We start from the raw sequence: 113103 nt of genomic DNA on the forward strand, positions 1-113103 counted from the left end.
CGCCGGATCGAGTTCTTCCGTGGTCAGCGCCATCGGGTTGGTGGCGGCGACATGCATGGCGACCTGACGCGCAAAGGCGTTGGCGGCCTGCGCGTTGCCTGACGTCTCGATGGCGACCAGCACGCCGAGCTTGCCAAGGCCGTCGGCAACCGCATTGTGGACGTAGGTTGCGACGGCGCCCTGCTCGACGGTGAGCTTGGCCGAACGGCGGAAGCCAAGATTCTCGCCAATGGTGCCGACAGCGTCCTTAATGGTGTCGGCAACCGACTTGTCGGAACCCGGATACGGGGCGGCTGCAACAGCCTCGGTCTTGCCGCCATAGGCGAGCGCCACCTTGGCGACGTTGGCGACGATCTCCTGGAAGGCAGCGTTGCGGGCAACGAAGTCGGTCTCGGAGTTGACCTCGACGACCGCCGCCTCACGCACGCCGGAATCGACGCCGATGAGGCCTTCGGCCGCGGTACGGCCGGCCTTCTTGTCGGCCTTGGAGATGCCCTTCTTGCGCAGCCAGTCGACGGCCTCTTCCATGTTGCCGTTGGTCTCGTTCAACGCCATCTTGCAGTCCATCATGCCCGCGCCGGTCAAGTCGCGGAGTTCTTTGACCTGTGCAGCCGAAATGCTCATTGTCGCCTCTTCGTTTAAAATGCACCGACGCACCACCGGTCCTCGATGATGCGCCTGGCGCCAGCGCTCAGCGCGCCAAAATATGAGAAAGATGAAGGCCGAAACCGGCCTTCGCTGTTACGCTTCCGGTGTCTGGGCGGCCGGTGTCTCGGCGGCCGGCGTCGGCTCGAGTGCCGGCTCGATCGGAGCCTCGGCCAAAGCGCCGACGTCGACGCCAAGCGCGCCCTGCTGGCGAGCAATGCCGTCGATTGCAGCCTTGGCGATCAGATCACAATAGAGCTGGATGGCGCGGGCCGCGTCGTCATTGCCCGGAATCGGGAAATCGATCTTGTCCGGGTCGCAGTTGGAATCGATGATGGCGACGACCGGGATGCCGAGACGCTTGGCCTCGAGGATGGCGATCGCTTCCTTGTTGGTGTCGATCACGAACATCAGGTCTGGCGTCGAGCCCATGTCCTTGATGCCGCCCAGCGCCTTGTCGAGCTTCTCGCGCTCGCGGTCGAGGTTGAGGCGCTCCTTCTTGGTGAGCCCCTGGGCCTCGCCAGCCAGCATCTCGTCAAGCTTACGCAGGCGCTGGATGGAGTTCGAGATCGTCTTCCAGTTGGTCATCATGCCGCCGAGCCAGCGGGAGTTGACATAGTACTGGGCCGAGCGCTGTGCGGCGTCGGCGACGATGTCGGACGCCTGGCGCTTGGTGCCGACGAACAGCACGCGGCCACCCTTGGCGACGGTGTCGGAAACCTGCTTCAGCGCCTGGTGCAGCAGCGGCACCGTCTGCGAGAGGTCGATGATGTGGATGTTGTTGCGGGCGCCATAGATATAGGGCGCCATCTTCGGGTTCCAGCGGTGGGTCTGGTGGCCGAAGTGAATGCCAGCTTCCAAAAGCTGGCGCATGCTGAAATCAGGCAGAGCCATTCTTATGTCCTTTTCCGGTTAGCCTCCACGGACACAGGCATTTCTGGACTTTGTCCTCGAACGCCACCGGAGGTTTCAGCCGGATTTCTCCCGGGCAGACACCAAAGTCCGTGTGTGGAATGAGCGCGCATATAGAGGGGATGCGCGGCAAACGCAAGCGCTGCGGTGTCTTGCGGCTCAGCGTGCGGCGATCAGCGCACCGGTGCCGATCATGGCGCCGCCGGCAAACCTGTTCATCAAGCGCATCCGCCTTGGCATCTTGAACCAGCCCGACGCCTGCCCGGCAAGCACCGCATAGACGCCCATAGTGATAATGTTGACGCCGATCACGACCGTAACCACGAGCAGCCCCTCAGCGAAGTTCATTGCATTGAGATCGAGGATCAACGGCATGATGGAGGCGTGGAACAGGATCGCCTTGGGATTGCCCAATGCGATGGAGATGCCGAGGTAAAACGATCGAGACAGTCTTGCCTGCGTAACCTCCAGTCCATTCGATCGCGCGGAAGCCGATCGCCACATCCTGATGCCAAGAAACATCAGATAGGCTGCACCCGCATATTTCAGGATGAGAAAAACCCATTCGAAGGTCTGTGCCAGTGCCACGAGGCCGAGCAGCGCCAAAGTCACCAGCACCGCGTCGCCGGCGGCGATACCGAGCCCAGCCAGGAACGCGCGAACGAACCCGCGCGAGACGCCGTTGGCAATGACCGTGAATACCGCCGGGCCAGGCGTGGCGGCGGCAAATGTGATCGCAGCGCAGTAAGCCAGAAATGCCGTCAACGTCATGGTCGTATCTTCCCCTTCGGCACCCGGACCCGCCGGAAAACAGCAACGATCTCCTCGCGGCTGCATTCGACGGCGCCTAGCCGCACCGCGCGGTCGCGCTCGAAGCCGGTTATGTCATAGTGCGGCGCCGATGTCTTCGGCGGCCCCTGATAGGACGAGCGCTTGACGCCGAGCTGTGCCGCAAAACGATGCAGCTCATCGGTGTCGTCGGCCAGCAGGTGACACCAGCGGTGGCCGACCCATTTCCAGATCGCCGCGTCGACATAGACCGCCATGAGGCTTGCCGCACTCCTTCATCTTGCGCCGACCAGCGGAGCCGCAGCTCACCCGCAGCCGAAATTCAACGTCAGCGATGCCAATGCTAGAGATGCCAATCCTAGCGATGATAGAAGGGATTCGGATAGAAAATGAAGCTGCCGGCGGCTTCGAGTTCGGCCACGGTCGTGGTGATGGTCTCCTGCATGCGCCGGTGCAGTTCGGCGAGGGCATCGTCGATAGAGCCCGGAAAGGCGTGCAATCCCAACGGCTCCGGCACCCGGATATGCGCGCAGCGCGGCCCGGCCGGTTGCGGTACGAAGCAATTGACCGTGTCGCGCAGCGTGCCCTTGCAATAATCGTTGCGGATACGCTTCAGATGCTCTGCGATCTCCTCTTGCGCAATGCGCGGATTGGCTGAGGCCCACGGTCCGACGCGTTGGAGACGCTGGATCGTGTCCGCCAGCGAGCGGATCTGTTTTTGTCGCTCGGCGTCGCCGGTGCCTTCCCGCAGCCAGCGGCGCGCCCGGCGCAAAAGCTCGGCGATCTCGCCGGCGCCGGGATCGACCGAAATACCCTCCCCCAGGCGCCGGCTCAATTCGAGCAGCAATTGCTTGTGTCGCGTAGCATACGAAGCCCGTTCGTCGGGCGCCATGCCGCAGGCAATCTCATCGCGCGACAGCAGCGTCGCATAGATATGGTGGATGCGCTCCGGCAGCGTATCGGCGGCACGACGCTCAATCTTCAGGCTCTTCTCGACATAGGCGCATTCCTGCGCCAGCGCCGGCTCGACATTTTTGGTGAAGGCGAGCTTCCAGACAACCGGCGCGATCCAGACGTTGAAATCCTGATCCGTGACGCGACCGCGCTTGAGCGCTTCGAACCCCATCTCGACCGCCCCCGGAAGAAGCGGAGCGACGACATTGCCATGCCAGCCGACGCCGCCTTCGGGATGCAAGAGAACGCCATTCCCTTTCAGCGCCCAGGCGATCGAGTGTTCCTTGGCAGCGCCGCTGTTGCCGGGTATCTGGGCGATCAGATTGTTGGCCAGCCAGAATTTCTGCATGATCCGGCCGAGGCCGTTGACGACGCCATGCGTGGCCCAGGATGCCGCGAGCGGACTGACCCGCGAGACGATCTCCTTGTCGATCATCCAGTCGGTGAAGAATTCCGGATGGTTGGGCGTGATGAACGTTGCCTTGCCTGCGCCGCAACAGGCCTTCAGCCGCTGCCGGTCGTCGTCGGGAAAGTCGATATGGCGGACATTGGCGACACCGCGCAATCCGGCCACGCGGTTGAACGGCAACAGGTCGCGAAACCCGGGAATGCCACGCAGCATGACGACCCGGTTGACGACAGTCATGATCCTGATCAGCGCCGGATTGGGCGTCGGCGCCACGAACACATCGATTTTGCTCAACCCACCCCCCGATCGATCCCTCGGCGTAGAGGTTGAAATGCAATTGCGGCGTGTTCAAGTCATTCGCCGCCGCCTTGCGGGCGTGGCTAACCCAGGGCTCTATTTCGGCGGACAGGGTTTCGTCTGATCGAACAGCGAAAGATTGACCAGCTTGCCGGTCATCGAGAAGTCGTTGTAGTCCATGAGCAGGTCGCGCGTGATGCCGTTCTCATGCAGCTTGAAGCTGATCCGGTATTCCGGCACCTCCTCGCCTGACTTGTCGGTGCTGTCGAAATAGGCGATGTCGACTGGCCAGTATTTGTCGGTGGCGAGTTTTGCCAGTGCCGGCACTTCCGGATCGGTCTTGTCGGCATCGGCTTTCTTGCCGACGACGACGGTGGTGGTCATCACCTTGTTGGCATCTTCCGAACCGTCGAACAGGTTGGTTTCGTAGAAATTTTCGCCCTTTTCGGCCTTGTCGATCAGTTCGGCCAGATGCTGCGTCGGAAACTGTGTAACCGGCAGTTCGACGCTGCTCTTCTCCGGCTTGTCGATGTCGACCTTGAGGCCGTTTGTCTCCTTCGTCGCGGTGCCCTTGACCTCCTTGTCGAGAGTCTGGTCGACAAAGGATTTTGTCACGAACGAGAAGGTCTTGCCTTCGGCGTCCTCGAAAGTGGTCGTCTGCTGGTCGGTCAGCCTTGTATTCTCGTTGGTGACGATCTGGGTGACGAAACGGAACTTCACCGTATAGCCTTCGCAAGGCGAGCCGTTGAACTCATAGACCATGCGGCCGGAAATGCCGGTGATGCCGGAGCGGTCGGAGGCCTTGTCCAGGGTCAGATCGTAAACCGCGCGATGCGCCTGCAGCGCCGGTACGGCAAAAGCCGGCGCCATCGAGAACACCGCTGGCAGCAGGACAGCGTGGAATGCGAGGCGTGTTGCGCGCATGAGGGGCTCCGATCATCGCGCCTGATGGCAGGCCGCAGGGAAAGAGGGTCCAGCTTAAAAAAAGTCGTGGCGGAAGCGAGGCAAAAATTGCAATTTCGGCCCGGCCTGCGCAGCGTCATCAAGCAATAGGGAAATACCATGAGTGAAACAATCGAAAAGCGGCTAAGCGATCTCGGCGTGACGCTTCCGGTCGCTGCCGCGCCCGCCGCCAACTACGTGCCCTATTGCAGATCAGGCAATCTGCTGTTCATCGCCGGACAACTGCCGCTCAGCGAGGGCAAGCTGCAGGCGATTGGCCTGCTCGGCCGTGACGTCGACATTGCAATCGGCCAGGAAGCGGCAAAATACTGCGCGATCAACATATTGGCGCAGGCCAAGGCAGCACTTGGCGATCTCGAGAAAATCCGCCGCGTGGTGAAGATCACCGTCTTCGTCGCCTCGGCGCCGGATTTTTTCGAGCAGCACCTGGTTGCCAACGGCGCCTCGGATCTACTGGTTGCAGTGCTCGGCGATCCCGGCAAGCATGCCCGCGCCGCCGTCGGTGCCGCCTCCCTGCCGCTTAATGCCGCAGTGGAAATCGAAGCCATCTTCGAAGTCGAATGAGCCCGGCATGACCGACCTTTCCTGGCTGACCGCCCGACCCATTGCCCATCGCGGCCTCCACGACATGAACAAGACGCGCTGGGAGAACACGCTTTCCGCCTTTGCCGCTGCGGCTGAACGCGGCTATGGGATCGAATGCGATGTGCATCTGTCGTCAGACCGCATCCCGGTGATCATCCACGATGGCGATCTGAAGCGGCTGACCGGCCAGGACGGTTTCGTCTGGCAGCGCACGGCAGCAGAAATGACGGCCCTCAAGATCGGCGGCACATCAGATCGTCTGCCGACGCTGCAGCAGGCCCTCGACCTGGTCGATGGTCGCGTGCCGGTGATCGTCGAACTGAAAGGGGTTCCCGGCCGTGACGAAGGCTTGGTGGAAAGCGTCGGCAAGATGCTCAAGAACTACAGGGGCAAGGCGGCGATCATGTCGTTCGACCACTGGCTGATCCGCGACTTCCCAAAACACGCGCCCGGCATTCCGGGCGGGCTCACCGCTTATGGCAACGAAGTCAAGCTGATCGAGGCGCATTTCGCCATGCTGGCGCACGATATCGCCTTCGCCTCCTACGCCGCCGGCGACCTGCCGAACCAGTTTGTCAGTTTCGTGCGCGAAAGGCTCAAAATGCCAGTCATCACCTGGACCGTGCTCGACCAACCGGCGGTCGACCTGACCTTCAGATATGCCGACCAGATGACGTTCGAAGGATTTGAGCCGGATCTTGTGCAGGTCGCCTGAACCGAGCTTGCATGAACTGAGCTTGCATGGACCGGCACGGAGCTTAAATAGGCCTCATGGATCAAGGCGATGAAGGCGACGGGCAAACGGCGAATGAAGCGTATGCGATCCGGGTTGCCTCCGGCATCGGAGCCTTCACCTGCGCCGAATGGGATGGCCTCGGCGGGACCTCACGCGGCGATATAGAAAACGGATACAACCCAGTCGTTTCATTCGCTTTTCTGAGCTCGCTTGAGGATTCCGGCTGCGCCGTGCGGCGCACCGGCTGGCAGGGCCATCATCTCAGGCTCGAGACAGCGCAGGGAAAGCTGCTCGGTGCCATTCCCTGCTACCTGAAATCGCACAGCCAGGGCGAATATGTATTCGATCACGGCTGGTCGGACGCGTTCGAGCGCGCCGGCGGGCGTTACTATCCAAAACTGCAATGCGCCGTGCCGTTCACGCCGGTCACCGGCCCTCGCCTGCTGGTCAACAAGGACGAGGACAGTCGCGCCGTGAAGGCCGGCCTGGCAGCCGGCCTGAAGGCGGTGACGGAAAAACTCGGCGTTTCCTCCGCGCATGTGACTTTCGCGCAGCTGAGGGATGTCGAAGCGCTGGAAGCGGCGGGTTTTTTGCACCGCACCGACCAGCAGTTCCACTTCTTCAATGAGGGCTATTCGACCTACGACGATTTTCTCGCCACTCTGGCATCGCGCAAGCGCAAGGCGATGAGGAAGGAGCGGCGCGAGGCGCTCGGTCACGGCATCTCGATCGACTGGCTGACCGGCAAGGACCTGACCGAAAGGGTCTGGGACGACTTCTTTGCCTTCTACATGGATACCGGCAGCAGGAAATGGGGGCGGCCCTATCTCAGCCGCGCGTTTTTCTCGATGATCGGCGAGCGCATGGCCGACGACATCCTGCTGGTGATGGCCAGGCGCAATGGACGCTACATTGCCGGCGCTATCAATTTCATCGGTTCCGATGCGCTCTACGGGCGCAACTGGGGCTGCATCGAGGACCACCCCTTCCTGCATTTCGAGGTCTGCTATCACCAGGCGATCGACTTCGCCATCGACCGTAAGCTGAAGGTGGTCGAAGCCGGCGCACAAGGCGAGCACAAGCTGGCGCGCGGCTACAGGCCGGTGACCACGCATTCGGCGCATTACATTGCGCATCCCGGCTTGCGTAACGCGGTCGCCGACTATCTCAGGCGCGAGCGCCGCGAAGTGGAGCGGATGGCCGGCTATCTCGAAGAGCACACCCCGTTCCGCAAGGATCTGGCGGACGATTAGAGCTTTGTGCGTCCAATTGGACGCACAAAGCACGCTCGAAAGCATCGTAGTTTCCGAAGATCGATTCCGATTGTCGGGTCGATGCGGTAGGAACAACGCACAATCCGGAGCGCACGCCATGGCCGAACAAACCACCTACGACAGCAACAATATCTTCGCGAAAATCCTGCGCGGTGAAATCCCGTCGCATCGCGTCTATGAAGATGACGCGGTTGTCGCCTTCATGGATGTGATGCCGCAAGGGCCGGGTCATACGCTGGTTGTACCGAAGGCGCCGTCGCGCAACCTGCTTGACGCGGATCCGGCAACATTCGGCCCACTCTTCGCCGTCGTGCAAAAGGTGGCGGTGGCGGTGAAGAAGGCCTTCGGCGCCGATGGCGTCACCATCCTGCAGTTCAACGAGCCCGCTTCGGGCCAGACCGTCTACCACCTCCATGTCCACGTCATTCCACGCTTCGAGGGCATCCCTTTGAAGCCGCATAGCGGGCAGATGGAGAAGCCGGAAGTGTTGGCTGAGAATGCTGGCAAGATACGGACGGCGCTGGCAAACTGATGCCGGGCGTCGCGCGTTCAGCCACCCACCAGCTCTTCATCCAGCGAAAAAAGCCCCGTTTCCGGGGCTTTTTTAGCATTCAGGCCATCATCCCTTGCGGGGCAGTTGCGGCACCAGGCTGCGCTTGCTGCCGTCCTTGCCCTTGGGCTCCGCCTTCTGCGCGACCGCCTTTTTCGCGGCAGGCTTCTTGCCGGCAGCTTTCCTGGGCTTCGGCGTGTCGTCCGGTTCTTCCTTCTTCGGCTTGACCGGCGCCTCGTCGGCGAGTGACTCGAGCTTCAGCCCGGTTTCGCCGGTCTCCTTCTTGTCGACGGTGACACGCACCGTGCCGCCCTTCTTGAGCTTGCCGAACAGCACCTCGTCGGCCAGCGGCTTCTTGATGTGCTCCTGGATGACGCGGCCGAGCGGCCGTGCTCCCATGCGCTCGTCATAGCCCTTCTCGGCCAGCCAGGCGATCGCCTCCTGCGACAGGTCGAAGGTGACGCCACGCTCGGAGAGCTGGGCCTCGAGCTGCATGACGAACTTCTGCACCACCTGGTGGATGACCGGCACCGGCAGCGAGCCGAACGGGATGATCGCATCGAGACGGTTGCGGAACTCCGGCGTGAACAGCCGGTTGATCGCCTCGACATCGTCGCCTTCGCGCTTGGTCGAGCCGAAACCGATAGCCGCGCGCTGCGCATCCGAGGCGCCCGCATTGGTGGTCATGATCAGGATGACATTGCGGAAGTCGATCTGCTTGCCGTTGTGGTCGGTCAGCTTGCCATGGTCCATGACCTGCAACAGGATGTTGAACAGATCCGGATGCGCCTTCTCGACCTCGTCCAGCAACAGCACGCAATGCGGATGCTGGTCGACGCCGTCGGTCAACAGGCCGCCCTGGTCGAAGCCGACATAGCCGGGAGGCGCACCGATCAGCCGTGAGACGGTGTGGCGTTCCATATATTCGGACATGTCAAAGCGGATCAACTCGACACCGAGCGAGGCCGCGAGCTGCTTCGCCACTTCGGTCTTGCCGACGCCGGTCGGCCCCGAGAACAGGTAGGAGCCAATCGGCTTCTCCGGTTCGCGCAGGCCGGCCCGCGCCAGCTTGATCGCCGAGGTCAAAGCCGTGATCGCGGTGTCCTGACCGTAGACGACGCGCTTCAGCTCGATGTCGAGACCGGCCAGCACCTTCTCGTCGTCGGCGGAAACCGTCTTCGGCGGAATGCGGGCGATGGTGGCGATCGTCGCTTCGATCTCCTTGATGCCGATGGTCTTCTTGCGCTTGGCCTCCGGCACCAGCATTTGCGAGGCGCCGGTCTCGTCGATCACGTCGATCGCCTTGTCCGGCAGCTTGCGGTCGTTGATGTAGCGCGCCGACAGTTCGACCGAAGCCTTGATCGCCTCAGCCGTGTAGCGAACCTTGTGGAACTCCTCGAAATACGGCTTGAGACCCTTCATGATCTCGATGGCGTCCTCGATGGTCGGTTCGTTGACGTCGATCTTCTGGAAGCGCCGCACCAAGGCGCGGTCCTTCTCGAAGAATTGGCGGAACTCCTTGTAGGTGGTCGAGCCGATGCAGCGGATCGTTCCCGACGACAGCGCCGGCTTCAACAGGTTCGACGCATCCATGGCGCCGCCAGACGTCGCCCCTGCCCCGATCACGGTGTGGATCTCGTCGATGAACAGAACCGCGCCCGGATAATCCTCGAGCTCCTTGACGACCTGCTTCAGCCGCTCCTCGAAATCACCGCGATAGCGGGTGCCGGCCAGCAATGTCCCCATGTCGAGCGCGAAGATGGTGGCGTTATGCAGCACTTCCGGCACGTCGCCCTCGACGATGCGCTTGGCAAGGCCCTCGGCGATCGCCGTCTTGCCGACGCCGGGGTCCCCGACATAGAGCGGATTGTTCTTGGAGCGGCGACACAGCACCTGGATGGTGCGGTTGATCTCGGACTCGCGGCCGATCAGCGGATCGATCTTGCCGGCCTTGGCCTTGTTGTTCAGATTGACGCAATAGGCGGTCAGCGCGTCCTGCTGCTGCTTTTTCTTGCCGCTGTCCTCTTGCGGCTCGGCGCCGCTCTGGCCCTGCTCGTCATCGGCGCCACGCGGCGACCGCGTCTCGGATGCGCCGGGCCGCTTGGCGATGCCATGCGAAATGTAATTGACCGCGTCGTAGCGGGTCATCTGCTGCTCTTGCAGGAAATAGGCGGCATGGCTCTCGCGCTCGGCAAAGATGGCAACGAGCACGTTGGCGCCGGAGACTTCCTCGCGGCCGGACGACTGCACATGGATCACCGCGCGCTGGATGACGCGCTGGAAACCGGCCGTCGGCTTGGAATCCTCGTCATAGCCGGTAACGAGATTGTCGAGCTCAGTATCGATGTAGGTGAGAACCGTATGCTTCAACTCGTCGAGATCGACGTTGCAGGCGCGCATGACCGCGGCCGCCTCGGTGTCGTCGATGAGCGCGAGCAGCAAGTGTTCAAGGGTTGCGTATTCGTGGTGCCGCTCATTGGCGAGCGTCAGCGCCTGGTGAAGCGCCTTTTCCAGGCCTTGGGAGAAAGCCGGCATGTTACCTCACTTCTTCTCCATCACGCATTGCAGCGGATGCTGATTCTGTCGGGCGAAATCCATGACCTGAGACACTTTGGTCTCGGCCACCTCGAATGTATAGACCCCGCACTCGCCCACTCCATGATTGTGAACATGAAGCATGATGCGTGTGGCGGCTTCACGGTCCTTCTGGAAAAAACGCTCCAGCACGTGAACCACGAATTCCATGGGCGTGTAGTCGTCGTTGAGAATGAGGACCCGATATAAGCTAGGCTTCTTGGTCTTGGTTTTGGTGCGCGTGATGACGGCCGTGCCGCGACCGGTCTCGTTGCCGTCGCTGCCGTTTTGCATCCGCACCACATCTGTTGTGGCAGTCAAACCTGTCGTCACGTAACCCTGCCTTTTCGAATCCCCATGCGCGTTCGACATGTAGGTGTTCGATGAATGATTTTAAGCCCTTCTGTTTAGCTGACAATATGGCTAGGTGGCCAAACTTGACCGATTTTTCGAAATCGTGAAGGCAGCAGAGCCCCTGATTTCAAAATCGAGGGCATCGGCACGATCCGACAGGCGTGGAGCGGATGCGTCAGCCAACAGACGCGCTTTAATGCATGTCGCGCAGGACACACTCAGGATTTCCATCGTCCAACACGAGCGAGAACAGCGACAGGCAAGGTGCCGACGAGGACTATGGCAAGTGCCGCGATCGAGGCTTCCTCGTAGGTCCCGCGCGCTGCCTCGCCGTAGAGATGCGTCGCCAGGGTCTCGAAATTAAGCGGCCTCAACAGAAGCGTCGCCGGCAACTCCTTCATGCAATCGACAAACACGAGCAAGCCCGCAGCGACGAGCGACGGTTTCGAAAGCGGCAGAAGAATATGCCGGAATGTGCCAGTCACATTCTGGCCGAGGCTGCGCGCGGCGTGATCGAACGAGCGCGGAACCCGGCTGAAGCCCGCCTCGACCGAACCGACCGCAATCGCCAGGAAGCGTGCGACATAGGCGTAGCCGAGCGCTGCTCCGGACCCTATCAGGAGCAGGCCGGTTGGCGCGCCCAGCCATGCTAGCGCGGTTCGGTCGATCATCTGATCGAGGGCCGCGACGGGCAACAATATTCCGATGGCCACCACGGTGCCGGGCATCGCATAGCCGACCGTGGAAATCCGCTGCAAAGCCGCCGTGACACGGCCGGGAAGCGAGCGCGCCGTATAGGCGATGACCACGCCGAAGAGCAGGATGGCGAGCGTGGCCATGGCCGACAGGGTGACGGTGTTGAGCGTTTCCGACAAGAGCCGGGGCGACAGCCCTGCGAAACGGACGCGCTTCCACGCCTCGACGGCAAGATAGCTCGCCGGGGCGATGAACCCGATGAACACCGGCAGAAGGCCGAGCGCAAAAACCACCAGACCGGAAACGGTGCCGAGACGATGCGGTGTGAAACTCCGCGCCTTTTGTGCGCTCGACCAATAACGCTGACGACGGCGCGCCCAACGCTCGATGGTGACGAGCGCGACCACCAATGACAGCATGGCGAGCGCAATCTGCGCCGCGCCCGGCAGGTCGGACCGCGTCACCCATGTCGTGTAGACCGAGACCGTCAGTGTCTTCACGCCCAGGAACTCCGAGGCACCGATGTCGTTCAGCGCCTCCATCAGCGCGAGGCTGACGCCGACGGCGATCGCCGGACGCGCCAGCGGCAGCGCAACGCGCCAGAAGACGCCGCCTTTGCCACTTCCAAGCGTGCGCGACACCTCGACCAGATTGGCCGCCTGGGTGAGAAACATCGCCCGCGTCGTCAGGTAAACATAGGGGTAGAGCACGAAGCCGAGCAGCACGATGCAGCCGGCCATCGACCGGATGTCGGGAAGGCGGAATTCGTGTGGGCTGGTGAAGCCAAGTGCCACTCTGAGCGCACCCTGGACCAAGCCGATCGGATGGAGAAGATCGAGATAGACGTAGGCGATTATGTAGGTCGGCACCGCGAGCGGGAGGAGCAGCGCCCATTCGAGAAACCTGCGGCCGGGAAAGTCATACGCGGTGACAAGCCAGGCCGTCGAGGCGCCAAGAAGCGTGACGAGGACACCGACGCCGACGAGCAGCGCCGTGGTCTGCTGGAAGGCCTGTGGCAGCACATAGGCGAGGAGATGCGGCCAGAGCCCGCTCGATCCCCGCAGCGCCTGCCAGATAAGGGCGAGAACCGGAGTGGCCACCAGCACAGCGACAAGCACCGTCGCCATGACCCACAGTCGCCCGGACCTGTACCGGGCGACCTTCACAGTGGAGGCTCTTCGCAGGTCGACATCCGACATCGGGAGATCACCGGGCGCAGCACTGCCCACGCCCGGATCGCCCATCAGTTGTCGAAGCCGACCTTCTCGGCCAGTTCGCTTGCCTGCTTGCGATGCTTGACGATTTCCGTCATCGGCACTGGATCGACTTTCAACGCGCCGAACGAGGTGATGATCGGGTCGATCGGAGCGCCGGCTTTGACCGGGTATTCGAAATTTGCCTTGGCATAGAGTGTCTGGGCGTCGTCGGAGACCAGATATTCCAGCAGCTTGACCGCCTCACCCTTGTTCGGCGCATGCTTTGCGACGGCCGCGCCGCTGACGTTGACCTGCGTGCCGCCATCCTTGAACGTTGGCAGGACGACCTTGATCGCGTCGCCCCAGGCGACCTGCTCCTCACCGCCCTTGCCGGAGCGCATCAGTCCGACGTAGTAGGAATTGGCGATGCCTATCTGGCAAATGCCGCCGAGGATGTCCTTGGCCACATCGCGGTCGCCGCCGCCCGCCTTGCGGGCGAGATTCCCCTTGACGGCGGCAAGCCATGCTTCCGTCGCCTCGGCGCCGTTATGTGCGATGTAATCGGCGAAAAGAGCGGTGTTGTAGGGATGCTGGCCGGACCGGATGCAGACCTTGCCCTTCCATTTTGGATCGGACAGGTCCTCGTAGTTGAACGCGGCAAGATCGAGATCCTTGGCCGCGTAGAGTACGCGGGCCCGCATCGACAGAGCAAACCAGTTGTTGGCCGGGTCACGCAGGTTCTCCGGGACCGCGGCTTTCAGAACATCTGATACGACCGGCTGCGTCAGGCCTTTTTCGGCCAGGTCAGCGAGGTTGCCGACATCGACCGTCATGAGAATATCGGCAGGTGAGCTTTCCCCTTCCGAGGCCACACGCTCCGCAAGACCATCTTTCATGAAGACTGTATTGACCTTGACGCCGCTCGAGGCGGTGAAGGCGTCAAGCAGCGGCTGGATCAGCCCAGGCTCACGCGTGGTGTAGATGTTCAGTTCGGCCGCCATGGCGCTGGCCCCGCCAGCGAGGGCGAAGACGCCGCCCACCAGGGCGAGTCGCAATGTGGAAAGGCTCTTCATGAAGCGGTCCTCCATTAATTGATTGGTGCCGCCGGCATTGGTTGACAGCCCGGGAATTGCTCGATCATATGTGACTAATTTAGTCAAGTTACTTTGCGACCAAAGCGCTTGCGACTTATGCCGCAGCGAATATCAGGACGCCGCGTGGATCTACGGTCAGGTGGATCGGCTCACCCGGCTTTACATCGATCCGGCTGGTGGTGCGCAAGCGCAAGAGGTCAGCAACGCCCTCGATCCTGACCAGCAATTGTTCGATCTCACCCAGAAAAGAGCGGTTGACGACAAGCGCCGGCAGACCTTCGTCGGGACCTGAAAGGGAAACAGCCTGCGGGCGGATGCAGGCAAACGCCTTGCCGCCTTCCGGAAGATCGAGCCGGGCTGGAAAGCTGCCCAGCACCGTTTCGACCCGGCCATCGCGGTAGATGCCCTCTACCCTGTTGCACGGGCACAAGAATTCGGCGGCGTAGAGTGAGTTGGGATGATCATAGATATCGTAGCCCGTCCCGACCTGCACAACCCGCCCCTCCTGCATCAGCACAACCCGGTCACCGACGGAAAGGGCCTCCTCCGGGTCGTGCGTGACGAGGATCGCCGTCGTCCCCAAGGCTCTCAACGTTGAAATGGTCTCCTCGCGCACCCGCTCCCGCAGGCCACGATCAAGGTTCGAGAAAGGCTCGTCCATCAGCAGGATGACGGGTTTTGGGGCAAGCGCCCGCGCCAGTGCGACTCGCTGCTGCTCGCCACCTGAAAGCGTGTGTGGGTAACGGCCGGAAAGCGCCTGGATGCCGATTCGGGCGATCACCTCGGCCGCACGGGCGCTCGCCTCGCGCCGCGACAGCCGCTTGAGACCGAAGGCCACGTTCTCCTCGACGGTCAGGTGCGGGAACAGGGCATAATCCTGGAACATGAATCCGATGTTGCGGTCTTCGGGCTCGACAAAGCTGTTCGCGCCCGCGATCTCAATGCCATTGAGCAGAATTCTTCCGCTGTCCGCAGTATCGACGCCTGCAATGATCCGCAAAAGCGAGGATTTGCCGCAACCGGACTGGCCGACCAGGCAGACGATCTCTCCAGGCGCAATCGACAGCGAAACGTCATCCAGCGCCTGGGTGTCGCCGAAGCATCGGCTGATGTGTTCCAGCGTTAGCGGAGCGCCGGCATCATTTATCGACCCATGCATCATTCGCCCTCCGACACGCTGGCTCATAGCTGTTTAGATCAGCGTCGATCGGCTGGAAACTTGATTGCCATGAAAAAACCCGGCCGCACGTTCGCGACCGGGTCCGTCTTGCTGGCCCAAGGGCCGTGTTCACATCTTGTAGCGAGATTATTTCGCCTTTGCGACGATCGATTCGAACGGCTTGTAGGCTTCCTTGGCGAGTTCGGCATAGAGATCACCGATCTTGGTGGCTTCGGCGACGAAGGCTTCGTACGACTGCCTGGCAAAATCGGACTGGATCTCGATCGCCTTCTCCAGCGACTTGGCCGACAAAAGTCTCTCGGCTGCTGCGCTGCCCGCCTCGAAGCTTTTCTTGGTGTACTCGCCCGCCTCGGTGGCGATGGCCTGCGCGCCCTTGGAAAGGGATGCGAAGCTCTTCAAGCCGCTATCCGCAAACTCCTTGCCGTATTTGCTGAAATCTTCATAGGTCTGGGTCATTTACGCAATCCCTTGCCAGTTGTCCTTGAGCGGTGGACGCGGCCTTTTCCCAGGCCGCGTTGTGCAATGCAAGTAATATATTGTGCACTGCACAAAAGTCAAGTTTTTTACCGAGTGCAGGTTTCACCGGGGTGCGGCGCCGGCCATCCGGCCAGCAGATCGGCGCAACCGTCGGGCAATGGCTAAAATTCAAATAAAGAAAAGCTCAAGCTCGAAGAAAATGGTGAACGCCGCGGTTACCATAAACGGATTGGTAACGCTGGCCGCGATAGCTTGGCTTGAAGTGAGGCAGGACCCCTTTGCCGCCTCCACCGCAACAAAAATTCAAAGGAACCATCGGTGCGTCAGGCGTTGTCGGGCATTCTCTCCAAATCCGCGTCCTCCTTGAAAACGATCATGACCATCGCTTTGGCGATGACATTCGTCGTTGCCGGCGCTGCTTCGTCCATGGCGGCGAGGTCGGCGGCCATCGTCATCGACGCCAAGACCGGCAAGGTGCTTTACTCTTCGAATGCCGATGGCCGACGCTATCCCGCCTCGCTCACCAAGATGATGACGCTTTACCTGGCGTTCGAGGCCATGGCGAACGGCAAGATCGGCAAGAACTCCCGGGTCGTCTTCTCCGCCAATGCTGCTGCCGAGCCGCCGACCAAACTCGGCGTCAAACGGGGCGGCGCGATCACCGTCGAGACCGCGATCCTCTCGATGGTGACCAAGTCGGCAAACGACTCGGCGACCGCAATCGGCGAACTTCTCGGCGGCAATGAAGCCAATTTCGCCCACATGATGACTGCCAAGGCGCGGGCACTGGGCATGAAGGGGACCGTTTTCCGCAACGCCCACGGCTTGCCAAATCCTGGTCAGTTCACCACCGCGCGCGACATGGCGGTGCTCGGCATCGCGCTGCGGGAGCATTTTCCCCAGTATTACGGCTATTTTTCGCAGCGTTCCTTTCTCTACGGCCGCAGGCGCATCAACGGCCACAACCGCCTGCTTGGACGCATCAAGGGAGTCGACGGCATCAAGACTGGCTACACCCGCGCCTCCGGCTACAATCTCGTCTCCTCGGTCGACGACGGCGACCGCCGCATCGTCGCGGTGGTCATAGGCGGGAAATCCGGCGGCAGCCGCGACAACCAGATGGCCGCATTGATCAAAACCTACCTGCCGAAGGCGTCGTCGCGCGGCAGCGGCATGCTGATCGCCAAGGCTGGCGGCGGCAACCCGATCACCGCTCTGGCGAAAGTATTCCTGCCCAAGCGCGACGCGCCGACGCCGGACAGCAGGCCGGACGACGATGCGGCGTACAACGAGGCTCCGGACGGCGATGCCATTGCCTCCCTGGTGGAGGAAACCGAGCCCGTCGTTGAAGAAGCCGTCCCCGTCGTGGAGACCAGGCCCGTCTCTCGGACAAAGAAGGTCGAAACCGTGGCCGCGGCCACGGCGGACGATGTGGCAACCGCACGGGTCGCAGCAGCCTATGGCGAGCCGGCAAAGGTCGATCCCGTCAACACGGCATCGGTGCCGTCCGGCTGGGCAGTCCAGGTCGCCTCTTCGCCAAAACAGTCCGAAGCCCAGGCTCTCCTGGACGAGACGAGCAAACAGGCGCCTTCGGTGCTGGCCGATGCTGTGGGCTTCACCGTCGCCTTCGAGAAGGGCGGCGTCACCTACTACCGCGCCCGGTTCGGCTTTGGCTCGAAGACTGCCGCCTCGAAAGCCTGCAACGCCCTGAAGAAAAAGAAAATCGAGTGCTACGCCGTCCACCAGTAGGCGGCGTCGAAACATCTCCCGGAAGAGTTCTGCGTCGAAGGAGACTAGTTGTGATTGGAGAGCAAGACGTCCTTGGCTTCGTTGATCCGCGCCGCCAGAAACGAAGTGCCGCCGAGATCGGGGTGCAGGCGCTGCATCAGGCGGCGGTGCGCCTTGCGGACATCCGCCGCGGCGGCCCCCGCTTCAAGACCAAGGATCTTGTAGGCCTCCTCCTTAGTCATGGCGCCCGAACCTGGCGAAACACCCAGCCCGTCGCCACCATTCGCCTCCGCGTCTTTGCGCCAGATGGGAAATCTGCCGTCAAGATACGTCTCTAGCAGCTGGCGGCTCTCCGGGTCGCTGGGGAGTTCGCGATAAAGCTGCTGCAATTCCGCAAGGCTCATCGTGCCTAGCATCTTGCCTTCATGGCGGCCGGCGAGCACGAGCCCCTCCAGATTGCCGGTATCGTGATCAAGCTCCATTTCGAGGGCCGCGGTGCGCACCGTCGAATACTTGCCCGGCTCCAGTTTCGCCGTCGGCCGCTTCATCCGCATCGAGCCATACCAGGCGAGCGCCGTCGACAGGATCAAGCCGCCGATGCCTGCGCGTCCAACCAGAAGCGCGGCGACGCCGATCAGCGCCAGCAGGACAGGCCCAAGCGTCCTCATCCAGCTTGCGAGTTTCGCGGGGTCGGAGCGCAGAAACACCATGGCCACGCCGAGCAGCACCAAAAGCAACGCCACGAATGCGATAGTCGCGCCCATCATTTCCTGCCGCTCCGCAGATGCTCGATCATCAGCCGGTCTTCCGGCCTGCCCCTGGCCTCCAGAGCCTTCAGCCCGCCCGTCGCAAACACCGCAACCGCCGATAGCAGGCTGGCCAAGGTTGCGGCGGCCCGCCGGTCAAATCGGAACCAGGCGCCTTTGGACAGCCGCGCAATTTCCTTGAACGCCTTTTCCGCGCCGGCATCATGGCCCTCCTGAAAGACGAAGACAGGAACGCCGTGCAGGCCGAGGCTGCCGGCCTTTTCCGCCAGATCGTCGATATTTTCCTCCATCGCATCGCCGATATAGACCAGCGCGTTGACCTTGGCCGCCGCCGTCTGTTTCAGCGCATGGGCGAGCACCTTGCCGATCTGGGTGTGGCCGCTGCGGCATTCGATCCGCGTCATCAGCTGCTTCAGCGCGTTCGTATCGGTGACGAATGCGGATGAGCGGCATTCGCCAAAACCGCGAAAATAGACCAGTTGGACCTTGAGCGCCCCGGCCTTGCCGACGGCGTCGAACATCTCGCCCTGCAGCGCACAGGCGAGATCCCAGGTCGGCTGGCGGCTCATGGTCGCGTCGAGGGATAGGATCAGCCTGCCAGTACCGGTCGCGGACGCAGCCAGCGTCCTTGCCTGACGGATAAACGCGTCGATCTCGCCGGTGCTCGATTGGGATTCGACCGGCGCAGGATTAGCCTTTGCGGGCACGGGCTGCTTCTTGTCGCTCATGACATTCAAGATGTGGCGTTGTCGCACAGCTTGCAAGCCCGGCATGAGGCGAGATGGAGGGCCGGCGATCACATCGCAGCTTTGAATTTTGGGGGTCTTCCTGGATCAACGCTTGATTGCCAAGTCGCTGGTACGACCTAATTTCCTGGTCGGCAAGACAAGTGGACCCTCCGGAGGTAACCATGCCAGACCTCAAGCCTGTTGACAGCGTCGAAGTACTCGTTCTGGTCGACAACACAACCGACAATCTCTCCTCGGCGCCTGCATTCGTCGAAACCGAGTTTGGAGCGCTGGGACGCAAGCGGCGCGGCGCCTGGGTCCTTGGCGGCGCGTGCCTCTGCTGCGCCGCGCATGGCCTTTCCTGCCTGATAACGATCAGACAGGGCGCGGAGATCAGGATCATCCTGTTCGACAGCGGTCCGGAGGACCGCATATTCGAGCAAAATGTCTCAAGGCTGGGAGTTGATCTGGGATCGGTCGAAGCCATCGTCCTTTCGCATGGCCATTTTGACCATGGCGGGGCGATGCTAAGAGCGCTGCAGATCATCCGTGACCGGAATGGCGGTCGCTGGATTCCTTATTATTCCCACCCCGACATGTTCCGGACACGCGCGATGAAACAGCCGGATGGCGGCATGCTGCTCTTGGAGGATGTTCCGGGCATCGACACGCTGACGGCTCATGGCGCCAAGGTCATCAACACCACCGAGGCGCAGCCGATAGCGAACGGCATGGCTTTTCTGAGCGGCGAGATACCGCGCGTAACAACGTTTGAGCGAGGTCTTCCTGGGCAGCATCGGATGAAGTTGAACGGCGAGGGATGGGAACCCGATGAGTTGCTCATCGACGAGCGGTTCGTCGCCATTAATGTCACGGGCAAGGGTCTGATCATCTTCACTGCATGTACTCACGCCGGAGCAGTCAACGTGCTGAAACATGCGAAGGAAACGTTCGGCGACACGCCAATTCACGCTGTCGTCGGAGGCTTGCATCTGGCTGGTCCGAATGAGCGGATCATCCCTGAAACCGTCAAGTCGATGGGCGAATTCAACTTGGCCTGCATCGTCGCCGGTCATTGCACCGGCTGGCGCGCCATGAACGCCCTTTCAGACGCTTTTGGAGAAGAAAGGCTCGTGCCGATTTCGGTAGGCAAGCGATATCCGTTCTAGAGCAGGCCGAGATCGGCAAGCTCGCGCCTGAGTTTCGGCGGCATTTCGACCAATCCCGCTTTGCCCTTGGTGAGATCGGCCGGTGCGTCCGACGGTTTCAGATAGCGCCAGCCCTGAAAGGCGCGGCGCGGCTGCCATTCGGTCAGCACGACCGCGGGATCGAGGATCAGGTGACAGCGGCCGATACCCTCGTCATCGGTGAAAGGACGGATTTCGGTGATCAACTGGCGGCATTGCACATTGCCCTTGATCACCCAGTAGAGCGAACCGCCATCGGTGATTTCGGCGCCGCGCGTCGGCATCATGCGGGTGGTGTGGTAGTGCTCGACCGGTTCACCGGCGCGCCGCCGTTCGTCGAGGCGGAACGCGATCCATTCTTCGAGATCTTCGACGCTGTCGCAGCCAACGCAGAGCTTTATGAGATTGAGGGACATGGATCAAGGTTTAGTCCGGCGCGCGAAGGCGTCAACTGGCCCAATCGACTTTCTCCACAGTGCCGACTTTCTCCACAGTGCCGCTGTTCTCCACGGCGCCAATCCACAGTGCAAGGTTTGGCTCAGCATTCCACGATATTGACGGCCAGTCCGCCGAGGCTGGTTTCCTTGTATTTCTCGTTCATGTCGAGGCCGGTCTGGCGCATGGTCTCGATCGCGGCATCGAGCGGCACGAAATGAACGCCGTCGCCCTTGATGGCCAGCGACGCGGCAGTCACCGCCTTGACGGCGCCGAGCGCGTTGCGCTCGATGCAAGGCACCTGCACCAGCCCGCCGACCGGATCGCAGGTCATGCCGAGATGATGCTCAAGCGCGATCTCGGCGGCGTTCTCGACCTGCTCGGGCGTGCCGCCCATCACGGCGCACAGCCCCGCTGCCGCCATCGCCGAGGCCGAACCGACCTCGCCCTGGCAGCCGACCTCGGCGCCCGAGATCGAAGCGTTGGTCTTGATGATGCCGCCGACCGCTGCTGCGGTCAGCAGGAAATCGCGGATGCTTGGCTGGTCGGCCTCGGGATGGAAATGCAGCCAGTAGCGCAGCACCGCCGGCAGCGTGCCTGCAGCACCATTGGTCGGCGCGGTGACGACGCGCCCGCCGGCGGCGTTCTCCTCGTTCACCGCCATGGCATAGATCGACAGCCAGTCGTTGGCGAGCAGCGGATTGGGCCGGTTCTGCCGCCACTGCTCCTGCAGCTTGTCATGCAATTGTCGCGCGCGTCGGCGCACCTTCAGGCCGCCCGGCATGATGCCGTCCTGCGACAGCCCGCGCTCGATGCAGCTCTTCATGGCGCTCCAGATGCCGTCGAGGCCGGCGTCGAGTTCTTCACGCGACATCTGCGTCTCTTCGTTGACGCGCTTCATGTCGGCGATGGAAAGACCGCTTTTCGCGGCCATCGACAGCATCTCGACAGCATTCTTGAAGGGGTATGGAACCTTCTTGCCTTCGCTCGTCACCGAGCCCTTCGCCTTCATCCGCTGCAGTTCTTCTTCGGAAACCACGAAGCCGCCGCCAATCGAATAGTAGATGCGCTTGAGCAGCAGGCGGTCGTCGGCATCATAGGCGGAGAAAGCCATGCCGTTGGCGTGGCCGGAAAGCGGCGTCTTGCGATCCAGCACCAGATCCGTGGCCGGGTCGAAGCGATAGGACGGATGGCCGGGCGCCGAAATCCGCTTCTCGGCGGCGATACGGACGACGATGCTGTCGGCCTGATCGGGGTCCACCGTCTGCGGCGTCTGGCCGGCAAGCCCAAGCACGATGGCGCGATCTGAACCATGGCCGATGCCGGTATAGGCAAGCGAGCCGTGCAGGCTGGCGGCGATGCGGTCGACCTTGGCGCCGGCCGGGCGTGGCCAGTCATCTCCCGCGACCTCGTCGAGAAAACGCCGCGCGGCCGTCATCGGTCCCATCGTGTGCGAACTCGATGGTCCAATGCCGATCTTGAACAGGTCGAAAACCGAAAGGAACACGCGCCGCTCTCTCCTATTGGAATTTACATATAGGAATTCCTGTGATGTTTCCGCTCTTTCGAAGATTGCGGCGCTGCACCTGCCGACCTTGTGTGCTCCGGCAGCGACATCGTTGCGTTCTGCCATCGAAGCGCCGCCACGGCTTGTGGTAAGAGGGTTGCATGGGCGATTCCTTCCATTTGTCGACGGCAGACCTCGTTGCGCTTGCCTTCTTCGTTTTCGTGTGGGTGCTGCATACGCTCGCCTCCGACGGAAAGCTGGTCAGGCGCATGTCGCTGACGACGGCGATGAACGTCCAGCGTCAAGCCTGGATGCGGAACATGGCCGAACGCGAGGTCCGCATTGTCGACACCGCCATCATGGCCGGCCTTCAACAGGGAACCGCCTTCTTCGCCTCCAGTTCGCTGATTGCGATCGGCGGCTGTTTTGCCCTGCTCGGCGCCTCCGATCAGGTTGTTTCGGTGCTGAGCGACCTGCCGCTCGGCGCGACGGCGTCCCGCTCCGCCTTTCAGATGAAGGTGTTCGGATTGGTGCTGATCCTTGCCTATTCCTTTTTCAAGTTCGGCTGGGCCTACCGGCTGTTCAACTATTGCTCGATTCTGATCGGTGCGGTGCCGATTCCGCACGGCGAGGCTTCACGCAACCCGGTCAGCGAGACGGCGGTATGGCGGGCGGCGCGCATGAACATGCTGGCCGGAAAACATTTCAATTCCGGCATGCGCGGCGTGTTCTTCTCGATCGGCTATCTCGGCTGGTTCGTCGACCCAAAAGTATTCGTGCTGTCGACGCTGCTGTTGCTGGCGGTTCTGGTGCGTCGCCAGTTCTTCTCGGCGGCGCGGCAAGCCGTGATCGGTCAGCCGCCCGAGCCGGCACCCGGTCCGGGAAAAAGCCGATCGATGCGGCCCGACAGCCGGTAGGCGACGAGCCCGGTCCATTCGCGGACCGCCGTGCTGGTAGCTGCAGCGAAACGAAGGGATCGTCGCGAGACAGGCCGATGCCTTCCTTGCCGGAGGTGCGGATCGCCAGATTCAACGGCTGGACGAGGAGCCAGAAGACCTTGGAAAGATGTTAGAACTTCCCTCACCCCTTCAGGTGAGAGACGACACTACCACCACTTTTCCGGCTGGAACGTACCCGCCGCCTGTTCGATGACATGGGCGGTCTGGAACAAGGTTTCCTCGTCGAACGGCCTGCCGATGAGCTGCAGGCCGAGCGGCAGGCCCTTGGCGTCGAGCCCTGCGGGCACGGCGATGCCCGGCAGTCCGGCCATGTTCACGGTCACCGTGAAGATGTCGTTGAGGTACATTTTTACCGGGTCGGCGGCCATGTCCTCGTCGGCGATGCCGAAGGCCGCTGACGGCGTCGCCGGTGTCAGGATGACGTCGACGCCGGCAGTGAATGCGTTCTCGAAATCCCGCTTGATGAGGTTGCGCACCTTCTGCGCCTGCAGATAGTAGGCGTCGTAGTAGCCGGCGGAGAGCACATAGGTGCCGATCATGATGCGGCGCTTGACCTCGCGGCCGAAGCCGGCGGCGCGGGTCTTCTCGTACATGTCGACGATGTCCTTGCCCGGCACGCGCAACCCGTAGCGGACGCCGTCATAGCGGGCTAGGTTCGACGAGGCTTCGGCGGGCGCGACGATGTAATAGGCCGGCAACGCATATTTGGTATGCGGAAGAGAAATGTCGACGATCTCGGCGCCGGCATCTTTCAGCCAGGCAATGCCCTTCTGCCACAGCGCCTCGATCTCGTCGGGCATGCCGTCGACGCGGTATTCCCTCGGGATGCCGACCTTCATGCCCTTGATCGGCTTGCCGATCGCCGCCTCGTAATCCGGCACCGGGCGGTCGACCGAGGTGGTGTCCTTCGGATCGACCGAGGCCATGGATTTCAAGAGAATCGCAGCGTCACGCACGTCGCGGGCGATCGGACCGGCCTGGTCGAGCGACGAAGCGAAGGCGACGATGCCCCAGCGCGAGCAGCGGCCGTAGGTCGGCTTGATGCCGACCGTGCCGGTGAAGGCGGCGGGCTGGCGGATCGAGCCGCCGGTGTCCGTGGCGGTGGCACCGGCACACAGGAACGCCGAAACGGCGGAGGCCGAGCCACCCGACGAGCCGCCCGGCACGAGCTGGGCGTTATCCAGCGTGCGCGCGGTTCTGGTGCCGCCGGCCGAAACAAAGCCGCCATCGCCCTGATGCGTGGTCGGCATCACCATCGTGTCGACGCGCGAACGCCGCCATGGATTGACGACCGGGCCGTAGTAGGAGCTCTCATTGGACGAGCCCATGGCGAACTCGTCCATGTTGAGCTTGCCGAGCATGACCGCGCCGTCGGCCCACAGATTGGCGGTGACGGTCGATTCGTAGTGCGGCTTGAAGCCGTCCAGCACATGGCTGCAGGCCTGGGTGTGGATGCCTTCGGTGCCGAACAGGTCCTTGACGCCGAGCGGAATGCCTTCGAGAGACCCGCCCTCGCCCTTCGCAAGCTTTGCGTCCGAGGCCCTGGCCATGTCGCGCGCCTTGTCATCGGTTACGACGACATAGGCATTGAGCGCCGGATTGGCCCGCTCGATTGCCTGGAGATAGGCTTCGGTGATCTCGGTTGCGGTGATTTCCCGGGCGCGCAGCTTGGCGCGGGCCTGCGAAATCGTCAGGTGGGTCAGGTCGCTCATCAGGCAAGGCTCTTTTCGTAAAACACCGACCACCCGGAATCGGGATAGTCCAGCACCGGGCCGCAGCGCGAAAATCCGGCGCGTTCATAGACGGTCCACGCAGCCGGATGGCGGTCGCCGGTTTCCAGCACCAGACGCTTCAGTCCTTCATTGCGCGCCAGCGCCTCGATTCGCTCGACGATCCCGGCGCCGATCTTCTGCCCGCGATGCGAAGGCCGCGTGTACATGCGCTTGACCTCGCCGACGGCGCCATCGTGGCGTTTCAGCGCGCCGCAGCCGATGGCGAGGCCGTTGTCGCGAGCGATGAAGACAGTCGTGTCGTTGTCGGCCATCTGCTCGACGGTCATGTGGGAGCAGTGCTCCGGCGGCGTCAGTTCCAGCAGCGTGTCGTTGAGCTCCTTGACCAGCCCGCGCACGTCGTCCTGCAGCGGCGTTTCGATGGCGATCTCGATTGCCATCGGCCCGCTACTCCACGACCTTCGGAACGAGGAAGAAATTCTCTTCGGTCGCCGGTGCGTTGGCGACGATGTCGGCCGCCTTGCTGCCGTCGGTGACGACGTCCGGGCGCTTCTTCATCTCCATCGGAATGACCGACGTCATCGGCTCGACGCCGGCGACGTCGACCTCGTTCAACTGCTCGACAAAGCCGAGAATGGCGTTCAACTCGCCGGTCATGCGCTCGGCATCCGCCTCGCTCACCGCAATGCGGGCGAGACGCGCGACGCGCTTCACTGTCTGCAGATCAACGGACATATTTGCTTGTGCCTCGGGAAAACCAGTCCGCGCTATAGCGGCGCGGCGCGTGCCGCGCAACATGCATCGTGCCGAGAACTCAGCCAGAAGGTCTATGGCAGGGCCACACCGTCGCAGAGGAAAAAGCTGCCGCTGTTGCCGCTCGCCTCGCTTTCGTCTTCCGCAGGTCGGACGGAATTAGATCGATCTGCTTCGGGCTCAATTGCGTTACGGAGAGAACGTCCGGAAAGACATGTCCCGGCTCCTGACATATGGCTGTCACCGCCCAACTCGGCGATAGCGTCGCCTTGGTGATCTGAAGGAACTCGCAATCGTATTCGACGCTTTGCAGGCCACGCGCCGAGAGCACGATGTTGCCGGCGTCGATCAGCGCCTCCAGTGTGTACTTCTTGGCCTGCGCACAAAGGTCCTCGGACTGGAGATAGACGCCTTTGATGAAGTCCTCCGCGGCGGGAGCCGGGGAGGCCACAGAAAGAACAGAAATGAAAAGAAAGCCCCTCAAAACCATGTTTTCACTCCATTTTGGCGCCTTATACCTAGCGTCTTCTACAAGCTAATCATCCCGCCGATCTCCGGCAACGCCACCTTCACGCCGGATCCCTCCAACCCCGCGACGAACTTGTCGGCGGCCTGGTCGATGATCGGAAACGTGCCGAAGTGACTGGGAATGACCGTCTCGAACTGAAAGAAGCGCCGGCAGGCAAGGGCTGCCACCGCGCCGCCCATGGTGAAGCGGTCGCCGATCGGCACGATGCCGATCTTCGGCTCGTGCAGTTCGTTGATCAGCGCCATGTCGGAAAAGATGTCGGTGTCGCCCATATGATAGAGCGTCTTGTCTTCCTGGAAATGCAGCACGAGGCCTCCGGGATTGCCGAGATAGGTGTTCTGGCCCTTGTCGCCCGGGAACGACGAGGAATGCAGCGCCTGGACGAAGGTGGTGGTGAAGCCGCCGCAATCGATCGTGCCGCCGATATTGCCCGGATTGATCTTCTTGTCGCTGACGCCCTTGCCGACCAGGTACATGCAGACCTCGAAATTGGCGACCAGCATGGCGCCGCTTTTCCCGAGCACTTCAAGCGCACCGCTGATGTGGTCGCTGTGGCCGTGGGTCAACAGAACATGGGTGACCCCTTCCGCCGGCTCTTCCCAGCCGCCCGTCCATGACGGATTGCCGATCAGGTAGGGATCGATGAGGATTTTCGCCTCGGCGGTTTCGACGCGAAATGCGGAATGTCCGTACCAGGTCAGTTTCATGAATGCCTTCCTCGATTTTTGCTTCGCCAAAGGATAGAACGCCGGCAGTGAAATTAAAGTCCCACAGCGTCCTTTGCGGCGTGTAGTCCGAGGAAAGCCGTTGAGCATCATCACCATCGAGGAGTTGCCGGCGCGGCTCGGCGGCGGCAAGACGCTGGCCGGGCTCGACCTTGGCGACAAGACGATTGGCGTGGCGGTTTCCGACCGGAGCTTTGCCTTCGCCCACCCGCGTCCCGTCATCATGCGCAGGAAATTCTCGCTGGATGCCGCAGTGCTGCTCGCCTTGCTGGAGAAAGAGAATGTCGGGGCCGTGGTGCTCGGCCTGCCGGTCAACATGGACGGGTCGGAAGGCCCGCGCGCCCAGAAATCCCGCGCCTTCGCCCGTAACATGGCTGGTGTGACCGACCTGCCCTTCGTCTTGTGGGACGAGCGGCTGTCGACGGTGGCGGCCGAGCGGACGCTGATCGAGATGGATTTTTCGCGCCGCAAACGCGCCGGCAAGATCGATTCGGCCGCGGCGGCCTTCATTCTGCAAGGCGCGCTCGACCGGCTTCAGGCGCTCGGCGTCGACGCCTGGTCGAAATAGCGGTCGCGCATTATCCTGATCCAGCCACCGATCACCCGGCGCCGGCGAAACGCCCAGAACGCCATGAGCAGCAGGCTGTCGAGGATGCAGGCCTTCGCCACCATGCCGGGGATGAGCGCCGGATCGATGCCAAGCATCTCGCCATAGAGCTGGAAAACGAGGTCATGCAATTGGCGGCTCAGCATGACATAGCCGAAATTGATGTCGTTGAGCGACAGGAAGAACCAGCCCCAGAACAGGGCGAGCGGCGTCGCCCATAGCGCGAACAAGGTGCGCATCAGCTGTCCCTCAAGGGCGTGTCCGCCCTCAAGGGCGTGTCCGGCCTCAAGTTCGTGTCCAGCCCCAGGTTCGCGTCCAGGCTGCCTGAAATGCGCGAGAGCGCCGAGTTGTGCGCCGCCGCGTTCGCCGTCAAGGAGCTCAATATATGCCGCATAGCGTTCCTGCTTCCGTAGACAGGACAGTGGGCTTTGCGGCTTGCCGCCGCAATGGAAACCATTTGTTAAGGTTAACGGTCATCCACAGCGGCGTTGAGCGTTATCTCGCCTGATACCGTGGCTTGGACGTGGATTTCGCCCGCTCCCCAATAGGCCCTGGGGCCAGTCATCGGAACGATCCTGACACCACCAGACGCTTGATACCTCAACTTCAGCTGCTGACCTTGATGTCGTTATCCGCGCACCAGGTCTTCAACGCCTCTTCCGTGGCTTTTTGCTCGAACTCGTACCATCGATCAATGGCGCCCCTGTGCTCCAAAAGATCCTTGAAGCGGGCATAGGCACCCGACCGGCTGAAGATCTCTCGAACCTTGTCGTAATCGTCGGGCAGGTGGTGGCGCGCGAATGCCAGCACCAGCGGTTTGCCGAGATCGAGCTCGCGCTTGTCCGGGATGGCGATGTATCTCTCGCTGTCCTCGACGTCGTCAGGCAGTTCTTCAACATTGTCCGCCCAGTCGGAATGCCAGTAGATCTTGCCTGTCTCCTTGCACAGATAGGCCTGATTTTCGCCGGCTCCGCCGGAGTTCACGAATTCGAACGCGTCCAGAAGCTCGCTGAAATTGACTGCCATTCCCATCTCGCTGCGCATGAGCCTGTCGTCGCCGTATACAACCCTATCTAATCGGGCGCGAACGTGGGAGTTCCCACAGTCTCAGATTGTTTGCGCCGCGCTCGCAATCATCTAGCGGCGTGACAGACGACGAGAAACCTTGCCGAAGTCGCTTCAGGTGACCGGTGGGTACAGCGTGTCGATGATCATGCGCGCGTCATGGCGTGAATCGAGCATGCCATAGGTGTTGCGCCACTGGCCGGCGAGGCGCGTCTCGACGAAGGCGTCGGCGATCCGCCCTGCCCCCAGCCTGCGAAGCTCCGCCGCCGCCGCCGACAGCGCCAGTTGCTCGGTGAGCAGACGCGCCGAGCCCTCGTCGGTTGCCGCGACCTGCATGGCTGCCTTGAGCACACCGACGGTGCCGCGTCCGCCGGCGCCGAGATCGCGATCGATGCCGGACAGCACCTCCTCGAACAGGCCGGGTGCACGCCCCAGCACGCGCAGCACATCGAGCGCCATGACATTGCCGGATCCCTCCCAGATCGCGTTGACCGGAGCTTCGCGATAGTAGCGGGCGAGCGGGGCCTCCTCGACATAGCCATTGCCGCCGAGACACTCCATCGCCTCATAGAGCAGCGGCGGTGCGATCTTGCAGACCCAGTATTTGACGACCGGCGTCATGGCGCGCGCAAAAGCCGCCTCGCCGCGATCGCCGGCCGCCTCGTCGAAAGAGCGCGCCAGTCGGAATGACAGCGCGGTGGCGGCGGCGACGTCGAGCGCCATGTCGGCCAGCACGCGCTGCATCAGCGGCTGCTCGATCAGATTGGTTCCAAACACCTGGCGGTGACGGGTGTGGTGGACGGCTTCGGCCAGCCCGGCTCGCATGATCGCCGACGAGGCGATCGCGCAGTCGAGCCGGGTCAGCGTCACCATATCCATGATCGTCTTGACGCCTGCCCCGGGCTCGCCGACCATCTCGCCGATGGCATTGACGAACTCGACTTCGGACGAGGCGTTGGAGCGGTTGCCAAGCTTGTCCTTCAGCCGCTGGAAGCGGAAGCCGTTGCCCGAGCCATCGCCGAGAATGCGCGGAACGAGAAAGCACGAAAGTCCTTCCGGCGCCTGTCCAAGCACCAGGAACGCATCCGACATCGGCGCCGACATGAACCATTTGTGGCCGGTCAGCCGATAGAAGCTGCTGCCGGCGCGCTCGGCCCTGGTGACGTTGGCGCGGACGTCGGTGCCGCCCTGCTTCTCGGTCATGCCCATGCCGAGCGTCAGCCCGGCTTTTTCGACCGGCGGCTTCTGGCTCTGGTCGTATTTGCGTGTCGTCACCCGTGGCGCCCATTCGCGAAACAGTTTTGGGCTTGCCATCAGCGCTGCCAGCGAGGCGCTGGTCATGGTGATGGGACAGAGATGCCCTGTTTCGAGCTGCGCCGTCAGGTAGAAACGGGCGGCCCGCACCTGATGACGGCGGCCGATCTCGGCATCGCCATTTTCCCAGACCGACGAATGCAGTCCGTTCGCCACCGACCGGCGCATCAGCGCATGATAGGCTGGATGGAACTCGACCAGATCGATGCGCCGGCCCTGGCGGTCATGGGTCCTGAGCTTCGGCGTCTCGACATTGGCGAGGCGAGCCAGTTCCTGCGCCTCCTGCGTCAGCACGAAACGGCCAAGCCCATCGATATCCTTGCGCACCGGATCGGAAAAACGCTCGGCAAGCTGGATCAGCAACGGATCGCCTCGCCAGGCGTTGCCGCCTGCCAGCGGCGGCGGCTGGTTCGTCACGTCGTCGGTCACACACTGTCCTTATCATCACAAGGCCACGAATCCGAAGCCATCAGCTAGATATAGCCCAAGCCGCGCAACGCGCGCGACGAAAATACCGGGGAGAAAGGCCGCAATCCAAAGCTGGTGCTTGCAGCCAAAGGTCCTCCACCCTATAGCAGCGCCTTGAGATGACCGACGCTTCGTCCCTGCCACTCTACCCTCACCGCCATCTTCTGGGCATCCGCGATCTTTCCCCCGCCGACATCGAGCTTTTGCTGGACAGGGCGGACCGGTCGGTCGCGATCTCGCGGCAGTCGGAGAAGAAGGCCTCGACGCTGCGTGGCCGCACCCAGATCAATCTGTTCTACGAAGCTTCGACCCGTACCCAATCGTCGTTCGAACTGGCCGGAAAACGGCTCGGCGCCGACGTCATGAACATGTCGGTGGCCAGTTCTTCGGTGAAGAAGGGCGAGACGCTGATCGACACGGCGATGACGCTGAACGCCATGCATCCCGACATCCTGATCATCCGCCACCAGTCGGCGGGCGCCGCCGCGCTGCTCGCGCAAAAGGTCGGCTGCTCGGTGATCAATGCCGGCGACGGCGCCCATGAGCACCCGACGCAGGCGCTGCTCGACGCGCTGACCATCCGCCGCGCCAGGGGCCCGCTGTCGAAGCTGATCGTGGCGATCTGCGGCGACATCCTGCATTCGCGCGTGGCGCGTTCCAACATCATGCTGCTCAATGCGCTCGGCGCGCAGGTGCGCGTCGTGGCGCCGTCGACGCTTTTGCCCGCCGGCATCGAGAAAATGGGCGTGATCGTCACCCGTTCGATGGCCGAAGGGCTCAAGGACGCGGATGTGGTGATGATGCTGCGGCTGCAGCGCGAGCGCATGGAAGGCGCCTTCGTGCCTTCGGTGCGTGAGTATTTCCACTATTTCGGCCTCGACGCCGAGAAGCTGAAGGCGGCCAAGGACGGCGCCCTGGTCATGCATCCCGGCCCGATGAACCGCGGCGTTGAGATCGCCTCGGAAATCGCCGACGGTCCGCAGAGCGTCATCCAGGAACAGGTGGAGATGGGTGTTGCCGTGCGCATGGCGGTGATGGAAGCGCTGCTCGATCCCCGCCGCAATCGCGAACTTGCCCGATGAGCACAACGGTCTTCAGCCGGGCCCGCATCGTTGATCCGTCGCGCGGCATCGATGAGGTCGGCACTGTCATTGTCGAGGGCCGCAAGATCGTCGCAGCCGGCAAGGCAGCCTTGAACCAGGGCGCCCCGCAAGATGCTACCGTCATCGACTGCGCCGGCAAGGCAATCATTCCCGGCCTGATCGATGCGCGCGTCTTCATCGGCGAGCCGGGCGGCGAGCACCGCGAGACCATCGCCTCGGCCAGCGTGGCGGCGGCCGCCGGCGGCGTCACTTCCATCGTCATGATGCCCGACACCGAACCGGTGATCGACAACGTCGCGCTGGTCGAATTCGTGCTGCGCACCGCCAAGGATACGGCCGTCGTCAACATCTTTCCGGCGGCGGCGATCACCAAGGGGCTCGAAGGCCGCGAGATGACCGAATTCGGCCTGCTGCGCGAGGCCGGCGCGATCGCCTTCACCGACGGGCGGCACACCATAGCAAGCGCACTGGTGATGCGCCGCGCGCTGACCTATGCGCGCGATTTCGGCGGCGTGATCGCGCATGAAACCCAGGACGCTGAACTCGCTTCGTCAGGCGTCATGAACGAAGGCCTCTATGCCAGCTGGCTCGGCCTTGCCGGCATTCCGCGCGAGGCCGAGTCCATTCCGCTGGAACGCGACCTTGCGCTGGCGCGGCTGACTGGCGGCGCCTATCACGCGGCCAAGATTTCGACTGCGATGGCGGCAAACGCGGTAACGAGGGCCAAGGCCGACGGCGCCAAAGTCACGGCAGGCGTCTCGATCCACAATCTGTCGCTCAACGAGAACGATGTCGGCGAATACCGCACCTTCTTCCGGCTGACGCCGCCGCTGCGCGCCGAGGAGGACCGGCTGGCGATGATCGAGGCGGTCAAGGACGGCACCATCGACATCATCGTATCCTCGCACGACCCGCAGGACGTCGACACCAAGCGGCTGCCTTTCGCCGACGCCGCGGCCGGTGCCATCGGACTGGAAACGCTGCTCGGCGCGGCGCTGCGGCTCTACCACAATGGCGAAATGACGCTGCTCAGGTTGGTTGAGACGTTGTCCACTGCGCCGGCAAGACTGTTCGGCCTGCCCGGCGGCACGCTGAAGCCGGGTGCGGTCGCCGACCTTGCGCTGGTCGATCTCGACGAGCCATGGATCGTCAGCGAAAGCGGCATCCGTTCGCGCTCGAAAAACACCTGTTTCGAGGGCGCGCGGCTGCAGGGCAAGGTCTTGCAAACGATGGTGGCGGGCCGCACAGTGTTTTCAGCCTAATGCATGTCGCGCAAAAGCATGCCCTCGGACCTGACCCGAGGGTGCGCAGCGGTTTTGCAATTACGACATGCATAAGAGAACAACCTAAAGCGCGTCGCATGAGGCCGGTCAAACGCGACGCGCTTTAGGGCATATCCGGGGGAACAATGGCTTACGGCATCGTCTTGGCGCTGGTGTTCGGCTATCTGCTCGGCTCGATCCCGTTCGGCCTCCTGATCACCCGTGCCGCTGGCCTTGGCGACGTCCGCAACATCGGCTCCGGCAATATCGGCGCCACCAATGTGCTGCGCACCGGCAACAAGGGCCTGGCTGCCGCCACGCTGCTGCTCGACGCGCTGAAAGGCACGGCGGCGGTGCTGATCGCCGGTTACTTTGCCCCGGAGCTCGGGCTCTGGGCCGGCCTCGGCGCCTTTTTCGGCCATCTCTTCCCGGTCTGGCTCGGTTTCAAGGGCGGCAAGGGGGTCGCCACCTATCTCGGCGTGCTGATCGCTCTTGCCTGGCAGGTGGCGCTGATCTTTGCCGTCGTCTGGCTGGCCATGGCTTTCCTGTTCCGCTATTCCTCGCTGGCGGCGCTGACGGCAGCAATCGTCGTGCCGATCTCGCTCTATGTCCTCAGCACGCCCGAGATTGCCGGGCTGTTCGCGCTGATGAGCCTGATCGCCATCATAAAACACCGGGCCAACATTACCCGGCTGCTAGCCGGCACCGAGAACAAGATCGGAGCCAGGGAGTGAGCCAGCGCGCCGCCGGGACGCGGCTCAGCGACCGGCAGCGGTTGAGCTGGCTTCGTTTGATCCGCACGCCGAATGTCGGCCCCGCCACCTTTCGCGACCTGATCAACCGTTTTGGCTCGGCCGAGACGGCGTTCGAGATGCTGCCCGAGCTGATGGTTTCGGGCGGCGCCAGAAAGACCGTCCGCATCCCGACGATGGCCGAGGCCGAGGCGGAACTGGAGACCGCACGGCGCGCCGGCGCCCGCTTCGTCGGCATTGGCGAGGCCGACTATCCGCCGCTGATGAAAAGCATGGACCATCCGCCGCCGCTGCTCGCGGTCAAGGGCGAAGGCGCGGTGTTCCGGCTGCCGGCGGTCGCCATAGTCGGCGCCCGCAATGCCTCGCTGGCCGGCATCAAGATGGCGCGGACGCTCGCCGCCGAACTCGGCCGCGACGGCTTCGGCATCGTCTCCGGCCTGGCGCGCGGCATCGACACGGCAGCACATCAGGGCAGCCTTGCGTCAGGCACGATCGGTGTGCTGGCCGGCGGCCTCGACCAGCCCTACCCGCCCGAGAATGCCGCACTGTGCGACGAGATTGCCGAGCGCGGCGGCGCCATAATTTCAGAGATGCCCTTTGGCTGGCAGCCGCGCGCCCAGGATTTCCCGCGCCGCAACCGCCTTGTCGCCGGTGCGGCATTGGGGCTGGTCGTGGTCGAGGCGGCGCTGCGCTCCGGCTCGCTGATCAGCGCCAGGCTTGCCGGCGAGATGGGCCGGCTGGTCTTCGCCGTCCCCGGCTCGCCGCTCGATCCGCGCGCCGCCGGCGCCAACGCCTTGCTCAAGGACGGCGCCACCCTGGTCACCGAGGCATCGGACATTACCGGTGCGATCGCGCCGCTGGTCGGCGCACTGGCGCCAAGGACGGCGTCGTTCGAAGAGCCGCCCGACTTTTCGGCAACGCCGCCACCCGGCGAAGGCGACCGCGCCCGCGTCATCGAAGCGCTCGGCCCAACGCCGGTGGCGATCGACGAAATCATCCGCCACACCGGCCTGCATCCCGCCCAGATTTTCATGGTGCTGCTGGAACTCGACCTAGCCGGCCGGCTGGAGCGCCACGCCGGCGGCAATGTCTCGCTGGTGTGATCGAGACGATTCTTGAGAGAACCTGGCTCGACGCTGCTGGAAAACCCAAGGCGTCATGAAGCATCTCGCTTTAGACCGGGAACAGGAACGCTAACCTGTTGATTTTCAGAGAAAAAATGGTGAGCGCGCAGGGATTCGAACCCTGGACCTACTGATTAAAAGTCAGTTGCTCTACCGGCTGAGCTACGCGCTCCCGCGGGCTCAGGATGCCGCCCTCGAAATTGCGCGGAACATAGGGAGAGTGTCACGAACGGTCAACCGGAAAAAGAGGCCCCGCGAGCCGGACTTTTCGCGGTCTCATGACGCCTCGCAAACCGTCTCGACCAGATCGGAGCGGCCGTCTCGCACAAATGCCGAGACGTATTACAAATCAGCAGCTTGCTATTTTTCGCGGAACAATTGCGCAACCTGCCCGTTTTTGTCGCTACAAGGGACGACGCTATCAAGGAGAAGGCCATGAACAGGATCATGTCGGGCTTGCTGGCGACCGTGCTGTCAGCATCATTCGCTGTAGCGCAGATCGTGCCCGTCAACGCCCAGCCCATCTACGTGCCGCTGGGTCAGAACGTCTCGTCGGATGTCCAGACCGTTCAGGATGAACGGTGGAGGTGGAGGAACCGGGATTTCTCGCGTCGCGATTTCCGCCGTGATTTCCGTCGCGATTTCTCTCGCCGTGATTTCCGTCGCGATTTCTCTCGCCGTGATTTCCGTCGCGATTTCTCTCGCCGCGAGTTCCGTCGCGATTTCTCCCGCCGCGATTTCTCCCGCCGCGATTTTTCCCGCCGCGATTTTCGTCGTTTCGCCCGTAACGACGATTTCAGGTATTGGCGCGGCTATCGCGGCTATCGCTACTATCGTCCTGGCTATCGCCGCTACAACGACTTCTGGTTCCCGCTGGCGGCCTTCGCTACCGGCGCGCTGATCACCGGCGCAATCATCAACAACCAGAGCCGCCGCATCTATCGCGGCGATGCGCACGTGGAGTGGTGCTACAGCCGCTACAGATCTTACCGGGCCTACGACAACACGTTTAAGCCTTACTATGGCCCCCGCCGGCAGTGCATCTCGCCCTATTGATAACAAGGAACGGGTTGTTGAAAGAGCCTGCGCCGGTAACGGCGCAGGCTCTTTGCTGTGCGAATCTACAGCGTGCTCAGTGTCCGGCGCACAGCATGGCGCCAACCCGCCAGCTTTGCGGAACGGACCGATGCATCCATGTCCGGTCGAAACCGTCGCTCCAGCGCCCAGCTCCTGGCGAATTCCCTTGTCTTCGGCCAGACGCCCGCCTTCGAGCCGGCCAGCCATGCCGCGCCGAGCGCCGTCGTCTCCAGGATGGTCGGACGGTCGACCGGCGCATCGAGGATGTCGGCAAGCCGCTGCATCGTCCAGTCCGACGCCACCATGCCGCCATCGACCCTGAGAACGGTCTTCGCCGACGCGCCCTTCCAGTCCTTGCGCATCGCGTCGAGCAGGTCGCGCGTCTGGAACGCAACGGATTCGAGTGCGGCACGGGCAAATTCCGCCGGGCCAGAATTGCGGGTCAGCCCAAAGATGGCGCCACGCGCCTCGGCGTCCCAATGCGGCGCGCCAAGCCCGACGAAAGCCGGCACCAGATAGACTTGCTGGGTCGGGTCGGCGCTCGCCGCCAGCACGCCGCTCTGCTCGGCCTTGCCGATCACCTTGATGCCGTCGCGCAGCCATTGCACGGCAGCACCGGCGATGAAGATCGACCCTTCCAGCGCATAGGTGGTCTTGCCGTTCAGCCTGTAGGCAATGGTCGTCAACAGACGGTTCTTCGAACGCACCAGATCGCTGCCGGTGTTGAGCAGCGCGAAGCAGCCCGTGCCATAGGTCGATTTCATCATGCCCGGCTCGAAACAGGCCTGGCCGATAGTCGCCGCGTGCTGGTCGCCGGCAACACCGAGGATTTTTATCTCTGCGCCGAACAGGCTTTTCTCCGTGAACCCATAGTCGTCGGCGCAATCCTTCACCTGCGGCAGCATTTTTGCCGGTATGCCGAGAATGGCCAGGAGTTCGTCGTCCCATACATTCCTTTCGATGTTGTAGACCAGCGTGCGCGAGGCATTGGTGGCATCGGTTGCGTGCACCTTGCCGCCGGTCAGCCGCCAGATCAGAAAGCTGTCGATGGTGCCAGCCAGCAATTCGCCTTTCTCGGCGCGTTTTCTGGCGCCCTTCACCTTGTCCAGCATCCAGGCGATCTTGGTACCGGAGAAATAGGGATCGAGCAGCAGGCCGGTCTTCCTGGTGAACTTCTTCTCCAGTCCCTGCTTCTTCAATTTCTGGCACAGCGGCGCGGTGCGGCGGTCCTGCCAGACGATCGCGTTATGGATCGGCCTGCCGGTCGCCCTGTCCCAGATGACGACGGTCTCGCGCTGGTTGGTGATGCCGATTGCCGCGACATCCGATGCATCGCGGCCGGCGCTCTTCAGCGCAGCTTTCGTCGTCGCCAAAACACTCGACCAGATTTCCTCCGGATCATGCTCTACCCAGCCGGAGGCCGGATAATGCTGGGTGAATTCCTTCCGGCCGCTGCCTACGACCTTCATGTCACCGTCGAACAGGATCGCCCGGCTCGACGTCGTCCCCTGGTCGATTGCTAGGATAAAGCCAGTCATTCTCACTCCCTCGGCGCAAACAGGGGAGACGGCAAGATGCCGCCTCCCCCGATTGGTGTGATGCGGGCGCGAACGCCCGGACCGATGCTCAGTTGCTCCAGCTCTTGACCAGCTCGTCGTAGTTGATGGTCTGCGGCTTGTCCTTCTCCGGCTCGATTTTCAGCTGCGGCGCGAGATTGCCCTTGGCGACGGCATCGGCGTTCCACTCCTCGAGGGTTTTTTCCTCGGCGAGTTTCGGTCCGATGTCGCCCTGCACGCCGGCGCGCTCGAGGCGCTCAAGCACCTCTTCCTGCTCGGCACAGAGCGAGTCCATCGCCTCCTGCGGAGTTTTGGCACCCGACGAGGCGTCGCCGATCGCCTGCCACCAAAGCTGCGCCAGCTTCGGATAGTCAGGGACGTTCGTACCCGTCGGCGACCACTGGACGCGGGCCGGCGAGCGGTAGAACTCGATCAGGCCGCCGAGCTTCGGGGCGCGGTCCGTGAAGCTCTTGTGCTGGATCGTGCTCTCGCGGATCAGCGTCAGGCCGACATGGGCTTTCTTAACATCGACTGTCTTCGAGGTGACGAACTGCGCGTAGAGCCAGGCTGCCTTGGCGCGGTCGTCAGGCGTCGACTTGAGCAGCGTCCACGAACCCACGTCCTGGTAGCCGAGCTTCATCCCGTCCTTCCAGTACACGCCATGCGGCGACGGAGCGAAGCGCCATTTCGGCGTACCGTCCTCGTTCACGACGGGAAGGCCGTCCTCCACCATGTTGGCGGTGAAGGCCGTGTACATGAACATCTGCTGGGCAATTTCGCCCTGCGCCGGAACTGGCCCGGATTCCGAGAAGGTCATGCCCTGGGCAGCGGCCGGAGCGTAAGCCTTCATCCAGTCGAGATATTTCTGGATGGCATAGACCGACGCTGGACCGTTGGTGTCACCGCCGCGAGCCACGCAGGAGCCGACCGGCCGCGACTTCTCGTCGACCTTGATGCCCCATTCGTCCACCGGAAGACCATTCGGCAGCCCCTTGTCACCATTGCCGGCCATCGAAAGCCAGGCATCGGTGAAGCGCCAGCCGAGCGACGGGTCCTTCTTGCCGTAGTCCATATGGCCGTAGACTTTCTTGCCGTCGATCTCGCGGCCGGTGAAGAATTCGGCGATGTCCTCATAGGCCGACCAGTTGACGGGAACGCCGAGGTCGTAGCCGTACTTCGCCTTGAAGTCCGCCTTGTTCTTCTCGTCGTTGAACCAGTCGTAGCGGAACCAGTAAAGGTTGGCGAACTGCTGGTCGGGCAGTTGGTAAAGGTCGCCGTCCGGAGCCGTCGTGAACTTGGTGCCGATGAAGTCGGCGAGGTCGAGGTTCGGGTTGGTGACGTCCTTGCCCTCGTTCGCCATCCAGTCGGTCAGGCTGCGTGCCTGCTGGTAGCGCCAATGGGTGCCGATCAGGTCGGAGTCGTTGACATAGGCGTCGTAGATGTTTTCGCCCGACTGCATTTGCGTCTGCAGCTTTTCGACAACATCGCCTTCGCCGATCAGATCATGGGTGATCTTGATGCCGGTGATGTCGGTGAACGCCTTGGCCAGCGTCGCCGATTCATAAGAGTGCGTCGCGATGGTTTCCGAGACGACCTTGATGTCCATGCCCGCAAAGGGCTTTGCAGCATCGATGAACCACTGCATCTCGGCTTCCTGGCCGGCGCGATCGAGCGTCGACAGGTCCTTGATCTCGGCGTCGAGAAACGCCTTGGCTTCGTCCATTCCGGCATAGGCCTGGCCGGCTCCGAGGAGCAGGACCAGAGCAGTCGTTGACGTCAGAAATTGCCTTCGCATGTATTTCCTCCACTGTTCAGTTCCAAGTGCTATCTGGAGCAGCCCCCGGGGATGCTCCAACAGTTTCCCCCTCTATACGTAGCGGAACACGCCGATGGCGTAGACCACGGAGAGAGCGAGAGCCCACCACAGGTTGGGTCCGACAAGACCCAGCCAAGCGAGATGGATAAAGGCGCTGCCAAGCAGCGATAGGAAGAGACGGTCGCCCCGCGTCGTCTCGAAGCGCAAGACGCCGATGCGCGGATTGCCGCCAGGCGAGGCATATTCCCAGACCGCCATGCCGCAGAGCAGCAGGAAGATGGTGCCGAAGAAGGCGGCGGTCGGCCAGGTCCAGGCCATCCAGGAGAAGCTCATGATCAAACCCTCCCCAGGGCAAAGCCCTTGGCGATAGTGTTGCGCATGAACTCTTGCGTTCGTTTCATCACACCCTCCCCAGGGCAAAGCCCTTGGCGATATAGTTTCGCACGAACCAGATGACGAGCGCGCCCGGAAGGATGGTGAGCACGCCGGCTGCAGCGAGCACACCCCAGTCGAGGCCCGAGGCCGAGACCGTGCGCGTCATGATCGCGGCGATCGGTTTTGCCGCGGTCGTGGTCAGCGTCCGCGCGATCAGCAGCTCCACCCACGAGAACATGAAGCAGAAGAAGCAGGCCACGCCGACACCGCTCGCGATCAGCGGCATGAATATCCTGAGGAAGAAGCGCGGGAAGGAATAGCCGTCGATATAGGCGGTCTCGTCAATCTCCTTCGGCACGCCCGACATGAAGCCTTCAAGGATCCAGACCGCCAGCGGCACGTTGAACAGGCAGTGCGCCAGCGCCACGGCGATGTGCGTGTCGATCAGGCCGAAAGCCGAATAGAGCTGGAAGAACGGCAGCGCGAACACCGCCGGCGGCGCCATGCGGTTGGTCAGCAGCCAGAAAAACAGGTGCTTGTCACCGAGGAAGCGGTAGCGCGAGAAGGCATAGGCTGCCGGTAGCGCCACGGCGACGGAAATCACCGTGTTCATAACCACATAGATGATCGAGTTGATGTAGCCCCTGTACCACGACGGATCATTGAAAATGACCGCGTAATTGGCAAGCGTCGGGTTTCTCGGCCAAAGCGAGAAGGCGCCGAGGATCTCCTGGTTGGTCTTGAAGCTCATATTGACCAGCCAGTAGATCGGCAGCATCAGGAAGATGATGTAGATCGTCGGCACCAGCCACCAGAACCGTGACTCCTCGCCGCGTCGCCGCATCTTGCGGGCCAGCGCGGCGTTCGCCGTCTGCGCTTCCGCTGTAGCGGGGGTCTGCCGCATCAGCGTTCGTTCGTTGGCCGTGGTTTCGTCGAGGCGCGCCATCTCACCGCTCCTCGTCGTAGGCTGTCATGACGGTGTAGAACACCCAGGACAGGAGCATGACAATCAGGAAATAGATGATCGACATGGCCGCCGCCTCACCGAGGTTGAACTCGCCGATGGCCAGCTTCACCAGATCGATCGACAGGAAAGTGGTGGTGTTGCCGGGCCCGCCGCCGGTGACGACGAACGGTTCGGTATAGATCATGAAACTGTCCATGAAGCGCAGCAGAACCGCGATCAGCAGCACCCGGTTCATCTTCGGCAACTGGATGTAGCGGAAGATCGCCCAGCGCGACGCCCCATCGATCTTGGCAGCCTGGTAATAGGCGTCGGGGATCGAAACCAATCCTGCGTAGCAGAGCAGGACTACGAGGCTCGTCCAGTGCCAGACGTCCATGACAATGACGGTGATCCAGGCGTCGAACGGGTCGTTGACATAGTTGTAGTCGAAGCCGAGCGCCCGCAGCGAATATCCGAGCAGGCCGATGTCGACGCGGCCGAACACCTGCCAGATCGTGCCGACGACGTTCCACGGGATGAGCAGCGGCAGCGCCATCAGCACCAGGCAGACCGGAACGCCCCAGCCCTTCTTCGGCATGTTGAGCGCAATGAAGATGCCGAGTGGAATCTCGATGACCAGGATGATGGCCGAGAAGATCAGGTTGCGGCCCATCGCTTCCCAAAACCGGTCGGAATGCAGGATTTCCTCGAACCATTCCGAGCCCGCCCAGAAGAAGACGTTGTTGCCGAAAGTGTCCTGCACCGAATAATTCACGACCGTCATCAGCGGGATGATCGCCGAGAAAGCCACCAGCAACAGCACCGGCAGCACCATGAACCAGGCCTTGTTGTTCCAGGTCCTTCCCATGCTCAGCCTCCCATCTCGACGCGCCAGGAATCGGCATAGATGTTGATGCCGGCCGGGTCGAAAGCGATCTTCGGATCGGCGGGAATGTCCTCGTCCTCGCCGATAATCGCCGCGATGTCGCGGCCTTCGAAACTGGCGCGCACCACCTTGTGGCGGCCGATATCCTCAACCTTGCGGATTGAAACCGGCATGCCGCTGGCGCCAAGCCTGACATATTCGGGGCGGATGCCGAGTTCGATCGCACCGGTGATCCCGGCCTTGGGCGCGCCCGGCAATTCGATCGTCTGGCTGCCGAGCCGCGCGCTCCTGCCTTCGACCGCGACCGGCATGACGTTCATGCCCGGCGAGCCGATGAAATAGCCGACGAATGTATGCTTGGGGCGCTCGAACAGTTCGGCTGGCGAGCCGATCTGAACGATCTCGCCCTCATACATGACGACGACGTTTTCGGCGAAGGTGAGCGCCTCGGTCTGGTCGTGCGTGACATAGACCATGGTGAAGCCGAAGCGCCTGTGCAACTGCTTCAACTGCGAACGCAGCACCCATTTCATATGCGGGTCGATGACGGTCAGCGGCTCATCGAACAGGATCGCGTTGACATCGGAGCGCACCAGCCCGCGTCCGAGCGAGATCTTCTGCTTCTGGTCGGCGGTCAGCCCTCTCGCCTTTCGCTTGGCCATGTCGGCCAGACCGGTCATGTCAAGGGTTTCACGCACCTTGCGGTCGACGTCGGGTTCCGCAACGCCGCGGTTGCGCAGCGGGAAGGCCAGATTGTCGTAGACGGTCATGGTGTCGTAGATGACCGGGAACTGGAACACCTGAGCTATGTTGCGCTCCTGCGTCGACAGATTGGTGACGTCCTTGCCGTCGAACAGAAGCTCGCCGTGCGACGGATACAACAGGCCGGAAATGATGTTGAGCAGCGTGGTCTTGCCGCAGCCCGACGGCCCCAGCAGCGCATAGGCGCCGCCGTCCTCGAAGGCGTGATGCACCTCCTTCAGCGCATAGTCCTTGTCCGACTTCGGATGCGGCCCGTAGGCGTGGCGGATGTGATTGCAGTCGATGCGCGCCATGTGCCCTCCTCCTCAAGCCGCCAGCTTCTGTGGCGGCGCGGCCGAGCGGCCGTTCGCGTCGAACACCATGATGTGCCGCGGGTCGATGAACACCTCGATGGTCTGGTCCGGCTCGAACACCAGGATGCCGTGCTCAAGCATGACCCAGCGGACATCGGCGAAATCGAGATGCACGAAACTTTCAGACCCGGTGATCTCGGTGACCGAGACCTTGGCTCTCACCGCCACCGCCGACGGGCTCGGCCGGGCAAGGGAGAGATGGTGGGGCTGGAAGCCGATCGTGTAACTCGAATCGGCAATACCGACGAGTTCAGCCGGCACCGGGAGGCTCACCCCACCTTCGAGAAGGAAGCTCGAACCGCTCTTCTTCAGCACGATCGTGTTGAGCGGCGGATCGGCGAACGTCCTGGCCGTGACGAGGTCGTTCGGCCTGCGGAAGACGTCGATCGTCGGGCCGAACTGGGTGATGCGGCCTTCGGAAAGCGTCGCCGTGTTGCCGCCGAGCAGCAAGGCTTCGTGCGGCTCGGTCGTGGCGTAGACGAAGATGGTGCCGGTTGCCGCAAAAATCTTCGGCAATTCCGCGCGCAACTCCTCGCGCAGCTTGTAGTCGAGGTTGGCGAGCGGCTCGTCGAGCAGCACGAGGCTGGCGTTCTTGACGATGGCGCGCGCCAGCGCGGTGCGCTGCTGCTGACCGCCGGAGAGGCTGAGCGGCGTGCGGTCGAGAAAGGGCGTCAGCTTGAGAAGGGCTGCGGCATTGCGCACCTCCTTGTCGATCTTTGCCCGCTCGGCACCGGCCACCCTCAGCGGCGAGGCGATATTCTCGTAAACGGTCATCGCCGGATAGTTGATGAACTGCTGGTAGACCATGGCGACGTTGCGCCTCTGCACCGGGATGCCGGTGACATCCTTGCCATCGAACCAGACCGAGCCGGATGTCGGCACGTCAAGGCCGGCCATCAGCCGCATCAGGCTGGTCTTGCCGGAAAGCGTCGGACCGAGCAGGACGTTGAGCGAGCCATGCTGAAGCGTCAGCGACACGTCGCGTATGTGCTCCGCCGCGCCGACCGTCTTCGACACGTTTCTCAGTTCCAGCATGATGCCTCCTCCTAGGCTTTCTGCATGACTATTCGGCAGCCGCGACATGGCGCCGGCTTATCCCGCGCATGAATTCGTCGAGCGCTGCCGCCTGCTCGCGGCTCAGTTGCAGGCCGCGCTTGGTCCTGCGCCACAATACATCTTCGGCCGTCATCGCCCATTCATTTTGAACGAGGTAGCGCACCTCGGCCTCGTAGAGATCGGCGCCAAAGTTGCGGCCAAGGTCGGCATTCGACCTGGCGAGGCCCAGCAGCATCCTTGCGCGAGTGCCGTAAAGCCGGGTCAGGCGGCGCGCCAGACGCGCATCGAGGAACGGATAGGCCGTCTTCAGTTTCGCCACTTCGGCGTCGAAGCCGCGCGCCGGGAAATCGCCGCCCGGCAGCGGCGCGTTTGCCGTCCACGGCCTGCCGCGCTTGCCGAGAAAACCCTCGATTTTCTCGAGCATCGATTCCGACAGCCGCCGATAGGTGGTGATCTTGCCGCCGAAGGTGTTGACGATCGGCGCCCTGCCTTCGCCGCCGTCGGTCTTCAGCACATAATCGCGGGTCGCTTCCTGCGCCTTCGAGGCGCCGTCGTCATAAAGCGGGCGCACGGCGGAATAAGTCCAGACGATGTCCGAACGCTTGACCGGTTGCGCGAAATATTCGCTCGCCGCAGCACAGAGGTAGTCGGTCTCGGCGTCGCTGATCTTCACGTCATGCGGGTCGCCGGAAAAGTCCTGGTCGGTGGTGCCGATCAGCGTGAACTCTTCCTCGTAGGGGATGGCAAAGATGATGCGGCCATCCTTGTTCTGAAAGAAATAGGCGCGCGGATCGTCGAATTTCTTGCTGATAACGATATGGCTGCCCTGTACCAGCCGGACATTGTGCACGTCGTTCAAGCCGACCGTAGCCGACAGCACGTGGTCGACCCATGGGCCGGCGGCGTTGACCAAAAGCCGCGCCTTGACCTCCTCGGTGTCGCCGGTCTGCGTGTTTTGCAGCCTGACCGTCCAGAACTCGCCTTCACGGCGTGCGTCGACGACTTTCGTGCGGGTTCGGATCGTTGCGCCGCGATCGGCGGCGTCGCGGGCGTTCAACGCCACCAGCCGCGCATCGTTGACCCAGCCGTCGGAATATTCGAAGGCCCTGCGAAACAACGGCTTCAGCGGCTTGCCGGCTGGGTCGTTTGCCATGTCCAGCGTCTTGGTCGCCGGCAGCAATTTGCGCCCGCCAATGTGGTCGTAGAGGAAAAGGCCGAGCCTGATCAGCCAGGCCGGGCGCAGGCCCTTGGCATAGGGCAGCACGAAGCGCATCGGCCAGATGATGTGCGGCGCGTTCTTCCAGAGGATCTCGCGCTCCATCAGCGCCTCGCGCACCAGGCGGAACTCATAGAACTCCAGATAGCGCAAGCCGCCATGGATCAGTTTGGTCGAGCCCGAGGACGTGCCGCTGGCCAGATCGTTCATCTCGGCAAGAAAAACCGAGAAGCCGCGCCCAACGGCATCGCGGGCAATGCCGCAGCCGTTGATACCGCCACCGATGACGAAGATGTCATGGATCGGGGATGCGCTCACAAAAAGTCCTCCCGGATTTCGCATTGCAGCATTTTTAGGTTTTTACGAAACCTTGTCGGGATTATTTCGAAATAGGAACGAATGTCAAACGAAATATAAACAGCAGGAGTTGCCGCAACGGCACCGTCAACGGTCCCCATCTAGGAGAGCGAGGTTTCGATCAGTTGAACCTCTGCTTCCTGGCAGATCTTGCGCACCGACGGGATGTCGCAGCGGTCGGTGATGAAAGTGTTGACCTGCGACAGGTGGCCGATGCGAACCGGCGCCGTCCGCTCGAACTTGGTCTGGTCGGAAACGAGGATGACATGCCGGGCATTGGCGATGATCGCCTGCGCCACCTTCACCTCGCGAAAATCGAAATCGAGCAACGCACCGTCATGGTCGATCGCCGAGGCGCCGATCACCGCATAGTCGACTTTGAACTGCCTGATGAAATCGACCGCCGCTTCGCCGACCACACCGCCGTCCGAACCGCGCACGACGCCGCCGGCAATAACAACTTCGATGGAAGGATATATACGCATCCTGTTGGCAACATTGATATTATTGGTGATGACCATCAGGCCGGCATGATCGAGAAGCGCCTTGCTGACCGACTCCGTCGTGGTGCCGATATTGATGAACAGCGAGGCGTTGTCCGGGATCAGCCTGGCTGCGGCGCGGCCGATCGCCTCCTTCTCGTCGGCGGCGATCTTGCGCCTCGCCTCATATTCCATGTTCTCGATGCCGGACGGGAACAGCGCCCCGCCATGGATACGGGAAAGCAGGCGCTGGTCGCACAGATCGTTGAGGTCCTTGCGGATGGTCTGCGGCGTCACGTTGAAATGCGTTGCCAGATCCTCGACCAGCACGCGGCCATTGTCCTTCGCCATCTGGATGATCTCGGAATGACGCGGCGACAGATACATCGGTGACCTCCCGTTTTCGTTTTCCTTGTCTATAGCGAAAAACGAAAGCGGTGAAAAGGCATGGGGCGGCTAACGAAAAACGCATACGTCCAAAAACAAACCTCGACGCAACTTTGCCGACCAATTTTCAGGCCAGCCGGCGGGCGATTTCGGTGATGACCCCGAATGCGGTGTCGACATCCGCCGCCGTCGTCTCGAACTGACCAACCTGAAAGCGGATCGCGACCTGCCCGTCCACCCGTGTCTGCGTCAGGTAGATGCGGCCATCGTCGTTGATCGCGTTGACCAGCCGCAGGTTGTGTTCGTCCGAATCGATGCCGGCCGCCAAATGCCGGAACGAGAACAGCGACAGCATCGGCTCCGAGACGATCTCGAAATCCGGTTCCCTGGCCAGCCGCTCGGCCAGCCCTTCGCTCCAGGCGACATGGTTGCGGATCATGGTCCGCAGATTTTCCAGCCCGTGGGCGCGCAGCAGGAACCAGAGTTTCAGTGCGCGAAAGCGCCGCCCGAGCGGCACCGACCATTCGGAATAGTTGATGATGCCGTCGCGCCCATGCGTCTCCAGGTAGTCCGGTTTGATGGCCAGCGTCCGCACCAGGTCTTCCGGCCGGCGGATGAACTGGATCGAGCAGTCGAACTGCGCGCCCAGCCATTTGTGCGGGTTGAAGACGATGGAATCCGCCTGCTCCACGCCCGCCCAGAAATGCCGGTATTCCGGACAGATCATCGCCGATCCGGCCCAGGCGGCATCGACATGCAGATAGAGGCCGTGCCGTTTCGCCACCGCGGCGACGCCGGCGATATCATCGGTGCCGCCAGTGCTGGTGCCGCCGACGCAGGCGATGATGCCGGCCGGCAGCATGCCCGCCTGCCGGTCGGCGACGACAGCCGCTTCGAGAGCTGCGACATCCATGGCGCGGAAGCGGCCGCCAACCGGAATGCGCACGAGATTGTCCTCGCCGACGCCCGACACCCAGATCGCCCGGTCGATGGAGGTGTGGACCTGATCGGAAGAATAGACGCGCAATACCGGCTGGCCTTGCAGGCCCTTCTTGTTGCCCTGCCAGTCGAGCGCGCGCTCGCGCATGGTCAGCACGGCGGCAAGCGTCGCCGACGATGCCGAATCCTGCATGACGCCGGAAAACCCATCCGGCAGGCCGAGCGCCTGACGCATCCAGTCGACGACGCACGTCTCGAGTTCGGTCGCTGCCGGCGAAGTTTGCCAGAGCATGCATTGCGCGGCCATAACCGAGACCAGATATTCGGCCACCACCGAGACCGGTGCGGCATTGGCCGGGAAATAGGCGAAGAAGCGCGGATGCTGCCAATGCGTCATGCCGGGCAGGATTTTGCGCTCGAAGTCGGCGAAGATTGCCTGCATCGTTTCGCCATGTTCCGGCGGCGAGACGTCGATGCTTCTGGAGATTTCGCCCGGCTCGACGAGCGGCCGCACCGGTCTTTCGCGAAGTGTGCTCCTGTAGTCGGCACCCCATTCGGCCGCGCGCAGCGACCATTCCCGGAATTCGTTGCTATTCATCTTGCTCTCCGTCAGATCGAGCCCAGCGATCAAAGAGCACGAAAAACGGAGGCTTTCACTCGGGAAAGTCAGGCAGGCTGGCAAAAGCAGCCTTCAGTGCATTCGACCAGCCGTCCGAGATCGTCCGATAATATTGGTCGTCCTGGGCGATCCGCTTCTTCAGGCTGACCTTGAAGGCGTCCTTTTCGTAGAACAGCAGGTCGAGCGGCAGACCGACCGACAGGTTCGATTTCAGCGTCGAGTCGAACGACACCAGCAGCAGTTTCACCGTCTCGGCGAAACTCATCGCCTTCTCATAGGCGCGGATGATGATCGGCTTGCCATATTTGGTTTCGCCGATCTGGAAGAACGGCGTGTCTTCGGTCGATTCGATGAAATTGCCTTCCGGATAGATCATGAACAGCCGCGGCGCGCTGCCCTTGATCTGGCCGCCGAGGATGAAGGAGGCATTGAAGTAGGAATCGGCCTTTTCGCCCGCCGGCGACGAACTGGCGATGACTTCCTTGACGGTGTCGCCGACCAACCGCACCGTCTGGTACATCGACGGCGTTTCAAGCAGCGTGGCGTGGCGATCGGCCACCGCCTTGGTGCGCTCGTCGAGCAGGCTGACGACAGCTTGCGTCGTCGCCAGATTGCCGGCCGACATCAGCACGATGACGCGCTCGCCCGGCTGCTCCCAGACATGCATCTTCTTGAAGGTAGAGATCGAATCCATGCCGGCATTGGTGCGCGTGTCCGACATGAACACGAGCCCGCGATCGATCTTCAAGCCGACGCAATAGGTCATCGAATCCCTTTGGCAGCAAATCTTGCCGGGGATTACTGCTCCACGGTGACGGTCACCGCAAGCTGTTCTTCCGCTTGTCCCAGTCGAATTCCTGATACGGGCGTGGCATCGCGGTAATCACGGCCGGTTGCCACCTTCACATAGCGTTCGTCGGGCGAAATGCCGTTGGCGACGTCGAACGCGACCCAGCCAAGGCCCGCAACATGCGCTTCGGCCCAGGCATGGCTCGCCGCCTGCTCGACCGCCGCATCCATCATCAAATAGCCGCTGACGTAGCGGGCCGGAAACCCCATGGCCCGCGCGGCGGCGGCAAAGATGTGGCTGTGGTCCTGGCAGACGCCGGTCTTGAGCGCCAGCGCGTCCTCGGCCGGGGTCGCCGCGTTGGTGGTGCCCGGCGTATAGGCGACGCGCTCGCCGATCGCCGCCATCAGCCGGTGCAACCTTTCGATATCGGCCCCCTCGCCGACCGAGGCCGCGAGTTCGCGAATACCGCCGCCTATCGTGGTTAACGGCGTTTCCTGGCCAAACAACCACAGCGGCGCGAAACCCTGATGTGGCCCGCTGACGCCTGATGTGTCGCGTGTCACCACCTCGCCCGAAGCCTCGACGGTGATGAAGTCGCGCTCACCTTCGACGCTCAAAAGCCGCGTGTCGTTGCCGAAATGGTCGGTGAAGCGCACCTCTTCGCGCGCCCCTTCGATCTTCAGCGCCCAGGACAAGACGGTCTGTGTCGGACCGCTGACTGGAAGCAGCCGCAGCCGCTGCAACAGATAGTGCACCGGCGCATCGTAGCGGTATTCGGTCCGGTGAGTGATCTTCAGCCGCATTGCTCTCGTCCCCAGAGCATGATCTTTTCCGAAAACCGGCTTCCACTTTCCGGGATCATGCTCAATAAAACCTGTAGTCCTGCGCGATCTCGTCGCCGAGCCTGATGTTGTCGCGGATGAAATTGGCCAGGAATTCATGCAGGCCGGCGTCGAATATGTCCTTGATCGAGCCGGCGGCCAGCATGGCCTGGGTCTTGCCGGCTGTCACATGACAGGCATGGCGCTCACCATAATCATCACCCAGGAATCTGAGATGCTCCGTCAGGAAACGGTAGCAGAAGGTCAGTGAGCGCGGCATGCGAACGTTGAGGATCAGATAGTCGGCAATGTTGGTCGGCTTGTAGTCGGCCTCGTAGACCCAGCGATAGGAGCGATGCGCCGACACCGAGCGCAGGATCGATTCCCACTGGTAATTATCGAGCGTGGAGCCGACCCACGAGATCGACGGCAACAGCACGTAGTATTTCACGTCCAGGATGCGCGCCGTGTTGTCGGCGCGTTCGACATAGGTGCCGAGCTGCGAGAAATCGAAGATCTCGTTGCGCAGCATGGTACCGTAGAACGAGCCGCGGATCAGCGCCGTTTCGCGCTTGATCGCGTCGAGCACGCTGGGTAGGTCGCGTTCGTCGATCGGCTTGGCCAGCATGCGCTTCAGCGACATCCAGGCTTCGTTGATGCTTTCCCAGGTCTCGCGCGTCAATGCGGTGCGCACCATGCGGGCATTGTTACGGGCCGTTTCGATCGACGTCATCGTGCTCGACGGGTTGGATGTGTCGCGCAGCAGGAAATCGGCAACGTTGGCGGCGGTATAGTTTTGATATTTCTGCGTGAAGGCAGCGTCCGAACCGGCACTGAGCAGCACCGAATTCCACTCTTCGGAAGCGTTCTGGGTTCGGGTCAGCGCCATGCGCAGCCCGGCATCGACCAGCCGCGCCATGTTTTCCGCCCGCTCGATGTAGCGGTTCATCCAGTAGAGCCCGTTGGCGGTGCGGCCGAGAAGCATTCTACGCGGTCCTTCGGACGGTGAACGGTGAATGGTGAATGGTGAATGGCCAAATTTTTCCAGGGCACGACGCCGCGTGCTTCACTTCAGGGCATTTCACCAACATCAACGACATGTCATCCTTATCTATTCACTATTCACTATTCACTATTCACTATTCACTATTCACTATTCACTATTCACTATTCACTATTCACTATTCACTACTCTACTCGCTACTTCCCACTCTAATCATCCAGCACCCAAGTATCCTTCGTCCCGCCGCCCTGGGACGAATTGACCACCAGCGAGCCTTCTTTCAGCGCCACACGCGTCAGCCCGCCCGGCACGATCTGAATGCGATCAGATACCAGCACGTAGGGCCTGAGATCGACATGGCGCGGCGCCAGTCCCTTGTCGGTCAGGATCGGACAGGTCGACAGCGCCAGCGTCGGCTGGGCGATGTAGTTCGACGGTCTTGCCGCGAGTTTCTTGGAAAAATCCTCGCATTCCTTCCTGGTCGCCGCCGGCCCGACCAGCATGCCGTAGCCGCCGGATCCATGCACCTCCTTCACCACCAACTCGTCGATATGTTCGAGCACGTATTTCAGGCTGTCCGGCTCCGAGCAGCGCCAGGTCGGGATGTTGCCGAGGATTGCTTTGCGGCCGGTGTAGAATTCAACGATCTCGGGCATGTAGGAATAGATCGCCTTGTCGTCGGCGATGCCGGTTCCCGGTGCATTGGCGATGGTGATATTGCCGGCACGGTAGACATCCATGATACCCGGCACACCCAGTGCCGAGTCCGGACGAAAGGTCAGCGGATCGAGGAAAGAATCGTCCACCCTTCGATAAAGCACGTCGATCTGCTTGTAGCCTTCGGTCGTGCGCATCGCGACGTGGCCATCGACGACGCGCAGATCCTGCCCCTCGACAAGCTGCACACCCATCTGGTCGGCAAGGAAGGCATGTTCGAAATAGGCGGAGTTGAAGCTGCCCGGCGTCAGCACGGCAATGGTCGGCGCGCCCTTGGTGCCTTGCGGACGCACTGCCGCCAGCGACTGGCGCAAGAGCTGCGGATAGTTTTCCACCGGCCGCACCTTGATCTGCTGGAACAGCTCGGGAAAGAGCTGCATCATCGTCTCGCGGTTCTCCAGCATGTAGGAGACGCCGGACGGCGTGCGCGCATTGTCCTCCAGCACGTAGAATTCGTTCTCGCTGATGCGAACGATATCGACGCCGATGATATGGGTGTAGACGCCGGCTGGCGGCCGCACTCCGATCATCTCCGGCAGGAACGCCTCGTTCTTGGCGATCAATTCCTTGGGGACGCGCCCGGCGCGCAAAATCTCCTGGCGGTGGTAGATATCGTCGAGAAAGGCGTTCAGCGCCTGGACGCGCTGCTCGATGCCTTGCGTCAGCCGTCGCCATTCATTGCCGGAAATGATGCGCGGAACGATGTCGAAGGGAATTAGGCGCTCGGAGGCTTCCTGCTCGCCATAGACGGCAAAGGTGATGCCGGTCTTGCGAAAGACGCGTTCGGCGTCCTGCATCTTTTCGGTAAGCCTGGCCGGATCCTGCTCCTTCAGCCAGCGATCGTAAGCCGAATACGGTTTTCTCAATCCGGAGATTTCCGGAAGCATTTCGTCGAACGCTGCCAATCGCTTACTCCCTGTGAGGCCATTTCACTGGCGTCACCGGAGAAAATCAAGCGCAATCGGTGATTTGCAGGATGTTGGCGATCAGTATGTCGCGACCTGCCTAAAATTAGGGCAGCGCCGATAAGCCTGGGTCAGGCTTTGCCTTGTGCCCGGGCAGGTGGCAGGCGCCGCTCAGAACGCGCGGAAGGTGACCACCGTAAACGTGTCCTTGATGCCCGGAAGAGTCTGCACCTTCTCGTTGACGAAGTGGCCGATGTCTTCATCGTCGTCGACATAGAATTTGGCGAGCAGATCGTAGTCGCCGGCTGTCGAGTAGATTTCCGAGGCGATCTCGGCATCGGCCAATGCGCCGGCAACGTCATAGGACTTGCCCAGATCGCACTTTATCTGCACGAAAAATGCCTTCATTGCCCGATCCTGCTCAGCTTGCACGCTTAGGCCGCCCTTGTGGCAGACTGCCGCCCGGCTTTCAAGCATCAGGACAGCGCTCAGGCAGAAGCGGACCTGGGGGAAGCTTTAGTGCAGCCAAACGGCGGATGTACGCGGGCGCTGAAACCGTGCATCTCTGCTGAGCACCTGAGGGCTCGATCACATCGCCGGGATATCGCCCCTGGCCCAGCCCTCGGAAATTTCCGCCGCCCGCGCCTCGAACGCGCCGGCTTCGATGGCAGCACGAATGTCCTGCATCAGCTTCTGGTAGTAGGAAAGATTGTTCCAGGTCAGCAGCATCGCTCCCAGCGCCTCTTGCGAGCGGACCAGATGGTGCAAGTAGGCGCGTGAATAATCTCTGGCAGCCGGGCAGTCGCTCTCCTCGTCCAGCGGGCGCCGATCGTCGGCATGGTGGGCGTTGCGCAGATTGACCTTGCCACGCCTTGTATAGGCGAGGCCATGGCGGCCGGCGCGTGTCGGCATCACGCAATCGAACATGTCGATGCCGCGCGCCACCGATTTCAATATGTCGTCGGGCGTGCCGACACCCATCAGATAGCGCGGCCTGTCCGCCGGCAGCTCCGGGCAGGTGATGTCGAGCATTTCGAGCATCACCGCTTGCGGCTCGCCGACCGCCAGCCCGCCGATCGCGTAGCCCTTGAGGTCCATCGCTTTCAGCGCCTGCGCCGAGCGCAGCCGCAGGGTCGGTATGTCGCCGCCCTGGACGATGCCGAACATCGCCTTGCCCTGCTGGTCGCCAAATGCCGTCCTGCAACGCTCGGCCCAGCGCAGCGACAGCTCCATCGCCCGCTCGATCTCCTTCTCCATGGCCGGCAGCGCGGTGCATTCGTCGAGCTGCATCTGGATGTCGGCGCCGAGCAGTCCCTGGATTTCGATCGAGCGCTCGGGCGACATCTCATAGGCGGCGCCGTCGATATGGGAGCGGAAGGTGACGCCCTTTTCGGTCAGTTTCCTCAGCTTCGACAGCGACATCACCTGGAAGCCGCCGCTGTCGGTCAGGATCGGGTGCGGCCAGCGGGCGAATTCATGCAGACCGCCAAGCCGCGCCACACGCTCGGCGCCCGGCCGCAGCATCAGATGATAGGTGTTGCCAAGGATGATGTCCGAGCCGACGCCGCGCACCTGATCCATATACATGGTTTTGACCGTGCCGCCGGTGCCGACCGGCATGAAGGCCGGCGTACGGATTTCTCCGCGCGGCATGGTGATGGAGCCGCGCCGCGCTTTGCCGTCGGTCGCCAGCACCTTGAAGGTGAACGCTTTAGTCATTGAATTCCTTGTTCTATACCGGGCGCGCGTCCATCGTTCTCCTGCTTGAGCAGCAGACTTGCATCTCCGTAGGAGTAGAACCTGTAGCGGTTCTCGATGGCATGCGCATAGGCCGCACGCATCGTTTCCAGACCGCAAAACGCCGAAACCAGCATGAACAGCGTCGAGCGCGGCAGATGGAAATTGGTCATCAGCATGTCGGCGGCCTTGAAGCGATAGCCGGGCGTGATGAAGATATCGGTCGGACCCGACCATCCAGCCAGCATGCCGTCCTTCCGCGCGGCGCTCTCCAGCAGGCGTAACGATGTCGTGCCGACGGCGATGATGCGCCCGCCACGCGCCTTTGCCGCGTTCAGCGCCCTGGCGGTTTCCGGACTGACCGAGCCGATCTCGGCATGCATCTTGTGATCGGCGGTGTCGTCGACTTTCACCGGCAGGAACGTGCCGGCGCCGACATGCAGGGTGACGAAGCGCCGTTCGACGCCCTTGGCATCGAGGGCGGCGAAAAGCTCGGGCGCGAAATGCAGGCCGGCAGTGGGGGCCGCCACAGCCCCCTCCTCCCTGGCATATATGGTCTGGTAGTCGCTGCGGTCGCGTTCGTCGTCGTCGCGCTTCGAAGCGATATAAGGCGGCAGCGGAATGTGGCCGACGGCGTGCAGCGCCTCGTCGAGAAACGGACCTGAGAGGTCAAAACCAAGCAAAGCCTCGCCGGCCTCGCCCTTCTCGATCACCGTGGCATCGAGCTGGCCGAGAAAGCAGGAATTGGCGTCATGGCCGAAATGGATGCGGTCACCGGCGGCGATGCGCTTGCCCGGCCGCATGAAAGCCAGCCAGCGGTCCGGCGCCACCCGCATGTGCAGCGTGGCTTCGATTTGCGCCGCCGCTTCGCCGCGCCGCCTGATGCCCTTCAACTGTGCCGGAATGACCTTGGTGTCGTTGAAGACCAGCACGTCACCGGTCTCGAGCAGCGACGGCAGCTCGCGCACCGTCCGGTCTTCGAGGCCCTCACCCGGCCTGACAACCAGCATTTTGGCGCTGTCGCGCGGTTCTGCCGGTCGAAGCGCGATGCGCTCCTCCGGCAGATCGAAGTCGAAAAGATCGACGCGCAAGAAAATCCCGCCTCAAAATTCCGGGCAGGCCACCGCCCAGGCGCCAGCGATCGACCCCGTCGCCAGCGCCGGAGCGGACGCCGCGGCAAGCATCAGTGTGATAGCCGCGACAGCCGAGGAGGTCATTTCACGTCGGCCGCGACCTTCAGCGACACGATCTTGTCGGGATCCGGCACCGGCTCGCCGCGCTTGATCTTGTCGACATTGTCCATGCCTTCGATGACCTGGCCCCAGACCGTGTATTGGCGGTTGAGGAAGGCGGCATCGTCGAAGCAGATGAAGAATTGCGAATTGGCCGAGTTCGGGTTCTGCGAGCGCGCCATCGAGCAGGTGCCGCGGCCGTGATTGGCGTTGGAGAACTCCGCCTTCAGGTCGGGCTTGTCGGAGCCGCCGGTGCCGGCGCGCGCCGGTGCGAAAGAGGGCTTGCTGGAATTGCCGAATTTCACGTCGCCGGTCTGCGCCATGAAACCGTCTATGACGCGGTGGAACACCACGCCGTCATAAGCGCCTTCGCGCGCCAGTTCCTTGATGCGGCCGACATGGCCAGGCGCCAGATCGGGAAACAGTTCGATGACGACCTTGCCCTTGGTCGTTTCCATGATGAGCGCGTTCTCGCGGTCCTTGATCTCGGCCATGTCAGAATATCCTTTTGAAATAAATGGGTTTACTTGCCGTCGGCGGCGATGCGCACCTTGATCATGCGATCGGGATCGGTGACGACCCCGTTCTGCGCCGCGTCGCCTTTCCTAATCTTGTCCACCAACTCCATGCCGTTCTCGACATTGCCGACGATGGTGTACTGGCCATCGAGCGGCGGCGCCGGCGCGAACATGATGAAGAACTGCGAATTGGCGGAATCCGGGTCCTGCGAGCGGGCCATCCCGACCACGCCGCGCTGATAGCGCTCGGTCTTCGAGAATTCGGCCGGCAGGTCGGGAAGATCGGAACCGCCGGTGCCGACAGCGTCGGCGCTGAAGCCGTTCTTCATGTTGCCGAACTTCACGTCGCCGGTCTGCGCCATGAAGCCGTCGATGACACGGTGGAAAGCGACGTTGTCATAAGCGCCCTGGCGCACCAGCTTCTTGATCTGCTCGACATGCTTCGGCGCGAGATCGGGCCTGAGCGCGACGGTCACGTCGCCGTCCTTAAGCGTGATGATCATCGTGTTTTCCGGATCGGCGGCGAACGCCGAAACGGAGGCGGTCACAAGACCGAAAAGAACGACAAAACAGGTGGCGAGCCTTTTGAGCTGCATGGATCTTTCTCCGAAAACCTTTGTTTCACGCATGTCGTTGCCCCAAACCGGGTTCCACGTTTGGGCGACATGCATTATTTCGCAAATTTGGCGGTGAGTGCGCCAGCCACGGCCGCCGGCACGAAGGGGCGAATGTCGCCGCCCATCGAGGCTATCTGACGGACAAGTGTGGCGGTAATGGTTCGCACCGAAGGGCTGGCGGGCAGAAAAACCGTCTGCAGTTCCGGCGCCATGGTCTCGTTCATACCGGCCATCTGCATCTCGTAGTCGAGATCGGTGCCGTCGCGCAGGCCACGGATCATGATCGAGGCGCCCTGCTTCCTGGCAGCGTCGATGACCAGCCCGTCGAAAGCGACGACCTTGATGCGCGCGCCGTCGCGGCCGAATTCGGCCTTCGTCGCAGCTTCGATGAGGCCGACCCGCTCCTCGAACGAGAACAGCGGTTTCTTGCCGGGATGAATGCCGATCGCTGCATAGACGGTGTCCGCCACAGCCAGCGACGCCTTCAGCACGTCGAGATGGCCGTTGGTCGGCGGGTCGAAGGAGCCGGCATAAAGGGCGATGCGTTCGGTCATGGCAGGTGCTTCTAGCGAGCCTCTCTCGCAAAGGCAAATCCGATCGGCGAGCCGCCAATGCAAGTCGCCGCAAACGCCTGCCTTTGGGGCCTGACCCGAGGGTGCGCAGCGGTTTGGAACAACGGCATCCACCCAAACGGGGCTTCAAAGCGCATCGCCTGAGCCACGGTAATCGCGATGCGCTTTGAGTGAACCTTTGGCCGAGATGAACGACCAATGAATGGGCCGATCACGAAGGCTTCACGCAGCGTTCATTAGATTGCAGCTTCAGAAGATGAAACCAAAACCCCATTTGATCGTTGCTAGGTGCAGGAGAACACGCACATGCTGATCTACATGCTCGCCACCGCAATGACCATCGCCATGCTGATCGCCACCGTATTCGGGCTGCATCAGGAAGCAGAGCGCGTCCGCGCCAAGTCCAATGCCAAGCGATTCGGAGGCTTCGGTATCCGCAAGCCTTCACGCCACTTCTAGACCGGCCAGCGCCGGTCCATCGGGCCGGCATTGCCCATCACGACCTACTCGGCGTTATTGTCCGGGCCAGCGCCTTCAGTACCGGTATCCAGAGTTGCGTCGCCCTCGACACTCTCCTCGGCTTCCTCGTCCGACTGCGGTTCCGTTATCCGCTCCACCGAAACGACCTTCTCGCCGTCGGCCGTGTTGAAGATGGTCACGCCCTTGGTGGCGCGGCTGGCGAAGCGAATGCCGTTGACCGGCACGCGGATGACGGTGCCGCCATCCGAGACAAGCATGATCTGGTCGTCATTGCCGACCGGGAAAGTCGCCACCAGGCGGCCGATCTCAGCCACTTTCGACACATCGGTGGCGCGGATGCCCTTGCCGCCGCGCCCTATCTGGCGGAAATCATAGGAAGACGAGCGCTTGCCGTAGCCATATTCCGTCACCGTCAGCACGAACTGCTCGTGTGCCTTGAGGAACTCGTAGCGCTCGTCGGAAAGCTCCGTCTCCTCGCCGACCTCCTCATTGGTGAGCTGGAAGTCTTCGTCCTCGCCCGCCGCAATGCCGGCGGCGAGCCGCCGTTCGGCCGCCACCCGCTTGAGATAAGCGGCGCGCTCGGCCGGCGACGCATCGACATGTTCGATCACCGCCATCGAGATCACCCGGTCGCTGGCAGCCATGGCGATGCCGCGCACGCCGACCGAGTTGCGGCTCTGGAAAACGCGCACGTCGCTGACCGAGAAGCGTATGCACTGGCCGGAGCTTGCGGTCAAAAGCACGTCGTCATTGTCGGTGCAGGTCTCGACGCCGAGTATCTCGTCGCCCTCCTCTTCCAGCTTCATGGCGATCTTGCCGTTGCGGTTGACCTGGACGAAATCCGACAGCTTGTTGCGGCGCACCGTGCCGCGCGTCGTGGCGAACATCACGTCGAGCTCGCCCCAGCTGGTCTCGTCCTCGGGCAGCGGCATGATGGTGGTGATGCGTTCACCCTGCTCCAGCGGCAGCATGTTGATCAGCGCCTTGCCGCGCGACTGCGGGTTGCCGATCGGCAGGCGCCACACCTTTTCCTTGTAGACGATGCCTCGCGAGGAGAAGAACAGCACCGGCGTGTGCGTATTGGCGACGAACAGCCGGGTGACGAAATCCTCTTCCTTGGTCGACATGCCGGAGCGGCCCTTGCCGCCGCGGCGCTGCGCCCGATAGAGCGACAACGGCACACGCTTGATATAGCCGGAATGGCTGACCGTCACGACCATGTCCTCGCGCTGGATCAGGTCCTCGTCTTCCATATCCGCCCCGCCCTCGGACAGCTCGGTGCGGCGCGGCGTGCCGAACTCGTCGCGCACGGCGGCAAGCTCGTCCTTGACGATCTGCTGGATGCGCGCGCGGGACGACAAAATGTCAAGATAATCAACAATTTCCGCGCCGATCGTGTTCAACTCGTCGGCGATCTCGTCGCGGCCGAGCGCGGTCAGCCGCTGCAGGCGCAGTTCGAGGATGGCGCGCGCCTGTTCCTCGGACAGATTGTAGGTGCCGTCCTCGTTGATGCGGTGGCGCGGATCGTCGATCAGCAGGATCAGCGATTCGACGTCGCCCGAGGGCCAGCGCCGCTCCATCAACTGCTCGCGCGCCGTCTGCGGATCCGGCGCGCTGCGGATCAGCTTTATCACTTCGTCGATATTGGCGACGGCAATGGCAAGGCCGACCAGCACATGGGCGCGGTCGCGCGCCTTGCGCAGCAGGAATTTCGTGCGCCGACTGATCACGTCCTCGCGGAAGGCGACGAACGCCTTCAGCATGTCGGTCAGCGTCAGCAATTCCGGCTTGCCGCCGTTCAGCGCCACCATATTGGCGCCGAACGACGTCTGCAGCGGCGTGAAACGGTAGAGCTGGTTGAGGATGACGTCGGCGACCGCGTCGCGCTTCAGTTCGATGACGACACGGTAGCCCTGCCGGTCGCTCTCGTCGCGGATGTCGGAAATGCCTTCGATGCGCTTGTCACGCACCAGCTCGGCCATCTTCTCGATCATCGACGACTTGTTCACCTGGTAGGGAACCTCGGTGATGACGATCGATTCACGGTCGTTGCCGCGCGCCTCGACATTGACGCGGCCGCGCATGACGATCGAGCCGCGGCCGGTCGAATAGGCGCTGTAGATGCCGGAGCGGCCGAGCACGATGCCGCCGGTCGGGAAATCCGGCCCTGGAATGATCTCCATCAGCGCCGGCAGATCGATCGCCGGATTGTCGATGAGGGCGATGGCGCCGTTGCAGACCTCGCCAAGATTGTGCGGCGGGATGTTGGTGGCCATGCCGACGGCGATGCCGCCGGAGCCGTTGACCAACAGGTTCGGAAAGCGCGCCGGCAGGACTTTCGGCTCGCTGCCGGACGCATCATAAGTGTCCTGGAAATCGACGGTGTCCTTGTCGATGTCTTCCAGCAACTCATGCGCGACCTTGGTCAGCCGCGATTCGGTGTAACGCATCGCCGCCGGCGGATCGCCGTCGATCGAGCCGAAATTGCCCTGCCCGTCGATCAGCGGCACGCGCAGCGACCAGTCCTGCGCCATCCGCACCAAGGCGTCGTAGATCGAGGCGTCGCCATGCGGATGGTATTTACCCATCACGTCGGCGACCGGGCGCGCCGACTTCACATATTTGCGGTTCCAGTGATAGCCGCTCTCATGGGCAGCATAGAGGATGCGGCGATGCACCGGCTTCAGCCCGTCGCGCACGTCGGGCAGCGCACGGCTGACGATCACGCTCATCGCGTAATCGAGATAGGAGCGCTGCATCTCCTCGATGATGGATATCGGCTCGATGCCGGTGGGCCCGCCGTCGGCGCCGCGCGGTGTCTTCTGGTCGGTCAAATCAGGTCACAATCAAATCGGGAATCACTCGGTGCTTATATAGGAAGCCGGGCCGAAACTCCAACGCCCGCGGCAGTTTTCCAGTGTCGGTTTTTGTGGTGATTTCAAAAGGATATCACTGATTGCGACGATATGGCCGAGGCGCTTTCGTGGCCGCCGGGGCAAGGCTCATTGTCAGGCCGATTTTTCGCTTCACAAAGCCGGCAGCACGGATGCGTTCGGCAATTTATCGCCTCGCCGCCGGAGCCGATAGGCGCCGGGCGCCTCCCCCATCACACGCCGGAAACGGCGGTTGAAGGTCGACAAATCGTTGAACCCGGCCTCAAAAGCGATCGTCGAGATCGCCTCGTCCGACATGCGCAGCCGCACTGCCGCCCTGTGCAGCCGGGTTTTCAGCACGAACTGGTAGGGCGTCATGCCCGCGACATGCCGGAAGCTGCGCAGGAAATGATAAGGACTGGTCGCCGTTTCGCTTGCAAGCTCGGCGAGCGAGACCGGCCTTTCGGCATCCTTTTCGATGCGCCGCACCACCTCCGCAACGCGTTTCTGATCGCGGCGGCTCGGTGACCGGGCAGCGGGCGTGATACCGGAGGCGACGGCTGCGCCGGCAATCCGCAGTCCGAGTTCCTCGAACGCCTCGATGTCGGCCATCTCGCGCGCGGCTTCCGCCTCGGCCAGCAGCCGTGCCAGCGCCGGCAAGGGCGGCAGCCGCGCCGTCTCGAAGGCCAGCTTCTTCGCGCCCGGCGTGTCGGCAACGATCTGCTCCATATACTTCGAGCTGAAATGATAGGAGATGCAGCGGTCGCCGGCGCCATGCTCGTGCCCACACTCGTAGCAAGTGCGCGGGTTGCCGAGCAGAACTGCGCCCGGCGTCAGCATCGCCGTGCCCTGGCGTCCGCGGTAGCGGAAGGTGCCGTTGGTCACCACTGCGACACAGAAGCTGCGATGCTCTTCCTCGAACGGGCGATCAGCGACACCGGCAGTGCAGACCACGTCCAACACCCGCCAGCCTTTTCCGGACGCCAGTGTATGCACGCTCGTCGTCATGGCCGAAAGATAGCAATTTTTCCCAAGCGCAAGAAGACTGCCAAGGCCTATTCTTCCCATTCTCCTGACAAGATGAGTCTCCTGACAAAGTGGGCAGAAACCATGTTCAATTCGTCTTCCTTTGCCGAAGCCCTGCACAGTGACGGGCCAGCCGCAGGCCTTGCCGAAAAACTGAACCTTTACGGCCGCTTCGTCGGCGCCTGGACGTTCGATGCCACGCGCCATCTCGAGGACGGCCAGGTGCTGACCGGGCGCGGCGAGGTGCATTTCGGCTGGGTGCTCGAGGGCCGCGCGATCCAGGACGTATGGATCTTGCCCGTGCGGAACAGTGGCGCACAGAGCTCGCTCGGCAAATGGACCTTTTATGGCACGACACTGCGCGTCTATGACCCCGGCGTCGACGCCTGGCATATCTTCTGGAGCGATCCGCGCACCCAATATTACAGCCGCCAGCTCGGCCGCGCCGAGGGCGACACCATCGTCCAGCAAGGCGCCGACGGCACCGGCGCCTCGGTGCGCTGGAGTTTTTCCCGGATCACCGAAAATTCGTTCCGCTGGCTGGGCGAACGCTCGCAGGACGATGGCGCGACCTGGCGGCTCGAAGTCGAGTTCCTGGCGCGGCGCACCGCCAGCGCCTGACCTGCATGGTTTCCCCTGACGCCGCTTTGCTCTACCAATGCTGGGATCTCGGGCACGGCCCGGCGGGGAGGGTCAGAGATGCCGAGCTTCGACAGCCTGTTCAACGCCTTCGTCACCATTCTGGTGACCATCGACCCGCCTGGCCTGGCGCCGCTCTTCCTGGCCGTGACGCGCGGCATGAACCGCGAGGAGCGCAACCAGGTTTCGGTGCGCGCCTCGATCATCGCTTTCCTGGTGATGGCGCTGTTTGCAATCGCCGGCGCATCGATCCTGTCGGTGTTCGGCATCACGCTGCCGGCGTTCCGCGTCGCCGGCGGGTTCCTGCTGTTCTTCATCGCCTTCGAAATGGTGTTCGAGCGCCGGCAGGACCGCAAGGAGAAGATCGGCGACGTCGCCATCACCAAGGACATGATCCACAACATCGCCGCCTTTCCGCTGGCGATCCCGCTGATCGCCGGTCCGGGAGCGATTTCAGCGACGGTCCTGCTGTCCGGCTCGTTTCCAGGTCTTGGCGCGCAGGCAGCCCTTGTCGGCATCATCGCGATCTGCCTTGTCATCACCTACCTGGTGTTCGTGCTGGCCGAGCGCATCGACCGTATTCTCGGCCAGACCGGCCGCTCGATCCTGACGCGGCTGCTCGGCGTCATCCTGGCGGCGCTTGCCGTGCAGTTCGTCGCCGATGGCGTCAAAGCGTTGATGGCAGCATGAAAATGAAGGCGGTCTCGCGCTTGATTGCCGCCGAGGCCGTCATTTTCGTCGTCCAGCTCGCGCAACGAACCGCCACTGGACGCTATCCTACTTCGCCGTCGTATCGATAACTTCGAAGTCGTGGGTGATCTCGGCGGTCTTGGCCATCATTGCCGAGGCCGAGCAGTATTTTTCGATCGAAAGATCGATTGCCCGCCTGACCTTGACAGGCGAAAGCGCGCGGCCCTTAACGATGAAATGCATATGGATGCGGGTGAACACCCGCGGTTCCTTCTCCGCCCGGTCGGCATCGAGTTCGACCACGCAGTCCTCGACCGCCTCGCGGCCCTTTTCGAGAATGTGGACGACATCATAGGCCGAGCAGCCGCCAGTGCCGAGCAGCACCAGTTCCATCGGGCTCGGCCCCGGCGTCTTGCCGTCCGGTCCAAACGCGGTTCCCAGCACCACCTTGTGACCGCTGCCGGACTCGCCGACGAAAGTGCGCTCCTCGACCCATTTGACCCGTGCTTTCACCTGATACGTCCTTTCACCGCACACCGCTCAAACGCACAACGTCCCGAAAATCCAAGATAGATTTTCGGGACGCCAATGCGAGGCCTCAAATAGCTGGCTGTCAGCTCGCGCAGAGCCGCTCGCTCCAAGCGATCAGAACGGAATTTCGTCGTCGAGTTCGCGCGACGAACCGCCGCCACCCTTGTTGCCGCCGCCGCGATTGAGACTCTCGCCCGGGCCGGACTGGCCGAAATCGGAACCGCGGCTGCTGCCGCCACCGGCATAGCTGCCGACCTGACCGCCCTCGCCCTGCCCGCGTGCGTCGAGCATCTGCAGCTCGCCACGGAATTTCTGCAGCACGATTTCGGTCGTGTAGCGGTCATTGCCGGTCTGGTCCTGCCATTTGCGCGTCTGCAACTGGCCCTCGACATAAACCTTGGCACCCTTCTTCAGATACTGCTCGGCGACCTTGGCGAGCTGCTCGTTGAAGATGACGACATTGTGCCACTCGGTCTTTTCTTTGCGCTCGCCGGAAGTCTTGTCGCGCCAGCTTTCCGACGTGGCGACGCGGATATTGACGACCGGCTCACCCGAATTCAAACGGCGGATTTCCGGGTCCGCCCCGAGGTTGCCCACCAGAATGACCTTGTTGACGCTACCCGCCATGATACTTCTCCGCGCTCATCCGAAACAAATTTTCTCGCTCTCACCTTATAGACTGCGGACATTCCCCGCCTGCCGTGGCTGGCTTTTCCCACAAGGTTTTTGTTCTCTTTTCGTTCTAGTCTCATTTGACCCTTATTGTCAAGGAATGTCAGCAACAAGTAGTATCTTGGGTCTGGAAATTCCACGATATCTGGCCGCCGGGATCGAAGGTCGAACACAATGAAGACAGTTGCACATGAGGACCAGCCGCAAGAACAGTGGCGAGCGGGAGTACAAACCCGCATGCACGTCTCGGCCCGCAACGGCACAACTCAACTTTGCATATTTGAACAATGGGTCGAGCCCGCGGTTGGCGCCCCGACACATTGGCACCCGGTCGAGGAAGTGCTTACCGTGATCGCTGGCAAGGCCGAAATGTGGATCGATGAGGAGCGTATCGTCTTGATTCCCGGGCAGTCCCTTGTTGTTGTTCCCGCGCACAGGAAACATGGCTTTCGAAACGCCGGCTCCGAAACGCTTCATATCCATGCCGTGCTCGCGTCACCAATTTTCGAGGCGGCGTTCGACGGGTCCCCCGAGATGGTGAGACGCTGGCTTTTAACGAGCCTGTAAAACAGCGCCCTGCCTAAAACACCGCCAGCCTAAAACATCGCTTGCCAAATCAATAAGCGTAGACTTATGCTTCCGCCATGATCGAAGCCGAGATTTTTCGAGCGCTTGCCGACCCGACGCGCCGCGCCGTCTACGAACGGCTCGCCGCCGGCGAGATGACGGTGTCGGAACTGCGCAGCGGCATGAGCGTGTCGCAACCGGCCGTGTCGCAGCATCTTGCAGTGCTGCGCGGCGCCGGCCTGGTGGCCGAGCGGCGAGCCGGCCGCAACGCCTATTATCGCGCCGATCCGCAAGGGCTTGACCCTCTGCTCGGCTGGATCGAGCGTTACCGTGCGTTCTGGCCCGAGCGTATCGAACGGCTCAAGGCGGTTTTGAAGGATATGGACCAATGACGGCAAAACAGCATTCCGACATGGCGGCAGATTCAATCGAGTTCGAGTGCGAGCTTCCAGATCCGCCGGAAAAAGTGTGGCGGGCGCTGACTGTGCCGGACCTGCTCGCGGCCTGGATGATGCCGAACGACATCAAGCCGGAGATCGGCGGCCGCTTTGCCTTTGCCAAGGCGGATGCACCGATCGAGTGCGAAATCCTCGACGCCGAGCCCGAACGCCTGCTGCGTTATTCCTGGCGGGAGCGGCCGGCGCCTGGCGATACAGCGGATCCGCTCACCAGCCCGCTGGACAGTATCGTCACCTTCACGCTCGACCGCACTGTGTCGGGCGGCACCCATCTGCGCATCGTCCACAACGGATTTGCGCGAGTAGCCACGCCTGCGATTGCCGGCGCCGGTTGCCGGGTTTCGCTCAACGCACACAGCCCCAGACAGACCATAGCCGCAAACACGCCTCGCCTCGTCCTGCGCGCGGCCTGAGCAGCACAACGGAGAAAAGCGATGAGCGGTTTTGCCAATCTGGTGCCGATGGTGATCGAGCAGTCGAGCCGCGGCGAACGCGCCTTCGACATTTTTTCGCGGCTGCTGCGCGAGCGCATCGTCTTCATCAACGGTCCGATCGACGACAATGTGTCGGCGCTGGTCTGTGCCCAGCTCCTGTCGCTGGAATCCGACAATCCCGATAAGGAGATTTCCCTCTACATCAATTCGCCGGGCGGCGTGGTGACCAGCGGTTTCGCCATCTACGACACGATGCAGTATATAAGCAGTCCGGTATCCACCGTCTGCATGGGCTTTGCCGCCTCGATGGCCTCGTTCCTGCTGATGGCCGGCACACCGGGGCGACGCATCGCGCTGCCCAACGCCAGCATCCTGCTGCACCAGCCGTCAGGCGGTTTCCAAGGCCAGGCCTCCGACATCCAGCGCCACGCCGAAGGCATCCTCAGGACCAAGCGGCGCATGACCGAGCTTTACGCGCACCACTGTGGTCGCACGTTCGAAGAAGTCGAACGCACGCTCGACCGCGATCATTTCATGACCGCCGCGGAGGCAAAGACATGGGGCCTTGTCGACCATGTTTTTGACACGCGTAAGAGAGCGGCGTGAAAGGGTAGCCGGCTCATAAGCAACGTCGGTCAGCCGTTCGCCTAGTTTGATCGCCACCGGTCTGGCTTCGGCCAGAGTGCGGCGATACAGTCCGCCGATGTCTGAGATCTCACGCATTTGCTTGAACCGGCTGATTATCGGTATCGCCGTCGCGGCGATGACCTCCGGCGCGGCGTTCGCCGAAGACAGTTCACCGCCTTCGCAGAACGGCACGCTGCCCGGTGTGACCAACGACTATCGCATCGCCAAGCCGGCTGCCGAACCCGACGAGGCCGTGCCCAGCAACGGCCAGTTCAAGATCGGCGATACCGATGTCAGGATTTCCGGCAGCATAATTTTCGATGTCGGCGCGGGCTCGATGAAGGCCCCCCGGTGATGGGACACCTCCATCGGCCTCCATCGCTGCCACAATCTCAAGGCACTCGTGCGCCTGCGGCTCTGAAACGAACAGCCCCGCCGCTGCTTCCGCAAACGGTCGGGGCTTTCTTGGATCTGAAATCCAATGGCCGGGAGCGAACTGCCGGCTCTTTGATCTCGGATGCTTCGCGGCGTTCAGCCGACGATCCGACTAGTAGTCTCTGATTTTAATGGGATCGGCAGGTCACGGTTTGTCGGGCGGCGCAAACGCCTGGCCCCTGGCACTTATGCCTGCCGCGGCTCCAGTGACACGTGGAGCCTCAAGGGACTGTCCGGTGGAGTCATTCCTCTGCTCTCCTCTTCTGTCCATTGCGACTGGTGTCGTCCGAAGCGCATATCGCAAAAGCCTGCAACTCGTGCAGGCCGCCTTAGGGCGGCGAGGCCATCGAAAGATAGTCGGCTTCGGTGACGTCTGGAGTCTGACTCCCTAAGGCTGAGACGTCAACAGCTGGATAGCCGATTTACCAAAAACGTGATCGCTTGTGTGGCGAATCCAAAATTTGCATCCGTTTTGAGCAGCGCGACGTTGGCTGTGGATACACGGACGCATTTGTCAGGAGCGTGTTCGGCCTTTGTTCTTTCCGCTTGCTCGCCCGCGCGAAAGACGGTTAAAGGCTTTGGTCGAGAGTTCTCTCGAAATGGTGAGCGAAATTACCTACATGGGAGATGGCCGGGACAACCCGCCATCCCACGAGATTCCAGATCTGAGGCGGCGACCGGCGATGGCCGACCATAAATATCTTTCCATTCGCGGGGCGCGCGAACACAATCTGAAGAATGTCGATCTCGACCTGCCGCGTGACAGCCTGATCGTCATGACCGGCCTGTCGGGGTCCGGCAAGTCGTCGCTTGCCTTCGACACCATCTATGCCGAGGGCCAGCGCCGCTACGTCGAGAGCCTTTCGGCCTATGCGCGGCAGTTCCTCGAAATGATGCAAAAGCCTGACGTCGACCAGATCGACGGCTTGTCGCCGGCCATCTCCATCGAGCAGAAGACCACGTCGAAGAACCCGCGCTCGACGGTCGGCACCGTCACCGAGATCTACGACTACATGCGGCTGCTGTTCGCGCGTGTCGGCATCCCCTATTCGCCGGCCACCGGCCTGCCGATCGAGAGCCAGACGGTTTCGCAGATGGTTGACCGCGTGCTGGCGGTCGAGGAAGGCACGCGTCTGTTCATCCTGGCGCCGATGGTGCGAGGCCGCAAAGGCGAATACCGCAAGGAACTGCTGGAGCTGCAGAAGAAGGGTTTTCAGCGCGTCAAGGTCGACGGTGTCTTTTACGAAATCGCCGACGTGCCGGCGCTGGACAAGAAGTACAAGCATGACCTCGACGTCGTCGTCGACCGCATCGTCGTGCGCGGCGATCTGGCGACGCGGCTTGCCGATTCCATCGAGACCGCGCTGAAGCTCGCCGACGGGCTGGCGGTGGCCGAATTCGCCGACCGGCCGCTCGACGCCAGCCAGACCGGCGAGGATTCGGTCAACAAATCGAAGAACGAGACGCATGAGCGCATCCTGTTCTCCGAAAAATTCGCCTGCCCGGTGTCCGGCTTCACCATTCCCGAAATCGAGCCGCGGCTGTTCTCCTTCAACAACCCGTTCGGCGCCTGCCCGACCTGCGACGGCCTCGGCAGCCAGCGCGCCATCGACGCCAGCCTGATCGTGCCCGACGACAATCTGTCGCTGCGCGCCGGCGCCGTCAGCCCATGGGCGAAATCGACCTCACCCTATTACGTGCAGACGCTCGAGGCGCTGGGCAAGGCTTATGGCTTCAAGCTCGGCGACAAGTTCCGCGACCTGACCGCAGAGGCAAAGCAAGCCATCCTGCACGGCACCGGCGAGCGCGAAGTCACTTTCCAGTATGATGACGGGCTGCGCTCCTACCAGACGACAAAGACATTCGAAGGCGTCATCCCCAATCTCGAGCGGCGCTGGAAGGAAACCGAATCCGCCTGGATGCGCGAGGAGATCGAGCGCTTCATGTCGGCCACGCCTTGCCCGGCCTGCCGCGGCTACCGGCTGAAGCCGGAAGCGCTGGCGGTGAAGATTGCCGGCAAGCACATCGGCGAGGTCACCGAGCTGTCGATCCGCAAGGCCGACCAATGGTTCACCGAGCTGCCCGCCGCACTCAGCGACAAGCAGAACGAGATCGCGGTGCGCGTGCTCAAGGAAATCCGCGAGCGGCTGCGCTTCCTCAACGATGTCGGGCTCGACTACCTGACGCTGTCGCGCAATTCCGGCACGCTGTCGGGCGGCGAGAGCCAGCGCATACGGCTGGCCTCGCAGATCGGCTCCGGCCTCACCGGCGTGCTCTATGTACTGGACGAGCCGTCGATCGGCCTGCACCAGCGCGACAATGCGCGCCTGCTCGACACGCTGAAGCATTTGCGCGACATCGGCAACACGGTGATCGTCGTCGAGCATGACGAGGACGCCATCCTGCATGCCGACTATGTCGTCGATATCGGCCCGGCCGCCGGCATCCACGGCGGCCACATCATCGCGCAGGGAACGCCGCAGCAGATCATGGCCAGCCCCGCCTCGATCACCGGCAAATATCTGTCCGGCGAGCTCGAAGTGGCGACGCCGGCGGTGCGGCGCGAGGCCAAGAAGAACCGGCGCCTGAAGATCGTCGGCGCGCGCGGCAACAATCTGAAGAATGTTACCGCCGAAATCCCGCTCGGCACCTTCACCGCCGTCACCGGCGTCTCCGGCGGCGGCAAGTCGACCTTCCTGATCGAAACCTTGTTCAAGGCGGCGTCGCGCCGCATCATGGGTTCGCGCGAGCACCCGGCCGAACACGACCGCATCGAGGGCCTCGAGTTCCTCGACAAGGTCATCGATATCGACCAATCGCCGATCGGACGGACGCCGCGCTCCAATCCCGCCACCTATACCGGCGCCTTCACGCCGATCCGCGACTGGTTCGCCGGCCTGCCGGAGTCCAAAGCGCGCGGCTATCAGCCAGGTCGCTTCTCGTTCAACGTCAAGGGCGGCCGCTGCGAGGCCTGCCAGGGCGACGGCGTCATCAAGATCGAGATGCACTTTTTGCCCGACGTCTATGTCACCTGCGACGTATGTCACGGCAAGCGCTACAACAGAGAGACGCTCGACGTCCTGTTCAAGGGCAAGTCGATTGCCGACGTGCTCGACATGACGGTCGAGGAAGGCGTCGATTTCTTCGCCGCGGTGCCCGGCGTGCGCGACAAGCTGGAGACGCTGAAGCAGGTCGGCCTCGGCTACATCCATGTCGGCCAGCAGGCGACGACGTTGTCGGGCGGCGAGGCGCAGCGCATCAAGCTGGCCAAGGAACTGTCGCGCAAGGCGACCGGCAAGACGCTCTACATCCTCGACGAGCCGACCACCGGCCTGCATTTCCACGACGTCGCCAAGCTCTTGGAAGTGCTGCACGAACTGGTCGACCAAGGCAACACGGTGGTTGTCATCGAGCACAATCTCGAAGTTATCAAGACTGCCGACTGGGTGCTCGACCTCGGCCCCGAAGGCGGCGACGGTGGCGGCGAGTTGGTGGCCTCAGGCACGCCGGAGGATATCGTCCGCGAAAAACGCAGCTACACCGGCCAGTTCCTCAGGGAACTTTTGGAGCGGCGCCCCGGAGGCAAGCGCGAAGCGGCGGAGTGAGTGAAGACTGGCTGGCGTTTGGAAGAACCTTCAAATGAAGATCAGAAGAGCGCTTGCCGGTGATCCTGATGCTGTCGTCCAGCTAACGCAAGCCGTCTTTGCGCCCTACGCCCAATCCGCACCGGCTCGCTACGGTCTGGTCCATTTCAACTCGGGAGGACGACCATGACTCAATCTGGAAAAATCCGCGCCGGCATGGGCGGCTGGACCTTCGAGCCCTGGGACAAGTCTTTTTACCCGGACAAGTTGTCCAAGGCGAAGCAACTGCACTATGCTACCCGGCAGGTGCCAAGCATCGAGGTCAACGGCACCTACTATTCGAGTTTCAAGGAGCCGACCTTCGTCAAATGGGCAAACGAAGCGCCGGACGGTTTTGTCTATTCGCTGAAGGGCAACCGTTTCGTCACCAACCGCCGCGTCCTCGGTGAAGCCGGCGAGTCGATGACGCGTTTCCTGGGATCGGGCGTCGCCGCGCTCGGCGACAAGCTCGGGCCGATCCTGTGGCAGTTCGCGCCAACCAAAAAATTCGACCCGGACGATTTCGAGGCTTTCCTCAAGCTGTTGCCTGAGAAGCAGGACGGCGTTGCGCTGCGCCATGCGGTCGAGGTGCGCAACGACAGTTTCGTCGTGCCGGAATTCGCTGCCCTGGCGGGCCAATACAAGGTGGCGATCGTCTACGCCGACCACGCCAAATATCCAGCGATCGCCGACGTCACCGGCGATTTCATTTATGTCCGGCTGCAGACCGGCAGCGACGACAATCCCGACTGCTACACGCCAAAGGTGCTCGACGAATGGGCGGCGCGGGCAAAGACCTGGGCCCAGGGCAAGGCGCCGGCCGACCTGCCGCCTGCCGATCCCTCAACCGAAGCGCCGCTCAAACCGCGTGATGTGTTCGTCTACTTCATCACCGAAGGCAAGGCCCGCGCGCCGTTCGGCGCCATGGCGCTGATGAAGCGCGTCACAGGCTGACGTTGGGGGCACAGCGCGTCAACCCCTTCGGTCATGCCGCCACCACGACTTCGTTGTAGGCATCGAGATCGACGAAGAACACCTTGGTGAGCTCCGCGATCAGTTCGTCGTGGTCGTATCCTTGCGATTTCAGAATATCGATGGCGGTTATGATGTCGACGTGCTCGGTAAGCCGTCGTTTCTGGTGGTCCTCGACGTAACGTTCCATCGGCTGCCCTGGCCCAAGTGCCCCAAATGCGTTTGAACAACGATCAGATCGCAGGAGGAGGCTGCTTGCACGGAACGTGCCGGCTGAGCCTGCGCCTGATCTGTCGACGTGACTGATACGGAAAGCGGCCGACTCAACAAGGCCAAGTAAAGCCTAGCATGCAATCTTCACCGCGCCAGAGGCGTTCAGGAACAAAGGCGTTCAGGAAAGACTGAGCAGCCCCTCGCGACTTCGTCATCCTTGGGCGCAGCGACTCGAAGCGGAGCGAAGACCCAAGGATCCATGCCGTAACTTCTGGGCGTCGCCACGGTACAGAATCCAGGATACTGTACGCTGGAAAACGGCTTCTGTTCTTGACTGCCGCACTCTTTGGCTGACGGCACGGCATGGATCCTGGGGTCTGCGCCGCGTCGCTTTGCTCCTTGCTTCGCCCCAGGATGACGAAGGGAGGGATGGTTCGGCTAGTCCCAAAGGTGCGATTCGCCAGCGAGGAGAACCGTCATTCTTCCCGCGCTAAACGGTCAGAAACTTCCTCACATCCGCCCGGTCGAGATCCTCGGCCGGGCCGGTGTGGACGATCAGGCCGCGGTCCATGATGTTGACCTCGTCGGCCAGTTCCCGGCAGAAATCGAGATACTGTTCGACCAGCAGCACGGCGATATCAGCCTGGTCGCGCAGATAGCGGATGGCGCGGCCGATATCCTTGATGATCGACGGCTGGATGCCCTCGGTCGGCTCGTCGAGCACCAGCAGTTTCGGCCGCATCACCAGTGCCCTGCCAATGGCAAGCTGCTGCTGCTGGCCGCCGGAAAGGTCGCCGCCCCTGCGGCCGAGCATCTGATTCAGCACCGGGAACAATTCGAAGACGTGGCCGGGAATGTTGCGGTCGGCGCGCGTCAATGGCGCAAAGCCCGATTCGAGGTTTTCCCGCACTGTGAGCAGCGGGAAAATCTCCCTGCCCTGCGGCACGAATGCGATGCCCGACCGGGCGCGATCATACGCCGCGCTCCGGTCGAGCGCCTTCCCCTCGAAGGCAACGCTTCCGCTCGTCAGCCGGTGGTGGCCGACGATCGATCTCATCAAACTGGTTTTGCCGACGCCGTTGCGGCCGAGCACGCAGGTGATCTTGCCGGCGCCGGCCTTCAGCGAGACGCCACGCAGCGCCTGGGCGGCGCCGTAGTGCAGCGTGGCGTTGGAGACTTCGAGCATGGTCAGCGCCTTCTCCAGCGCCTGAAGAACGAAAGATCGAAATGATGGAACGGAACGCGCCAGACCATGATCATCTCCCCAGATAGACTTCGACGACACGCTCGTCGGCCGAAACGAAATCGAGCGAGCCTTCGGACAGCACCGAGCCTTCGTGCAGGCAGGTGACCTTGACGCCGAGCTCGCGCACGAAATGCATGTCGTGCTCGACGACGATGACCGAATGGTCGCGGGCAATATCCCTAAGCAGCCGCGCGGTCTCCTCGGTTTCGGCGTCGGTCATGCCGGCGACCGGTTCGTCGACCAAAAGCAGCTTCGGATCCTGCGCCAAAAGCATGCCGATCTCGAGCCATTGCTTCTGTCCGTGGCTGAGATTGGCGGCGAGCTCGTCGCGCTTGTCACCGAGCCGGATGATGCCGAGGATGTCGTCGATCCGCCGCGCCTCCGCCGCCGAGCGGCGATGGAACAATGCCGGGAAGATCGAGCGTGGGCCCTTCAGCGCCAGCATCAGGTTGTCCTCGATCGTGTGGCTTTCGAACACGGTCGGCTTCTGGAATTTCCTGCCGATGCCCATCATGGCGATCTCGGCCTCGTCATGTTTCGTCAGGTCGACCTGCCCGTCGAAATAAACCTCGCCCGAGTCGGGGCGCGTCTTGCCGGTGACGATGTCCATCATCGTGGTCTTGCCGGCGCCGTTCGGACCGATGATCGCCCGCATCTCGCCCTTGTCGAGCACCAGCGACAAATTGTTGATGGCGCGAAAGCCGTCGAAGGAAACCGAGACGCCGTCGAGATAGAGGATGGTGTTGCTCTTCGGCATTGCTCACTCCGCCGGCTGCGGTTCGGGGCCGGATGCGGACCAGTCGCCCGGCGTTCTCGCAGCCGAGCGAACGATCTTCGGCGGTGGCGCGACGTCAGGATCGGTGCCGTCCTCCTCGGCGATCGAGGCTGCGCGCAGCGCCCTGGCATTGGCGCGCCAGGAATCCCACATGCCGACAATGCCCTTGGGCAGGAACAGCGTGACGGCGACGAACAGCCCGCCCAACGCAAACAGCCAGAACGCCGGCAGCACGCCGGTGAACCAGGATTTTCCGGCATTGACCACGAGCGCGCCGATGATCGGCCCGACGATGGTGCCGCGCCCGCCGACGGCCGCCCATACCACGACCTCGATCGAATTGGACGGCTCGAACTCGCCTGGATTGATGATGCCGACCTGCGGCACGTAGAGCGCGCCGGCAATGCCGGCCATGACAGCCGACACGGTGAAGGCGAACAGTTTGACGTTTTCCGCCCGCCAGCCGAGAAAGCGCGTGCGGCTCTCGGCGTCGCGCACCGCCATCAGCAGCTTGCCGTATTTGGAACCGACGATCGCCCAGGTGACGAACACGGCGAGCGCCAGCGTGACGGCGCTGGCCGCGAACAATGCCGAGCGTGTCGCATCGGCCTGCACGTTGTAGCCGAGAATATCCTTGAAATCGGTCAGGCCGTTGTTGCCGCCGAAACCCATGTCGTTGCGGAAAAACGCAAGCAGCAGCGCATAGGTCATCGCCTGGGTGATGATCGACAGATAGACGCCGGTGACGCGGCTGCGGAAGGCAAACCAGCCGAAGACGAAGGCGAGCAGGCCAGGCACCGCAAGCACCATGATCGCGGCAAACCAGAATTGGTCGAAACCATACCAGAACCACGGCAATTCCCCATAATTCAGGAACACCATGAAGTCCGGCAGCAGCGGATTGCCGTAGACGCCGCGCGAACCGATCTGGCGCATCAGATACATGCCCATCGCATAGCCGCCGAGCGCGAAGAAGGCGCCGTGGCCGAGCGAAAGGATGCCGCAATAGCCCCAGACGAGATCGAGCGCCAGGGCGAGCAGCGCGTAGCAGAGATACTTGCCGGTGAGCGCGACGACATAGGACGGCACGTAGAACGCACTCGTCGGCGAGACCGCAAGATTGAGCAGCGGCACGATGATGGCGATCGCCAGAAGGATGAAGATCGTGATGGCGATGCGGCGGTCGGCGCCGGCGGCGAAGAAGCGTCCCGTAATCATGCTTCCACCGACCTGCCCTTCAGCGCGAACAGGCCGCGCGGGCGTTTCTGGATGAACAGGATGATGAGGACGAGCACGACGATCTTGCCGAGGACCGCCCCGGCATAGGGTTCGAGGAACTTGTTGACGATGCCGAGCGAGAAGGCGCCGACCAGTGTGCCCCAGAGATTGCCGACGCCGCCGAAGACGACGACCATGAAGCTGTCGATGATGTAGCCGCGGCCGAGGTTGGGCGAGACATTGTCGATCTGGCTGAGCGCGACACCGGCGATGCCGGCAATGCCGGATCCCAGGGCAAAGGTCAGTGCGTCGACCCACGGCGTCCTGATGCCCATCGAAGCGGCCATGCGGCGATTGGCGGTGACGGCGCGCATCTGCAGGCCCCAGGGGGTGCGCTTCATCACATAAAGCAGCACCGCGAACACGCCGAGCGCGAATACCAGTATCCAGAGCCGGTTCCAGGTCACCGCAAGCTGGCCGATATAGAACGAACCCGACATCCACGACGGATTGCCGACCTCCTGGTTGGTCGGCCCGAAGATGGTGCGCACGGCCTGCTGCAGGATCAGCGAGACGCCCCATGTCGCCAGCAGCGTCTCCAGCGGCCGGCCGTAGAGAAAACGGATCACGCCCCGCTCGATGACGAGGCCGACGAACGCCGCGACCGAGAAGGCGAGCGGCAGCGCGATAACCAGCGACCAGTCGAACAGGCCGGGAAAGGAGGTTCGGATCACCTCCTGCACGACAAAGGTCGTGTAGGCGCCGAGCATCACCATTTCGCCATGCGCCATGTTGATGACGCCCATGACGCCAAAGGTGATGGCGAGGCCGATCGCCGCCAGCAGCAGCACCGATCCGAGCGAAATGCCGTACCAGATGTTTTGGCCCGCATCCCACAGCGCCAGCGTCGAATTGATGTTGGCGATCGCCGCCGTCGCCGCGTCCTTGACCGCGCCTTCAGAATTGGCCTCGACGGCGGTGAGCAGGGACAGCGAGTTGCGATCGCCGCGCCCGCCAATCAGGGCGACCGCCGCCAGTTTGTCGGTCTCCGGCTTGTCGGACACCAGAACCGATGCAGCGCGGGCCTGTTCGAGCAGCGCTTTGACGCTTGCCACGCTCTCGCTGGCGATTGCGGCATCGAGCGGCTCGATGTTTGTCGCGTCGGGCGTCCTGAACATGGTGTCGGCAGCGGCAATGCGCGCGGCCGGATCTTTTGCGCCGAGCGTCAGCGTGCCCAGCGCATCGCGGATGGCGCGGCGCAGCGTGTTGTTGACCTTGATCTTGGTGATCTCGCTTTTGGCCGCGTCACCGGATTTTTCACCGCTCAGCGGGTCGAGCAGCTCAACGCTGCCGCCAGCTGCCTTGCCGATGAAAACCAGCGAATCGGCCTTGCGGACGTAAAGATCGCCCTCGGCAAGCGCGCCAAGCGGACGTTCGACGGCAGTATCACCGGTGGCCGCCAGCTCGCGCACGACAGCTTCGGTGGCCGAGAAATTCGAGGCAGTGGCAAATTTGGCGATGATGGCGCGCAGATCCGCTTCGGCAGCGTTCGACGGCGACAGCATCCCCAGGAGGAGCAGCAGCGTCAGGCCGATCGCGCGGGTGAGGATCATCGATTTCTGCGATTCTTGAGGGTTGAAACTTCGCGTCCGGGCGAACTGGAGGAGAGGACGAGTTCGCCCGGACGCGTCGCGGTCCAGGTCGTGGAGAAATCCACGACCGTCAGACCCGGGAGGATCAGTTGGTTCCCTTGCCGCCGCATTTGCCGGTGGCGACATTAAAATTGCCGCAGGACAGAGGCGCGCGCCAATCGGAGATCAGGTCCTTCGAATCGGCCAGATAGTCGGACCACTCGTCGCCCATCACCAGGCCAGACGTCTGCGACACGGTCTCGAACTGGCCATCGGCCTGGATTTCGCCGATCAGCACCGGCTTGGTGATGTGATGGTTGGGCATCATCGTCGAATAGCCACCGGTCAGGTTCGGCACCGAGACGCCGATCACGGCGTCGATGACCTTGTCAGGGTCGGTGGTGCCGGCCTTCTCGACCGCCTTCACCCACATGTTGAAGCCGACATAATGGGCTTCCATCGGGTCGTTGGTGGTGCGCTTGTCGCTCTTGATGAACTTGTGCCAGTCGGCGATGAACTTGGCGTTCTCGGGCGTATCGATGCTCTGAAAATAGTTCCAGGCGGCGAGATGACCGACGAGCGGCGCGGTATCGAGACCGGCAAGCTCTTCCTCGCCGACCGAGAAGGCCATGACCGGGATATCCTCGGCCTTGACGCCCTGGTTGCCAAGCTCCTTGTAGAACGGCACGTTGGCGTCGCCATTGACCGTCGAGACGACGGCGGTCTTCTTGCCGGCGGAGCCGAACTTCTTGATCGCCGCGACCTCGGTCTGCCAATCGGAGAAGCCGAACGGCGTATAGTTGACCATGATGTCTTCGGCAGCGACGCCCTTGGCTTTCAGATAGGCTTCGAGGATCTTGTTGGTGGTGCGCGGATAGACGTAGTCGGTGCCTTCAAGCACCCAGCGCTTCACCGAACCGCCGTCCTCGCTCATCAGATAGTCGACAGCCGGAATAGCCTGCTGGTTCGGCGCTGCGCCGGTGTAGAACACGTTGCGCTCGCTCTCCTCGCCCTCATACTGGACGGGGTAGAACAGGATGTTGTCGAGTTCGCTGAACACCGGCAGCACAGACTTGCGCGACACCGAGGTCCAGCAACCGAACACCGCCGCGACCTTGTCTTTGGAGATCAGCTCGCGCGCCTTTTCGGCGAACAGCGGCCAGTTCGAAGCCGGATCGACGACGACCGCTTCGAGTTTCTTGCCGAGCAGGCCGCCCTTTGCATTCTGCTCTTCGATGAGCATCAGCATGGCGTCCTTCAGCGTTGTCTCCGAAATCGCCATGGTCCCCGACAGCGAGTGGAGGATACCCACCTTGATCGTGTCGTCAGCCGCCCTGGCCGGGACGCTCATCAGCAGGCCGGCCGTGACCGCGCCTGCCGAAAACATTTTTGTTATTGTCGAGAAACTGCCCCGCATATTTCAAAACTCCCTGACTGGTTGATCGCATCGCGAACAGACCATGCAACGGCTGTGCCAACCGCAGGAGCAAAATCAAGCGGGTCTGGATTTCCTAACCCTATCAGCCGTTTAATATATTAGCCGCCAAAGATAAGCGCCGCTGCCGGTGCTCTGCTTGAGAAAAAGTCCCCCGCTATCGCCCAATTTTTGATCACTCGCGAATTAATGCATGAATTTTGAGCAAAAGACGGCGAACCGTTGCGGCGCTGCAGGAAAATGGGGCAGGATCGATCTTCAAGAGAGCGACCGCATGACCTCCAGGATTTCTCGCATTTTCAGCACCATGCTTCTGGTTGCGGCAACCGGCAGCGCCCGCGCCGACTTCACCGATGGCAAATTGCCGGACGGCACCTATCACTGCGAAGTCTATCTGCTTGGCATGTTCCTCAGCCTTGGCGACATCACCGTCAAGGGCAATGTCTATAGCGGCCCGGTGAGCTTCGGAACCGCCCGGCAGGGCTACAACTATCAGATGAATGCAAATGGCGAGATCACCTGGTTGGGCCCGTTGGGCGGCTACACGACCGGCGGCAACTCGATCTCGCTCACGCAAGCCACCCTGGACGGTCAAACCAGCCCGTCCTTCGACATCATCATGAAGCAGCCTGACGGCGCCTTCACCGCCTCGACCTGCACGAAGCGGTGAACAGCCGGCAAGAAGAGGCGCGAAACCTTGTGAGGTTCCGCGCCAACAGCAGTCGGGAGGCTATGGCTAAATGCTTTTAGCCGACATTTGTCCGGCAATGTACTCGGCCTGACGGATCGCCAGCGACACGATCGTCAATGTCGGATTTTCAGCCCCGCCCGTGGTGAACTGGCTGCCATCCGACACGAACAGGTTCTGGATGTCGTGCGCCTGGCCATGCTTGTTGACGACGCCGTCGGCCGCCTTCTCGCTCATCCGATTGGTGCCGAGATTGTGGGTCGACGGATAGGGTGGCGTCGGGAAGGTCCGCGTCGCCCCGACCGCCTCGTAGAGCGCCGAGCCCTGTTTGTAGGCGTGGTTGCGCATCGCCGTGTCGTTGGCATGGTCGTCGAAATGGACGTCCGCCACCGGCATGCCGTGCGCGTCCTTGATATCGGCATGCAGCGTGATGCGGTTTTCCTCGCGCGGCATGTCCTCGCCGACGATCCACATGCCGGCCATGTGGTCGTAGTGGTCGAGCGCGGTGGTGAAGGAACGCCCCCAGCCGCCGGGATTGAGGAAGGCGGCCATGAACGGCAGGCCGAGCGACAGCGTCTCGAGTTCGTAGCCGCCGACGAAGCCGCGCGAGGGATCATTGCGGGCCTCATCGCGGATGATACCGGCCATGGTGGTGCCGCGATACATATGCACCGGCTTGTCGAAGATGCCGTAGACCGAGCCGGTGGTGTGGCGCATGTAGTTCTTGCCGACCTGCCCCGACGAATTGGCAAGGCCGTCGGGAAACTGGCTCGATGCCGAATTGAGCAGCAGCCGCGGGCTCTCGATCGAATTTCCGGCGACCGCGACGATGCGGGCCTTCTGTTCCCTCAGTCTGCCGTCCTTGTCCGTATAGACGACCCCGGTTACCTTGCCCGACGCATCGTGGTTGATCTTGATGGCCATGGCATTCGGCCTGACCTCGAGATGGCCGGTCGCCTCGCCCTTGGGAATTTCGCTGTAGAGCGTCGACCATTTGGCGCCCCATTTGCAGCCCTGGAAGCAGAAGCCGGTCTGCTGGCAGGCATTGCGGTCGTCGCGCGGCTCGGAATTGATTGCCATCCGGCCGGTGTGGCACTCCTTGTAGCCGAGCTTGTCGGCGCCGGCCTTCATCACCTTGAAGTTGTTGTTGCCGGGAAGGCCCGGGATGTTGCTGGTGAGCGTCACGCCTAGCTTGTCTTCGGCCTTTGCGTAGTAGGGCTCGAGCTCGCCAAGCGTGATCGGCCAGTCGAGCAGGTTCGCCCCTTCCAGTTTTCCGTAGGTCGAAAGCGTTTTGAATTCGTGCTCCTGAAAGCGCAGCGAGGCGCCTGCCCAGTGCGTGGTCGAGCCGCCGACCGCCTTGACGATCCATGCCGGCAGGTTGGGGAATTCCTTCGCCACCCGCCAGTCGCCCGAGGTCGTGCGCTTGTCCGTCCAGGCGAGTTGGGCGAATGAATCCCACTCGTCATTGATGAAATCCTCGTATTCGTGACGGGCGCCCGCCTCCAGCATGACGACATCGACGCCCTTCTGCGCAAGTTCATTGCCGAGCGTGCCGCCGCCGGCGCCCGAGCCGATGATGACGACCACGCCGTCGTTGTTGAGATCAAATGGTGCTGCCAAGGTTTCCTCCCATTGATGTCTGTGTGCGGTTGCGACGATGGGGCTCAGAGCCACTCGATGTCGTCGAACCCGCGCGCCATGTAGCCGCCCTTGGAGTAGGACTCGCCCTCGTAGCCAAAGATCGGCCAGACCTCCTTCTGGTTGTAGAGGCCGACGACAAGCCCGCCGCGGACGGCCTGGAAGAACGGCGTGTCCTCGATATCCCTGAGCACCGCAACGCGCTGCTCCTCCCAGCCGAGACCGGTGTAGCCGTCCTTGCCCGATTTCAGGTCGAGATCGGCGATGCCCTTTTCGATAAGGTCCTTGTGGGCAAGGTCCTTGCCGGCCTGCTCATCGTGCGCCTTGACGGCGATTGCGTAATATTTGTCAGGCACTTGGTCGTGCGGGTAGATGTCGCGCGCCATCTGGATCAGGGTCGCCATGGTTTCGGGCTTGAGCGCGGATGTTTCGAGACCCCAGGCATGTTCCGGGCTGATGACGGCACTGCCTGAAATGACCAGCAGCGCGCCGACACCGCCGCGCTTCAGTAGCTCGCGGCGCGATAGAACTGGCTTCGTTTCATGGACCGGCTTGCTCTCATAAATTGTGACCAATTGTTCCTCCCTTGCTTGCTGTCTGCACCCGAAGGTGCCCTGGCTGGCGCCGCGCTGGCCGGCGCGGCCGTCGTATCTCCTATTTGAACCGGCCCTGACGCTGCAGAACCTCGATCTTGTAGCCATCGGGATCCTCGATGAAGAAGAAGCGTGCGAGCAGCGCTCCGTCGCGGTTGAACTCGACGATCTTCTTCGGGATCAGGCCAAGCGCGCCGAGCCGGTCATGCTCGCTGTCCAGATCGGCGACCGAAACCGCGAGATGGCCGTAGCCGTCGCCGAGCGCATAAGGCTCCTGGCGGCCCTTGTTGACGGTGAGCTCGATCTCGAGCTCCGCCTCGGCATTGGTCAGATAGACGAGCGTAAAGGTTTCGAAATCGAGCCGTTCGGCGACGTCCAGTCCAAACGCTTTCCGGTAGAAGTCGACGGACCGGGCCTCGTCGAGAACCCGGATCATGGTGTGGATCGCCTTCGCCAAATGACACTCCGTGCGGTAAGCGCGATGTGCGCGTCGGCGTGATTATGCGCGGGTTGCGGCAAACGTGGTGGCAGCCGATTACCACGCGCTAATCTAACGACGGGGAAAACCGCCTAAGGACGAAAGTCCGATTGCTGTTTTCCGCTTTCCAGCTGAAGATAATTGGCCACGACAAGGCACTGCCAAAGGCGCGAATCACTGCTGATTGCGCCCAAAATCAATAAAAACGGCCAGATCAATAAGAACGGGAGGTAACGATGTGCAGGGTTTTTGCCGGGCAGGATCCGGAGGGCTACCGGCAGATCAACCGGTCGATTCGTATCGACGGGCATTCGACCAGCATCCAACTCGAGGCGACGTTCTGGGCATTGCTCGACGAGATCGCCGACAGCCAGGGCCTGACGACGCCGAAATTCATCTCGAAGCTTTATGACGAGGCCATCGAGATCAATGGCCAGATTCCGAACTTCGCCTCGATGCTGCGCACGACCTGTGCTCTCTATCTGCGCGGCCATCGGCCCGGCATCGAAGAACACACGGCGCCGAAGCGGCAGGCAGCTTAACTTTCGATCGCGACATCGAGCGCCAGGCGGGTCATATCGGTGAAGAGCGCCTGGCGTTCGGAATAATCGGTTTGCTCGCCGGTCACCACATTGTCGACGACAGTCAGCATCGACAAGGCCCTGGCGCCGAAATGCGCGGCGATGCGATAGAGCGCGCTGGTTTCCATATCCACGGCCAGCGCGCCCTGTGCCTGCGCTTCGGCGAAGCGGTCGCGCCCCCGGGGATGATAGAATATGTCGCTGCAGATGGTCAGCCCGGCCTGATGTTCGATGCCGATTTCGGCAGCCCGGGCCAGGGCTTGGGAAACCAGATCCGGATCGGGTCCGGCATCAGCACCATAAAGCCCAAAAACCTGGCCGCTCTCGGCGCTTTCACCCCGCACCGCTTGCGAGATCACTAAACTGCGCAGTTTGACTGCGGCAGTCAGGGCACCACAGGTGCCGGTGCGGATCAGTGTCCTCACGCCATGGAAGTCCAGCAATTCATGGGCGTAGATCAGGAATGACGAGACGCCGATGCCGGTGGACTGGATGCTGACGGGCTTGCCGCGAAACAGGCCGGTAAAACCGAGGGCCTGCCTTCGACGGTTGACGCAGCGCGGCGCCTCGAGAAAGGTTTCCGCCATCCATTCGGCACGCTGCGGATCGCCCGGCAACAGCACTGTTGCCGCATAATCACCCTTGCCTGCCTCGTTGTGCGGCGTCATGGCATGCTCCCCCAAAACCCGCCGTCTGTTTGGCCCCATAATCATGGCAGTCTCACGCCATTTCGCAAGTGCGAATTAGTGAGCCCTAAAGCGCGTCGCATTGACCGGCCTCATGCGGCGCGCTTTAGGTTGTTGTTTTTGTGCATGTCGTTATCGCAAAACCGCTGCACACTTTTGCGCGACATGCATTAAGATTCCAGCACGTCCTTGACGATTGTGGCCAGTTGCTTGAGCGAAAACGGCTTCGGCAGGAAACCGAAATGCGCGTCTGCCGGCAGGTTCTTGGCGAACGCGTCCTCCGCGTAGCCGGAAACGAAGACGAATTTGATGTCCGGCTGCCGCTTGCGCAATTCGCCAAGCAGCGTCGGCCCATCCATCTCAGGCATCACCACATCGGAAACGACAATGTCGACCTTGCCGCCGAGCGCCTCGAAGATTTCCAGCGCCTCGACGCCCGAGGACGCTTCGTGGACGGTGTAACCGCGCGACGTCAGCGCCCGCATGCCGCCCATGCGCACGGCATCCTCGTCCTCGACGAGCAGCACCGTGGCCGAACCTGACAGGTCCTTGGCTGCGTCGGCGACCTTTGCCGGTGCAGCCGGCGCCTCGCCGGGCTCGCCTGCCGTTCTCGCCTCAGCGACGTAGCGCGGCAGGAAGATGCGGAACACCGATCCTTTGCCGACATCGGACTCGCAGAAGATGAAGCCGCCTGTCTGCTTGATGATGCCATAAACCATCGACAGGCCGAGGCCGGTGCCCTTGCCAACCTCCTTGGTGGTGAAGAAGGGTTCGAAAATCTTCTTGAGCACTTCGGGGGCGATGCCGCTGCCTGTGTCTTCAACTTCGACCACCACATAATCGGCAGGCGCAAGTTCGCGGTAGGGAAGGCTCTTGCTCTCCTGTGTGGTCACGTTGCGGGTGCGCACGGTGAGCTCGCCGCCGTTCGGCATCGCGTCGCGCGCATTGACCGCCAGGTTGACCACCACCTGCTCGAACTGCCCGATGTCGACCTTCACCGGCCACAGATCGCGGCCATGATCGACCTTCAGCTTGATGTCGTTGCCGACCAGACGGGCCAGCAGCATCCGCAGATCGGCAAGCACGTCGGTCAGGTTGAGCACCTCCGGCCGCAGCGTCTGCTTGCGCGAGAAGGCCAGAAGCTGCCGCACCAGCGAGGCCGCCCGGTTGGCATTCTGCTTGATGTTCATGATGTCGGGGAAGGACGGGTCCGACGGGCGGTGGTTGGTCAACAACAGGTCCGACGCCATGATGATGGCGGTCAGCACATTGTTGAAGTCGTGTGCGATGCCGCCGGCAAGCTGGCCGACCGCCTGCATCTTCTGGCTTTGCGCCATCTGGCCCTCGAGCGCCTTCTGCTCGGTGGTCTCGACGGCGTAGACGATGGCCGATTCTTCGGCGCCCTCGCCGGTGCCGTCGGCAACCGCGTTGACGTAGAAGCGCATGTGCCGTTCTTCATTGCCGGGCAGCAACGTATCGATCGGTTCGATATCGGCCTGCCGTTGTCGCGCTTTTTCGAACGCCGCGGCAAAGGCGGGGCGGTCGCGCTCATGGATCACCGTGTCCAGCCGCACGCGCCGATCGACCGCGTCGCCGTCGACGACGGAGGAAAACAGCGACAGGAAAGGCGCGTTGGTGCGCAGGATGCGCCCGCGGTTGTCGACAGCCGCTATTGCCATCGGCGTCGAATTGAAGAAGCGGGTGAAGCGGATCTCCGAGGCGCGCAGATCGGCGGAAGCGTCCTCGCCTTGCGTCCGGTTGAGCACGATGGTGCGCGTCGGACCGTTGGCGCCCTCGCGGCTGGCCGAAACCCGATGCATGAAACGCACAGGCAGCGCCTCGCCCTTCACTGTCGTCAAATCGAGATCGATGACCGCATTGCGGGTGGTGCCGGGATCGGCCTTGACCGAGCGGACCAGCGCCATGCCGTCGCCAGCGACGATCTCCGCAAGCGTGACGGCACCAGGCGTGAAGCTCGTCAGGTCGATGCCGAGCCACTCCGCAAGCGTGGCGTTGATGTAAGTGACGCGGCCTTCCTGGTCGGCCGAAAAGAAACCGGCAGGCGCATGGTCGAGATGGTCGATGGCCTCCTGCAGATCAAGGAAGAAGCGCTCCTGCTCGGCCCGTTCTTTCGAGATGTCGGCGAGTTGCCAGGCGAGCAAGGGCAGCCGCTGGCCCGGAACGCTGAAGGCGCGGGCGCGGACACGGTACCAGCGCGCGCCCGGCTCAGCGCCGGGTCGAATGGATTGGGCAAGGCGAAACTCACCGTCGCCGGGCTGGCCGTCGCGCAGGCCGGAGGCGAGCCGGTATATGGTCACCGAGGCCTCGGGAACATCGGACAGCAACCCTTCGACGGTCTTTAGATCCGCCGCAGAAGCCGCGCCCGTCATCTCGGCATAGGCCCGATTGGCGTAGACGACACGACCCTTGGTGTCGGTGACCAGAAGGCCTTGCGACATTGAATCGACGAAGGCCTTCGACAGCTCGTCACTCGTCGAGCGCGGTGTGATCTGCACGAAGCCGATGGCGGTGGCGAACAGGAAGCCGACACCGATCATCGCCAGCACGCCAAGCATTCCAAGCAGGAATGGATCGCCAAGACGTTCTCGGAAAAGGCCGAAAACGATCGCCGCCCCTGTCAGCACAACGATGAAGACGATGAGCCGGGTGACCGCGCCCGGTCGCGTGTTCTGGTCGACGATCGGTACCGGATAGAAATCGCCGCGCGCTTCCTTGGCCATGTGCCCCCTGCTTGTGAATTCCGGTACTTGCCCCTGCCCGGTTGAATCACATTCTCAGGGTCCGGAAAAGGCCTTGGCGGCAACTGTCCGCTAAAAATGACACCCGTTCGGCGCCTGGTGCGGCGAATCCGAAATTCGCATCATTCCTGGTCCGACGCGAGCGAATTTCGGATTCATCACGCCAGCAACTTGCTGAAAATCCAGCGTCGTGGATTGAAGTGGGAACGCTGACGCCCTCAATTCGCAGGAGCTTGAAATCCACCACATGGGTGTTTCAAGCTGTTCACGAAGCGCGAAACGTAACTTGCAGTCGCGTACCGCAACAGTCTAGTGTCGCGTCTTCTTCGAAAGCTGATTTTGGGTGCACCAATGCTGCAGTGGCTGGATAGCGTGGCGGGTCCCGGTTATGCCGCGGCAATCCTGTGGACCCTTGTCGCGCTTGTCCTTGTGGTCATCGTTCTCCTCATCATCAAGCTGGTCCGCAACCTGACTTTTGGAACATTCGTTGCCGGCGGCAGGAACCGCAAGACGCGGCTGGCCGTGATGGACGCCACCGCAGTCGACAGTCACCGCCGGTTGGTGCTGGTGCGCCGCGACGATATCGAGCACCTGCTGCTGATCGGCGGCCCGACCGACGTCGTCGTCGAACGCGACATCAGGCTGTCGGCGCTACGCCGTCCTGCACTGACCGGAGATGGCGGCGGCCATCAGCCGGCACCGCCGCCGCGCGCGCCGCAACCGGCTCCCGCGCCAGTGAGGCAAGCACCGTCTCCGCCGCCGGCAAGCACGGCCCCAACGCCTGTCCGGCCGCATCAGCCCGCACCGGCGCCGAGGCCAGCAGCGCAAAACCCTCAATCGGCGACCATCACGCCGCTGCCCGCCTACACCAATGCTGTTCGGTACGCGCCATCGCCGGCAAGACAGGATTCCCCGGCAAAGCCGAATTCCCCGGCAAAAGAGGATTCCATCGACGATACGCTGATGAGGGAGCTCGAGGTCCCGTTTGATGACCCGCACCCCGCCAAGCCGGAGAGCAAGCCGGCGGCGAAAGCGCCGTCGTCTCTCGATGACGAGATGACGAAGCTTCTCGGCGAGTTGTCCAGCCAGAAGAGATAACCGGCCAACAGCCAACAAAAAAATGGCCGGAGACCGGCCCTGACAAATTCGCTATTGGCTGCGTTTTGGACGCTTCGCCCGTGCTTCAGTCGTCGCGGTAGACCTTCTCGCGGCGTTCGTGACGCTCCTGCGCCTCGATCGACAGGGTCGCGATCGGACGCGCATCGAGCCGCTTCAGCGCGATCGGCTCGCCGGTTTCCTCACAATAGCCGTAAGTGCCTTCATCGATGCGCTGAAGCGCAGAATCGATCTTTGAAATGAGTTTCCGCTGGCGATCGCGGGCACGAAGTTCGATGGCGCGGTCGGTTTCCGAAGAGGCGCGATCGGCGAGATCGGGGTGGTTGGCGTTTTCCTGCTGCAGGATTTCGAGAGTTTCGCGCGCTTCGCGCAGTATGTCGTTCTTCCAGGTGACGAGCTTCAGGCGAAAGTAGGATTTCTGCCGCTCGTTCATGAACGGCTCGTCTTCGGAGGGTACGTAATCGGCGGTAACGATGTCGTTCATTCGACTCACCCAGACAGCCCCAAATTTGGCGCCTATATATTCACGGACCGAATGCTGCACAAGCGCAATCGACGACTGATTCACGCAATTGTTAATCTCGGCCAATACGCCATGGGCTGCATCATTCGCATGAAGGGCGCGACCGAATTCGCGTATGATTCGTTAGGTTTGTAGGGCGCCGGCCATTGTGCGCAAGGCGTTTCTCATGACTAATCCCGCAGCGCCTTTTGACGAGTTTCGGTGTTTGGCACAAGCGAGGGACCGGTGAGCAAGCTTTATCTGCTGAGGCATGCGAAGGCCGGATGGGCTTTGCCGGGCATGCGCGATTTCGATCGTCCGCTTGACGCATCCGGCGTCGCCGACGCCGACACGATGGGTGCGGTCATGCGGGCCTGCAACTACATTCCGGACCTGACCCTTTGCTCGAATGCAAAGCGAGCGCGCCAAACGCTTGAGGGCCTGGCCGGTCACACCGATACGGGCCGGGTCCTGTTCCTGGAGACGCTCTACAGCGAGGATGCCGCCGGCTATCTCAACCTCATCCGCGGCAATGGCGGGCCAGGCTCGCTGCTCGTCGTCGGCCACAATCCGATGACGGAAGATCTCACCATCGCGCTTTCGGGCGATGGCGAGGAGGCTGCCAGGGGAATGCTGAACCACGGCTTCCCGACCTCCGGCCTCGCGGTCGTGCGTTTTCCAGGCAGTCTTGCCAACGCCGCGCAAGGCACAGGCTATCTCGAAGCCTTCCTGTCGCCGGCCGATATCTGACGCCATTTCAAACGTAGCGTGGTGGATTTGAAGTTCCTGCCACTTCAATGGCATCAGCGTTCAGGAACTTCAAATCCAAGACCACGCTAGAAACGATGGTTTGCCAGTGTGACTTAGAATCCGAAATTCGCTCACTGCGATGCTCCAAGGTACTGCGAATTTCGGATTCGCCACACTAGCCGGCAGCGCCTATATCGGGGCGGACCGAAGCCCCGAGAGACCGCATTTTGGCATCATCGCTGACCACTTTCACCGACGAGGCGAAGATTGCCCTGGATACGCTGTCGGGGCGCGCTACCGGGCTTTTTTCGCCATCGCTGCGGCTGGGTGTTACCGGCCTCTCCCGCGCCGGCAAGACGGTGTTCATCTCAGCCTTTGTCCACAATCTGATCCATGGCGGGCGGTTGCCGCTGTTCGAGGCGCAGAAATCGGGGCGTATCGCCCGTGCCTTACTCGAAGAGCAACCCGATGACGCCGTGCCGCGATTCCAGTACGAGGACCACATCGCGGCCCTGGTCAACGACCGCCTGTGGCCGGATTCGACACGTGCCATTTCCGAACTGAGGCTTACCATAGAATATGAATCGGCCTCCGGCTGGAGCCGCATGTTCTCATCAGGCAGATTGTCGGTCGATATCGTCGACTATCCTGGGGAATGGCTGCTTGACCTGCCGCTGCTCGGGAAATCCTACTCTGATTTCTCACGCGAAGCCTTTGACATGGCCGTGCTGCCGGTGCGCGCCGACCTCTCGCAGGAATGGCGCGCGCTCTCCGCCGCAATCGACGCGAATGCCGACGCCGATGAGATGACGGCGCGACGCCTCGCCGAGAGCTTCGCCGCATATCTCAAGGCATGCAAGCTCGACGAGCGGGCGCTTTCGACCCTGCCACCCGGCCGTTTCCTGATGCCCGGCGACCTTGAGGGCTCGCCGGCGCTGACCTTCGCGCCGTTGCCGGGCCTGAGCGAGCGGCGGGCGCGGCCCGGGTCGCTTCAGGCGATGATGGAGCGGCGCTACGAGGCCTACAGGACGCATGTCGTAAAGCCGTTCTTCCGGGAGCACATCACGCGCCTCGACCGTCAGATCGTTGTGATAGACGCCTTGCAGGCCTTGAATGCCGGGCCCGGCGCGATGGCCGATCTCGAACGTGCGGTGACCGAAATCCTCGCCTGCTTCCGCCCCGGTCGCGGCAATTTCCTGACCGACTTTTTTTCAAGGCGCATTGACCGCATATTGGTGGCGGCGACAAAGGCGGACCATCTGCATCACGAAAGCCATGACCGGCTGCAGGCGATCGTGCGGCGGCTTGCCGACCGTGCCGTGGCGCGGGCGAATTTCACCGGCGCCGATGTCGACGTGGTCGCCCTGGCGGCGGTGCGAGCGACCCGGGAAGGCACGGTCAAGCAAGGCCGTGAAACGCTGCCGGTCATCATCGGCACACCGTTGAAAGGTGAAAAGATCAACGGCGAAACATTTGATGGCAGAACAGAAACAGCCATATTTCCCGGTGACTTGCCGGAGAAAATTGATGCAGTGTTCGATGTCTCCGGACCAGACCGTCGGCAGAACCCGGGCCATCGGCAGGACCCAGGCCATCGGCAGGCCAATGAGGACCCGGCGATCCGCTTCGTGCGCTTTCGCCCGCCAAAACTCGAACGCACGGCCGAAGGCGTCACGCTGTCGCTGCCGCATATCAGGCTCGACCGCGCCCTGCAGTTCCTGATCGGAGATCATCTGGCATGACCCCGCCCCGCAAGCCGGCGGCATTTCGCATCGAGCCGGAAGCCCCGCCAAAGCAACAGGCGGCCTTGCGCCAGCCCGACACCGCTGCGGCCAGAAAACCGCGCACCGTGAACGCTGACCTTGCCGTCGTCACGCCGGCGGAAATCGACGTTTTCGACGAGCCGGACATCATCGCCGCCGAACCGCCGCCGGCGACCGCGCCGAGGCAGCGCTCGATATCAGGCAGCCTGTTTTTCGGCGCATTGGGCGTTCTTGTTTCGCTGGCCCTCGGCCTTTGGACCGACCAGCTGATTCGCGATCTGTTCGCGCGGGCCGAATGGCTGGGCTGGCTGGCCGCCGGGATGGCCGTGATCGCGCTGCTCGCGCTCCTGGTCATCCTTGCCCGCGAGTTCCTCGCGATCGCCCGCCTCGCCGAGGTCGAAAAGCTGCAGAAGCGGGCGCTCGACGCCATCGCCCGCGACGATCCGAAAGCCGCTCGCGCCGTGGTCGACGAATTGTCGGCCTTTGTCGCGGCCAAGCCCGAAACCGCGGCCGGCAGACGTGCCCTGGCAGACTTGCGCGACGAGATCATCGACGGTGGCAATCTGGTGCGCCTGGCCGAGACCGAAATCCTCGGCCCCCTCGATGCGCGCGCCAAGGTGATGATCCTCGAAGCGGCAAAGCGTGTGTCGCTGGTGACGGCGGTCAGCCCTCGCGCTCTGGTCGACGTCGCCTATGTCGTGTTCGAAGCCGGCCGGCTGATTCGCCGCCTGTCGGAGCTTTATGGCGGCCGCCCGGGCACGCTGGGGTTCTTCCGGCTGGCACGCAGCGTTCTCGCCCATCTGGCGGTGACCGGCTCGATTGCCGTCGGCGACAGTTTCGTGCAGCAGATCGTCGGCCATGGCCTTGCCGCCCGGCTCTCGGCAAAACTTGGCGAAGGCGTCGTCAACGGCATGATGACGGCGCGCATCGGCATTGCTGCGATGGAGACCGCAAGGCCCCTGCCCTTCAGCGCCGCGAGGCGGCCCGGCATGGGCGATTTCCTGTCCGCGCTGACATCATTTGCATCCAAAAAGCAGAAGGAAACATCCGCTTCCGACACCTGACGACCGTCTCCGACGCGGCATGTCCTGGTGGCGCGCAAAGGATGCTGCAGCACGTTTGTTCTGTCCATGATCCGAGCGCAAACCGCGTCCGATTTTCGGGGGTCATGCGCAAGCGGTGACGAAGCATTAACCAATCTTGTTCATGGTCGGACGGGTTCCAAACCAGTCTCTTTGTTGCCGGGTGTCGTCGATGAAAAGCGTGATCTTGTCTAGCGTCCTGCCCATGGCAGTGGTGGTTTCAACAACCGCCGGCATGGCCGAAAAGACCTTTGCGGCAGAACGGGACAAGAAGTTCTTTCAATCGGTGAAAGGCGAATGGGTCGGCCCGGGGGAAATCGTCGCCGGCAAATACAAAGGCACGAAATTCACCTGCAATTTCACCGGTTCGACGCCGGACGGCAAGATCGGCATGTCGCTCGACGGCGGTTGCCGGGTCGGCATGTTCACCCAGCAGATGTCGGCGACGATCCAGCACAAGGGCCGCGAGGGCTACAAGGGCAGCTTCATGGGCGGTGCCGCCGGTTCCGGGCTCGACATCATCGGCGGCAACGTGGTCAGCGCCAACAAGGTCGTCTTCACCATCAACCGTAACCAGTTGCGCGGCGTCATGCAGGCTCTTGTCCCCAACGACAATTCGATGACAGTGACGGTTGCGGTGCGCGTCGACCAGCAGTTGGTGCCGGTCATCGGCATGAAGCTGAAGCGCGTCGATACGCTCGAAGTCGGCTCCATCGCGCCGTGAGTAGTGAATGGTGAATGGTGAATGGATATCACTTCATACTACTACTACTACTACTACTGACTACTGACTACTGACTACTGACTATTGACTATTGACTACTGAATACTGACTATCACTATTCACTATTCACTATTCACTATTCACCATTCACGGCCAAAGCCGCGGCGTGGAGCGCGCCTGCAACACTGCTGCACCAGTTTCCGGATTCGGACTGTTCGATCTCAGCCGAAGCCCCTATCTTGGCGGCTCGATGCCGCAGCACGTGCAGCGGTCCCTACAGAGAATGGAACGGCAGGCATGGCGGCAGAAGCAGCGGGCAGCGATCTGATCCACGTCGTCGCGCTGCTCGCCGCAGGTGTTGTCGCCGTGCCGATCTTCAAGCGCATCGGGCTTGGCTCCATCCTCGGCTATCTTGCGGCCGGCGTGGTCATCGGCCCGTTCGGCATCGGCATCTTTTCCGAATCGGAAGCCATTCTTCACGTCGCCGAGCTCGGCGTCGTCATGTTCCTGTTCATCATCGGACTGGAGATGCAGCCGTCACGGCTGTGGGGCTTGCGCCGGGAGATCTTTGGCCTTGGGGCGTTGCAGGTCGGCGTCTGCGCGCTGTTGCTGACCGGGGTCGGACTGGCGGGAGGTTTTCCGGTCTCGCAATCCTTCGTCGCCGGCGCCGGTTTCGTGCTGACCTCGACGGCGATCGTCATGCAGCTTCTGGAGGAACGCGGTGAGATCGCCGCGCCAAAAGGCCAGCGCATTGTCTCCATCCTGCTGCTCGAAGACCTGGCGATCGTGCCGCTGCTGGCGCTGATCGCTTTCCTGGCACCGGGCGGCGCCGATATGAGCGTGACGCAACGGCTGACGGAGGTGGGCATCGGTCTTGCCGCCATCGTTGGCCTGGTGCTGGCCGGGCGTTACCTGCTCAATCCGTTCTTCCGCATCCTGGCGGATGCCCGCGCCCGCGAAGTGATGACTGCCGCCGCCCTTCTGGTCGTTCTGGGGTCGGCGCTTGCCATGCAGCTCAGCGGCCTGTCGATGGCGATGGGCGCTTTCCTGGCTGGCGTGCTGTTGTCGGAATCCACCTTCCGCCATCAGCTCGAGGCCGACATCGAACCATTCCGCGGTGTGCTGCTCGGGCTGTTCTTCCTCGCTGTCGGCATGTCGCTCGACCTGCACGTGGTTGCCCAGAACTGGCGGCTTGTCGCCATCTACGTCGTCGCCTATATGGTGATAAAGGCGATCGGCATCTACCTCGTCGCCCGCATCCTCAAGACCGGCCACAGGGAAGCGCTCGAGCGCGCCGTCTTCATGGCGCAAGGCGGCGAATTCGCCTTCGTTCTCTATTCCGCCGCCGCGGCGGTCGGCATCATCGACAGCCAGGCTAACGCGACGCTGACGGCGATCGTCATCATCTCCATGGTGCTGACACCGCTGGCCATTCTGGCATTGCGGCATCTGACGCCGCGCGACGAGCAGTCGCTCGAAGGCGTCGATATCGCCGATGGCCTGACCGGCAGCGTGCTGATCATCGGCTTCGGCCGCTTCGGCCAGATCGCCAGCCAACCGCTGCTGTTGCGCGGGATCGACGTATCGATCATCGACAATGAGGTCGAGATGATCCAGGCGGCGGCCGATTTCGGTTTCAAGGTCTATTATGGCGACGGCACGCGGCTGGACATTCTGCGTGCCGCAGGCGCCGGCCGCGCGCGTGCCGTGTTGATTTGCGTCGACAAGCCCGATGTCGCCGTCCGCATCGCAAAGCTGATCAAGGCCGAGTTTCCCCTGCTCACCGTGCTGGCACGCGCTTTCGACCGCGGAACCGCACTGCAATTGATACGTGCCGACGTCGATTTCCAGATTCGCGAAACCTTCGAATCAGCGCTTGTCTTCGGCGGCTCCACGCTGGAAGCGCTGGGCGTCGACCCGGAAGAAGTCGCCGAGGTGATCGAGGACGTCCGCCACCGCGATTCCGCCCGTTTCGAGTTGCAGCTCGCCGAAGGGGTGCGCGCCGGAGCGCGCTTCCTCAAGGGCAATATCGGCACACCCATTCCGACACCGCTCAGCCAGCCGCGCCGCACCGGCCAGGCGCTCAATGAAGAAACCGCCGGAGTTCTGCACAAATCCGAGCCTGCCGACTAACATGTGGAGAGCAAACAGATGATCGAACTGGACGAGCGCGCGCTCTCCGTCACCCAATTCTGGCGTGACGCAGGGCAAGATGCATGGTTCGAGAAGAATGACGTCTTCGACGCGGAGTTCCGCAACCGGTTTCTCGACCTGCACTACGCTGCCGCGCGGCGTGAATGCGACGACTGGTCGGAACATGCCGAAGGCTCACTGGCGCTGATGATCCTGCTCGACCAGTTCCCGCGAAATTGTTTTCGCGGCACCGGCCATATGTATGCCACCGACCCGCTGGCAAGGCATTTTGCCGAAAAGGCGATCGCCCGCGGCCAGGATCTCGCGCTCGACGAAGAGCTTCGCGTCTTCCTCTATTTGCCTTATGAGCATTCGGAGCATCTCGCCGACCAGCTCAAATCGGTGGACCTCACTACCGCCAAAGCCCAATCCTATCTGAAGTATGCCGTCGAGCACCTGGAGATCATTCAGCGCTTCGGCCGCTTTCCGCATCGAAACAGGATGCTTGGCCGAGAGACGACGCCGGAGGAACAGGTGTTCCTCGACGGCGGCGGATTTGCCGGCTGACTTTGCGCAGGGCAATCGCCTCAGACAAAGATTAATGGAGATTTGGCGAAATCCTTTGCGAAGGCGTCCTTCTCCCCGTCACTATACGGGGAGAAGTGCCCGGCAGGGCGATGAGGGGCAGCGCAAACCTGATGCGATTGCCCTCGACGATTGTGGCCCGCGTTTATGACGTCAAGTCAGCCACCAATTCCGGCCGGACGACAGTCGCTCGATGCCGGCGCTGTCGAGAGCGGCAAGCCGCTCCGCCACGCTTCTGCCGTCGACGGTGAGGTTAGGCGCGATCTCGGCCAGCGGCGCCAGAACGAAGGCGCGCTCCAGCATGCGCGGATGCGGCACTTCCAGCCCGGTTTCGTGGATGATCCGATCGCCGAACACCAGAATGTCGATGTCGATCAGCCGTGGACCCCAGCGCTCCTCGCGCACCCGCTTCAGCCTGCGCTCGACGTCGAGACAGAGATCGAGCAATGCATGTGGCGTGAGCACGGTCGAAATTTCGGCGGCCGCATTGAGAAAATCCGGCTGGTCGAGCTTGCCCCAGGGCGGCGTGCGGTAAAGCGAGGAGACGACAACGACGCGCGTGTTCCCGTCGGCGTCCAGCATGCGCAGCGCCGCGCCCATCGACCTTGCCGGGTCGCCGAGATTGCCGCCAAGGCTGAGGTAGACCGTGTTATTGGGGCCAGGCAACGGTCACCTCGACATGATCGAGCACGCCGGGCACCGGCGCATTCGGCTTGCGCACAGTGATCTCGGCCTTTTTGATCTGGGGAAAGCGGGCTGTCAGCGCCCGGGCCACCTCCAGCGCCAGCGCTTCTATCAGAAAACGCCTCTCCCCGGTGATGATCTTTTCGATCACCCCGAAGGCAACGCCATAGTGGACGGTATCCTCGATGGAGTCATCGACCAGCGCGCGGCCGGGTTCGACGGTGAGCGCAGCGTCGACATAGAAACGCTGGCCGAGCGTCTCCTCCTCATCCAGCACGCCGTGCCGAGCGAAGAAGGCGCAATTTTTCATGCGGATGATATACATCGCTCAGCGTCCTGCTCGATTGGAGCGATGCGCGTCCGCTTGGGCGCACAGACTACGCTCTAAGGCTTTTAATCTACGCATTTCGATTTGAAAGCTGTGCGGCGGTTTCACGCGCCAGCATAGCATCCGCAACCGCCAGCGCATCCACATTGATTGCGACATCGTGGACGCGAAAAAGCCGCGCGCCCTTGAGCCTCAGTATGACGCTCGTCGCCGCTGTTCCGGCGTCTCTGGCCGAGGCGTCGCGGCCGGTGACGGCGCCGATGAAACGCTTTCGCGATGTACCGGCCATCAGCGGAAAGCCCAAGACATCGAGCTCGGAAAACCGTGCCATCAGGTCGAGATTTTCCTCTGCGGTTTCCTTGGCGAAGCCAAAGCCCGGATCGAGCACGATCTGGTCGTCGGCAACGCCGCTTCGCCGGGCGATTTCCAGGGACTTACCGAGGAAGAAAAACTGATCCTCGATCACGTCGGGCAGTTTTTGCCTGTCGCGCCCGGTGTGCATGATGACAAGCCCGGCGCCGGTTTCGGCCGCGACCCGCGCGATGCCCGGTTCGCGTTGCAGACCCCAGACGTCGTTGAGGATATGCGCGCCGGCGGCGACGGCAAGCCGGGCGGTGTCCTCGCGGTAGGTGTCGACCGAAATCAGCGCCTCGCCGAGCCCGGCGAGCGCCTCGATGACAGGCAGCACGCGGGCCTGCTCTTCCTCGATGGCTACCGGAGATGCGCCGGGGCGTGTCGATTCGCCACCGACGTCAATGACGGAGGCCCCCTCTTCCGCCATCCGGCGCGCCTGGGCAATCGCCTGTTCGGGCGCGACGAACAGTCCGCCGTCAGAAAAACTGTCCGGCGTGACATTGAGAATACCGACGATCACCGCCTTGCCGCCAAGGTCGAGATGGCGCCCATGCGCCAGCTGCCATCGCCCTGTCGTCATTAGCGATAAACCATGTGTGATCCACCAAAGATCAATTCCGTTGCGTCGGCAACGGCCGTAGCGCAAGGTAGGCAAAGAGGCAACATGATGAAACGATCCCTGCTTTGCGCCCTGATGCTTGCTTGTTCCGCCTTGCCGGCGGGCACGGCGAATTTGGTGAAGACATACAGCTATTTCAGCATCGGCGGCAGAACGCTCGATGATATCGGATCCCAGCTTACGAAACTTGGACCTCGCGTGAAAAGCACCGGGATGCGGCATCCAGGCGCCACGCAGATGGCGTTCACCACCCGCGTCAGCTATGCGGAAAGATCGAACTCCTGCGCGATTGCCGACGCCGATGTCACCGTCAAGGTCAAGGTGATCCTTCCCGAGTGGCGCCGCCCGCGCAAGGCTGATGCCGGCGTAAGGCTGTTTTGGGATACATTGTCGGCCGACATCAAGCGTCATGAGGACCGCCATGTCGAGATCGCCAAGAACCATGCCGGCGAACTCGAGGACGCGCTGAAGGCGACCCACCCGCGCAAGACGTGCCAGGAGGCCAAGGCCAAGGCAGCGGAGATCTCCGCCGCTATTCTTGCCAAGCACGACCGCGCTCAGATGCAGTTCGATCGCGTCGAAACCATCAATTTCGAAAGCCGCATCCTGCGGCTGCTGCGCTATCGCATGAAGCGCATCGAAAACGGCCGGCTGCCGGGTTAGCTTCGGCCAGACGGTAAGGGCGATTCTCGTCGAGTAAGAGACTCAGCCGGTGACGCCGAGCTTCTTCTGCAGGCTGGTCGACGACGTCGTATACTGGAATACGATGCGCTCGCCGGGGCTGACGATGCGCTTGGCCGCCTGCGCCATCAGCGCGACCTCATGGAAGCCCGACAGGATCAGCTTCAGCTTGCCGGGATACCAGTTGATGTCGCCGACGGCGAAGATGCCCGGTACCGACGTCTGGAATTTCTCGGTGTCGACCGGGATCAGGTTCTCATGAAGATTGAGCCCCCACTCGGCGATCGGTCCGAGCTTCATCGTCAGGCCGAAGAACGGCAGCAACCGAGTGCACGGCACCTCGCTGTCACCATCGGGACCCTTGATGGTCGCCGCCGAGAGATGGCCGTCCGTGCCGGTCAGCCCGGTCACCTGCCCGACCTGAAAATCCAGTTCCTTCATCTCCTGCATGGCGTACATCTTGTTGACGCTGTCGGGCGCCGCGCGGAACTCCGGCCGCCGGTGGACAAGTGTCACGCTCTTGGCCACCGGCTGCAGGTTCAGCGTCCAGTCGAGCGCCGAATCGCCGCCGCCGACGATAACCAGGTCGTGGCCGCGGAATTCCTCCATCCGGCGCACCGAGTAGAAGACGCTCTTGCCCTCATAAAGCTCGATGCCCGGAATTGGCGGCCGCTTCGGCTGGAAAGAGCCGCCGCCGGCGGCGATAACCACAATCTTGGCTTCAAACACCTCGTTCTCGTCGGTGATGACGCGAAAGCCGCCGTCCTCGAGCTTTTCGAGGCTCGAGACCATGCGGTTAAAGGTGAAGTCGGGCTTGAACGGCGCGATCTGCTCAAGCAGTCTGTCGACCAGGCCCTGGGCCGAGATCGATGGCCAGCCGGGAATGTCGTAGATCGGCTTTTCCGGATAGAGTTCGGCGCATTGCCCGCCGGGCCGATCGAGTATGTCGATCAGATGGCATGTCATGTCGAAGAGGCCGAGCTCGAACACGGCGAACAGGCCGACAGGCCCTGCCCCGACAATCAATACGTCCGTCCTGATGATATCGGTCATGAATGCGCCTTCGATGCGCATGACCCCGAAAATCGGAATCGATTCTCGCCGGGGATCCTGCGCCAAATCACCGTGCTACAGCGTGCTTTGCGTGGTCCAGGGATCGTGCGGCGCTGTAGAGAACGGCGCGACACTGCATGACCATTGGCCCGCTGCCAAGCCGGCGCCGGAAAAATCGGCTATATCCCCCGCTTAAGCCTCCACGCTTCAGCCCTGGCGGGCGGGCACGCGCACAACCAGGCCGTCGAGAGCGTCGCGCACCTTGATCTGACAGGAGAGCCGTGAGTTCGGCTGGACGTCGTAGGCGAAGTCCAGCATGTCCTCTTCCATCGCTTCCGGCTCGCCGACCTCGGCCGTCCACGCCTCATCGACATAGACATGGCAGGTCGCGCAGGCGCAAGCGCCGCCGCATTCGGCCTCGATCCCCGGCACGGCGTTGCGGATCGCGTTCTCCATGACGGTCGAGCCGTTTTCGGCATCCACGTCAAAATGTGTGCCATCATGGGCGATGAAGGTCAGCTTGGTCATTTGTCACCTGAAGGGAGTCCCAGCCGAGATAATCACTCCCGCAGACAAGTCAACTGCGGCGCGAAAGCGTCGCCCTATGCCGTTTTTTTCGGAAATGGGTTTAACGGCTGATGGCGGCGACGAAATCGCGGACTTCTTCGATCAGGGAGCCAAGCCGCTTGAGGGTATTGGTATCTTCAGGTTGAAGTTCGATCGCGCCGGCGCAATCGGCAACAGCGAAGGCGCCGACGCCGCGCGCCGAGCCTTTCAGCCCGTGCGCCAGGAGCAGTCTTTGCTTCACATCGGCGTCGACGATCCTGTCGCGAACCGACAATGCCTGCTGCACGAACAGCGCCAGCACCTCCTGTTCGAGGCTGCGGTCGCCCATCGTCTGGCGCGCCAGATGCGCCAGGTCCACAGGCCGCGACCCGGCCGTTCCCGACACATCGCCGCCGGGCATCGAGAAGGCAATGCCGTTTTCGCCGCGCATGACTCTGCAACTCCGTTCTTCCAGCCGCCAAAAATAGGCAGCCGCCAAAAAATAGGCCCATCCTGTGGACGACGGGTTAATGATTGGCCCGGAAAAATGTTGCGATAGCGGCGCCGGAATCACAGTTCTGTTAACCTTATATTTAAAGTTTTACGTATCGCACCGAATGCATGTTTTCTTTACCCCGGTGTGTCATTACGATACGAAAGGTCCATTTTCAGCCTCTTGCGTGGGACACGAAAAGCAAAATCAACAAGTCCCGCGGCAGCTTGTACAGGGTAGCGAAGGCATGGCGAAGAAAACAACGACGACAAGAACGCTCGACAGCGACGTAGCCAGGGAACTCGAAAAAGCACTTGAAATCGATCTGAACGGCGATGCCGGCGGCGACCTCGACATCGCCGCGTCGATGGAGGATCTGGAAGCGCAGATATCGCAGGCCGCCGACGAGTTGGCACGCGAGGGCCGTGACCAGGATGCCGAGGCTGTCGCCAACCAGAACCAGGATGCGGAGCCTGTCGCCAACCAGAATCAGAATGCCGAGCCTGTCGTCAACCAGAGCCAGAATGCCGAGCTTGCCGCCAATCAGGACCAGAACGCCCAGGACCAGAGAGAAGCGGCAAACGCCAGGCCGGCTGAACCGCGCCCTGCTGAGCTGCGCCCCGTTGAAACGCGCCCTTTTGAGACGCACCCTGTTGAAACGCGCCCCGTTGAAACGCGCAATGGCACGCAGTCGGCCGGCTTCACGCCGGCCAACGATCCTCGTCAAAAAGATTACAAGACGCTGCTGCACACCCTCAATCGGCGTGCCTCGAACACGATCTACTGGGTCGTGGCGCTCGTTTCGCTCGCCTGGGTCGCGGGCGCCGGTGCATTGGCAAACCTGCTGTTTGGCCCAGGCATTTGGCAAATCCGCACGCCCGGCCAGTTTTTCGCCCGTCCCGAACTGATTGGCCTGGCAATCGCTGCGATCCTGCCCGTCCTCCTGTTCTGGGCGTTTGCAGCCATGATCCGCCGCGCGCAGGAGATGCGCATCGCCGCTCAGTCGATGACGGAAGTGGCTTTCCGCCTGACCGAGCCGGAGCAAATCGCCCAGGATCGCGTCATGATGATCGGGCAAGCCGTGCGCCGCGAGGTTGCGGCCATGGGTGAAGGCATCGAGCGCACGCTTGCACGTGCCGTCGAGCTCGAAACCCTGGTCCACAGCGAGGTCAACCAGATCGAGCGCTCCTATTCGGAGAATGAATCCCGCATCCGCTCGCTTGTCGACGGGCTGGGCAGCGAGCGCGAAGCGGTGGTCACCCACGCCGAACGCGTGCGCGCCTCGATCACCGGCGCGCATGAGACGCTGAAGGACGAAATCGGGGCTGCCAGTGACATCATTCGCGACAGCATCCTCAACGCCTCGACCAACTTGTCGATGACCATCACCAATTCCGGCGACACGTTGATCGACAGGATCAACCAAAGCTCGCTGTCTATCTTCGATTCGGTGGAAGGCCGGCTCGAATCCATCACTGACCGGCTGTCGACCTCCGGCGAAGCCTTCGCCAGCCTTCTCGACACACGCATTGCCAAGCTGACGGAGACGACCGACGGCCTCACCCGGTCTCTGACCGATCTGCTCGACGATCGGACCTCCGGCATGGTGTCGCTGCTCGGCGGCGCCGCACGCACGCTCAACTCCGAATTTGAAGCCAGCCTTGACGGCATCGAGCGGACACTGGCCGAACGCGGCCAGGTGCTGATCAGTGAGTTCCAGACCCGCGCCGATGCGCTGGACACCGGCACCCAAAAGCTCAACGCCGCGCTCGAGGCCCGCGCACGCCAGATCAACGAGACCCTGGTCGAGCGCGCGCGCGAAATCGCCCATACCTTCCAGGAGAGCAAGGAGACGCTTTCGGCGATGATCGATCAGGGCAAGACCCAGATCGGCGCCGACATGGCCGATATCGTTTCGTCGACCTCGTCGATGCTCGAAGCACGCGCCGGCGATTTCGCCGGCCGCATGGAAGCGGCCCGTCATGTGGTGTCGCGCGCCTTCGACGCCGACATCCAGCGGCTTGCCGATGCCCGCGTCGGCATCGAGGAGGCTGTCGAGAACCACAGCCGCAAGCTTTCCGAAAGCCGCGAACACATGACGGCGGCCATGCAGGCCGATCTGGAGAAATTCGCCGAAAGCCGCGCCGGCATCGACGCGGCTGTCACCGACCAGGTGCAGAAGCTTTCCGAAGGCCGCAACCTGATCTCGCGCGCCCTCGAGGAGGATCTGCGCAAGGTCAACGAGTCGCGCGCCGCCATCGATGCGTCGCTCGGCAGCCATCTCGAACGGCTCGAAGAGGGCCGCAACAGGCTTTCGCAGGCCTTGAACGAAGACTCTGGAAAACTTGTACAAGCCCGCACGATCATTGACGAAATGGTTGCCGGCCATGTTGGCAAGCTTGCCGAAGGCCGCAGCATCCTTTCACGCGCTCTCGATGCCGATCTCGGCAAGCTGGCCGACAGTCGCGCCAGCATCGACGGCCTGGTCGCTGGCCAGGTCGAGAAGATCGCCGAAGGTCGCGCCTTGCTCGCCAAGGCGTTGGAAACCGACGTTGTCGGCATCAAGGGTCTCATCGAGACCCATTCCGCCAAACTGGCGGAAGACCGCAGCGAGCTTTCGCGTTCGCTCCAAGACGACCTGTCGGGCATCCGAGGCCTGATCGAGGACCATTCGGGCAGGCTCGCCGACGATCGCAGCCTGCTTTCGCAAACGCTCGAGGCAGACCTTGCCAAATTGGCGGAAAGCCGGTCGAGCATCGACGGGCTGGTCGCCGGTCAGGTCGAGAAGCTGGCCGAAGGCCGCAACATCCTCAAGCGCGCGCTCGAATCCGATCTCAACACGATCAAGGAGGTCATATCAGGCCAGTCCGAAAAGCTGGCGGAAGACCGTGGTCAGCTCTCGAAGGCGTTGGAAACCGACCTGCAGAGCGTGAATGGCCTTATCTCCGATCACATGAACCGGCTCTCCGAGGACCGTTCAATCCTGTCGAAGGCGCTCGAAGACGATCTCGCCAAGCTGGCCGAAAGCCGGTCGAGCATCGATGGGCTGGTCACCGGCCAGGTCGAGAAACTGGCCGAAGGTCGCGACATTCTCAAGCGCGCGCTCGAATCCGATCTCAACACGATCAAAAGCGTTCTATCAGACCAGTCCGAAAAGCTGGCGGAAGATCGTGGTCAACTGGCGCGAGCGTTGGAAACCGACCTGCAGGGCGTGAATGGCCTTGTCTCCGATCACATGAACAGGCTCGCCGAGGACCGTTCAATCCTGTCGAAGGCGCTCGAAGACGATCTCGCCAAGCTGGCGGAAAGCCGATCGAGCATCGACGGGCTGGTTGCCGGCCAGGTCGAGAAACTGGCCGAAGGCCGCGACATCCTCAAGCGCGCGCTCGAATCCGATCTCAACACGATCAAGGAGGTCCTATCAGGCCAGTCCGAAAAGCTGGCGGAAGACCGTGATCATCTCTCGAAGGCGTTGGAAACCGACCTGCAGAGCGTGAACGGCCTGATCTCCGATCACATGAACAGGCTCGCCGCAGATCGCTCGACCCTGTCCCAGGCGCTCGAAGACGATCTCGCCAAATTGGCGGAAAGCCGGTCGAGCATCGATGGGCTGGTTACCGGGCAGGTCGAGAAACTGGCCGAGGGTCGCGACATTCTCAAGCGCGCGCTCGAATCCGATCTCAACACGATCAAAAGCGTTATATCGGACCAGTCGGAAAAGCTTGTGGAAGACCGCTCGACCCTGTCCCAGGCGCTTGAAGACGATCTCGCCAAATTGGCGGAAAGCCGGTCGAGCATCGACGGGCTGGTTGCCGGCCAGGTCGAGAAGCTGGCCGAAGGCCGCGACCTGCTCAGACGCGCATTGGAAGCCGACCTCAATACCATCAAGGGTGTCGTCGCCGATCAGTCTCAGCAGCTGACCGACAATCGCGCAGAGTTCGCGCGGGCGCTGGAGGCCGATCTCGGCGGTGTCAATGGTCTTGTGAACAGCCACGCCGAGAAGCTCATCCAGGACCGCTCGATCCTGTCCAAGGCGCTCGAAGACGATCTTGCCAAGTTGGCGGAAAGTCGGTCGAGCATCGACGGGCTGGTTTCCGGCCAGGTTGAGAAGCTGGCCGAAGGCCGCGACATCCTCAGACGTGCGCTGGAAGCAGACCTCAACACCATCAAGGGTGTCGTCGCCGACCAGTCTCAGCAGCTGACCGACAATCGCGCAGAGTTTGCGCGGGCGCTGGAGGCCGACCTCGGCAGCGTCAACGGTCTTGTGAACAGCCACGCCGAGAAGCTCATCCAGGACCGCTCGATCCTGTCCAAGGCGCTCGAAGATGATCTCGCCAAGCTGGCGGAAGGCCGGTCGAGCATCGACGGGCTGGTTTCCGGCCAGGTCGAGAAGCTGGCCGAAGGCCGCGACATCCTCAGACGTGCGCTGGAAGCAGACCTGCAGAAAATAGCAGCCAGCCGCAGCGACATAGACGACATCATCGCCGGGCACGTCGGCAAGCTGACCGAAGGCCGCGACGCGCTGACCCGTGCGCTGGAGGACGACCTCTCCAAGCTCGCCGACACGCGCAAGGAAGTCGACCGTTCCCTGTCCGGCCATATCGACCAGATCGCCGCCAGGAGCACCGACATCTCGGACGCCATTGCCGCCGACGTCGAAAAGATCGAGCAGGCGTTCAGCCGCCAGACCGGCATCATCGAGGAGCGTGCCGGGACCATGGAGCGCGCGCTGTCGACCGGCGTCGACAACGTCCGCAACGTGCTCGAAAAGAGCGCCGTCTTCGTTGCCGGAGCGCTGCGCGAAAAGGTCATGGAAGTTACCAGCGCACTGCATGAGCAGGCAGGCGCGGCTTTCAGTGACGCCGATCGCAAGATCGCCGAACGGGCGGAGCAGACCTCTGCTGCCCTGCTCGCCAGGGCGGAGGATATCGCACGCACCTTCGAGGAAGCGGATCGCCGCCTCGCCGCACGTGCCGAAGACACGTCGAGCGCGCTCGTTGCCCGGGCGGAGGGTGCATCGAGCGCAATCATGGCCCGCGTCGACGACACCTCGAACTCGTTGCTGGCGCGCGCCCAGGAAACGGCCGACCAGCTGGCTGCCCGTGCCAGCGAGATCGCCGGTACATTCGATGCGGCGGACCAGAAGCTGGTTGCCCGCGCGGTCGAAACGGCGCAGTCGCTGGCGGAACGCGCCGGCGACATCCTGCGCAATTTCGAAGGCGCCGACGAACGGCTCAGCGTGCGCATCGGCGAATCGGCCGAAGCGCTCGCAACGCGCGCATCGGACCTCGGCCGCATTTTCGATGCCGCCGACCAGCAGCTGATCTCGCGCATCGCCGAAGGTTCGGAAGCGCTGTCGGCCCGCGCGTCCGAGATCGGCCACATCTTCGATGAGGCGGATCACCGCCTGGTGTCGCGTATCGCCGACAGCACGTCGACGATCGGAGAGCATGCCGACAACATCGTCGGGGCCTTCGCCAGCACCGAGCAGCGGGTTGCCGAACGTGCAAAGCAGACCGGGCAGGACCTGGCCGTCCACGCCCGTGAGATCGAGCAGGCGCTCGCCGGCGCCGACGAGCGCCTGGCCTCCAGCGCGGCGGCCGCGGCGGCTCGCGTCGAGGAACAGGTTGCCGGCGTCGAAAACCGTCTGGTCAACACCACCGAAACGATAGGCCAGAAGCTCAACGAGCAGGTTTCGACCGCCGAGGCGCAGCTCATTTCGCGCGCCAACTCGATCGCCGAAACCTTCACTGCGGTCGGCCAGCATATCGGCCAGAGCACCAACGACGCCGCCAAGACCATCGGCACCAACACCCGCGAACTCAACACCATGCTTGCGGCACGTTCGGCCGAGATCTCGAAAATCCTCGATGAAACGGCTCGGCCCCTGGTCGAGCGCTTCGCCCACGGCGGCTCGGAACTGCAAAAGAGCATGGAAGAGGTGACCGAACGCGCCACCGAGAAGCTGCGCAGCGAAAACGCCGCCTTGGTCGACGCGCTCGCCAGCCGCACGGCCGAAACATTGTCGGCCGTCGAAGGGGCGCGCTCGACGCTCGCCGACAGCGTCGCCGACCTCATCGGCCGCATGAGCACCTCGAGCGCACAGCTCGGCCAGCTCATCGAACAGGCGGCGGCCAATCTCGGCCAGGTCGACGAACGCCTGACCGGCAGCACGCAAAGCTTTGCGGCGACAACGGAAAAAGCCGCGCAGACTTTCGCCAGCTCGGCGCGTCTGGTCGATTCGAACACGACACGGCTTACCGAGCTGTCGTCCTCGACCTTGCGCGAGGTTGCCTCGATCGCCACCAAGTTCGACGAGCACAGCCGATTGCTGTCGAGTGCTTCGGACCTGTTGAGCTCGGCCCAGAGCAACCTCGAACACACGCTGGAAAGGCAGTCGTCGCTGGAGGACCTCGCCGTCGGCCTGGTCAAGAAGTCGGAGGATCTCGAAAAAGTCATGCGCTCGTTCGAGGATCTGGTCGGCCAGACGTTGCAGAACGCCGAAGGCAAGACGCTGGAGTCGGCGGACAAGATCCGTACCTCCATTGCCGACGTCGTCGATTCGGCAACCAAGCGCTTTGCCGACGCGACCGAGGAGATGCGACGCACCGCCAGCTCGATCAAGAGCGAGCTCGACCTTACCCGCGCCGAGCTCAAGAAGGGTGTCATCGAGATGCCGGAAGAGGCAAAGGAATCGACCACGGCCATCCGCCGTGCCGTTTCCGAGCAGATCAACGCCCTGAAGGAACTCTCTGATATCGTTGCGAAATCTGGCCGCAGCACCGACTCCTCGGAGCCGCGCAACCTGCGCCCGGCACAACAGGCGCCTGCCCCGCGCGCCACTGAGCCGCTGCGCCGGCCTCCGGCCGCGGAACCTCTTGCCCCGCAGGCGCCATCGGGTGACACCGCACTGCGCGGCGACCTGGAACGGCCGCCGGAGACGGCGCCGCGCCAGCGCGACCCTAATGGCCGCGCGCCGCAGGGCGGCTGGGTGCGCGATCTCTTGACCGGGGCATCGCGCGAAGAGGCCGCCAAGCCAGCAGCACCTTCGGAAGCGCCACGCTCGGCAGCCACTGCCCAGCGCTCGCCGCTTCATGTCGTGGAGTCGCTCAACTCGCTTTCCGTCGACATCGCCCGCGCTATCGATCACGACGCCTCGATCGAACTGTGGAACCGCTACCGGAGCGGCGAGCGTGACGTGTTTACCCGACGTCTCTACACGCTGAAGGGACAGCAGACGTTCGACGAGATCCGGCGCAAATATCAGACGGAGGTGGAATTCCGCGCCGCCGTCGACCGTTACTGCGACGACTTCGAAAAGCTGCTCAAGGACGTCTCGCGCAACGACCGCGACAACATGATGGCGCAGACCTACCTGACGTCGGACACCGGCAAGGTCTATACAATGCTAGCCCACGCCAGTGGCCGCCTGCATTGATCAGACGATAAGCGAACGGAAAAAGGCGGGAAATTCCCGCCTTTTAGAGCAATCGCTTCGGCTTTGAATTTCACATCGTCACCGGCGTTGGCGCCGCCCCTCATTGCCCTGCCGGGGCACTCTCCCCGTATAGTGACGGGGAGAAGGACGCCTTCACCGAGGATTTCGCCAATCTTCAGCGTTGCAGAAAGGGTGCCGAGGTTGCAGCCGACCCATTCTCCCCGTCACTATACGGGGAGAAGGTGCCGGCAGGCGGATGAGGGGCGGCTCCGGCTGCGACAATTGAGTGTACGGCTGTGGTCAGATCACCGAATCGGTCCAGCGGACGATGTCCTTGGCGGCATCGCCGAACGCCCTGTCGAGCGCATCGACATAGGCCTGGTTGCCGCTGCCCGAGACGGGCGCGGTCGCGTTGAAGCTCTTGGAGGCGCGCACCTCGCCATTGCGGTCGTTCAATATCCGCACGAACAGCTCGACCTCGGCGTGTTGGCCGCCGTCGACGCGGACCTCGAAGGAACGGACCTCGACGATCACCTGATAGTCGATCGCCAGGCCCTCGCCCGGCTTGCCGACGCCGGCGAAACTGCCCGAGCGCTGGAATGTCTCGGCCAGCCGCGCCTGCACGATCAGCGGCAGCCGGTCGGCCCATTGCGCTCCCTTGAGGTACTGGATCGAGCGCACCGACGGCTTGATGACGATGTTCTGGCTGTCCAGCGCCTTGAGCGCCGAAGGCTGGGCGATGAGGATTTGTTGGCGGCCGCGGCCGCGCGCATCGAGCGACGGCGCCGACAGTTCGAATGTGTCCAGGGGCGCCGGCCCGCCGCCCGGCAAAAACGCGCAGCCGGCCAGCGAAAGCGCAAGCAATGCCACACCCGCAGTGGGCCCGCCCGCTTTCACCCCGCCCAATCTAAGCACGCCCAATTTAAGCACGACCGACTTCACACGCGATCCCCGTTGTCCCCGAATCGAATGAGCAAATCGCACCCGCAGCGTACTTGCCTATTGGGGCCGGCGAAAGCCGAAGTCAACGCCGCACCCTGCCATCGAATTGCCGAACCTCACCTTCGCCGCCTGACAGGATTCGCTGCGGATTGCGGCTGAGATCCGTCACCGCCTCTTCGATGCGGTTGATCGAACGACGGCTGTCCTGGACCAGCGCTTCGACGTCCTGCAGGCCCTGGCCGGAGAATCGCGCCAGATTGTCGGTGATGGTGCCGAGGCGGGCGTTCAGCGTGTCGGCGACCTGCTTGAACGATTTCAGGGTATTCCTGGCATCGGCTATCATGCCGTCGGCCTGGCCTGAGCCGAGCAATGTATCGACCTTGACGAGGATGCCGTCGACACGCACCGAAGCGTCGTTGAGGCGCTCCGCGAGCTGCTGCGCATCCTTGATCGTCTGGTCGATATCGTCGGCCCGGTTGGCGAATTTGTTGGTCACCTTGGCGATGTCGGCGGCAGCCTCGTTAGCGTTTTCGCTGGCCTTCTGGATGTTGGCCAGCGCGGTGCGGACCTGTGCCGGATCGATGCCGTCGAGAACGCCGTCGACCTTGGCCAGCGTGCCTTGCGTCCTTTGGGCGAAATCGTTGATCGACCCCACCGCGGTGTCGACATTCCTGACGACCGTGTCGAACTGCTTGCTGGTTTCCTTCAGGTTCTCGGTCACCGTATCGACATTGGCGACAATACTCTTGATCTGATCCTTGTCGACGGCGTTGAGCAGCCCTTCCGCCGCCTTCAGCGTGCCGTCAAGCTTGCCCGAGACGCCCCTCAGTTCCTCCCACAGCGAACTGACGCTGGCGAGGAATTTGTCGATGCCGTCAGAGTTCTTGGCCAGCGCATCGGAGAAGGTCTGCACATTGTTGACGGTCTGCGTCAGCGGCCCGCGAACGTCGCTGGTGAAGCCTTCGAGCTGGGAGAGAACCGTATCGGCGCGGGTGAAGATGTTCTGCGCCGTCTGCAACAGGTTGGTGACCGCCGACGGGTTGGCGACGATCTCGGCGACGCGGCCCTCCTGCTCCGCCTGGTCGAGAAGGTTGACTTCCTTGGGGTCAGCGCCCCTGAGCTCGATACTCGCTTGGCCGGCGAGGCTGACGATCCCGATATCGGCCTGCGTCGATTTGGTGATCGGCGTCGTGCGGCCTACTTCGGCTTCGGCTATGGCGTCGTTCGGATTGGCGGGGTCGATATAGACGCGCCTGACATCCCCGACCCTGACGCCGTTGAACAGCACGAAACTGCCGCGGCCGAGGCCGGAAGCCGATCCCGGAATGCGCACCCGCAGCATCGCCGTCTCACCCCTGTCGCCGATCGCGGCAGTCCAATAGACGAACGCGAATGCCGCCAGGATCGCGGCTAGCGTGAAAATGCCGACAATGACGTAGTTGGCTCTGGTTTCCATTTATCCACTTATGGCTACGCGCGGGCCGCAAGATCAAGTTGCCGCGCACGTTTTCCGCGAAAATAGGATTTCACCCAGGGTTCCTCGCTCTTGAGCATGTCGTCGATCGTGCCTTCGACCAGCACTTTCTTGTTGCCGAGCACGGCCACCCGATCACAAGCAGTGAACAGCGTGTCGAGATCGTGCGTGACCATGTATACGGTCAGATCCATGGTATCGCGCAGCTTGACGACCAGTTCGTCGAACTCAGCCGCGCTGATCGGATCGAGGCCGGATGTCGGCTCGTCCAGGAACACGATCTCGGGGTCGAGCGCCAGCGCGCGCGCCAGCGCCGCACGCTTGATCATGCCGCCGGAAAGCTCGGACGGGAATTTCTGCGCCGCATCCGGCGGCAACCCGACCAGTTCGACCTTGAGCATCGCCAACTCGTCCATCAGCTTTTTCGGCAGATCGAGATATTCGCGCATCGGCACCTGCACGTTTTCGAGCACCGTGAGCGCCGAAAACAGCGCGCCGTGCTGAAAGAGGACGCCAAGGCGCATGTCGATGCGAAGGCGCTCCCTCTCGCTCGCCTTTTCGACATCGACGCCGAACAGCTTGATCGTTCCCGACTGCTTGTGCACCAGGCCGAGAATGGTGCGCAGCAGAACCGACTTGCCGGCGCCGGAGGCGCCTACGAAGCCGAGAATTTCGCCACGCCTGATATGGAGCGACAATTTGTCGAGAATGACCTTGTCGCCGAAGGAGACGGTGACGTCGTGCGCAGAAAGCACGATCTCGTCCTCGTCGGCCCTTTGCGTAGTCGTGGTCGGCTTTGTGCCAAGCAGCGCCATGTCAGAACTCGATCGCTGCGTAGAACATGGCGAAAAGCCCGTCGAGGATAATCACCACGAAGATCGACTTCACCACCGAAGCAGTCACGTGCTGCCCGAGCGATTCGGCGCTGCCGCCGACCTTCATGCCTTCGACCGAGGCGATCGTGCCGATGATCATGGCCATGAACGGCGCCTTGATCAGCCCGGCAAAGATGGTGCTGAGATCGATGGCAACGCGCAGCCGGTCGATGAAGGCGGCCGGTGCGATGTCGGAGTAGAGCCATGCCGCCAGTATGCCGCCGCCGAGTGCGGCGAAATTGGCAATGATCGTCAGGCAAGGCAGTGCGATCACCAGCGCGACCAGCCGCGGAAACACCAGAACGCCGATCGGATTGAGCCCGATGACCTTCAGCGCGTCGACCTCCTCGCGCATTTTCATCGAGCCGATTTCAGCCGTGATGGCGCTGCCCGAACGGCCGGCGATCATGATCGCAGTCATCAGCACGCCGAGCTCGCGCAGGATCAGCACGCCGACAAGGTCGACGACGAAGATATCGGCGCCGAAATAGCTGAGCTGATAGGCGCCTTGCTGGGCGACGATCGCCCCGACGATGGCCGACATCAGCACAACCACCGGGATGGCGCCGACGCCCATGCGGTCCATCTGGTTGAAGATCGCCGCCGGATTGACCGCATGGCCGCGGCCAAGCTTCATCTGCGCGCCGCGTATCGTGGCGCCCAGTATGTTCATCGCGGCCAGGAAATCGTCACGCATCTCATAGACGCGGCGGCCAACCGCCTCGAGCGCGCGAATGACGATGTTCGGCGGCCCAACGATGCCGGAATCAGGTTCGCGTCGAACGGCGTCGCCGACGGCGCCGAGCAGGATCGAGGCAACCTCGCTTTGCCCCTGCATCGTGATTTTCACACCCTGCTTTTCGAAGGCGCTGACCAGACGGTCGATCACCCAGGCCCCGGCGGTGTCCATCTTCTCGATATGCGAGAGGTCGAGCGCCAATGTCTGAAAGCCGCTGCGTTGCTCGATCTTGCGCATCTCGGCATCGACGAGCGCCACGGTGCGTGTCGTCCAGGTCCCGGAGAAAGCGCAGCCGAGGACGCCGCCGTCCTCGCCGACCACAACGCGCGGCTGGTGGTCGGCCTCCTTGGCGGTCGTGCCGCTTGCGTCGCGTTTGCGGATCGTCAACATGGCGTCCTGTTTAGCCTGACGGGCCGATCTGTTTAACCTGACAGAACCCACCTGTCGATTTGCCGACAAGCTTGTTGTCGCACAGCCGGAGCAGAAAAATATGGCGCGTGTCATTTCGGTCGAGTCCGAGCGCTTTCCTATCGCCGGGACCTTCACCATCTCGCGCGGATCGAAAACCGAAGCCGAGGTCGTCACAGTGACGATCCGCGAGGACGGCCAGAGCGGGCGCGGCGAATGCGTCCCCTACAAACGCTATGGCGAAACCATCGAGGGTGTGCGCGATGCGATCGAGGCTATGCGGGAGCAGATTGCGGGCGGCATCAGCCGGGCCGCGCTGCTCGACGCCATGCCGGCAGGCGCGGCGCGCAACGCCGTCGACTGCGCGCTGTGGGACCTGGAGGCGAAGATCGCAGGCAAGCCGGTGGCTTCCAGCATCTGCACGGCGCCGCCGAGGGCGCTCGAAACGGCTTACACGCTGTCGCTCGGCGAGCCCGAAGCCATGGCAGCCCAGGCCCGCGCCAATGCCCTGCGCCCGCTTCTCAAGGTCAAGATCGGCGGCGACAACGACATGGCCCGCATTCGCGCGGTCAGGGAGGCGGCACCGGCGAGCCGCATCATCCTGGACGCCAATGAGGGCTGGCGCGACGACAACATCGTTGCAAACCTGGCCTTTGCCGCCGAGCACGGCATCGCGCTGATCGAACAGCCGCTGCCGGCGGGCCGTGATGGCATGCTTCGCAACATCGCCCATCCGGTGCCGATCTGCGCCGATGAAAGCCTGCATGAGGCTAAAGACCTTGCCTGGCTTGTCGGCCTTTACGATGCGGTCAACATCAAGCTCGACAAGTCCGGCGGCTTGACCGCTGCCCTCGTCCTTCGCGATCGCGCCCGCGAACTGGGTTTTGGCGTCATGGTCGGCTGCATGGTCGGCACGTCATTGGCCATGGCGCCGGCGGTGCTGTTGGCCCAGGATGCCGATTTCGTCGATCTCGACGGTCCGCTGCTGCTGGCCCGCGACCGTGCGCCTGGCCTTGTCTACCAAGTTTCGCTGGTGTCACCGCCCGATCCGGCGCTGTGGGGCTGAACGCGCCGCAAGCCCGATCAGCACGAGGCCGACCAGGGCGATCGGGATCATGGCAAAAAAGCCGTCGACGCCGAAGCGGTCGTAAAGCGGGCCGCACAGGAGCGTCACCACAGCGGTGAAAAACCCGTTGGAGAAATAGGCGATGCCTTGCGCGGCCCCGGTGCGTTCCTCCGCGACCGTCTCACCGATCATTTTCTGCAGGCCGATCAGCACCAGCGCCACCGAGACCGCGTGCAGCGTCTGGACTGCGAAAAACCCACCTACGCCAAGGCCAAGCGGCCAGATCAAGGGAAAGGCAATCCAGCGCACGATCGCGCCTATTCCCGCCATCAGCATGATCGATACGACCGAGAAGGAACCGAAAACCCGAGTAAAGATCATGAACATGCCGATCTCGGCCAGGACACCCCAACCCCAAAGCAGCCCGACCACAGAGTCGCCGATGCCGATCGATTTCCAGTAGATCGAGACGAAGCCGTAGAAAAACGCGTGGCTGGCGGTGATGACGCCGACGCCGACGGAGAAATACAGGAAATAGCCGTTGAGGAGTTTTGGCGCCGACTGCTGGATGTCGGCAGCCGAAAGCGGCGAGGCACGGCGGGGACGGCCGAGCCGCGGCGCGATCAGTGCGACGACAAGTGCGGCGCCAAACGCCACGAAGATGATCACCGGAACTGCCTGGGCGCCGGTCGCCGACAGGATAAAACCGCCGGCAAGATTTGCGCACAGATAGGAGATCGATCCCCATTTGCGCATGTTTGCGTAATTCGAGCCGAAGCGACGCACCCCCGACAGCGCCAGCGAATCGGCGATCGGCGAATGCGGGGTCCAGGCGACAGTGAGCGCCAGCGAAACGGCCAGCACCATGGCATAGCTCGGTGTCAGGAAATAACCGGCGGACAGCGCCAGCGATGCGGCCGTCAGCGCGACATAGACATGGGCGCGGTCGCTCGCCCTGTCGGCCAGTGCCGTAAGCAATGGCGTCGTCACCACGCGCAGGAACATCGGTGCCGCGAGAATGATCGCTATCTGCTCGGCATCAAAACCATTTGCCTGCAGCCACAGCGGAAAGTACGGCAAATGTATCCCGAGCGGCACGAAAAGCGTGAAGAAGATCAGGCCCATGCGCAGCTCGAACTGACGCGGCTTGACGAGTTGTTCGGGTGAAAGCGGCGGCAGGGAGGACATCAGCAGGCAATCCGTCGGCGCAGCATTCGACCGGCCGGCCAAACAACGCAAGCCGATCCCATAACATGGCGAAAAAAGCGATGAAACCGCTGCGCTAAAGCGCGTCGCGTTTGACCGGCCTCATGCGACGCGCTTTAGGTTCTTGTTTATGCATGTCGTTATCGCAAAACCGCTGCACACCCTCGTGTCAGGCCCAGTGTCAGGCCCGAGGGCATGCTTTTGCGCGACATGCATGAACGCATCATCGCGTCAGGCAGCCTGGACTGCCCTGCCCTTGATGGCGACGATGTCGATCGGCACCAGCACTTCGCCGCCGACCGGAACCTCCGGCAGGACATGCGCCCAGTGCAGGATCTCCATCTGGCCGTCGAAATGCTCGACCACCGCGGTGCAGCTCTCCACCCAGTCGCCGGTGTTGATGTACTGCACGTCCTCATAATTTTCGATCGCGGCATGGTGGATGTGGCCGCAGATCACGCCGTCGACATGCGAGCGGCGCGCTTCCTCGGTCAGCATGGTCTGGAACGAGCCGATGAAATTCACCGCCTTCTTGACGTTGACCTTGGCCCAGGACGAAAACGACCAGTAAGGCAGGCCAAGCAGTTGGCGAAGTCGCGTCACCACGCGGTTGACCAGCATCGCCGCATCATAGGCGTAGTCGCCGAGATAGGCCAGCCAGCGCGCATTGTGGACGACGGTGTCGAACTGGTCGCCATGGATGACGAGAAAGCGTTTGCCGTTGGCGGTCTCGTGGACGACGCGGTCGGCGACGACGATGCCGCCGAAATGCACGCCCTGGAACTGGCGCGCGAATTCGTCGTGATTGCCTGCGATGTAGGTGATGCTGGCGCCCTTGCGCGCCTTGCGCAGCAATTTCTGGATGACGTCATTGTGGCTTTGCGGCCAGTGCCAGTTCCGTCTCAGCCGCCAGCCGTCGACGATGTCGCCGACGAGATAGATGATATCGGCGTCGTGATGGCGCAGGAAATCGATCAGGAACTCGGCCTTCGCCGCCTTCGATCCGAGATGGACGTCGGAGATGAACATGCTGCGGAATGTGCGGGGCTCTGCGCCAGGCATTGGATTCTCACCGTTGCTTCCGAACAGGCTATGCCTCGATTCATGCAACAACCGTATGACGGTTGCGATTGGTCCAGCCCCAAGAGTAGGTTGCGACCAAAATCAGAGGAGAAATCGCCATGGATCTCGGTATTCGCGGAAAAAAGGCCATCGTCTGTGCTTCGAGCAAGGGTCTTGGGCGCGGTTGCGCCATAGCGCTGGCCGAAGCCGGCTGCGACCTCGTCGTCAACGGGCGCAACGCCGACCAACTGGCCAAGACCGCCGCCGAACTGCGCGAAAGATTTGGCATTGAGGTGACCGAGATCGTCGGCGACGTATCGAAGCCCGAGGTGCAGAAGGCGCTGC

At 62.4% G+C, this 113103-nt stretch carries 108 protein-coding genes, 1 tRNA gene and 2 pseudogenes (2 of these 111 cut by a window edge); 37 read left to right on the forward strand and 74 right to left on the reverse strand.

Going from position 1 to position 113103, the window contains the following annotated elements; all coding sequences use genetic code 11:
* From tsf to AC0L18_RS00565, 6 genes are all read right to left on the reverse strand, one after another.
* Positions 1-624, reverse strand: partial view of a translation elongation factor Ts gene (gene tsf, locus AC0L18_RS00540; RefSeq protein ID WP_473490202.1) — the 5' portion only. The gene continues 300 nt to the left of window position 1, outside the view; 624 of the gene's 924 nt are visible here — the first part of the coding sequence; the start codon lies at positions 622-624; its stop codon lies beyond the left edge, outside the window.
* A 117-nt stretch (positions 625-741) separates the two neighbouring features.
* A complete protein-coding gene (gene rpsB, locus AC0L18_RS00545; protein WP_027151898.1) occupies positions 742-1539 on the reverse strand; it encodes a 30S ribosomal protein S2 in 798 nt (265 codons plus the stop codon).
* Between the two features lie 177 nt (positions 1540-1716).
* Positions 1717-2328 carry a LysE family translocator gene (locus tag AC0L18_RS00550; protein ID WP_473490203.1) on the reverse strand — a complete coding sequence of 204 codons (612 nt, stop codon included), beginning with the start codon at positions 2326-2328 and terminating at the stop codon, positions 1717-1719.
* Positions 2325-2603 (reverse strand): DUF4031 domain-containing protein, encoded by a 279-nt coding sequence (locus AC0L18_RS00555; RefSeq protein WP_027151900.1) that lies wholly within the window; start codon positions 2601-2603, stop codon positions 2325-2327. Before AC0L18_RS00555 ends, AC0L18_RS00550 begins: the two co-directional genes overlap by 4 nt.
* 101 nt (positions 2604-2704) lie before the next feature.
* Positions 2705-4003 (reverse strand): hypothetical protein, encoded by a 1299-nt coding sequence (locus AC0L18_RS00560; RefSeq protein WP_473490204.1) that lies wholly within the window; start codon positions 4001-4003, stop codon positions 2705-2707.
* A 99-nt stretch (positions 4004-4102) separates the two neighbouring features.
* A complete protein-coding gene (locus tag AC0L18_RS00565) occupies positions 4103-4930 on the reverse strand; it encodes a cell envelope integrity EipB family protein (RefSeq protein WP_473490205.1) in 828 nt (275 codons plus the stop codon).
* A gap of 138 nt (positions 4931-5068) precedes the next feature.
* Here AC0L18_RS00565 and AC0L18_RS00570 point away from each other — a divergent pair, with 138 nt between their 5' ends.
* From AC0L18_RS00570 to AC0L18_RS00585, 4 genes are all read left to right on the forward strand, one after another.
* Positions 5069-5533 (forward strand): RidA family protein, encoded by a 465-nt coding sequence (locus tag AC0L18_RS00570; RefSeq protein ID WP_473490206.1) that lies wholly within the window; start codon positions 5069-5071, stop codon positions 5531-5533.
* 7 nt (positions 5534-5540) lie between these two features.
* Positions 5541-6269, forward strand: a complete 729-nt coding sequence (locus AC0L18_RS00575) for a glycerophosphodiester phosphodiesterase (RefSeq protein WP_473490207.1) — start codon at positions 5541-5543, stop codon at positions 6267-6269.
* Between the two features lie 56 nt (positions 6270-6325).
* Positions 6326-7543, forward strand: a complete 1218-nt coding sequence (locus AC0L18_RS00580; protein WP_473490208.1) for a GNAT family N-acetyltransferase — start codon at positions 6326-6328, stop codon at positions 7541-7543.
* Positions 7544-7661: 118 nt separating this feature from the next.
* Complete coding sequence (locus tag AC0L18_RS00585) at positions 7662-8096, forward strand: HIT family protein (RefSeq protein ID WP_091593767.1); 435 nt, start codon at positions 7662-7664, stop codon at positions 8094-8096.
* 87 nt (positions 8097-8183) lie between these two features.
* On the opposite strand, the gene clpA is transcribed toward AC0L18_RS00585, so the two are convergent.
* The 6 genes from clpA to AC0L18_RS00615 form a co-directional block, all read right to left on the reverse strand.
* Positions 8184-10649 (reverse strand): ATP-dependent Clp protease ATP-binding subunit ClpA, encoded by a 2466-nt coding sequence (gene clpA / locus AC0L18_RS00590; RefSeq protein WP_023801213.1) that lies wholly within the window; start codon positions 10647-10649, stop codon positions 8184-8186.
* Between the two features lie 6 nt (positions 10650-10655).
* Positions 10656-10982, reverse strand: coding sequence for an ATP-dependent Clp protease adapter ClpS (clpS, locus tag AC0L18_RS00595; RefSeq protein WP_023801212.1), 327 nt, complete (start codon positions 10980-10982; stop codon positions 10656-10658).
* Positions 10983-11260: 278 nt separating this feature from the next.
* Positions 11261-12937, reverse strand: a complete 1677-nt coding sequence (locus tag AC0L18_RS00600) for an ABC transporter permease (RefSeq protein WP_473490209.1) — start codon at positions 12935-12937, stop codon at positions 11261-11263.
* 44 nt (positions 12938-12981) lie between these two features.
* Positions 12982-14007, reverse strand: coding sequence for an extracellular solute-binding protein (locus AC0L18_RS00605; RefSeq protein ID WP_473490210.1), 1026 nt, complete (start codon positions 14005-14007; stop codon positions 12982-12984).
* 115 nt (positions 14008-14122) lie between these two features.
* Entirely contained in the window at positions 14123-15187 is a 1065-nt protein-coding gene (locus AC0L18_RS00610; RefSeq protein ID WP_473490211.1) for an ABC transporter ATP-binding protein, read from the reverse strand.
* Between the two features lie 147 nt (positions 15188-15334).
* Entirely contained in the window at positions 15335-15664 is a 330-nt protein-coding gene (locus AC0L18_RS00615) for a phasin family protein (protein ID WP_473490212.1), read from the reverse strand.
* A 339-nt stretch (positions 15665-16003) separates the two neighbouring features.
* On the opposite strand from AC0L18_RS00615, the gene AC0L18_RS00620 reads away from it, so the two are divergent.
* Complete coding sequence (locus tag AC0L18_RS00620; protein ID WP_473490213.1) at positions 16004-17434, forward strand: D-alanyl-D-alanine carboxypeptidase; 1431 nt, start codon at positions 16004-16006, stop codon at positions 17432-17434.
* 44 nt (positions 17435-17478) lie between these two features.
* Here the strand turns inward: AC0L18_RS00620 and AC0L18_RS00625 are convergent, their stop codons facing one another.
* Complete coding sequence (locus AC0L18_RS00625) at positions 17479-18180, reverse strand: DnaJ domain-containing protein (RefSeq protein ID WP_473490214.1); 702 nt, start codon at positions 18178-18180, stop codon at positions 17479-17481.
* Positions 18177-18908, reverse strand: coding sequence for a vWA domain-containing protein (locus AC0L18_RS00630; RefSeq protein ID WP_419693396.1), 732 nt, complete (start codon positions 18906-18908; stop codon positions 18177-18179). The genes AC0L18_RS00625 and AC0L18_RS00630 overlap by 4 nt, the downstream gene beginning before the upstream one ends.
* 182 nt (positions 18909-19090) lie before the next feature.
* Here AC0L18_RS00630 and AC0L18_RS00635 point away from each other — a divergent pair.
* A pseudogene (locus tag AC0L18_RS00635) lies at positions 19091-19426 on the forward strand (MBL fold metallo-hydrolase); the annotation flags it as partial.
* Between the two features lie 96 nt (positions 19427-19522).
* Positions 19523-20077: an MBL fold metallo-hydrolase gene (locus tag AC0L18_RS00640; RefSeq protein ID WP_473490445.1), complete on the forward strand. Its 555-nt coding sequence runs from the start codon at positions 19523-19525 to the stop codon at positions 20075-20077.
* Here the strand turns inward: AC0L18_RS00640 and AC0L18_RS00645 are convergent.
* The gene (locus tag AC0L18_RS00645) at positions 20074-20511 is read right to left on the reverse strand and encodes a DUF1489 family protein (RefSeq protein ID WP_473490215.1); all 438 of its coding nucleotides are present in this window, start codon (positions 20509-20511) and stop codon (positions 20074-20076) included. The two genes, AC0L18_RS00640 and AC0L18_RS00645, sit on opposite strands and share 4 nt — an antisense overlap.
* 122 nt (positions 20512-20633) lie before the next feature.
* On the reverse strand, positions 20634-22037 hold the full coding sequence (locus AC0L18_RS00650; RefSeq protein ID WP_473490216.1) for an L-serine ammonia-lyase: 1404 nt from the start codon (positions 22035-22037) through the stop codon (positions 20634-20636).
* Between the two features lie 161 nt (positions 22038-22198).
* Between AC0L18_RS00650 and AC0L18_RS00655 the strand changes: the two genes are divergently transcribed.
* Entirely contained in the window at positions 22199-22954 is a 756-nt protein-coding gene (locus tag AC0L18_RS00655; protein ID WP_473490217.1) for a DUF599 domain-containing protein, read from the forward strand.
* Positions 22955-23142: 188 nt separating this feature from the next.
* On the opposite strand, the gene AC0L18_RS00660 is transcribed toward AC0L18_RS00655, so the two are convergent.
* The 5 genes and pseudogenes from AC0L18_RS00660 to AC0L18_RS00680 all read right to left on the reverse strand — a co-directional run bounded on the left by AC0L18_RS00660 (position 23143) and on the right by AC0L18_RS00680 (position 26715).
* The gene (locus tag AC0L18_RS00660) at positions 23143-24708 is read right to left on the reverse strand and encodes an amidase (protein WP_473490218.1); all 1566 of its coding nucleotides are present in this window, start codon (positions 24706-24708) and stop codon (positions 23143-23145) included.
* On the reverse strand, positions 24708-25166 hold the full coding sequence (locus AC0L18_RS00665; RefSeq protein WP_023801201.1) for a GNAT family N-acetyltransferase: 459 nt from the start codon (positions 25164-25166) through the stop codon (positions 24708-24710). Before AC0L18_RS00665 ends, AC0L18_RS00660 begins: the two co-directional genes overlap by 1 nt.
* A 7-nt stretch (positions 25167-25173) precedes the next feature.
* Positions 25174-25461 carry an Asp-tRNA(Asn)/Glu-tRNA(Gln) amidotransferase subunit GatC gene (gatC, locus tag AC0L18_RS00670; protein WP_128168140.1) on the reverse strand — a complete coding sequence of 96 codons (288 nt, stop codon included), beginning with the start codon at positions 25459-25461 and terminating at the stop codon, positions 25174-25176.
* A 92-nt stretch (positions 25462-25553) separates the two neighbouring features.
* Positions 25554-25969, reverse strand: a pseudogene (locus AC0L18_RS00675) (hypothetical protein).
* Between the two features lie 38 nt (positions 25970-26007).
* Positions 26008-26715, reverse strand: a complete 708-nt coding sequence (locus AC0L18_RS00680) for a metal-dependent hydrolase (protein ID WP_473490219.1) — start codon at positions 26713-26715, stop codon at positions 26008-26010.
* A 100-nt stretch (positions 26716-26815) separates the two neighbouring features.
* Between AC0L18_RS00680 and ruvX the strand changes: the two genes are divergently transcribed.
* Positions 26816-27301: a Holliday junction resolvase RuvX gene (gene ruvX / locus AC0L18_RS00685; RefSeq protein ID WP_473490220.1), complete on the forward strand. Its 486-nt coding sequence runs from the start codon at positions 26816-26818 to the stop codon at positions 27299-27301.
* Here the strand turns inward: ruvX and AC0L18_RS00690 are convergent.
* The 3 genes from AC0L18_RS00690 to AC0L18_RS00700 form a co-directional block, all read right to left on the reverse strand.
* Positions 27268-27579, reverse strand: a complete 312-nt coding sequence (locus tag AC0L18_RS00690; protein WP_023801196.1) for a DUF6105 family protein — start codon at positions 27577-27579, stop codon at positions 27268-27270. The two genes, ruvX and AC0L18_RS00690, sit on opposite strands and share 34 nt — an antisense overlap.
* A gap of 367 nt (positions 27580-27946) precedes the next feature.
* Positions 27947-28366, reverse strand: a complete 420-nt coding sequence (locus tag AC0L18_RS00695) for a UPF0158 family protein (protein WP_473490221.1) — start codon at positions 28364-28366, stop codon at positions 27947-27949.
* A 153-nt stretch (positions 28367-28519) separates the two neighbouring features.
* Positions 28520-30148 (reverse strand): DNA alkylation response protein, encoded by a 1629-nt coding sequence (locus tag AC0L18_RS00700; RefSeq protein WP_473490222.1) that lies wholly within the window; start codon positions 30146-30148, stop codon positions 28520-28522.
* Between the two features lie 158 nt (positions 30149-30306).
* On the opposite strand from AC0L18_RS00700, the gene AC0L18_RS00705 reads away from it, so the two are divergent.
* The 4 genes from AC0L18_RS00705 to dprA all read left to right on the forward strand — a co-directional run bounded on the left by AC0L18_RS00705 (position 30307) and on the right by dprA (position 34407).
* Positions 30307-31269, forward strand: a complete 963-nt coding sequence (locus tag AC0L18_RS00705; protein WP_473490223.1) for an aspartate carbamoyltransferase catalytic subunit — start codon at positions 30307-30309, stop codon at positions 31267-31269.
* A complete protein-coding gene (locus AC0L18_RS00710) occupies positions 31266-32552 on the forward strand; it encodes a dihydroorotase (RefSeq protein WP_473490224.1) in 1287 nt (428 codons plus the stop codon). The genes AC0L18_RS00705 and AC0L18_RS00710 overlap by 4 nt, the downstream gene beginning before the upstream one ends.
* 146 nt (positions 32553-32698) lie before the next feature.
* Positions 32699-33286 carry a glycerol-3-phosphate 1-O-acyltransferase PlsY gene (gene plsY / locus AC0L18_RS00715; protein WP_473490225.1) on the forward strand — a complete coding sequence of 196 codons (588 nt, stop codon included), beginning with the start codon at positions 32699-32701 and terminating at the stop codon, positions 33284-33286.
* Positions 33283-34407 carry a DNA-processing protein DprA gene (gene dprA / locus AC0L18_RS00720; RefSeq protein WP_473490226.1) on the forward strand — a complete coding sequence of 375 codons (1125 nt, stop codon included), beginning with the start codon at positions 33283-33285 and terminating at the stop codon, positions 34405-34407. The genes plsY and dprA overlap by 4 nt, the downstream gene beginning before the upstream one ends.
* 117 nt (positions 34408-34524) lie before the next feature.
* Here dprA and AC0L18_RS00725 read toward each other — a convergent pair.
* Positions 34525-34600 (reverse strand) — tRNA-Lys (locus tag AC0L18_RS00725).
* A gap of 263 nt (positions 34601-34863) precedes the next feature.
* Between AC0L18_RS00725 and AC0L18_RS00730 the strand changes: the two genes are divergently transcribed.
* Positions 34864-35484 carry a BA14K family protein gene (locus AC0L18_RS00730; protein ID WP_473490227.1) on the forward strand — a complete coding sequence of 207 codons (621 nt, stop codon included), beginning with the start codon at positions 34864-34866 and terminating at the stop codon, positions 35482-35484.
* A gap of 65 nt (positions 35485-35549) precedes the next feature.
* Here the strand turns inward: AC0L18_RS00730 and glpK are convergent, their stop codons facing one another.
* The 20 genes from glpK to coaD all read right to left on the reverse strand — a co-directional run bounded on the left by glpK (position 35550) and on the right by coaD (position 56149).
* Complete coding sequence (gene glpK / locus AC0L18_RS00735; RefSeq protein ID WP_473490228.1) at positions 35550-37043, reverse strand: glycerol kinase GlpK; 1494 nt, start codon at positions 37041-37043, stop codon at positions 35550-35552.
* An 88-nt stretch (positions 37044-37131) separates the two neighbouring features.
* Complete coding sequence (locus tag AC0L18_RS00740; RefSeq protein ID WP_473490229.1) at positions 37132-38856, reverse strand: ABC transporter substrate-binding protein; 1725 nt, start codon at positions 38854-38856, stop codon at positions 37132-37134.
* A 72-nt stretch (positions 38857-38928) separates the two neighbouring features.
* A complete protein-coding gene (locus AC0L18_RS00745) occupies positions 38929-39210 on the reverse strand; it encodes a DUF2160 domain-containing protein (protein ID WP_023801186.1) in 282 nt (93 codons plus the stop codon).
* Between the two features lie 67 nt (positions 39211-39277).
* On the reverse strand, positions 39278-40156 hold the full coding sequence (locus AC0L18_RS00750) for a carbohydrate ABC transporter permease (RefSeq protein WP_413468417.1): 879 nt from the start codon (positions 40154-40156) through the stop codon (positions 39278-39280).
* A 43-nt stretch (positions 40157-40199) separates the two neighbouring features.
* The gene (locus AC0L18_RS00755; protein ID WP_473490230.1) at positions 40200-41066 is read right to left on the reverse strand and encodes a carbohydrate ABC transporter permease; all 867 of its coding nucleotides are present in this window, start codon (positions 41064-41066) and stop codon (positions 40200-40202) included.
* 2 nt (positions 41067-41068) lie between these two features.
* Positions 41069-42139 carry an ABC transporter ATP-binding protein gene (locus AC0L18_RS00760; protein WP_023801184.1) on the reverse strand — a complete coding sequence of 357 codons (1071 nt, stop codon included), beginning with the start codon at positions 42137-42139 and terminating at the stop codon, positions 41069-41071.
* Between the two features lie 12 nt (positions 42140-42151).
* On the reverse strand, positions 42152-43234 hold the full coding sequence (locus AC0L18_RS00765) for an ABC transporter ATP-binding protein (RefSeq protein ID WP_473490231.1): 1083 nt from the start codon (positions 43232-43234) through the stop codon (positions 42152-42154).
* Positions 43235-43262: 28 nt separating this feature from the next.
* On the reverse strand, positions 43263-44789 hold the full coding sequence (glpD, locus tag AC0L18_RS00770; protein WP_473490232.1) for a glycerol-3-phosphate dehydrogenase: 1527 nt from the start codon (positions 44787-44789) through the stop codon (positions 43263-43265).
* A 140-nt stretch (positions 44790-44929) separates the two neighbouring features.
* Positions 44930-45697: a DeoR/GlpR family DNA-binding transcription regulator gene (locus tag AC0L18_RS00775; protein WP_128172387.1), complete on the reverse strand. Its 768-nt coding sequence runs from the start codon at positions 45695-45697 to the stop codon at positions 44930-44932.
* Positions 45698-45824: 127 nt separating this feature from the next.
* Complete coding sequence (locus tag AC0L18_RS00780; protein ID WP_473490233.1) at positions 45825-47234, reverse strand: pyridoxal phosphate-dependent decarboxylase family protein; 1410 nt, start codon at positions 47232-47234, stop codon at positions 45825-45827.
* A 55-nt stretch (positions 47235-47289) separates the two neighbouring features.
* Positions 47290-48021, reverse strand: coding sequence for a proteasome-type protease (locus AC0L18_RS00785; RefSeq protein WP_023801179.1), 732 nt, complete (start codon positions 48019-48021; stop codon positions 47290-47292).
* A 32-nt stretch (positions 48022-48053) separates the two neighbouring features.
* Positions 48054-48848 carry a transglutaminase family protein gene (locus tag AC0L18_RS00790; protein WP_473490234.1) on the reverse strand — a complete coding sequence of 265 codons (795 nt, stop codon included), beginning with the start codon at positions 48846-48848 and terminating at the stop codon, positions 48054-48056.
* Positions 48849-48909: 61 nt separating this feature from the next.
* The gene (locus tag AC0L18_RS00795; protein WP_473490235.1) at positions 48910-49851 is read right to left on the reverse strand and encodes an alpha-E domain-containing protein; all 942 of its coding nucleotides are present in this window, start codon (positions 49849-49851) and stop codon (positions 48910-48912) included.
* 227 nt (positions 49852-50078) lie between these two features.
* Complete coding sequence (locus tag AC0L18_RS00800) at positions 50079-51491, reverse strand: circularly permuted type 2 ATP-grasp protein (RefSeq protein WP_473490236.1); 1413 nt, start codon at positions 51489-51491, stop codon at positions 50079-50081.
* 171 nt (positions 51492-51662) lie between these two features.
* Complete coding sequence (locus AC0L18_RS00805; RefSeq protein WP_473490237.1) at positions 51663-51899, reverse strand: Lrp/AsnC ligand binding domain-containing protein; 237 nt, start codon at positions 51897-51899, stop codon at positions 51663-51665.
* Positions 51900-52079: 180 nt separating this feature from the next.
* Positions 52080-53210 (reverse strand): tRNA guanosine(34) transglycosylase Tgt, encoded by a 1131-nt coding sequence (gene tgt / locus AC0L18_RS00810; protein WP_473490238.1) that lies wholly within the window; start codon positions 53208-53210, stop codon positions 52080-52082.
* Complete coding sequence (gene queA / locus AC0L18_RS00815; protein WP_473490239.1) at positions 53207-54319, reverse strand: tRNA preQ1(34) S-adenosylmethionine ribosyltransferase-isomerase QueA; 1113 nt, start codon at positions 54317-54319, stop codon at positions 53207-53209. The genes tgt and queA overlap by 4 nt, the downstream gene beginning before the upstream one ends.
* 122 nt (positions 54320-54441) lie before the next feature.
* Positions 54442-54954, reverse strand: coding sequence for a peptidylprolyl isomerase (locus AC0L18_RS00820; RefSeq protein WP_091593716.1), 513 nt, complete (start codon positions 54952-54954; stop codon positions 54442-54444).
* A 29-nt stretch (positions 54955-54983) separates the two neighbouring features.
* Positions 54984-55574 carry a peptidylprolyl isomerase gene (locus AC0L18_RS00825; protein ID WP_473490240.1) on the reverse strand — a complete coding sequence of 197 codons (591 nt, stop codon included), beginning with the start codon at positions 55572-55574 and terminating at the stop codon, positions 54984-54986.
* Positions 55575-55648: 74 nt separating this feature from the next.
* Positions 55649-56149 carry a pantetheine-phosphate adenylyltransferase gene (gene coaD / locus AC0L18_RS00830; RefSeq protein ID WP_027151950.1) on the reverse strand — a complete coding sequence of 167 codons (501 nt, stop codon included), beginning with the start codon at positions 56147-56149 and terminating at the stop codon, positions 55649-55651.
* Between the two features lie 324 nt (positions 56150-56473).
* Here coaD and AC0L18_RS00835 point away from each other — a divergent pair, with 324 nt between their 5' ends.
* A complete protein-coding gene (locus AC0L18_RS00835; RefSeq protein ID WP_084646649.1) occupies positions 56474-56626 on the forward strand; it encodes a hypothetical protein in 153 nt (50 codons plus the stop codon).
* A 44-nt stretch (positions 56627-56670) separates the two neighbouring features.
* On the opposite strand, the gene gyrA is transcribed toward AC0L18_RS00835, so the two are convergent.
* Positions 56671-59481, reverse strand: coding sequence for a DNA gyrase subunit A (gene gyrA / locus AC0L18_RS00840; protein ID WP_419693418.1), 2811 nt, complete (start codon positions 59479-59481; stop codon positions 56671-56673).
* Positions 59482-59673: 192 nt separating this feature from the next.
* Positions 59674-60528: a helix-turn-helix transcriptional regulator gene (locus tag AC0L18_RS00845; RefSeq protein WP_473490431.1), complete on the reverse strand. Its 855-nt coding sequence runs from the start codon at positions 60526-60528 to the stop codon at positions 59674-59676.
* A gap of 102 nt (positions 60529-60630) precedes the next feature.
* Between AC0L18_RS00845 and AC0L18_RS00850 the strand changes: the two genes are divergently transcribed.
* Together AC0L18_RS00850 and AC0L18_RS00855 are read left to right on the forward strand one after the other, a co-directional pair.
* On the forward strand, positions 60631-61167 hold the full coding sequence (locus AC0L18_RS00850; protein WP_473490241.1) for a hypothetical protein: 537 nt from the start codon (positions 60631-60633) through the stop codon (positions 61165-61167).
* A gap of 78 nt (positions 61168-61245) precedes the next feature.
* Positions 61246-61875, forward strand: a complete 630-nt coding sequence (locus AC0L18_RS00855) for a MarC family protein (RefSeq protein WP_023801164.1) — start codon at positions 61246-61248, stop codon at positions 61873-61875.
* Positions 61876-61962: 87 nt separating this feature from the next.
* Here AC0L18_RS00855 and AC0L18_RS00860 read toward each other — a convergent pair whose 3' ends face one another.
* Both AC0L18_RS00860 and AC0L18_RS00865 read right to left on the reverse strand, forming a co-directional pair.
* Complete coding sequence (locus AC0L18_RS00860) at positions 61963-62388, reverse strand: OsmC family protein (protein ID WP_473490242.1); 426 nt, start codon at positions 62386-62388, stop codon at positions 61963-61965.
* 132 nt (positions 62389-62520) lie between these two features.
* Complete coding sequence (locus AC0L18_RS00865) at positions 62521-63033, reverse strand: single-stranded DNA-binding protein (RefSeq protein WP_419693423.1); 513 nt, start codon at positions 63031-63033, stop codon at positions 62521-62523.
* Between the two features lie 219 nt (positions 63034-63252).
* On the opposite strand from AC0L18_RS00865, the gene AC0L18_RS00870 reads away from it, so the two are divergent.
* The 7 genes from AC0L18_RS00870 to AC0L18_RS00900 all read left to right on the forward strand — a co-directional run bounded on the left by AC0L18_RS00870 (position 63253) and on the right by AC0L18_RS00900 (position 70176).
* Entirely contained in the window at positions 63253-63645 is a 393-nt protein-coding gene (locus AC0L18_RS00870; protein WP_473490243.1) for a cupin domain-containing protein, read from the forward strand.
* A gap of 77 nt (positions 63646-63722) precedes the next feature.
* Positions 63723-64037 carry an ArsR/SmtB family transcription factor gene (locus AC0L18_RS00875; protein WP_287214918.1) on the forward strand — a complete coding sequence of 105 codons (315 nt, stop codon included), beginning with the start codon at positions 63723-63725 and terminating at the stop codon, positions 64035-64037.
* Positions 64034-64516: an SRPBCC family protein gene (locus AC0L18_RS00880; RefSeq protein WP_287238104.1), complete on the forward strand. Its 483-nt coding sequence runs from the start codon at positions 64034-64036 to the stop codon at positions 64514-64516. The genes AC0L18_RS00875 and AC0L18_RS00880 overlap by 4 nt, the downstream gene beginning before the upstream one ends.
* A 21-nt stretch (positions 64517-64537) precedes the next feature.
* Positions 64538-65143 (forward strand): ATP-dependent Clp protease proteolytic subunit, encoded by a 606-nt coding sequence (locus AC0L18_RS00885; RefSeq protein ID WP_027151958.1) that lies wholly within the window; start codon positions 64538-64540, stop codon positions 65141-65143.
* Between the two features lie 157 nt (positions 65144-65300).
* The gene (locus tag AC0L18_RS00890; RefSeq protein WP_473490432.1) at positions 65301-65519 is read left to right on the forward strand and encodes a hypothetical protein; all 219 of its coding nucleotides are present in this window, start codon (positions 65301-65303) and stop codon (positions 65517-65519) included.
* Between the two features lie 763 nt (positions 65520-66282).
* Positions 66283-69204, forward strand: a complete 2922-nt coding sequence (gene uvrA, locus AC0L18_RS00895) for an excinuclease ABC subunit UvrA (protein WP_091593700.1) — start codon at positions 66283-66285, stop codon at positions 69202-69204.
* 165 nt (positions 69205-69369) lie between these two features.
* Positions 69370-70176, forward strand: coding sequence for a DUF72 domain-containing protein (locus tag AC0L18_RS00900; RefSeq protein WP_473490244.1), 807 nt, complete (start codon positions 69370-69372; stop codon positions 70174-70176).
* A 31-nt stretch (positions 70177-70207) separates the two neighbouring features.
* Here AC0L18_RS00900 and AC0L18_RS00905 read toward each other — a convergent pair whose 3' ends face one another.
* From AC0L18_RS00905 to urtA, 6 genes are all read right to left on the reverse strand, one after another.
* Entirely contained in the window at positions 70208-70384 is a 177-nt protein-coding gene (locus AC0L18_RS00905) for a hypothetical protein (protein WP_473490245.1), read from the reverse strand.
* 513 nt (positions 70385-70897) lie between these two features.
* On the reverse strand, positions 70898-71593 hold the full coding sequence (urtE, locus tag AC0L18_RS00910; protein ID WP_473490246.1) for an urea ABC transporter ATP-binding subunit UrtE: 696 nt from the start codon (positions 71591-71593) through the stop codon (positions 70898-70900).
* A gap of 70 nt (positions 71594-71663) precedes the next feature.
* The gene (gene urtD, locus AC0L18_RS00915) at positions 71664-72410 is read right to left on the reverse strand and encodes an urea ABC transporter ATP-binding protein UrtD (RefSeq protein ID WP_473490247.1); all 747 of its coding nucleotides are present in this window, start codon (positions 72408-72410) and stop codon (positions 71664-71666) included.
* A 3-nt stretch (positions 72411-72413) separates the two neighbouring features.
* Entirely contained in the window at positions 72414-73646 is a 1233-nt protein-coding gene (urtC, locus tag AC0L18_RS00920) for an urea ABC transporter permease subunit UrtC (protein ID WP_473490248.1), read from the reverse strand.
* A complete protein-coding gene (gene urtB, locus AC0L18_RS00925) occupies positions 73643-75259 on the reverse strand; it encodes an urea ABC transporter permease subunit UrtB (protein WP_473490249.1) in 1617 nt (538 codons plus the stop codon). The genes urtC and urtB overlap by 4 nt, the downstream gene beginning before the upstream one ends.
* Positions 75260-75383: 124 nt before the next feature.
* Positions 75384-76694 (reverse strand): urea ABC transporter substrate-binding protein, encoded by a 1311-nt coding sequence (urtA, locus tag AC0L18_RS00930; RefSeq protein WP_128244855.1) that lies wholly within the window; start codon positions 76692-76694, stop codon positions 75384-75386.
* A gap of 292 nt (positions 76695-76986) precedes the next feature.
* Here urtA and AC0L18_RS00935 point away from each other — a divergent pair, with 292 nt between their 5' ends.
* On the forward strand, positions 76987-77382 hold the full coding sequence (locus AC0L18_RS00935; RefSeq protein ID WP_023801150.1) for a hypothetical protein: 396 nt from the start codon (positions 76987-76989) through the stop codon (positions 77380-77382).
* A gap of 66 nt (positions 77383-77448) precedes the next feature.
* Here the strand turns inward: AC0L18_RS00935 and AC0L18_RS00940 are convergent, their stop codons facing one another.
* From AC0L18_RS00940 to AC0L18_RS00950, 3 genes are all read right to left on the reverse strand, one after another.
* Positions 77449-79020 (reverse strand): GMC family oxidoreductase, encoded by a 1572-nt coding sequence (locus AC0L18_RS00940; protein ID WP_473490250.1) that lies wholly within the window; start codon positions 79018-79020, stop codon positions 77449-77451.
* 44 nt (positions 79021-79064) lie between these two features.
* Positions 79065-79613 (reverse strand): gluconate 2-dehydrogenase subunit 3 family protein, encoded by a 549-nt coding sequence (locus AC0L18_RS00945; protein WP_473490251.1) that lies wholly within the window; start codon positions 79611-79613, stop codon positions 79065-79067.
* A 79-nt stretch (positions 79614-79692) separates the two neighbouring features.
* Positions 79693-80088, reverse strand: coding sequence for a VOC family protein (locus AC0L18_RS00950; RefSeq protein ID WP_473490252.1), 396 nt, complete (start codon positions 80086-80088; stop codon positions 79693-79695).
* A gap of 257 nt (positions 80089-80345) precedes the next feature.
* Here AC0L18_RS00950 and AC0L18_RS00955 point away from each other — a divergent pair, with 257 nt between their 5' ends.
* On the forward strand, positions 80346-80651 hold the full coding sequence (locus AC0L18_RS00955) for a ribbon-helix-helix domain-containing protein (protein ID WP_077384009.1): 306 nt from the start codon (positions 80346-80348) through the stop codon (positions 80649-80651).
* Here AC0L18_RS00955 and AC0L18_RS00960 read toward each other — a convergent pair.
* Positions 80648-81358 carry a purine-nucleoside phosphorylase gene (locus AC0L18_RS00960; protein ID WP_473490253.1) on the reverse strand — a complete coding sequence of 237 codons (711 nt, stop codon included), beginning with the start codon at positions 81356-81358 and terminating at the stop codon, positions 80648-80650. The genes AC0L18_RS00955 and AC0L18_RS00960 overlap by 4 nt on opposite strands.
* A gap of 188 nt (positions 81359-81546) precedes the next feature.
* Positions 81547-84117, reverse strand: coding sequence for a cell cycle histidine kinase CckA (gene cckA, locus AC0L18_RS00965; protein WP_473490254.1), 2571 nt, complete (start codon positions 84115-84117; stop codon positions 81547-81549).
* 369 nt (positions 84118-84486) lie between these two features.
* On the opposite strand from cckA, the gene AC0L18_RS00970 reads away from it, so the two are divergent.
* The gene (locus tag AC0L18_RS00970) at positions 84487-85233 is read left to right on the forward strand and encodes a hypothetical protein (protein ID WP_473490255.1); all 747 of its coding nucleotides are present in this window, start codon (positions 84487-84489) and stop codon (positions 85231-85233) included.
* Between the two features lie 85 nt (positions 85234-85318).
* On the opposite strand, the gene dksA is transcribed toward AC0L18_RS00970, so the two are convergent.
* Positions 85319-85735: an RNA polymerase-binding protein DksA gene (gene dksA / locus AC0L18_RS00975; protein WP_006202025.1), complete on the reverse strand. Its 417-nt coding sequence runs from the start codon at positions 85733-85735 to the stop codon at positions 85319-85321.
* 264 nt (positions 85736-85999) lie between these two features.
* On the opposite strand from dksA, the gene AC0L18_RS00980 reads away from it, so the two are divergent.
* The 6 genes from AC0L18_RS00980 to AC0L18_RS01005 all read left to right on the forward strand — a co-directional run bounded on the left by AC0L18_RS00980 (position 86000) and on the right by AC0L18_RS01005 (position 92772).
* A complete protein-coding gene (locus tag AC0L18_RS00980) occupies positions 86000-86503 on the forward strand; it encodes a SixA phosphatase family protein (RefSeq protein ID WP_473490256.1) in 504 nt (167 codons plus the stop codon).
* A gap of 227 nt (positions 86504-86730) precedes the next feature.
* Positions 86731-88245, forward strand: coding sequence for a YcjX family GTP-binding protein (locus tag AC0L18_RS00985; protein WP_473490257.1), 1515 nt, complete (start codon positions 86731-86733; stop codon positions 88243-88245).
* Positions 88242-89330: a YcjF family protein gene (locus tag AC0L18_RS00990; protein WP_473490258.1), complete on the forward strand. Its 1089-nt coding sequence runs from the start codon at positions 88242-88244 to the stop codon at positions 89328-89330. Before AC0L18_RS00985 ends, AC0L18_RS00990 begins: the two co-directional genes overlap by 4 nt.
* A 190-nt stretch (positions 89331-89520) precedes the next feature.
* On the forward strand, positions 89521-90072 hold the full coding sequence (locus AC0L18_RS00995) for a hypothetical protein (protein ID WP_473490259.1): 552 nt from the start codon (positions 89521-89523) through the stop codon (positions 90070-90072).
* Positions 90073-90369: 297 nt separating this feature from the next.
* Positions 90370-92205, forward strand: coding sequence for a monovalent cation:proton antiporter-2 (CPA2) family protein (locus tag AC0L18_RS01000; protein ID WP_473490260.1), 1836 nt, complete (start codon positions 90370-90372; stop codon positions 92203-92205).
* Positions 92206-92223: 18 nt separating this feature from the next.
* Positions 92224-92772, forward strand: a complete 549-nt coding sequence (locus tag AC0L18_RS01005) for a DUF924 family protein (protein ID WP_473490261.1) — start codon at positions 92224-92226, stop codon at positions 92770-92772.
* 171 nt (positions 92773-92943) lie between these two features.
* Here AC0L18_RS01005 and folK read toward each other — a convergent pair whose 3' ends face one another.
* The 3 genes from folK to folP form a co-directional block, all read right to left on the reverse strand.
* On the reverse strand, positions 92944-93456 hold the full coding sequence (gene folK, locus AC0L18_RS01010) for a 2-amino-4-hydroxy-6-hydroxymethyldihydropteridine diphosphokinase (RefSeq protein WP_473490262.1): 513 nt from the start codon (positions 93454-93456) through the stop codon (positions 92944-92946).
* Positions 93440-93799: a dihydroneopterin aldolase gene (folB, locus tag AC0L18_RS01015; RefSeq protein ID WP_027151983.1), complete on the reverse strand. Its 360-nt coding sequence runs from the start codon at positions 93797-93799 to the stop codon at positions 93440-93442. Before folB ends, folK begins: the two co-directional genes overlap by 17 nt.
* Positions 93800-93872: 73 nt before the next feature.
* Positions 93873-94736 carry a dihydropteroate synthase gene (gene folP, locus AC0L18_RS01020; protein ID WP_473490263.1) on the reverse strand — a complete coding sequence of 288 codons (864 nt, stop codon included), beginning with the start codon at positions 94734-94736 and terminating at the stop codon, positions 93873-93875.
* Between the two features lie 84 nt (positions 94737-94820).
* On the opposite strand from folP, the gene AC0L18_RS01025 reads away from it, so the two are divergent.
* Positions 94821-95438 (forward strand): DUF922 domain-containing Zn-dependent protease, encoded by a 618-nt coding sequence (locus AC0L18_RS01025; RefSeq protein ID WP_031255671.1) that lies wholly within the window; start codon positions 94821-94823, stop codon positions 95436-95438.
* Positions 95439-95480: 42 nt separating this feature from the next.
* On the opposite strand, the gene AC0L18_RS01030 is transcribed toward AC0L18_RS01025, so the two are convergent.
* The 4 genes from AC0L18_RS01030 to AC0L18_RS01045 all read right to left on the reverse strand — a co-directional run bounded on the left by AC0L18_RS01030 (position 95481) and on the right by AC0L18_RS01045 (position 98197).
* Positions 95481-96509, reverse strand: a complete 1029-nt coding sequence (locus AC0L18_RS01030) for an NAD(P)/FAD-dependent oxidoreductase (RefSeq protein ID WP_473490264.1) — start codon at positions 96507-96509, stop codon at positions 95481-95483.
* A gap of 207 nt (positions 96510-96716) precedes the next feature.
* Entirely contained in the window at positions 96717-97037 is a 321-nt protein-coding gene (locus AC0L18_RS01035; RefSeq protein ID WP_006334837.1) for a 2Fe-2S iron-sulfur cluster-binding protein, read from the reverse strand.
* Between the two features lie 100 nt (positions 97038-97137).
* Entirely contained in the window at positions 97138-97506 is a 369-nt protein-coding gene (locus AC0L18_RS01040) for an Hpt domain-containing protein (protein ID WP_027151987.1), read from the reverse strand.
* A gap of 217 nt (positions 97507-97723) precedes the next feature.
* Positions 97724-98197, reverse strand: coding sequence for a hypothetical protein (locus AC0L18_RS01045; RefSeq protein WP_473490433.1), 474 nt, complete (start codon positions 98195-98197; stop codon positions 97724-97726).
* On the opposite strand from AC0L18_RS01045, the gene AC0L18_RS01050 reads away from it, so the two are divergent.
* Entirely contained in the window at positions 98162-104986 is a 6825-nt protein-coding gene (locus tag AC0L18_RS01050) for an apolipoprotein A-IV repeat region-like domain-containing protein (protein ID WP_473490434.1), read from the forward strand. The two genes, AC0L18_RS01045 and AC0L18_RS01050, sit on opposite strands and share 36 nt — an antisense overlap.
* Before the next feature lie 300 nt (positions 104987-105286).
* Here the strand turns inward: AC0L18_RS01050 and AC0L18_RS01055 are convergent, their stop codons facing one another.
* The 4 genes from AC0L18_RS01055 to AC0L18_RS01070 all read right to left on the reverse strand — a co-directional run bounded on the left by AC0L18_RS01055 (position 105287) and on the right by AC0L18_RS01070 (position 109406).
* On the reverse strand, positions 105287-105907 hold the full coding sequence (locus tag AC0L18_RS01055) for an ABC-type transport auxiliary lipoprotein family protein (RefSeq protein ID WP_473490435.1): 621 nt from the start codon (positions 105905-105907) through the stop codon (positions 105287-105289).
* A gap of 103 nt (positions 105908-106010) precedes the next feature.
* Positions 106011-107384 (reverse strand): MlaD family protein, encoded by a 1374-nt coding sequence (locus AC0L18_RS01060; protein WP_473490265.1) that lies wholly within the window; start codon positions 107382-107384, stop codon positions 106011-106013.
* 14 nt (positions 107385-107398) lie between these two features.
* Positions 107399-108217: an ABC transporter ATP-binding protein gene (locus AC0L18_RS01065; protein WP_473490266.1), complete on the reverse strand. Its 819-nt coding sequence runs from the start codon at positions 108215-108217 to the stop codon at positions 107399-107401.
* A gap of 1 nt (position 108218) precedes the next feature.
* On the reverse strand, positions 108219-109406 hold the full coding sequence (locus tag AC0L18_RS01070) for an ABC transporter permease (protein ID WP_027155114.1): 1188 nt from the start codon (positions 109404-109406) through the stop codon (positions 108219-108221).
* Positions 109407-109506: 100 nt separating this feature from the next.
* Here AC0L18_RS01070 and dgcA point away from each other — a divergent pair, with 100 nt between their 5' ends.
* On the forward strand, positions 109507-110490 hold the full coding sequence (gene dgcA / locus AC0L18_RS01075) for an N-acetyl-D-Glu racemase DgcA (protein WP_473490267.1): 984 nt from the start codon (positions 109507-109509) through the stop codon (positions 110488-110490).
* Here the strand turns inward: dgcA and AC0L18_RS01080 are convergent.
* Together AC0L18_RS01080 and AC0L18_RS01085 are read right to left on the reverse strand one after the other, a co-directional pair.
* Positions 110461-111678 carry an MFS transporter gene (locus AC0L18_RS01080; protein ID WP_473490268.1) on the reverse strand — a complete coding sequence of 406 codons (1218 nt, stop codon included), beginning with the start codon at positions 111676-111678 and terminating at the stop codon, positions 110461-110463. The two genes, dgcA and AC0L18_RS01080, sit on opposite strands and share 30 nt — an antisense overlap.
* Positions 111679-111927: 249 nt before the next feature.
* Positions 111928-112758, reverse strand: coding sequence for a UDP-2,3-diacylglucosamine diphosphatase (locus tag AC0L18_RS01085; RefSeq protein WP_473490269.1), 831 nt, complete (start codon positions 112756-112758; stop codon positions 111928-111930).
* A 119-nt stretch (positions 112759-112877) separates the two neighbouring features.
* Between AC0L18_RS01085 and AC0L18_RS01090 the strand changes: the two genes are divergently transcribed.
* On the forward strand, positions 112878-113103 hold the start of the coding sequence (locus AC0L18_RS01090) for an SDR family oxidoreductase (protein WP_473490270.1). The gene runs 554 nt beyond the window's last position; only the first 226 of its 780 coding nucleotides appear in the window; the start codon lies at positions 112878-112880; the stop codon falls past the right edge of the window.

This window comes from Mesorhizobium sp. WSM4819 (genome assembly GCF_055811215.1).

Bases quoted from the DNA above. Each gene is read 5' to 3' on its own strand.
- AC0L18_RS00600 (WP_473490209.1), bottom strand. From the start codon at position 12,937: ATGTCGGATGTCGACCTGCGAAGAGCCTCCACTGTGAAGGTCGCCCGG.
- AC0L18_RS00585 (WP_091593767.1), top strand. From the start codon at position 7,662: ATGGCCGAACAAACCACCTACGACAGCAACAATATCTTCGCGAAAATC.
- folP (WP_473490263.1), bottom strand. From the start codon at position 94,736: ATGACGACAGGGCGATGGCAGCTGGCGCATGGGCGCCATCTCGACCTT.
- AC0L18_RS00900 (WP_473490244.1), top strand. From the start codon at position 69,370: ATGACTCAATCTGGAAAAATCCGCGCCGGCATGGGCGGCTGGACCTTC.
- AC0L18_RS00645 (WP_473490215.1), bottom strand. From the start codon at position 20,511: ATGTCCCTCAATCTCATAAAGCTCTGCGTTGGCTGCGACAGCGTCGAA.
- AC0L18_RS00785 (WP_023801179.1), bottom strand. From the start codon at position 48,021: ATGACCTATTGCGTCGGCTTGAAGATCGATCGCGGGCTCGTGTTCATG.
- AC0L18_RS01085 (WP_473490269.1), bottom strand. From the start codon at position 112,758: ATGCCTGGCGCAGAGCCCCGCACATTCCGCAGCATGTTCATCTCCGAC.
- AC0L18_RS00820 (WP_091593716.1), bottom strand. From the start codon at position 54,954: ATGGCCGAGATCAAGGACCGCGAGAACGCGCTCATCATGGAAACGACC.
- AC0L18_RS01005 (WP_473490261.1), top strand. From the start codon at position 92,224: ATGATCGAACTGGACGAGCGCGCGCTCTCCGTCACCCAATTCTGGCGT.
- AC0L18_RS00625 (WP_473490214.1), bottom strand. From the start codon at position 18,180: ATGATGGGCGCGACTATCGCATTCGTGGCGTTGCTTTTGGTGCTGCTC.
- folB (WP_027151983.1), bottom strand. From the start codon at position 93,799: ATGTATATCATCCGCATGAAAAATTGCGCCTTCTTCGCTCGGCACGGC.
- AC0L18_RS00805 (WP_473490237.1), bottom strand. From the start codon at position 51,899: ATGAAGGCATTTTTCGTGCAGATAAAGTGCGATCTGGGCAAGTCCTAT.
- AC0L18_RS00550 (WP_473490203.1), bottom strand. From the start codon at position 2,328: ATGACGTTGACGGCATTTCTGGCTTACTGCGCTGCGATCACATTTGCC.
- AC0L18_RS01025 (WP_031255671.1), top strand. From the start codon at position 94,821: ATGATGAAACGATCCCTGCTTTGCGCCCTGATGCTTGCTTGTTCCGCC.
- AC0L18_RS00870 (WP_473490243.1), top strand. From the start codon at position 63,253: ATGAAGACAGTTGCACATGAGGACCAGCCGCAAGAACAGTGGCGAGCG.
- AC0L18_RS01035 (WP_006334837.1), bottom strand. From the start codon at position 97,037: ATGACCAAGCTGACCTTCATCGCCCATGATGGCACACATTTTGACGTG.
- AC0L18_RS01060 (WP_473490265.1), bottom strand. From the start codon at position 107,384: ATGGAAACCAGAGCCAACTACGTCATTGTCGGCATTTTCACGCTAGCC.
- cckA (WP_473490254.1), bottom strand. From the start codon at position 84,117: ATGGCCAAGGAAGCGCGCGGCGATTTCTATCCGGTACCGATCGTCGAC.
- AC0L18_RS00660 (WP_473490218.1), bottom strand. From the start codon at position 24,708: ATGAGCGACCTGACCCACCTGACGATTTCGCAGGCCCGCGCCAAGCTG.
- AC0L18_RS00755 (WP_473490230.1), bottom strand. From the start codon at position 41,066: ATGGGAAGGACCTGGAACAACAAGGCCTGGTTCATGGTGCTGCCGGTG.
- tgt (WP_473490238.1), bottom strand. From the start codon at position 53,210: ATGACTAAAGCGTTCACCTTCAAGGTGCTGGCGACCGACGGCAAAGCG.
- AC0L18_RS00775 (WP_128172387.1), bottom strand. From the start codon at position 45,697: ATGTATCTGTCGCCGCGTCATTCCGAGATCATCCAGATGGCGAAGGAC.
- AC0L18_RS00885 (WP_027151958.1), top strand. From the start codon at position 64,538: ATGAGCGGTTTTGCCAATCTGGTGCCGATGGTGATCGAGCAGTCGAGC.
- gatC (WP_128168140.1), bottom strand. From the start codon at position 25,461: ATGTCCGTTGATCTGCAGACAGTGAAGCGCGTCGCGCGTCTCGCCCGC.
- AC0L18_RS00705 (WP_473490223.1), top strand. From the start codon at position 30,307: ATGACCGACGCTTCGTCCCTGCCACTCTACCCTCACCGCCATCTTCTG.
- AC0L18_RS00795 (WP_473490235.1), bottom strand. From the start codon at position 49,851: ATGCTTCTCGGCCGCACCGCCAACGGGCTCTACTGGATGAACCGCTAC.
- AC0L18_RS00760 (WP_023801184.1), bottom strand. From the start codon at position 42,139: ATGGCGCGCATCGACTGCAATCACATCCGCCACGCCTACGGGCCGCAT.
- clpA (WP_023801213.1), bottom strand. From the start codon at position 10,649: ATGCCGGCTTTCTCCCAAGGCCTGGAAAAGGCGCTTCACCAGGCGCTG.
- AC0L18_RS00835 (WP_084646649.1), top strand. From the start codon at position 56,474: ATGCTGATCTACATGCTCGCCACCGCAATGACCATCGCCATGCTGATC.
- urtB (WP_473490249.1), bottom strand. From the start codon at position 75,259: ATGATCCTCACCCGCGCGATCGGCCTGACGCTGCTGCTCCTCCTGGGG.
- AC0L18_RS00680 (WP_473490219.1), bottom strand. From the start codon at position 26,715: ATGAAACTGACCTGGTACGGACATTCCGCATTTCGCGTCGAAACCGCC.
- AC0L18_RS00855 (WP_023801164.1), top strand. From the start codon at position 61,246: ATGCCGAGCTTCGACAGCCTGTTCAACGCCTTCGTCACCATTCTGGTG.
- AC0L18_RS01040 (WP_027151987.1), bottom strand. From the start codon at position 97,506: ATGCGCGGCGAAAACGGCATTGCCTTCTCGATGCCCGGCGGCGATGTG.
- AC0L18_RS00615 (WP_473490212.1), bottom strand. From the start codon at position 15,664: ATGACCCAGACCTATGAAGATTTCAGCAAATACGGCAAGGAGTTTGCG.
- plsY (WP_473490225.1), top strand. From the start codon at position 32,699: ATGGCTTACGGCATCGTCTTGGCGCTGGTGTTCGGCTATCTGCTCGGC.
- AC0L18_RS00640 (WP_473490445.1), top strand. From the start codon at position 19,523: ATGAAACAGCCGGATGGCGGCATGCTGCTCTTGGAGGATGTTCCGGGC.
- AC0L18_RS00970 (WP_473490255.1), top strand. From the start codon at position 84,487: ATGCTGCAGTGGCTGGATAGCGTGGCGGGTCCCGGTTATGCCGCGGCA.
- coaD (WP_027151950.1), bottom strand. From the start codon at position 56,149: ATGACCGAACGCATCGCCCTTTATGCCGGCTCCTTCGACCCGCCGACC.
- AC0L18_RS00995 (WP_473490259.1), top strand. From the start codon at position 89,521: ATGAAAAGCGTGATCTTGTCTAGCGTCCTGCCCATGGCAGTGGTGGTT.
- AC0L18_RS00750 (WP_413468417.1), bottom strand. From the start codon at position 40,156: ATGCGGCAGACCCCCGCTACAGCGGAAGCGCAGACGGCGAACGCCGCG.
- AC0L18_RS00565 (WP_473490205.1), bottom strand. From the start codon at position 4,930: ATGCGCGCAACACGCCTCGCATTCCACGCTGTCCTGCTGCCAGCGGTG.
- dksA (WP_006202025.1), bottom strand. From the start codon at position 85,735: ATGAACGACATCGTTACCGCCGATTACGTACCCTCCGAAGACGAGCCG.
- AC0L18_RS00790 (WP_473490234.1), bottom strand. From the start codon at position 48,848: ATGCGGCTGAAGATCACTCACCGGACCGAATACCGCTACGATGCGCCG.
- AC0L18_RS00905 (WP_473490245.1), bottom strand. From the start codon at position 70,384: ATGGAACGTTACGTCGAGGACCACCAGAAACGACGGCTTACCGAGCAC.
- clpS (WP_023801212.1), bottom strand. From the start codon at position 10,982: ATGCAAAACGGCAGCGACGGCAACGAGACCGGTCGCGGCACGGCCGTC.
- AC0L18_RS00610 (WP_473490211.1), bottom strand. From the start codon at position 15,187: ATGCATGGGTCGATAAATGATGCCGGCGCTCCGCTAACGCTGGAACAC.
- AC0L18_RS00890 (WP_473490432.1), top strand. From the start codon at position 65,301: ATGACCTCCGGCGCGGCGTTCGCCGAAGACAGTTCACCGCCTTCGCAG.
- AC0L18_RS00690 (WP_023801196.1), bottom strand. From the start codon at position 27,579: ATGCGCACCTTGTTCGCGCTATGGGCGACGCCGCTCGCCCTGTTCTGG.
- AC0L18_RS00655 (WP_473490217.1), top strand. From the start codon at position 22,199: ATGGGCGATTCCTTCCATTTGTCGACGGCAGACCTCGTTGCGCTTGCC.
- AC0L18_RS00605 (WP_473490210.1), bottom strand. From the start codon at position 14,007: ATGAAGAGCCTTTCCACATTGCGACTCGCCCTGGTGGGCGGCGTCTTC.
- AC0L18_RS00665 (WP_023801201.1), bottom strand. From the start codon at position 25,166: ATGGCAATCGAGATCGCCATCGAAACGCCGCTGCAGGACGACGTGCGC.
- AC0L18_RS00580 (WP_473490208.1), top strand. From the start codon at position 6,326: ATGGATCAAGGCGATGAAGGCGACGGGCAAACGGCGAATGAAGCGTAT.
- AC0L18_RS00935 (WP_023801150.1), top strand. From the start codon at position 76,987: ATGACCTCCAGGATTTCTCGCATTTTCAGCACCATGCTTCTGGTTGCG.
- uvrA (WP_091593700.1), top strand. From the start codon at position 66,283: ATGGCCGACCATAAATATCTTTCCATTCGCGGGGCGCGCGAACACAAT.
- AC0L18_RS00555 (WP_027151900.1), bottom strand. From the start codon at position 2,603: ATGGCGGTCTATGTCGACGCGGCGATCTGGAAATGGGTCGGCCACCGC.
- AC0L18_RS00825 (WP_473490240.1), bottom strand. From the start codon at position 55,574: ATGCAGCTCAAAAGGCTCGCCACCTGTTTTGTCGTTCTTTTCGGTCTT.
- AC0L18_RS00695 (WP_473490221.1), bottom strand. From the start codon at position 28,366: ATGGCAGTCAATTTCAGCGAGCTTCTGGACGCGTTCGAATTCGTGAAC.
- AC0L18_RS00850 (WP_473490241.1), top strand. From the start codon at position 60,631: ATGTTCAATTCGTCTTCCTTTGCCGAAGCCCTGCACAGTGACGGGCCA.
- AC0L18_RS00740 (WP_473490229.1), bottom strand. From the start codon at position 38,856: ATGCGAAGGCAATTTCTGACGTCAACGACTGCTCTGGTCCTGCTCCTC.
- AC0L18_RS00990 (WP_473490258.1), top strand. From the start codon at position 88,242: ATGACCCCGCCCCGCAAGCCGGCGGCATTTCGCATCGAGCCGGAAGCC.
- AC0L18_RS00730 (WP_473490227.1), top strand. From the start codon at position 34,864: ATGAACAGGATCATGTCGGGCTTGCTGGCGACCGTGCTGTCAGCATCA.
- AC0L18_RS00575 (WP_473490207.1), top strand. From the start codon at position 5,541: ATGACCGACCTTTCCTGGCTGACCGCCCGACCCATTGCCCATCGCGGC.
- AC0L18_RS00845 (WP_473490431.1), bottom strand. From the start codon at position 60,528: ATGACGACGAGCGTGCATACACTGGCGTCCGGAAAAGGCTGGCGGGTG.
- AC0L18_RS00630 (WP_419693396.1), bottom strand. From the start codon at position 18,908: ATGAGCGACAAGAAGCAGCCCGTGCCCGCAAAGGCTAATCCTGCGCCG.
- AC0L18_RS00880 (WP_287238104.1), top strand. From the start codon at position 64,034: ATGACGGCAAAACAGCATTCCGACATGGCGGCAGATTCAATCGAGTTC.
- AC0L18_RS01030 (WP_473490264.1), bottom strand. From the start codon at position 96,509: ATGACCGATATCATCAGGACGGACGTATTGATTGTCGGGGCAGGGCCT.
- urtE (WP_473490246.1), bottom strand. From the start codon at position 71,593: ATGCTCGAAGTCTCCAACGCCACGCTGCACTACGGCGCCGCCCAGGCG.
- AC0L18_RS00955 (WP_077384009.1), top strand. From the start codon at position 80,346: ATGTGCAGGGTTTTTGCCGGGCAGGATCCGGAGGGCTACCGGCAGATC.
- AC0L18_RS01070 (WP_027155114.1), bottom strand. From the start codon at position 109,406: ATGTTGACGATCCGCAAACGCGACGCAAGCGGCACGACCGCCAAGGAG.
- AC0L18_RS00765 (WP_473490231.1), bottom strand. From the start codon at position 43,234: ATGCTGGAACTGAGAAACGTGTCGAAGACGGTCGGCGCGGCGGAGCAC.
- urtD (WP_473490247.1), bottom strand. From the start codon at position 72,410: ATGCCGAAGAGCAACACCATCCTCTATCTCGACGGCGTCTCGGTTTCC.
- AC0L18_RS00780 (WP_473490233.1), bottom strand. From the start codon at position 47,234: ATGAATAGCAACGAATTCCGGGAATGGTCGCTGCGCGCGGCCGAATGG.
- urtA (WP_128244855.1), bottom strand. From the start codon at position 76,694: ATGCGGGGCAGTTTCTCGACAATAACAAAAATGTTTTCGGCAGGCGCG.
- AC0L18_RS01065 (WP_473490266.1), bottom strand. From the start codon at position 108,217: ATGGCGCTGCTTGGCACAAAGCCGACCACGACTACGCAAAGGGCCGAC.
- AC0L18_RS00745 (WP_023801186.1), bottom strand. From the start codon at position 39,210: ATGAGCTTCTCCTGGATGGCCTGGACCTGGCCGACCGCCGCCTTCTTC.
- AC0L18_RS01080 (WP_473490268.1), bottom strand. From the start codon at position 111,678: ATGTCCTCCCTGCCGCCGCTTTCACCCGAACAACTCGTCAAGCCGCGT.
- AC0L18_RS00865 (WP_419693423.1), bottom strand. From the start codon at position 63,033: ATGGCGGGTAGCGTCAACAAGGTCATTCTGGTGGGCAACCTCGGGGCG.
- glpK (WP_473490228.1), bottom strand. From the start codon at position 37,043: ATGACTGGCTTTATCCTAGCAATCGACCAGGGGACGACGTCGAGCCGG.
- AC0L18_RS00710 (WP_473490224.1), top strand. From the start codon at position 31,266: ATGAGCACAACGGTCTTCAGCCGGGCCCGCATCGTTGATCCGTCGCGC.
- urtC (WP_473490248.1), bottom strand. From the start codon at position 73,646: ATGATTACGGGACGCTTCTTCGCCGCCGGCGCCGACCGCCGCATCGCC.
- AC0L18_RS00570 (WP_473490206.1), top strand. From the start codon at position 5,069: ATGAGTGAAACAATCGAAAAGCGGCTAAGCGATCTCGGCGTGACGCTT.
- AC0L18_RS00960 (WP_473490253.1), bottom strand. From the start codon at position 81,358: ATGACGCCGCACAACGAGGCAGGCAAGGGTGATTATGCGGCAACAGTG.
- AC0L18_RS00875 (WP_287214918.1), top strand. From the start codon at position 63,723: ATGATCGAAGCCGAGATTTTTCGAGCGCTTGCCGACCCGACGCGCCGC.
- rpsB (WP_027151898.1), bottom strand. From the start codon at position 1,539: ATGGCTCTGCCTGATTTCAGCATGCGCCAGCTTTTGGAAGCTGGCATT.
- dgcA (WP_473490267.1), top strand. From the start codon at position 109,507: ATGGCGCGTGTCATTTCGGTCGAGTCCGAGCGCTTTCCTATCGCCGGG.
- AC0L18_RS01000 (WP_473490260.1), top strand. From the start codon at position 90,370: ATGGCGGCAGAAGCAGCGGGCAGCGATCTGATCCACGTCGTCGCGCTG.